Here is a 115,343-nt window from a genome sequence, read left to right on the forward strand (position 1 = left end):
TCATAGCGACCTTTGAAGCATCAAGAAACTCTCAATGTCACGGCACTTGAAGCGAACCAGAGCTTTATGAGGCACACAAGGCCGCAGTCGATGATTGTCTGAAACGTCTGGACAACTAAGCCAGAGGCCGATGTCATGAAGACGATGCGGACCATCTATGGAGAGATGATTGACTATTACGATGAGGATGAATCTCTCGTAGATGCTCCAGAGCGCTATTACAGCGAATCCGAGGTTATCACTGACATCGACCGCATGAGTACCGCTGTCTGGGTCGGCTCCAACGCGATTGTTCAAAAGTTAGGCACCTACGTTAAACGAGAGGACTTCAAAGCCTCAGTCGAGGGTTTCTACCTGAAGCCTTAAAAAGTGTCGCGGGTGGTGCAGTCCAACGGATTCGGGCAAGAAACCCAACGAGGAAGATAAAGAACGCCATGCCCATGATGTGGTGTTGTCAGCCCCCAAAAGTGTGTCGATGGCACTGCACTTGGAAGGAGATAACAGACTCTTTGATGCCCACATGGAGGCAGTCCTCGAAACCTTTGAGTTGCTTGAACGAGAGTATGCCCAGACCCGAATTCAGGTGAATGGGTCCGCTCCGTCGTCGATACGGGCAATATGATTGCGGCGTTGATGCCTCATCACACGTCTCGCGATGGAGACATGCAGCTCCACACCCATATGCTGATCATGAATGGGACACAGGGACCAGATGGTCAGTGGCGGTCCCTCTCTCATGAAAAGCTAGCTCAGGCCAAGTGGATCGGCAGCTTCTACCGCCAGAAGTTGGCAGAGAAGGTCCAGCGTGGCTATCGGATCTACCAAACCAAGGATGCATTTGAGCTAGTGGGCTACGACCGTTCTGATGTCGAAGTCTTTTCTAAGCGTCACCGGGCCATCGTCAAAGCCGTTCGAGATGAAGGGCTAGAAGTTACTCCAGAGAACAAAAGCTGAAGGTACTCCCCACTCGCAAAGCTAAGCGGGTGTGGGTAAAAAGCTCCGAAATCATCCAAGACATTGGAGAGAAGAAGCCCTCTCTCAAGGGGTGAGCCATCCGATACTGGCTGAACCTCTGGCCGTCATGCCTGACCCAGATAGAGCCAGGTATGAGGTTGAGAGTGCCATTCGCCATTATGCGGAGTGGTCCTCCATCTTGAGAAGGACACATCTTATGCCTATGTCTTCAAGACCCTCAAGCGTCAGGGCATGGCTATGGAACAGGTGGATGAGGCCATCAAGCAAAGCAAAGAATTGATCCCGTTGAGCGTGGTTTCACCACCGTCACTGCCGTTGAAGAAGAAGCCCAGATCCATCAGCGCTGGATGGCAGGCCAAGGTCAGGCACAGCCGATGGTCGCTAATCCCTCACTCCTGGGATTTCGGTCAAGCTGAATGAAGACAGGCCAAGCATACTCAACACCCTCTCCAGCTCTGACCGTTACCAAATCTGGCAGGGCTTTCCAGGGGTGGGCAAGTCCAGAACTTTGGGAGTACTCAAGACTTTACTGAATGGATCTGGCTTAATATTCAAGGGTTCAGCCCCACGATTCCAGCGGCGAAGAAACTTCAGGATGAGCTAGGCATCACGACCAATACCGTGAGCATCTAGTTCTACATAAAGCTGATGACAGCCCATCAAGTCTGGCTGATTGATGAAGCGGGCATGAAAGCCGACACAGATGAAGATGATTCTGGAGAAAGCGAGCCCATTGGGGCAAAAGTCATCTTCGTGGGGGATGCAGGTCAAAACTCTTCAATTGAAGCGGGCATCCCTTCAAGTTTATGCAGGCCAATGGAGCCACCACTCACCGGATTGAGGAGATGTCAGGCAAAAAGTTGATGTCCAAAAGCAGGCCGTTGAACTGATTGCCAGAGGTAGAGGAATTGCAGCACTAGAACTCCTTGATGCCAATGGATATGTGATTGAGTCGGGCGATAAATCTGATATGGCCCAGCCGCAGCAGATCAGTACCTCGCTCTCCCCTCAAAGAACAAGAGGAACCCTGATTATCGCTGGCACCATGAGGAACGACTCGATACGGAGCAAGCCATTCGTAGAGGCGAGAAACAAGCAGGACGGCTGGGAGAATCCAGCAAGATTGTTCAGCTCAAGTCCGCAACTTGAGTATCGAGCAAAAGCGTCGGCGGATTGGTATCGAAAAGGGGATTACGTTCGGCTACTGCAAACGTCTAAAACCGCATCCATCAAGCGAGGAGAACTCTACAAGGTGGAACGACGAGAGGGAGATGAGCTGGTGGTATCTTCCTTTGGCGGTCGGCTCTATCGATTCAAACCAGCGAAATACAAACTCAGGAGGTCTACAGTGCCCATAAATTGATGTGGCCGTTGGGACAAGTTGCGGTGGACGACAACGATCAAAGAAACAACTGGATCAACGGCCACAGCTCACGGTCACCACCCTCGATGGCTTGAATATGAAGGTCAGGGACCATGAGGGACGTTCCCATGATGTACCACTGACGCAACCGCTTGCCTTGGAATATGACCGGGTGTGGACATCCTACCGCTCCAGAGTGGCAACAAGAAACGGACGATTGTCATCACCACAATGACCGTACCTCCAGCCGAGAGCCGTTCCTCGTCGATATTCTCGACAAGAACATGAACTAACTGTCTATACGAGAGCCTGAACAAACTCAGAACCGAGTCGCCAAATCCAATGCCCAAAAAAGTGCTTTAGATCTAATCGAGGGAACCTATGGAAACCAACGAACACAACAGAACGTCAACAATCAACAACAGAACGTCAACGAAATCAGAAGCCAACTCGGTCCCTCACGGACGCGATCACCATCCTGACCAATCAGTCGAAGAGGTCCAAGCCCAGAACCAACACATCCTAGACGAGAACAGAGAACTCAAGTCCCAGGTCAGGGAGCGGATCAACACCATTCCAATGGAAGTCAAAGCCGTTCTCAACCTGTTCATCCAGGAATTCAAGGAGGCGATGGCATCCAAGAAGCCTCGGATATGAGCGAATCGATCAAGGAACTCGCCAAGGCAATGGACAACTTAAGGATGAAATCGAGGATACCAGCGTCTGCAGTTGACGATGAGCGACAAGGTATTGGAGGCCGCAGAGGAAATCATGCAGATCAAGGACCAGCTCCCCCGACACGCCCCACCCAAGACGGTCGCTCAGTAAAACGGCAAGCCAGTATACAAAACGGTTCACCGGAATATCACACAATCTCCTCAGACCTAGTTGGCTGGGTGAATACCTGGTCTGAGGAGCAAGAGCTATCAGCAAGCGGGTTGGAGGATCACTTGCTGGCTCTTGCCAGGATATAGAGAATCTGACTCAAGTCTAGAACCCAGTTCCTTAGTGGTCTGGGCGAATTAGCTAATGTCGTTAAGGGGCAGCAAGGACACAAGCCCTCGCCCAGAACCTTACTTATATTCCCAGTCAATAAATAAAATTGACCAGACCATTGACCAGACCTCAGACAGCGACGAATCAAGACCATTGCCGATGCCGTAGTGGAATGGCGAACGGGTCAGGAGCTGGCTAATGCCGTCACTGAATTGGTGGATGTTCTGGCTCAGGGCACTGAAGGGTTAGACCGGGCTATTATCCGGCTCCAAGCGGGGATTGAGGCACCCAATATCTGGATGTTCAATCCCCGCAATGGCTGAGTTGGTCGATGCCGTTCAGGATTGGCAGACTGAGGTGGAAGTCTCGGCGGTCATGGACGAAGTACAGGATTTGGTTGCCTCAATCACGGTGCCTCAATTCCTGGGCATGGATGACCTGGCTCAGGATGTCCATGACCTCAATGAAGAACAAGCTTTAGCTGAGAGTGGCTTGGTTGAGCAGTTGGCTGATTTGACGACTCAGATTAACGAGCTGGCTAAACCCCAGCAAGTTCAGTTTGAGGGCATAGAGCAGCTTGCCGAAATCGTAAGCGAACTCCAGCAAGGGCAATCCTCGCTCAGGTGCAGCCCCAGCTCCAGGCCATCACCCAACAGATTGAAGCCTTTAACGCCAAGCAACCCACTTATTCTTTGCCAGAATTAAGGAGCTGGCCGATACCGTTAGTGAGTGGAGGGCACATGAATCCATTACTCAGCACATTGGCGCACTCATGATCTGACCGTTCGCGCTCAGCGAAGCCTGAAGACCTTCCCAGCTATGCTGCAATTGGCTAAATCCGTGAAGGCAATGCGCTCTGTGGATGCACTCATGAACGGGCCAGTCGCAGACCAACTCAAGGAAGTCGCTCGACAGTTGACGGACAAGGGATGAGTGTCACTCCTAAGCCCAAGACCATGATGATCAGGTGTTCTGGAAACCAGACTATACGGGAGTAGAACGACCTGACTATATTGACGAGAAGCATGGAATGAATGGGTGGCGAGCTGCGTCCATCCTGATGTGATTGCCGCTCGGCTCCAATCCATTGCCGATGATCAGGTGATTGATCGGTTGCTGGGAGCCAAGATTGAGGACATCGCCACTCGCAGGCGGGATGGGTCTTTCAAGACGGTCCGTAGTCAGTATCATATTGAGCCAATCCGTGCCTTGATTAATGATCGGTCGCATCCTGAAGTGTTGAGCTATCAAGAGCTAGCTGAAGGGGAGGCTGGTGGGCTGATGCTGGGGTTGACCCACTCACCTTTGAAGAACTCGGACCCAATGAGGAACCCACACTGAGTCTCTATGGAACGTTTAAACCTGATACTCCCCGCATCGACGTAGACAAGACCCGCAGAGCTAGAGCCAAAGACCCAAATGCCCCAACCAAATATCGCAAGTATGAGAATCCATTGGGAACCAAGCGCGAATTGTTTGAACGGGATATGGCCTTCCAACCCGTTCCAGATCACATCGCTGAGCGAATCTTTGATAAGTATGGTGTTGTGCAAACGGATGAGGAACGAACCAAAGGATTCTGGTACACCGTCTACAAGCATCCTGAGATTCCCATCTACCGGACTGAAGGAGACAAGAAAGATGCGGCATTAGTCTCTCAAGGAAGAGTCGTCATTGGCGGGCAGGGGGTCAATATCGGCTATCGGGCCAAGAACCAGCACGATGAAAACTCGAAAGACGAGTACTGCATCCGCAACTAGACGTGTTTGCGGTTCCAGGCAGAGAGTTCAGGTATGCCCATGACTGGGATTCAAAGCAGTCCACGGTCTGGAATGTGCGCCGTGAAATGGTCAGAGAAGCTGAACTCATTGAAGAAAGAGACTGCGAGACATGGAGAATTCCTTGGGACTCTGAGAAAGGGAAAGGCGTTGATGACCTGATCGCTAATCATGGCCCCATCGCGTTTGAGCGGGCTGACAAGAATGCCTATCCGATGGAGCGGGAAATCACGATGCACTATCGGGGACAGTACACCCAGATTAAGAAGCGATTGAATCGCCACTTGGATGCGCGGTCCACGATATTCCCATTTACCTAGAAGCGATGAAGGATGGGGACGAGATGGATGGCATTCGGGTCTTATGGGAGTCTTCCACTGCCCGATCCTTCCAGCATTATCATGACAAGCAGCACTATATTGAAGGCATCATCAAGCTCTCGGATGCCTATCGTAGACTCGTCAGAAAGACGGTGACCCCAAGGCCATGCAAATCCTCGTCAATAGACTGAAAAGCCCCGACCCATTATCAAGGTCGAGGCCAGAAGTCGGAACTTAAAGCGAGGTCGTGGGCGTTAGTCTACACGACGGGAGTCAACCACCGTACCGCCGTAAGGACTGATCCAATCAGAACCCGGCATGGGAGGTGGGCCTGGAACAATCTCTGTGCGCCTCCACCCAGATCTATCTTCAATTTCTATGAGGCTCCGTTCTTGAGGTTTGCGGTTTCTGGAAAGACTCGGCTTTGAATATCGTCTGAATAAATTTCTGACATGGGATTTCTCCTTGATTGAGTTACAACGTGAAACTGATTCGAGAGAATATGCCACCCCTTTATCGGGACATGGAAACTTCTCGTTTGGGCTGTTCTTTCTTCTCAACAGGGGACGGGCATTGTTCTTTTTAATCCTGGCAATGAGCTTGCTTGAATCTAGTCCTTTCTCTCGCCTCCGATTAATCGTATCTTTCTGTTCTTGGGTAAATCCAGCTAGCTCATCCTGACTTTCTGCGGTGGGACTCTCAGGCTGAGATGGGGTATTTTGGACTCTACATTATTTTCTCATCCCCAGCGGGCTGATTCTGAGAATTTAGTTTGGGTTCCTCAATCTCAGCCCGCTCATCTGTCGCTTTTGGCTTGGGAGCCTCTGTCTCAGCCTTCTGGCTTTTAGCTTCGCCTTGCTGCTCTTGATTATCCTTGGGAATGTCAGCCTCAGCTTTAAGGTCTTTCCCAGCGAGATTATAGCGATCTGGAAGCGCAATACCATTTGGATTCTGAGAACCGTGCGAGTGCCCACTTTAATCGTCAGCGTCCCTTTGAAATTCTCAGGGTTTTGAGTGCATCCTGAATCATCTGAGCCTGCTTTAGATTAACGGAACTGCGATCATGGTCAATCATTCCATCACCATCAAGCCGAATATCTCTTGTCGATTCAAAATAACTCGCAGATTGCTAATCTCAATGCTACGACCCAGCTTCTCAACAATATCCTCGTTGATCATACGGAGTGGGTCAAGGTCTTTAGGTTCCGAGGCTTTCGCTTTCGGTGCTTCGGCTTCAGGTGCTTGAGAGGGTTCCGCCCTTTCTGGCTCTGAGGAGTTGTGGACCACAGCCCTCGCTTCCTCCTCACTCATACCCTCGTCTTGACCCTGCATCACAACCAGCTCGTCATAGTATTTCTGCAACTGCGGATCTTCGCTGATGTGTTCCTGGATATCGGCATAGGTTAGCTCTTCGTCCAAGGCTTTAGACAATAACACCGCATATTGGTCTTGGCTTGTGGATTCAGTCTGTACCTCTGCCCCCTGCTCAAAGGCATCAAAGTTGGCCTCAGTGGTGACGAGTTTCTGAACGTCTTCAATGTCCATCCCATTAACAGCAGCTTGAGCCACGACCTTCTGATCCAGCTCACTCAATAATTCTGGATTCTCACTGAGGCGAGACTGAATATCCTCCCAGGTCAGATCTGGATTCTTCTCAAATTCACCCAGTAGTTGGGAATATTGCTGTTGGGCATCCGTCGATAGTTCCACCGAGGGATTCACTACAGAAGCATTCACTTCCAATACTGTTTGAGCTTCAGGCTCCTGGGTCAGCTCCTGATTAACCTCTGGGGTGGGGTTCTCTAGTTTGTATTGCGCCTCCACTGACTTTGCGGTCTCAGCTAGATAAACAGAGGTATCTTGAAGCTTTGCATCAGCCATCTGAGATACATTTGGTCCCTGGGAGATAATCGCGGTTGCTTCATCCGGTCCTTTCCCAGCTTTGAGCGCTTGGTAGAAGACTTGCTTGTCATAGTCAGCTCCCAAGTCGGGCTGATTTGGATAGTCTCCTGAATACGCTCATAGGTGAGATTGGGGTCATTCTGTTGCTCAGATAGGATCTTTACATATTCATCTCGTCGCTCCATATCGCGCTCTGTGGGGATGGAGGCTTGGTTCTGTGCTTCAGCCATTGTTGCTTGTCTCCTTTGTACGGTTTCCATTGCATTACGAACGTTCTGCTGCACTTGCTCTGGCAGCTTGCTCAGGGTCTCTTCAAACCAATTCTTGGCCCGGTTGATGTAGTGGTTGGTCATCCTCCACATATGGACCACGGGACGAGCCACCACGGTAGGAATGCCCTGTCTGGCATAGCTAATGGCAAGCTTGCCTGTATCAATCATGCTTTTCCCGATCACCGTCGGAGCGGCAAACCCACTCAAGGGCCGTGCCCAGGCATCCGTCTTTGCCAGCATGTCTGGGATTCTGACTTTCGTCCAATCATCAAATGCCCTCTGCCGGAACCAATGGGTCAAACCCGGTTGAATGTTTTTGGACATCTCCGCAAACTGATTCGTGAGCCGTGTTTCGGTAAAGTCATGGATACTGGAGTGCATCCAGTGAGTGGCTTGACCCACGGCACCCGCGACGAAGGGGCCAACGATGGGGGCATGGGTCGCTGCCACGGCTACCCCTGGCACCGCTGCCATCTGAATCCCTTTCTTAGCCACACGCATTAAGGGAGCCGCTTGGAAAAAGAGTTGTTCTTCGTCCCTGAGTTCTTGATATTTTTTGCTGATGAAATTCTGAAATTCAAGTTTTTCCATTATTCAAGTTCTCCATAGTTAGAGTCCTAATTCGTTCCGAGGTAATGTACCGCTACCGTCCAAACCCCCGATTTTGGCCTCGGTTCCGATTCTGGTTGAGCTTGTGGCCGTGGGTTTCCACCGCGACTTTGAGTTGGGCACTCTTCACATACCGCTCCGCCATCTTGGTTGGGTCTTGCACTTTCTCGGCATAGTCGCTCATCCGTAGCTTGGTCTTAATCACATCCGTGGGGGTGTTATTCCGTATCTCCTGCTTCGCCAGTTCCATTGCCTGTTCAGCGGTCTCGATCTTGACCGCCACTCGCGGCTTGCGGAGGGCGACGGCATTGATGATGACGCTGTTGGTCGCATTCACGGCCTGCTGGCCGATTTGCAACGCTTCTCTAAACTGCTGTTCTTCGCTACTCATGCGGCTTTCTCCTCTTGTTGCTTCAATTTGTGGGATTCAACTTCTTGGGTAGAGGGCAGCAAGGCATCCGCAGACACCATGCGGTCGGACATGATTTGTTCTGGAGAATCTAACACCCGCTCTTGGGCTATCCGCTCCATCTGCTTATGGACATGGCTTTCGTACATCCGTTCACATTCGGTGAACCGCTGCATATCCGTTCCATTCCGTTTCTTCAAGTTGAAGCGCATCCGAATGGGCCGATCATCCATGCCGGGGTTGGTGCAGATAAATTCCCCTTTCTTCAATCGTTTGATATCTGAAGCCGTAATCAGCCGCTTCTTTTCTCTTGCTCATTGCGGGAGCGGCTGTTGCCCATCTTCCCGTAGCTGCGAGACTTGGAATGGTAGTGCTTGGTGTACTCCCCCAAGTCCGCACTCAGGTCTTCTCGGACCTTGTAGCTCCCACTCTTAAAGATGAATTGGGTGGAGGTGTTGTCAAAGATGGACTCTGAGGTCTCCGACTGATATTTAATCTTGGGTTGGCTGTAGCTCTGCATGGATACAAAGGAATAGAACCCATAGCTCCGATCCAAGGACACCACTTCTTCAAAGCTTGGCAGCATCAATCGGGCGAATTCATCTAGGAACACACCAAAGGGCCGATCCCGTTCTGTATCCTCATTCAAGTTGCGCTGAATCAGTAGGTGAATAGCAACAGCGACTAATGGAGCCGTGGCTTTCTTGGCCTGTCCATCCAACTCAAAGAAGATGATTTGCTTGCCCGGTAGATCCAAGGGAATGGTCGATTGGGTAGGTTCGCGCCCATCGATGGACAGACAGGGGATGGTCTGACGGTTCACCATTGGCAAGAGGTAGTTGATGCCACTCGCTAATATGCCACCAGCGGTATCTTGGGTGCCCGTCACACTCATCAGGCCCACGAGCTGTTGCCTCACCCACATGCCTAAATCGCTATCTACCTTGAATGCGCCTTCTTGGTCGGCCATTTGAATCCGCTCTGCGATACCCGGCAGGCCCATCAAGGCCCAGACCATCGGTAAGTCGGAATAGTCTGCCCGCTTCGCCATCATCAATAGGGCTTGCAGGAAGTACTCTGCATGATTGTCGAAGAAGGGATGCTTGCCTGAAATATTGACAATCACGTTATCGGACAAGGTTGAGGCGATGGACCGCGCTCTCAATGAGTCATCCGCATCTTGCATAAATTTTAGGTAGTCAAAGCCATGACTGTATCGCTTACCGGGGGCAAAGCAGTAGCAATCATATGGATCTGGTTGCTTGAGGGCAAAGGGGATGAATTTCTTCTTGAGAGTACCCTTCACATCAAAGACAATCAGGGTGTGCTCCTGGCGTATAGCATCTGCTAAGGCTAGCTCAATCACCGTGGCGGTCTTGCCCTTACCAGACCCACCCACGATGGTGACCAGGGGCTGGAGGTCTGGGAGGATCAGGGGGTCATCGCTGCCCAGACGCAGGGCTATCTCATCCCGTTTTCGGTCTCTGATTTGCTTTAATCCCAGCATCTTAGCTCGATGCTGTTCCCGTCTCGTGGCCCATCGGGCATCATCGGGTTCGCGTCTCGTCTCATCCTCAAACCACCACAGGGCAATTAGGATCAGGGCCAATAAACCCGTCAACCAGGGGAGAGGGCCATTGAATAGGGGAGACAGGTCAACCCCTTCAGATTGGGGCTGGGGAGGCTGTTCGGTTTTGTGCTGCATCATTCACCACCTTTGCTTTTAGCGATGGGGATGAATCTGTCGTTGTGTCTAAAGTAGTGGTCGCAGCAATAGGTTTGCTGGCTGGAGTAACCCAACTGCACAAGCAGGGGCACTGCGAGAAATCTGATGTTGGTCATGGCGGTCAGAATTATCTACGCGATAATGTACCGCCAGGTCATTTTTGGGGTGGGGTGGTGGTGTGGTGGGAGCATTAGGAACTGAGTTAACAAGCTACAGTAAGAATGAATCTCAAGCTAAGCCCGTCAAGGAATGGGGAAGTGTAGTGACAGCTTATACCATTGACTTCAGCCCAATTACCAAACTCACAGATGAGCAGTTTGACCTTCTCTGTGAGGCCAATCCTGAAATTAAGTTTGAGCGCACCCCAACTGGAGAACTTGTGATTATGCCGCCAACTGGTGGGGAAACGGGTCGAGGTAATGCAAAACTTACCTCCCGATTCGTTGTTTGGAGTGAACGATATGGCCTTGGTGAAGTCTTTGATTCATCCACCTGTTTCAGAATTCCTGGTGGTGGTGATCGGTCCCCTGATGTGGCATGGGTAGAAAAGTCCCGCTGGGATGCCCTCACACCAGAACAACAACGCAAATTCCCGCCAATCTGCCCTGACTTCGTGCTGGAATTGCTCTCACCCAGCGATAACCTCACCGTGACTCAGCGGAAGATGCAGGAGTACCTAGCAAGTGGGATACGGCTAGGATGGCTTATCAACCCAGAAGATAAACAGGTGGAGATTTACCGACCAGGGCAGGAGGTTGAGGTGTTGCAATCACCCAGCGCGATTTCTGGAGAAGAGGTGCTGCTAAAGTTTAGCCTCAATCTGGAGTGGATTTGGAATTAAAGAAATTCTATTCCGAAATATAGTCTTAAATCTTATCTCTCTGTCTAGTTATTGATGTGGCACGGAGAAGCCCAACTGTTTATATGCCCAAACGTAGTGATCTGGTATCACAGGACCGGGAGAATTCAATGATTTTTGAATGACATCTCGTCCAGTAATCTCAACTCGATGAGCCAGCCACTGATAAGCTAATTGGCGAGAGACATCACGATCAAAGACTTCCGTAAGCTCTTGCCCACCTCCCCAGTAAGAAGATTCATAAATTAAGCTACATTTTTCATCTTTAAAGTGAATAGCCACTTCTCCTTGTACTTGTTTAGCTTGCCCATCAAAGTTTAAGACCGCATGATAGAGAGTTCCACCTCGGTAAGGAATTTCACCTATCACATTCATACTGTCAACTAAATACCTACCTTGTGTTTCAGGTACGCATTGTCTTAAGGAATCGAGTTTATTTCCATTCTGAGCCAAAGAAGCAGATGTCGGTAAAAATCCAAGCAACGAAACTGCGAATAGGCTAAGTATAGTTTTATTCATCGTTTTCACCTGAAATTGAAATATTTTTCGGGATCAACAGGATAACCTGAACGGTGGTTACCTTGAGTGTAGCCTTCAAAGAATTCAAAATGAAGGTGGTCTCCTCTACTACGCCCTGTGTTTCCAACCCTACCAATTTGATCTGCATTATCAACTGATTGACCGGGTCTCACATTAACCTCTGAGAGATGAGCATAAAGTGTCCCTGTCCCGTTCGGGTGTCCAACTACAATAAAATTCCCATAGCCATCTGGGTCCCAGCCAACATGATCAATCGTACCAGCCTCAACTGATAACACAGGAGTTCCTTTTGCTGCACCAAGATCTACTCCTAGGTGTGGGCGTCCTCTTCTTCGATGAAAATGAGCGAAATAGTCTGTGAAAAGATAAGTTCCTTGTGGCAATGGTGAACTGTATGTTCCTGTTGCAATTCCTGTACCCTCTGGAGTAAGTACACCAAGTGAGCCAGGACCACTATTACTCGCTAGCGCACCGGGCCTGCAAGGCAACCCAGCCGAAGCAACACCAACAGGCTCATTCGTGGAAGCATCTCCAGTCGGTCCATATTTCTCAAAATTCGCGGGATTACTCCACACCTCACTTTGTTCAGGACCACCCGGCAGAGAGGTCCACTGCAAAGGACTCAACACCCGATCCGCCAGAGCAAAGTCTCCTCTCTCAATCGCAGCCATCAAATCAACGTTCTCTTCGGCTCCAATAATCTTGATCCACTCCACCGCAGCTTGAGCCGCAACCGCCCGGTCTCTGGTCCAACCATCTATTCCTGTTCTTTGCAGAAGAGACTGCCTAGACTCTGGCGTGAACTGATAAATTCCATAAGCACCCGTCTGAGAATTGGGCTTCCAATTCGTCCCATCACTGCTTTCGCCAATTCTGATTCGGGCTAGATACTGTCTGAGATTATGGTCAGGATCGGCGGGCGTTGCAGGCGTTGACGTGCCCTGACTTTGACCATTGCTAGCGGTAGGGCTGAAGGTAGCAGCCGCCTGGTCCGTACCTACAAACCGCCAGTGCCAAGGCTCAAAGCTCACCCCTTGGCTATTGCCCTCTGGGAATGACAACTCAAACCCATACTTGCCCGCATTGGCTTGCATCCAGGCATACTCAGATGTCCGTGCCCAAGACCGATCTAAGCTGGAATTCTGGTTATTGCCCACATCCACGGCTAGACCCGTGTGATGCTCACTATGACCGGGAGGCGCTGAGGTCAAGGCAACCACTTCTGGAGAAGCACTCGCCACCTTGTTATCCCAAATCGACTGCTGAACAGCCACGGAACGGAAGCCCGAGACTGCTTTGATATCCAATCCTTGAGACGCAGCATCTTGCCGCATCTGTTCAAAGGCTTGGGCTGCATCTGGAGCTAGAGTCTCCTGTACGCCATCGACAGAGGTCACGTTGACTAATTGACCCGTGGTTTCTGCATAGGCAAGATGACCATATTTTGAATTCGTTGGAGAAACATCACTTTGCCCTGATGAAGCAATAATCTGATTGGGGTCGCAATACACCTGACTCAGGCCCGCAGCCGTCAACGCTCGATTCCTAAACTTGGCAATCTCAGCAGGCAGGCTCCTTCGACTCGCCACTAGGAACAAGCCCCCTTCTTGAACAGTGAATGGTGTCGGAATCACAAAGAAGTGAGGGGTGCATTGCTCCCCCAGGATCGGAATGGTGTAGCAGAATTGGATGGCAAGGGAAAGCTTGGCAGTACTCGGTTTATCGGGATACTCCTTAATATCCCTCAAGACAAACTTGGTGTAAGAATTAGGACCAAAGGGCTTAATGCCTGCTGGTTCCCAACCCCCATTGACAATCTTTGGTAAACCCTTACCCCCTTTGACACCCTGACCATTCTTGCCTTTGGAATGCCCTTGCACCCATTGCTTCCCTTCAATATCGTCATCCCCCGTCACTTGGGCGAGGGGAGAGCTGATAAACTTCCGCATCTCAAAGTGGGGGCAGTTGTTCGCCCTCTGGTTTTTAGTCTGACCGAGGGTGCATTTGATGGGTCGAAACTTCTGGTCTTCCGTACCACCGGACAAGGCATGTTGAACGGAGGGTTCTTCTGGTCCCTCAACACCACTGTAGGCAATATCAAACCTTGCAAACACATCCCCAGCCAAGAAGCTAAAGGCCAGGTCAAAGGGTAGCTTGTTGACGGGAATGTCGGAGAGGCCCGGAACGGAGTTGACCAATTCATCCTCAGCACCGGGTATCTCTTCAATCGCCAGGTCCGCAATCTTAGGTAGGGTCTGCTCAATGGGCTGATTGACCAGATCAGGGACGGCACCCAAGGGCAAATTCTTTAGCTCAGGCACGGCCTTGATCACTTCTTTAACGGCTACATTCGTCCCTTTAGCGAGGACATAAGCTTGTGCCCGCTTTCTCACCTGTTGCCAGTTGCCGTTAATCGCATCACCGACGAGAGGGACAATCTGATTAACGGGCAGCTTCTTGAGGGTGGGACCAATCTTCTTACCAATCCCTGCTAGCTGAATCTGCTCAGCCTTGGATATTACACCCTCCCAATTGCCCCGTGCTAAATCCTGAAGCGGAATCCCTTTAAAGGCGGGTATCTTGCTGAGGTTGGTTATCAGCACTTTCTCTCCCGTGGTCAGGGCGGCTTGCTGGAGCTGTTTGCCTGCTTGAGACGGGTCATACAACACTCCTAATGCGGCTTGGATAGCGGGAGCGGCATCATCCACGGTGATTTTCTGACCGTTATTAAGCTTCGTATAGAGGTTATCGACTTCATCAACCGTCAGGCCATAGACAAGGGGCACATCGCCAATGGGCACACCTGCAATATCCGTGCCCTGTCTCGCTGAAATATCTCGCAGGGTGAGTTTGGTGAAAGATGCCGTGACGGGATTTTGCTGCAAGTCTCCAAACTTGAGGATTTGGTCAGGAGTCGCCCCTTGCGGCCATGCTCGATCAATCTGGTAAGGAAGCTGCACCCCATTGGGTAAAGGTGGAATCTCGACATATCCCGCTTGCTCAGCCGTCGTGAGTTGTCGAAACGTCGGGGACGGTCCAGGATCTGGGTCATAGTAAAGGCCCGGTAAGTTGACGGGGGTATCTGGGCTAAGTGCTGCTGTCTGTTGCTGCTGCTGAGCGAGGGCGGGGGCTATCTGCGTTAGGGAGGGCAGACTAGCCAGGAAAAAGGCAAGTAATTTCTGTTTCATAAGGGGAATGCTGTGGTGCGATAAATGAATGTACCGCTCAAGGAAAACGGCCCCATCTGGAGCCGCTATCTGTCCATCCCAGAAGGGAAAATCAAAGGTGACTGATTGACGATCTACAGCTCAGCGAATAGAAGCTCACTGATTACCTCCTGAGTCGTTTCCAGAGTCCTTGAGCAGCAAGATCCAGGCGATAATCCCCAAGATCCAACCGATGGGGCCTGCAAGAAACAGGAACGGTGTGAGGACGATCAGGAGCATGACAAGACAACCTTTCATCAAACGCCCTCCACAAAGTAAATTTCCACCTCTTTATCGAAGTGATAGAGGCCATTTCGAGAACGACTAGACCGATTGGGAGCAAAGCTACTCACGAGGGATGAGGCTCTATCTCCCACACTGCTAGAACGAAGCTGGTCAATGCCTACATTGAGACCTACCCTGAGCAGTTTGTTGCCAAAGCCTTCTCCCTGGCCTTTGAGCTTGGCTTGCAGATAGGGGGACTGCTTATACTGGACAACCGCAACGGGGGTCTTTCTGCCGTCTGGTGATTCATCCGTGAGATTGACATGCTCAATGGGTTGCTGATTGACTTCCACCACTTGCATACTCAAAAAGTCGCCCTCAGCACTAGTCACCTCAGCAATCACTTTTGAGCCTTTCTTCGCCATTGCCCCTAAGTCTTCACTGAGGGTCAACAGATACCGCTGACCGATGATCGCGTCACTGTTCTGGGGTATCCAGGTAATCGGATTGTCCAGCTTCGCCTTGGCTGTGGTGCCTGGGGAAATCAGTCCTTTACCCAATGGACTACTGCTAGCGGGGTAGAGGACAGTGGGTACATCGGATACCTGATTATCTTCCAGCAAGTCTCCCGTCAAAGAAGCCACCAGTATTCCTTGGGGTGGAGGGGCCTTAGCAACGGGCTTGGTGGTAATCGGTTTACGGACGGGGTGAGAGGTGGATACCTTGATGGAACGAATGGGCTTGGGCGTAACAGGTCGAGCAGGCTGCACGGGCTTCGGAGTAAAGGCCGACTGCTGGGCAAGGCTAAAGTTAGCAGCAGGCTTGGGGGCTTGGGCGACGGGTTGAGGTCTCGGTGCAGGAGGTCTAGCGGCAACCGCAGGCTTGGGAGCAGGTCTATTGCGATAAACGATCCGAGGGCGAGATGGGGGTACAGACCGACGGACCTGAATCGGTCGTGAGACGCGGTGGACTGCACTGGGCGGTCTGCGGTTGGGCTGGGCTGGCGTTGTCTTCGGCACCACTATCGGCTTCTGGGGAACCGCTGTGAGCTTGTTCTGGCCCGGAGCATCGGTCACATTCCCCGTTTCATACTTCTGCTTTAGCTCAGAAATTTGGACGGCTTGGCTCTTGATAATGGCATCCTTGTCATCCTCTGGCATCCCAATCGTGGGTTGGGGCCTGGTGGCAACCGCTGGCTTGGGAGAATCACTGTTCCCTGATGTCACGGCTTGAACCACCGCCAGAATCAGAAAGATACTCCCTCCAATCACTCCAATCTGGATGGGTAGCCGTCGTCTTGTCTTGGTCGGTGTCTGGGCATCAAACTCATGGGTCAGTTCCGGTAAATGGAAGTCTTGCAGGGTGGCGGAAACAGGTTCTTGGGGTTGTTCTTGTGCTGGGTCTGGCTGGGTTGGTTTGGCCTTGGGCTTAGTCTTGTTAATCGCAGCTAGGGCTTCTTTCTTGGTCTTGATGTCGCTCATCTTAGAAATCCTCCATTGATGTAATCATCAGGCCGTGATTCTGGTACTTGGTGATCAGGTGGTTGAGTTGGCTATAGCTATCTCCAAACAGTCGCTGGGCTTCCCCTTGCGTGGGTATCACTGCCTCAACCACGAGCTTTTTATTCAATTTCTCCGGGAAGGATTTACCGTCCTTAGACCGATGGGTGCGGATGGAAATCACATGGATCTGCCACTGACCCGGTTTGGTCTGGGTGAGATGGATATCCGTATCTCGCTTAATCTCAACGACGCTCTGCCATTGGCCCGACAGGTATTCTTGGATCGGCTGCTGAGCTTTCTCATATTTCTGATGCTCAATCTCTAGCCAGCCATCCCGAAGCAGGGGGTCGATGGACTGGGCTACGGCAAACAGCTCCCCTGGATAAATGTGGTCGTTATGCTTCTTGGGAGGACTGCCCCCATTCCAGGTCCAACCCACTTTGACGAGTTCATAGGCATAGGTTCTCAGGAGTTCTTCCTCCCGGTGCAAGGGGTCCACTTTTTGGGCCTGGACGGTCTCATCGTCCTGGGTCTGAACATAGATGGTGGACTGGTCTGATGCGAGTTGGGCACTGCGGGAGCTGGACAAGAAAGCCCCACAGCTTGAAAAGAAGTTGAGGGTGAACACCCCCAAAATCGCATACAGCACATAGGGGCGTTGCTTCTTGTGGGTGTCGGTCGGATCTTGGAGTTTTAGCATGGGTCTTGCAATTGGGAATGAGGGGCTGTTATCGATTTCTCAAGGCTCTGGAGGTGACGGCTGAACTCGCGGATAAGGCAGCGGAAGACACAACGGTTACAGCTGCTCCCACGGTGGTCACCACAGCTCCCGTATAGACCCCTGATGCAGCTAATGCCCCCACCGTCACCGCAGCCGTGGCGACCGCAGGGGCGACATAGCCTAAGAAGGTGGCAAAGGCGGCTCCTTGATCCGCGATGGGGTTATCCGTTAGATAGATCGCCCCAAACCCAATCACGAAGATATAGGCGAATCGCACAAGGGCAATAATGACCAGGGCTTTCAGGTACTGCAAAACTGCCCACTTATGACCGGCTATCGGTAGGGTGGAATAGATGATCATGATCGGGGCTAAGATCCCAGCCAGCATCAAGGCCAGTTCTTGGCCGGAGACAAACCAGTATTGGATCTGGAGGGGACCTTCAATAGAGACGGTCCGCACCGTGTTCTCTTTAACCACGTTGAAGCCATGTATGGCGTCATCGATGGGGTTCAAGGTGTTAAATATCGCGGCACTAATGCGGCCTAGATCGGCTTGAATCCCTTTCTTACGACTCTCAATCACTTCCAGAGCCGTCTCACAGCTCGGGCAGTCTTTCTTGATGGCAGCCTCATCCCGTTCCAGCTTTTGGGCCAACAACTCCAAGCAGCGCACGGCGGTTTGCACTTTCGGGGTTTGAACCTGGTCTAGCCCTTTACCGGAAGCAGCGGCTGCGGGGTCTCTGAGGGTGATCGCTGGCAGACGAGAACAGCTCGCAGACTGACGGTTATATTCGGCTATCGCTGAGGACGCATGAATCTTGTCCTTAAGGGCATCCCGGACCACTAGCCCCGCCCACTGGGAATCGAGGATCAGTTCGCTCCCTCGATTCGCCACCTCCCGAAAGCTCCAGGCCACGGCTTTCGCCCCCCAGCCATAGTTGAGGGTAAAGGCCAGTAGCAAGACGATGGGGACGATCTGCTGCAAGACAATCCGATGGGTTTCACCACTCAAAAAGCTCATCCCTGCTCTCGCCATCAGCACGAGGCAGGCCACGAGCAGAAAGGGCAGCAGGATGCTAAACATCGCCTTGTTATTGACGGTTGTCCGGGGGTTATCTCCAAGGATGTCCTCCCATAAGGCATCCCACCATTGAGAGGTCTCAAACATGCGGATCTTGGACTCCCGCAGCAGATCTACACCAACGGAAGGGTCGAGGTCCTCATTAATGGCATGGGCTGACACTTCACCCAAGGCGATAAACAGTAGGGTGAGACCGATGACGGACACTATCGTTCTAGGGAGCGGCCTCTGAATATAAGCCAGGAATGTAGAGGTAGTTGAAGCTAAGCTGTTCCCGCAGAGCAGCCTGGTCTTGGGCACGGTGTCGTTCATCTTTGTATAGCTCCAGTTCAGCTCGGATTTGTTCTTGGAGAGTGAGTTCTGAGGCGCTTAGGTGCAGCCCCGTCGTGCGCTGCTGATGGGCAAGGGCAGAGCCAACTACGAGGGCATCTGAGGACCGCTTCTGTTGTTCTTGACCCGATACGACGTTGCTCAGTATGGCTCCATTGGTTGCGGTTCCTTGAGCCATCAGGCTGTTTTGAGCGGTGAGAGACTTGAGGACCGCTTGGGAAGACTTGAGGGTTTGGGCTTTCTGGCCCGTCTCCCCAACAGAGGTGGCAATCTCAGCCCCCGCCGTGGCTTGCTCTTTGCTAGCGGCACTGAGCTGCACGAGGGCTTGTGTGGACTCAATGGTGTTAACCACGGACTGCTGTACCTGCTCCCCCTGCTGCTGAATCAGGGCTTGACCATCCTCAGAGAAGACGAGCTGAGTCATTAGTTGGGGGAGTAAGGCTTTTCGAGCTTCGTTGTTGCGGGCTTGGGTATACACCTGAAAGGGGTCTTGGGGATCTGAATAAATGGGGTCCTCAGATCCACTGCCTCCTTGCTGGCTCCCGCTGGTGCCATTGGTGCCCAACTTGTCGTACTCGGAGAGGACGGTAGAGATGGACCCACTTAGGATCCGCTTCAAGGAGAAGTTATCGATTGCGTCATAAATGGCTCGGCCTACCTTGTAGGCATTAAGCGCTTTCTGTCCATACTCATAGACCTTAAGCAGCTTGCGCTGGGTCTCATTGATAACCCTCGCTTGTCCAGGTTTTTGTTTAGGTCCAAGGACATTAAATACCGTGCCGAGGAGACCACTAGGGAGCTGAGCCGTGGGCACTTCCGTATAGGTGGCCGTATCTAGAGGATTATCCTTGGTTATCGTCACATCTCCAGTGGGGATGGACACGTCAGGGAAGGTGGTGGGTGTGGTGGTGGTCGGTAAGGTAATATCGCCACTAATCACTGGGTCGTCATAAGAGACCTGAGCATAGGCAGGGACAGTGATGACGGTGGCTTGAACTGACAGCACCAGAGTTATCAGTAAAGGTTTAGGCTGCATGGTCTTCCACTCCAATGGTTTCAACCTCAATCCCTTGTTTGTTGGCCTGGGAGAGCTGATCACCAAAGTCCACTAATCCCGCGACGGGGTCATCAGGATAGCGAGACATCACCCGGTTGCGGGCTTTGGTTTGCTCTCCTTGGTTCGCACCGACCCCCAAGGTGAAGTTACTGGGGTTATGGGTGACGATCAGTTGTCGGGAGTCTCGCTGCCAGCACCAGTGGGACTGCTGGAGAGTCTCAGATGCTTTGAAGGAATCATGCTCAAATTTCTCAAGGATCTCGGCCTGGAACCCAAATTCTGAGACCAACTGCTCACGGGCATACTTGTTGACGTGGCTGACAAACTTATTCTGGAGGTTGGAGACAACCTTGGACGAACAGCTTGAATTCAGCAGGGTTTCTACCTCTGTCATCCCGATAAGGATGTTGCACTGCCACTTGCGGCCTGAGTTGGCGAGAGACCCGTCCCATCTCGGCAAAGATGGGACGGGTCAGTAGTTCCGAGCCTTCATCCACGGGTAATAGGGTGCGTTTGCCATTCATGGCTTTGCGAATTAGCAGATCAAACCCCGCCACCCCATACACGAGGGAGTCACTATCGTTATCCACGTTGGTTAATCCCAAGATTAGGGCATCCACGTTGGCGTCAAAGGAGCTGATGCCATTGATGGAATCGCCTAATGCCGTGGGGATGACGCCCTCCAGGAGCAGCTGCAGGTTCTCAAAGGTGCGCTGTAAGTCTGGGCCACAGTCATTGTCTTGGATATACTGCTTGAGCCAACCTTTGGCAAAAGCAACGAACTCCTCATAAATGGGCATCTGTGCCGCTTCTTCGGAACCAAAGGGAGCTATAGAAGCTTTCGTATAGCGCTCTAAGTTGGCCTGATGGAATGCGTCAAAGCAAAGACCTAAGGCCCGCTCAATTAGCAAATCCTCCATTGGGCTGGACTGGCCCGCCTCTCCCAAGGCAATGGCCTTAAGGATACGGAGCTTATTACGCTTGATAAATTTCCAGGCTTCCTCGTGGGTCGGCTGCTGAGAGTCATAGCCTGGTTCACCGGGTTTGGGCAGATCATCAATCCAGGAGACATCGGGCGTCTCCATGACGTTGATGGTGGCTTTGTCCACGGGCTGGTAGGTGGAAGACACATTGATCTGCTCTTGAGTTGCCATATAAGGTTCATAGCTGGATTTACCCGTGGGGGGTGGGAAGTCAAACCCGACAACATTCATCCCTTCCCGCTGACAGTAGCTGGTCATCTCCAGCATCAGCATGGTTTTGCCTGCCCCCGTTTTCCCGGTGACGAGGGTGTGATTCGGGAAGGTGTGGGCTAGATCGAGGTAGAAGGGAATCGGAAGGTCATAACCTATGAGCAACACCCCCCGACGATCCATCGGGGCAGGATGGATTTGGGGCAGGGTGGGCAGCACTCTAGGCGACATGGTTTTATACAGGTGATTGCCCCCTCCCGGCAGGGTGAGCATGGGGGCGGCACTGATGGCGAGGCTCGTACACCAGTGATGCTCAAATTTCTGGGTAATCTTGACGGCTTTGGTCCCCTCTAGCTTTTGGGCTAAGGCGTCCAGGTCGAGGTTGAGTTGGTCTACGGAATCCCGATAGAGAAAGATGGCGCAGGCGACCCAAAAGGGACGATTGCCGTTGTTCATCCACTCTAGGTTTTTCTTCGTTTCTTCAAGGCGTTCTAAGGCAATGGGGTTCAGTTCTTTACGCTGGGCGGCATCCCCCATCTTGCGGATGGAGTTCCGCCCCGTTTGCTCCAGGATGGCTCGGGTCAGCCCGGATTTGATGGGCAGCAGTTCGGTGACAACACGAGCATCCAAGAACAGTTCTCCAGGGGTGGCGAGGGTGTCAAACAGGAATTTGATAAATCCCAATTCCGTGGAATCTTGGACCTCGGGGATGGTCCTAAGTCCTTCAAACCGCAGTGCGCCCACATACTTCCCTTTACTGGGCAGGTAGGCGAGGCTTTCACCGAATTGAGGAACAGCGGGTTTCCCTTTCTCGGGTTCAAACAGAACCCCCAGGCTATGGAGGTGATGCTCACTGACTACTGGATTGGGATCTAAGCCCAGGTCATCATAGCGAGTGTATTGGGGGATGGGGATGCTCTCTTCATGCAGTTCGGCGTAATCCCAATCAAATAGCTCTTGGGCCGTGAGGGGCTGAATTTTATGACCTAAGCCTTCTGCGCCCGTGAGCATCCTCGTCATCCGCCTATAGGAGTTGGTATAGGCGGCAAAGATGGCTTTCTCCCACTGCTCTTTGGACTGGTAGGCTTCCCCCATGACCTTTTGGGCGACGGTGTCATTCCAAAAGCCTGAGACCCACTCAAACACCACATCAGCGGGAGAGTCCGGGGTGTCATAGTCTCCCCCCAGTCGCAGCCGGCATTTGGCTTGGTAGAGCAGGCGAGATTTGGCGATGCGACCCTCAGCTTCTAGGGATTGCAGGTTCTCGGCGTCAGATTGCAGTTGAGCGGTGGTCAGGGCATCCGTGGCCTTCCCTAGGGAGGTGGCCGTCGCAATCAAAGGGCCTGAGCAGTCTGCTCTAATATCCAAAATCGCTTTGAGGTCGGTGCCACCAAGATGGCAGATCTTCTGGTTGCTTTTATTGAGCTGCTGTTTGGATTGAGCGGGGGTGACGGTCGGGTCCAATCCCAGCACGTCAAACATAAACGCAATTTTGATCTCTCGACTATTCCAGTGATGGAGATGGAACCCAATCGTGGCTCCCTCAAATTCAAACTGCCCATAGGTCTTGAGGCAGAAGTTATCCTGAATTCGTCTCAGGGGGTCTGTCTTCTTGGCCTTTGCCATGACGGGCATCCCCACGTTGTCGAACTTGAGGGACGGTCGCCCGTCCATGTAGGTCGTGGGCTTACCCACCCGCTCCATCTGTTTGGAGGGACTGCGGCCAAAGACAAAAATGATGCCGACGCTCGTTAAGGCGATAAAGAGGACGGCCAGTAAAAACCCAAATTTGATTAAGACGGCAAAACCCACCCCCAAAACGGCGATGGATGCTCCCAGGTAAAAGACGGGTATACCGTCTAGCATCGTGTTCACGGAGAGGATATCCCGTGTTTGACCTTCGTTTACGGCTTCAAAATCCATAGCTGTCCTCCTTTATCGGGTTGCCGCGAAAATCAGGGCACCAATCATGATCATGACGATGATGAAGTACAGCAAACCGACCACGGGACGGGACATCTCTTGAATATCGCCACCATGATGAGAGTGGCCCAAGCTGTTCTTACCCGCAAAGCCAATGGCACCGAGAACCACACCTGCGAGGATCAGCCAGCCAATCCCACAGACGGCTCCCGCTAAGGAGAACCCTTGAACATTCAGCCAACCCAAGCCCCCAATCATGGCTTTCCCAAAGCCTGGGATAACGTCGAAGCCATTACAGACGGAATCGGGGACGTTCAGTTGAGCTTGGGCATATTGTTGATAGCCGATGGTGATACTCACGGTTTGCAGGCCCGCAAGGACATGGGGGGATCTGCGGATAGTTTTGCGCCAAGCGACGGCTGATGCTGTGATGGCAAGACAGGCTACGGAGGTCGCTTGCAGCCAAGGCAGATTGTAGATCAGGCCGATGATGAAAAAGCCACTATAGCCAAACCACCAGGGCTGTTTTGAGGTTTTATCGTAAAGGATCTTGAGTCGTTTCATGGGAGTTGCCTCTTATGGGTCAGTAGTGCTGTTATTGCTGGGCGTAGTTGAGTAAGGTCTGGAGTTGGTCAGGAGAGATTTTGGCTAGCTTTGCCGCATCCTCTGGAGACTTCCCCCAACGCATCTGGCGAATCATGCCGTTAACTCGCCAATGCATTTCCGAGCGATAGCGATACGTCTGGTTGCCTGACGCTCTAGCGATGTTTAGACCCTTTAAAAGCGTTGCTGGAGTGATACGGATATCGGACACGTTACGCTTAGCCACAGAAACAGGCTTCGTTTGTCTGGATAGCGAAATCTGCCGCACGGGGGGACGTTTAAGGGTATTAGGCTTGGGCAGGACTTGAGTTCTAGGTTGCAGGGTCAAAGGTTGGACCGCTGTCGTAGTTGGATGAACGCGAGTCCTCTCAGGTGGTTGACCCAGGCGACCTGTGAAGACTCGCGATTGCTCAGGGGGTTGAGCAATAGGGGTGGGCGCTCCAATCCGAGTAATGGCGGTTTTCGGAACCCCATCAGATCGGTTAATCACCAGCTCCATTGAGGAGCGGTTGCAGCCCACTAAATCTAGGATTAAGTTCGTCGATTTCACCTGGGTGTCAGGCTTCCAGGTCAGGTAAATCTTCTGGGTCTGGGGTTGGGGCTGATCTAAGCTCAGGTCAAAAATTCCCCTCGTTCCCATATAGGCTTTGGAGACCCGGCACCCGCTAGAGGTGAGGTCAATCAGGTGACCATGACCGGGCGCTATCTTGATGGTTTCCGCTGTGGCTGGGGAGATAAGCAGCCCCAACCAGGCCGCTATAAATGCGGCAATGGTTTTATACATGGCGTTTTTCCTTGGCAAGTGCGTCTGTTCGGGAGGAGGGTTGCTATCAAAGACAGCTCCTCGCTGTGGTTGTTGGCTGGTATCAGGGCCAGCTCGTGATGGAAATCCTCGAATGCTTTGAGATATCGTCGCTAATGGTCTGTGGATAAACTCGGTTACTGCTGGGCCGAATCCCAGATGTCCTCGCCCAATCGTTCCAAGCTCTCCCAATCCACGGCATCGCTGATCCGCTGGGGAAGGTTGATGCCTCGGTCGATCAGTAGGCCCGTCACTGCAACCCCCACAAAGAACCAAAAGAGATTCCTGAGCATGGGTGATAACTCCTTTGACTAATGCAATAGCTTTGGTAGGAAGGGACTCTGTAGCGATGGAGGGAGTTTGAGGAGGATGCTGGGAATAAGCGGAAGGAGTAATACTGTTTTCGTAGCAGAAGGAAAGAGAAGCAGGCCAGGTATTGAGGTTTACTCGCTCCTGACCTACTTCTTGTTCTGTTGATGGGGAATATCTACTGATACTTTGGGAAAATCCCAGTCGAACGGCTTCGACTGAGCCTTTGGCTGCATTCACGAACTGAGCCAGGCCCACCCGGAACCACTGCTTGAGGAGATGGATGGGGATTTGATATTTCGGTGGAATAAAAGGTGGAGGTGCTTTGATTAGGACGAGATTTGTCTTTGTCTTAGGTTCAATCTCAAAATCAAAATACTCATCGTAATCGTCTTCATCTATATAGAATGATTCGTCATTAATCGTAAACTCATGCCAATCTGGGATTTCTTGGAACGAACGACCCCAATAGAGCAAATCCTCTATATATTCCAGCTCTAGATTCGCTTTTTGGGCAATCTCTTCCAGACTGGCATCAGGAAACTGATTTTGGAGCCTATAAACCCTATCGAGATGGACCTGTTTTTTTTCAGGAAGTCTCAGTTGCTTGGGTCTGTTTTTATAGCAGAATCTGCGGATATACCCTCTAATCCAACCTCTAGCATAGGTGGAGAACTTACATCCTTTCGTAGAGTCGAATTTTCGCACGGCATGACGGATGCCTAACATCCCCTCTTGGATCAGGTCTTGGGCATCATCCAGAGTCCAAGCGTATTGCTTAGCGAGTTTGGAGACTAAACGAACATGGCCAATCATCAACCAAGACAAGGAGTTCTCATGGCCTCGCTTGGCTTTGCGGATCAGCTCCAGCTCTTGCTCTGGGTCGGGAATCGGGAAACGGTGCAAGAGCTGAACGAGATATTCGGGTAGACGGATTCCGTCTGAGAAGGAGCTAGCAATCGTAGCGGTTGTCATTAGGTCAGACCTCCTACAAGAGGGTGACTGGAATTAGCGAGAGGGTTTTGGATGGAAGTTAATCTTGAGGTGGCTGGGTGTTGGGGATAGGTCGTCTGAGATTGCAAGAGCGACCTTGCCATGCCCCGTTTTTCCCCATATCTGGGTGTGGCTAAGGATTGGGTCTGGCTGAAGGTTATGGTCTGAATCGGTTCTATCGATCATGGTTCGTCCTCCATGCAAGGCTGAAGTGAGTGGACTTTATGTAGGGGGATGGACTGCGGCTTTCAGTTTTTCCCAGGCAAAGGGGAATCGCTTGGGGAAGGCTTGGAGTGAATAATGGGCGTGATAGGCTTCATCCACGTCCTCACGCGCAAGCCCCGTATCGGTATAACCTTTGCCATCTACGCCTAGAATTTCGGTCGAGGCTCCTTGGGCAACCTCTAGTCGGCTTACTTGACGTGGGAAAAACTCCAGAATTACAAAGTCACCCCATCGGGCACAACGGTCTTGAAGGCCATACCGCTGAATATTTTCCATACCCCATTCCGGGCACTCGTCCCAACCGGACCAATACCAATCATCGTCTTCTACACGACACCACAGCGCAATAAAGGCAGCTCTGCGGGTTCCTAAAATGGGAGCATTCTCGTTCCACCAGCGACAAAGCCGTTGAAGACCAGGAGAACAATCATATTCTCCGATCTCAAAATCGACCTCAACCTGGGTGTCACAGATAGCTTGATGGAAAACAGCCGCTGGAATTTCAATGCAAGCATTCTGGCGATGTAGGTCAATGTGAGTTTGGAAGCTTTGAGCAGGTTCAATATCCCGCAATAAGATAACGTCCTCCTGGGCGGTGCAGATCAGGTCTGACCAGGCACAAGAGTTGAGGATTAAGGTCTGATAGAACGCCAAGCCATGAGGGTAATCCATCCGGTAGGACTTAAAGGACTTGTCGCCTTTGGTAAAGCTGTCGTCGATATGGTTGAGACTGATATGGCTGATGGTGCGGGCATTCGGATCATAAAAAGTATTGGCCTGATCCATCGAGAATACTTGGCCTTGTTGGGTAAGGATAAACTCTAAGGTAAATCGATGGTAAATCGTTAAAACTGGGTGTTCTAAGTCTGAAGGCATTTGCACCTCCCAAGTCAGATCCAACCATTGTGGAGTCGCATCTAAATCCAGCGGAATATCCCATCCCATCTTCCGCTCAGCCGTCCCCGCGATGTAGTAGTTTTCGTTGGGATAGGGCTGTCGAATCATCACGTCTTTGGGTAAGACTGAGACTGGTTCAGTGGAATCATGGGGAGCGATAGTGGCTCCAACCAGGGAAATATCACTCAGGCCGATATCGCAATAAGGATTAAAAAGTTGAGGTTGGATATGGAAGGTGGGTTGCTCTGCATCTTTGTGGGGGACGGGCTTACCGTCTGGGGTAACCAGGAGGCTGGCATCTCCAATTTTTGCAATTGCGGTCTGCATTCTCTTTCTCCTTGTGGCGTGAATGCTCTCTCTTGATTGGTTTTTAAAAACAAGACTCCGACAATTGCTACCTATGCAGCAGTCATCGGAGTGGGTTGAGCTTGTCTCGGCTCCAGGGATGGAGGTGGGGCAATCGCAAGCCGTTGACGAATATAGTGCCTGGCTCCACGCTCAGAGAGATGGTGATGCAGCATCTGGGACTGGATATAGGGGCCGTGATATAGAATATTGACCTGATCGTCTTTGGAATAGCCACAAAGGCGAAGCTCATAGCTAACCATGAGGTCAATTCGATAACTCAAGGGTGGATGTTCGCAACCCAAGTTATAAAGCTTGTCGTAGGTGTCGCCTACACCCATAGACATCAAACTTTGGACTTTTACAGCAATCTGAAGATAAATCTCTCGATATTCCTGAATCACCTGTGAATCAAGCTGATCAGAGCTTTGGAGGTCGTTGTTGCCTCCACGGGATTTCCCGGAATCAATAGTTGTAGTTAACATAGTAATCACTCCTGTCAAAGGAGCTGAGGATCACGGCTTGTCGCTCGGTGGTACTTGCAGGCAGGCCGTGGTTTGCAAATTTAACTAAGGATTATTTCTGTGCAATACAGAAACAGGCAGGACTCCTGTCAGGGATTCCCGTTAGAATTGGCTTCTAAAAAGCAAGCTTGGCAAAGGCTAGACCTTTGCTGTTTTTTATTGGGCGGTAGATAGAGTACGGAAGTAAAAAACTCAGGCGAATGAATAACTTGTTTATTCACTCGGCAATACTCTAACCCTAACGATTCGTTTTCTCCAAATCAATCGTTACAATCAGCAATAATTTTCGGTTTACAACCAGTTAACTGACAAGCGATAAGTCATAGAATCCTTGCTATAGATGTACTTCAGGAATTCTTCAGATTTAGTCATCTTGTTCACTAACTGTTACTTCTAGCCTTGATAGTGACAATATCAACTCTGAAATGAAAGCGAATTGCTATCACTTCAGACGACATAAAACGTTCCACTGAATATCCAGTTTTTAAAATAATAATGAAGCTTCAGGATCTACCTGTATTTCGTATCAAGTGATACCAAGCACCCCCTCATGCCGCCAGCTCTGGCACCGCTGTCTTCAACATCTTTACGGGCAACGTCATTGCTAACCCCTCCAAAATCGCCATCTGGCCCGATGCGCTGATTTCACTCCATACCGAACTCCATTCCTTAGGTTTGAGCCAGTCAAAGAACACTTCATTGAGACTCGGTAGCAGCTCAGTGATGGGCAGATCCGCCAGCTCATCTAGAACACCCGCAATCGCTTGATGGGTTTCTTGGTCTGGATTTTGAGCATTGCTTAAATTGTTCATTTTGCTATTTAAACCTTCTAATAGCGAAGTGAACAGACGCCAGTATCGCGCAATCGTGCCTCTGGGGATTTTGGTCATACCTGCAACGATTTGCTGAGTGACCTTCTCGCCCTTAGCTTGGAGCTGGAGGATGGCCGACTCAATGGCGATTTGCACTCGCTCCGTTTTATGGGCTGCTTCAATCGTCAGATCCTTGGCTTGGACCTCCTGGACGAAGGAGTCCATTTCAATGTTGGAAATCAGGATGACTTGCAGGGATTCATTCGGACGTCGATGTGCCCTCAGTCGCCCGATGGCTTGGTGAATCTCCGCGAGGATGGAGCGGTCAATAAATGCCATGAATGCTGGGTCATCGTCTTCTGGGTAGTATCCACAGACAATGGCAAACTCAGCAGCCAAGTCATTGAGATTACGGCAGGGAGTGCCTACGAGGACTAGGGTTTGGACTGTGAGGAAATCATTGACCCCTCGGCTATCTCGCCACCAAGCCCCATCCTGTTCATACTTCTTGAAGTCAATCGTTCGGGTATTCACTGCATCCAAATCTTGGTAATGCTGGGCTAAGGCCCCAATGCGCTTGGTCTGATCCCCGCCTCGACTCATGCCCACTCGCCCCATGTCCTTCACCTGAATCACCTCCAGGTTTCCGGTGTCTGGGACGGCTTGGCGCACCACTAAGATTTCATCGGGAGAGCAGCCCAGTTTTAGGGCTAAGTCTTCACGAGATAGAGTGGCATCAAGGAAAACGTTGGCTTGGGCAGCTTGGGCTAAGTCTCGATGTCGTGGGTTGGGGGTATTGAGGGTCAAAAGGCCATAGCGGCTGACTTGGATGCATCCAGAGCCACCCTGCAAGATGCGGATTAGAGGAACGAGCCATTGCTTGACCACACCATTTCGGGCCTGCTCGGCCATCTCTGAGTCTCGCTCAGAGAACTTTTTGCGAAGTTGCTTGGGTAGATCAGCAAGATCCACCCCATAGTCTGAGGTGGTGTTGAGAAAACCTAGGTTGGGGGATAGAAGCTGAGCGATTTCCCCCAGTTTTACCCCTGCCATGTCAGGCAGACGGCCTTTGACGGCTAAGTGATTCAAGCCATATTTCCCTAACTTCTCCGAACCATCCATTAAGGGCAGCAACGCTGAGAGTAGGGGCTGTACCAGGGCAAAGATTTCAGGATAGCTAATCAGACCTGAAATGGTTTGCTGCAAGTCATTGAAGGTAACGGTCACGGACTGTTTGACCTGGAAGTTCTGACCGGGTTCATCCCAGATCAGCATGGTGTTTTCCAGGGGGTAATCCTCTGGATCTGGCAATGAGTCAGGATGTGCCCTCAGCAGAGGCGCACCTAAGACATTGCGCCGTTGGTTCAAAAAACCATACCCTGGCCCATCGGCATTGATGCAGGCTTCTCTGGCAATACAGGTGCCACAGATAAGGCTGGCGGTATCTGCTCCAGGGATGTTCTTGTCCCGTAGAGCATTGAGAACTCCAATGCGGCTACAGTTAGCGGGAACAGCGAAGGCATCCCCTTTGGCAGATCGTTGGAGTCGATTCTTGACCCGATTGAGTCCTCCATGCCGTGCTTCTAGGTCACACCAGCCATTTCCTTGTTCTAATGTTGATACGGTGGGATTGCGGTGTTGGTCTGAAAGGTAAATAACCTGCTCAACTCCAAAGCCAATGGGGGTAACGTTCCCAGAATCGTAGCTTTTCCCAGTACCGGGTTGGGACTGGTCAAGGATGTAGGGGAATCCTGATGAGATGAGGGTTTGCCAGGTCTGGAGTCGCTGACCCGGCTCGTATTCATGGACTAGAGGTGTTGTTGTTTCGAGAGTCCCGTTATCTCCAGGGCAGCTTTGTAAGCTGCTGCTTCTGGAGTTTGCTGATTGTGCTGTACGTCTTCTAATGCGTCTTCGATAATTTTCCAGTCGAAATCTAGAAATATATCCATGTCTTCGATGAGCTGCAAGGAGTCGTGCAGTGCGGCGACGGGATCGTTTAGCTCGACGGCTTGTTGCAGGCAGCGTTGCAAGACGCTCGTCATCTGGTGCAGTTCGCTTCGTTCCGCGAGGGTTAGGGGGGTGGGTTTGTGGGTCATTGGGAGTGGCAAACCCTTGAGCGGGCGATGAAGGACGGGTAAACGTGGTCAGAACGTCTTGGAGCTTGTGCAGTAATTGGTTGCACTGAGCTGCAATCTGTTCAAAATCGGCCACTGACAAAAACCGAATTTGACCAAGGTCGTCCAGTTCATCAATGTCAAGATGGATGCGCTTGTCTGTTTGCTTCCACCAGGCGACCCTAACACTGTAACCCCAGTCCTTCAGTAGTGCCCAGGTTGCCCGATATTGCCGTAGTACCGACTTGTTCTGAATGGCCCCAGCATCTGGGTAGAACTCGACAGTTGTTGTCCCAAGCTGGGCTAGCGTTGCTTTCAAGGTTTGAGGGGATGCTGCAAACAATCCCCCCGCTGCACCGATGGTCACTTGGCCCATGCGCTGTGCAAGCAAGTGAGGTTTAGCCCCTGTGCCTTCAACGAGTGCGATAGCGTCTCTCGTGACTTGGGTTGGATGATGGATGGCTAGGGGTAGTTCACCAATGGGAAGATGGGGGGTGGGGCCATTTTGGCGCTTCCTAGTTTTGCCTGTGAGCCAGTAATAGCGACCCCCCTCAGAGGATCTTGCTCTGACTTGAAAGCCGACAATCAATCCATCTGCATCAACAATGGGGCAGAGATAACCCGGTCTTGGAGTGTTGAGCGAATTCCCATCCAGGTTAATCCCTGGCAAGGTATGAGGTAGTTCATCAGAGAGGGATTGCCACTGCTCAACGGACTTCACGCCCCAGCATTGGATCTGCTCATTGGTGAACCCGCGACGATGGAGGTCCGCCCGATCTGCTGGGTGTAGGGTGAGCTGATCAAGGAGCTGGCGGTAGTGTTGGTCCCGTTCGATTGCGGGGAGGGATTGAGCGTGACGTTGGGCCTCAGCTTGGGCACGATGCTCTCTGAGAATCCGTTGTTCTTGCCATCGGCGTTCCCTCTCTTTTGGGCTAATGTTTTGTCCTTCGTCTGGGACAAACTTTCCCCAGAGGCCATCTTTGGTTAGGCCCAGATAGCGATAGCCTGCAATTTGGCCTGTGAGAGTCATGCAGAGGTGAAGGTTATCGGCCTTTCTGCATTTGCCTGTGATGTCCCCGCATAGGTCGCAGGGGTTGGAGCGATTGGTGGCGAGTAGTTTACTCGCAGAGCTATGAAAGCTAGACATGGGCTAGCTCCCATGCCCGTAGCTGGGTGCTGGAATATTGGTTCATTACGAACTCCCTGAAGTTTTTTATGTGTAGCGATAGGGAGCCGTAATCTAGATTTCAGTACACGGTTGCCATTAATAGCAAGTTGTGTTTAAAATTAGACATCACGAAACGGGAGATACTAACTGCTCCGTCGCCAAACAAGAGGTTAGTCCCCATCCCTATCAATAGCCGTCCTTCTCGGACATCATTTAGCCCCTAACAAGGGGTTTTTGATTTTAAACTAAACTGTCATCGGCACCTCCTCAGCAATAAGTGTTTGATCGATCAAACTCTTTAAAGCCCATCCTGTCAATGGTTCGATCATAAATCTGTACCCACACTGTGGATAGGCACTAATAATAATTTGCAATCGATTGAAGAAGGCAAGCATAGGAAAGCCTGATCAATGAATAAGGCTATCAAGTCTGAAGGTTGTCTGACTCTATAAGCAACCTTCAGTATGAAGAGCATCAAGGACAATGGTTCAAAACACAATTTATTGCAGAAAAAAGATCTTTTGGCGTAAGAGCCTAATCCACATATTTAAATGTGCTGAAAGATTGAAGTTACTTGTCCTAAACTGTTTAATCGCGATTCTACACCAAAAATTACTGATCGATCAAAACCGCGATCTCACTTTACCCATACATCAACCAATCCACGGAAACATCTAGGATTTTAGAAAATGCATCTAGTTCATAATCTTTGACACTACGTTGTAGTCGTTCAATTTCAGAGATATCAGATTGTGTTAATTGGATTTGAAAATCCACCTCTAGAGCAGCAGCCAGTTCGCTCTGACTCCATCCAAGCTTTCTACGCGCTTCTTTAACTCGAAGTCCACATAAATTTGCCCTGCGTTTTGCTGCCAAGAATTCAATCTCCAAAGATGACCTTTGAAGATTTAGCTTGACAAGCTACCGGGTTGTAGACGATAATCGTCTAGATTGTATTTTCATACTCTTTTGGCCTTTCTTTTCGTTGTCACAATCCAAGCTGTCACCGCATCAGAACAAGTATTGGGATCAGTTTCAGCACAAATACACGAAACTTCCAACTGCTCAACCAAAATAAACAAGGATGGGTGAGGGAGCCCCAGCATGACAACTGTCTCTCCTGGATCGGTAGTGCCTGAAATACAACTTTCAAGATTTTCCCTGAGATGGTCTAGGTGAAAATCATCGAGAGCTGTATAGAATGACCACACACTGTTTACATTGTCTGGGATACTGGAGTCTGGCAAAACTGCTTGATTGGCCATCAAAGACCACACCGTAGTAAATTCAGGCCATTAACCATCGTGTTTGCCCAAAGGTGTAGTCATTCTAAAAAGCATCATCCATCCAGACCAGGCTCTAAAACAGTACCTCTCACACTTGAGCATCCCGTTATCTAAACCTCAACAGCAGCATGTGCTGCGTATTGTTGAAGGATTGATTGTGGGCAATGGCCGCAAAACCCTTAGCCACTTGTATGCTCAGTGGGTTGATGCTCCAGATGCCAGTGCAGTGGCTGACTTTTTACGAGTGAGTACCTGGTCTGAGCAATCTCTCGACAAACGCCTTGGGGAAATCAACCTGGCCGATGTCATAGAGCGCGTGCAGCGAGGAGGAAGTTCTCCTGTGGTGTATGTGAGTATTGATGACTCGACCAGTAGCAAAGATAAGGATACCCATGCCTTGGAAGGGGTGGATTGGCAGCATGACCACAATGCCAGTGGTCGCAATACTCCCAAGTACAAGAAAGGGATGGTGCATGTGAGTTGTCGGGTTCAAATTGGCAACCACAGTGTTCCCTTCGCCTATCGGCTCTATTTACGGGCAAAAACGGTTCGCAACTTGAACCGGGGACGTGCCAAGGAGGAGCGATTGCGCTTCCAAACCAAGTATCAACTGGTCCGGGAGATGCTTCAGCAGCTCCAGCCTCTATTACCCAAAGAATGGCGGGTGTACGTTTTATTCGATAGCTGGTATGCCTCCGCCAAACTACTCAAGTTTGTTCGGCGGCAAGGCAAGCGATGGTTTTGTTTGGGCGCTATCAAATCCAATCGCATTCTTGATGGCAAGCGTCTGAGTCAATGGAACAAAGACCTCAAGCACAAACACTACGACTCAGTTGAGTTAAAAACAGTGACAGGCTCAAAGCACACCTACCTAACGCGCTCGATTACGGGCCGATTAAATGAGGTGCCTTTTGACGTCTGTGTGGTCATCTCCAAGCGGCACCCTCGGGATTCTCACCCGAAGTATTACCTGTGCACAGACACCTCATTGTCTGCGGCCAAAATACTGAAACGCTACTCAAAGCGCTGGTCCATTGAAACAGATTATTGGTATCTCAAGCAATGTTTGGGATTGGGGGAGTTTCGCGTCCAACACTATGAAGCGATTCACAAGTGGTACTCTTTGGTGCATTTAGCGTTGCATTTTTTGTATGCTCAACTGCGCTGTTCTCAACAGAGGGATGATCCATTCATTTCAATTGCCCAAGTGATTGAACATCACCGACAGCAACAGGCTCAAGCGGTCTTAATGGCTGCTTGTGAGCAGGCCATCACGGATGGCAATACGCAAGGAGTCGTGAAGCGCTTCATTCTACCAACTCGGATTGCAGCCTAATGGCTTGAGAAACATTAGCTGAATTCGAGTTACTGCTCTGAGGCACACACTTCAGAGTAGGTTACCGCCTGTTCTGGCGGTAATGAAAGGAGGCTGAACTTTGATGAAATTTGCCAGACTCCAGTGGGATATTTGTAGGCCATCCATTGATATCATCAGGGAAATAAATAACTAATGATATGTCTTTGGGTATCAACCTTTGAAATTTTTGAGAATTAGCATCTCCACAAAAAAGGCGATGATACCTCCCCAAACTCCAAGTTTCCCCTTTGGCAACTTGAAGATCTTTTCTTGACGCTGAACGAGAGGTTGTACCTTTCGACTTTTTCTTGGTCTCCTTTCTTCTGTGCCTCTTACCTGTTTTAATCTTTTGCGGTGGTGGTGTTGGTAAAGATTCTTCTGTCGATGAATCCTTATGTGACTCAATGATTTCAGTCGCCCTTCTTTTAGAGACCCGTTCATCTTTTGCGATATTAAGAGCTTCCTCTCTCGCTTCAACAGGAACAGATGGCGCAGCTAATAGGTAAAGTGCTGATTTTGCGATATCAAGCTCAGTAAAGTTCGCGTCATTAAAACACTGAGCAACCCTCGTAAAATTATCTGCTGTACGAATGCTCATTTCAAATTCAGCATGTAGCCATTGGCGATATTGTCCATACTGAAGGGACTTTTTCACTTCAAGTAGACTCGTACCAATTTCTACAATTGTTTCAATAGTTTGGGTCAGGAGTCCTTTTATCTTCCCAGCCTCGTTCTGCAAAAAACGAGACGTATTGCTGTCAAATTGAGTATAGTCAAAATTGTCTTGGGATAAGGATTCTGACATTTACACCTATGCTTGTCGCTGCAACAAAATAAGCATAGCTGTTGTGACAATTATTTGTGCTGAAAATGTACAAATAATTGCACTTTTTAAAATAACAAGTAGTGGACCTTACATTATCAATATAAAATAGTATAAATGAACTAAAATTAGCAGCTTTTCCGTCCATCCTTAGCAAACTTCATGATTTGCAGAGAGAGAGAATTCAAGCTTGTGAAAAGGCAAATAGCATGGAACGTACCACTGCTAGGTTTAGATTGATTATGGCTTTTAGACCTGAAATGCACAACATTATCTGGATAACGATCAGTAACATCTGTACAACCCACATCAATGGTGGCTTTTGATGGATTTGCTTCAGATAGAGATTGCTGCCTGGTAGCCTCTTCATTAATTTGAGATTTATGCCTTGCAATTATTTGCCTCGTCTTCACTTTGGTGATTTTTTCTCCAGCTTTAGATCTCTCAATCACTTCATTCCTTGCACTTGAGGGAGTTGAGGCCCTAGCAAGTTCATAACAGGCAGTGATTGGTAAAGCCAGTTGTGCAACGGTTGCACAACTGAAATTTTGCGCTAGATGCATCTGATTACACGCTGTACTCCTTGATAGACCAAGTTCTGAAGCAATCCATCGACAGAATTGTCCATACTCTAATTTCTCTTTTACTTCAAGCAATAATCTTCCTGCTTCCCATGCATCCCGCAGAGTTCTGGCATAAATTTCCTTAATCGCACTTGTTTGACGCTCAACAAACTCCTTTGTATCAGAATCAAGCAGATCATAGTTAAATTGATTTAATTTATGGGTTTCTGAGCAATAAAGTGAGTTTGACACTGGTTAGCTCCCAAAAAGTCATATCTTATGAAATTTACCTGTAAGTCAAATTTTAGTCTATTTAGTTGATATTTTATATATATTATTGTCACTTGCTGGCCCAATATCTAATAATTGATGCCTACAAATATATTTTTTGAGTAAGAGGTGATAGATTAGAGGCAAATCTTAGAAAATAGTATCGATAAAGTGTAAATCACAAGCACTTAACCTATCTTCCGGTGTTTTCATTAGGAAAGTCATGGATTTTGAGCAAGCGAAGCGAATTATTAGCGAGTTATCCCTAGCAAAACGTGGGAAACGATTGAATTTTACTGGCGAAATAGCACTGAAAGCTGCATGGGAAGATATTCCGATAGCGCAAGCTATTCAAGAACATCCATCTGGGGAGTCCACGACTCAAGGTTATGTTGCTAGTCGGATAGGTCCAGATCTGTGGAAATTTCTGTCTCAGGAACTAGGTGTAGAAGTAAAAAAGAAGAACTTACGTCTTGTCTTTGAAAAACTAGAAAACGAAGGCATGTTTTTGGCTATTGACAGAATCTCGGTAGACAAGGAAGACCAGCCTAAGTCTTGTCAAACGAAAGTTAGCCCAACCTCCAACATAACTATTTTAGGCAACTTGCCTCCAAATGTTCCCCGCTTTTATGGTAGAAATGATGACTTCCTTAAGTTAGCAGCCAACTTAACTCAAAATCGCTGTGTCGCTCTGGTTGGTGCTGCTGGCATTGGTAAGAGTGCTCTAGCGTCTATGTACGTGCAGCACATAACCTCAAAACCTCAGCCTGATTTTCAGCGTGTTATTTGGATATCCTTGCATCATGGACAGAGGGTAAGTGAGCTATTAGAGTCCCGATTTAAGGACGATGATTTTGAGACTCTACTTCAAGATACACGCTCTCTAATGGTGATTGACTGTGGTTCTACTGACCTAGAAGAAGATCAAGATTTCCAAGCGTTAGTCCATAAATTCTGCGTTGAGATATATAAAAGTTCTCTCTTGATTCTTAGTCGAAATATAGTCACGACAGTAAAGCAGCTAGCTAGTATTCAAAGGCCAGCAACGACAATCAAACTGAAAGGTTTAGCTGATCAAGATGCTCTTCGTATCTTGCAGGATCAGGGTATTCAGGGAGAGTCTGATTGCTATAGGCTAATTGAGTCCTATCGGGGTAATCCTCAACTGCTTCTACTTGCCTCAGAACGCATCAAGCGTTTTTGCGGAGGGAAGCTGGAGTCATTTATGCTTCACAAAACCTCTTTTGCCAGTGATTATGTCAGGCGAGTGATTCGGGAATATGGGATGAATAAGCTTACGCCTACTGAACAGAGAGTACTCGATGTATTGATTCAGTCAGACCAAGATACTCCTAAGTGGATTGCGTTTAGTGAATTAATGACGGAGTTATCTTCTGGTAGAGAGAATGCTTCAATGTCAGAATTGATTGAGATTTTAGAGTCTTGGGAAGGCATGTCATTGATTGAGTCTAATAATAACCCGGACACTGGGGAAGCAACTTTTATTCTTCCCCCAGCTACTCGTAAGGTGCTAATGCGGAGAAATCTCAATGCCTTTGCCTCTCTATCTCAGCCTGCATAATGAGTTTTTGTATTAGTCCTTGGTGTTCTCAAAGACGGAACCCAGACGAGGCAGAAGTTTGTCAATCTTGCGGAACGCCGTTGCTGATTAATGATCGGATTCGGTTGATTCGTCCCTTGAGAGAGTTTGTACCTTTAATACCATCAGAGGTCTTTGAGGTAGAAGATCTAAAAGGGTCGTATGCGATTCCTCCGGGTCGAAGAGTTCTCAAAACCTTAAGAACCGTTGATGCTAAAAGAGTTGAGATGTTGGAGCGGGAAATTAGAGCGCTCCAGATGCTTAATGATCCTGGTATTCCTAAAGCAGACTTAGGTGATTTTTTTAAGTTTATACCGAATAATTCAGGTTTTCCTCTGTATTGCATCTTAATGACGAAGCTAGATGGGCAAGACCTGGATAAGTGGATTGAGGAGAATGGTCGGATCTCTCAAGAAAAAGCATTAGATTGGCTAAAGCAGTTTTTCCAACTTTTGCATAAGGTTCATGATGCTGGCTTTTTTCATCGAGACATTAAGCCATCGAATATCCTTCTTAAAGATGATGGCACACTTGCTCTGATCGATTTTGGTGGTGTTCGAGAAGTTACAGAGAGTTTTCTGGCTAAAATTTCAGGCACAGGCGATGCAACGGGCTTAGAGCGTGAGCATGAAATCACAATCGTTCGTACCCCTCTGTTTTCTCCTCCAGAACAGATCAATGGCCGTGCAATTCCCCAGTCTGACTTTTATGCAGCAGGCCGCACATTCGTTTGCTTGGTTACGGGACTGGATCTATTCGATATCCGTTTAGATGGAGATAACAAGAAACTGCTTTGGCGAGAGAAAGCACCCCATATTGACCCACCCTTGGCTGATTTTATTGATAAGTTGATGGCCCTTTCGCCCAAGAAGCGACCAAAAACAACAGAAGATATTTTAGATCAACTCGACCACCTTCCCAGGAGAATCAAAAGGTATCGTCGCTTCCATTCAAAGCCTTATCAGATAGTTGCAGTAGTACTCATCGCCTTAGTACTTTTTGGACTCTTCCAGGGCGGAAGAGTCGGTGCCTCACGGTATTTTTTCAGGCTTGCGGGCGAGAATGAAGGAGAAGGGAAACTGGAGTCTGCCAAGGAAAACTACGAACGTGCAATCTGGTTTGATCCGGGTGACCAAGCAGCCTACAACAACTTAGCACTCGTCTGCAAGCGCTTATGGAAGTATCCCTGTGCCCTTGAAAACTTTGACAAAGCACTAGAGCTAAAACCTCATGAAGTGACGCTATACAACATAGGTTCGATTTATGACGATGCTCAAGATTATAAGGAAGCGAGACAGTATTATGAGAAATCAATCGAGGTGGGCCAAGGAAATTTTATTGCCCCAATCAATAATCTGGCGAGATTAGACATCTTAGAGAAGAACTATCAGAAAGCAGCTCAAGACACCGCAAAGGTACTGGGTCAATCAGAAGATCCGCAGATTAACGCTTCCTTATACAAGAACTTGGGGTGGGCGCAGTTTGAACTGGAACAATATGAGAAGGCTTCGATCAATCTCAAAAAAAGCATTGAACTACAGCCCGACGAAGCGAGCGCTCACTGTCTTTTAGCTAAAACGAAAAACAAACAAAACTATACCGCCAGGTCGGAATGGGAATCATGCCTATTCCTAAATTCTGTAGTACCGGAAGTATGGACATGGAAACAGGAATTCATTGATCGATTAGATAAGCCTTAACCTAGAAACTAATAACATGAAAATAATGAATAAGCTTGTATTGATATGCACAACTTTTCTACTGGGGATGCCGGGAGTAGTCAGAGCTAGAGGGCACTTGCAAGCGGTTCGCTGTCAATCAACGGTAGCTCGAATGTTGTCACCTGGCGACCAGCTTCATAAAAAGGGTCGCTTACTTTGTGCCCAAGATCGGCTGCAGCCAGCACCAAACCAGCAACCTATTGTTGTTTGCCACAATCATCCAAAAATTCTGCGGGGAGGTAAGGATAAAGTTGCAAGTCATTGTTCCCCAGATCCGAAGGAAGAGCAGACTCGTGAGCGATTTAAATACTTAAAAGGCCGTGGGTCTATCATCGAGAAGGGGCAACCCAGTCTAATCCGTCCGTTTGGGGTTATGGGATTGCATTCACGTCCTCGCTTAGTTTGGAACCCTATCCAGGGAGCGACGCATTACTCCATATCTGTGGAGGCTTTTAACGGGGAATGGGAGCTAATCGTTAATTCTGACAATAGTTTAAGCTATCCACAGATATGGCCGGATATGGAGCCTGGTAACCTCTATAAGTTCACTATTTTCGCCTATAAAGATAAAAAAATTATCAGTTCAGACACAAGCAAAATAATTCTTTTGCCCAAGAAGAAGATGGAATTAGTCAACGAGGCAGTTGCTCTCGCCCGCCAACTCCCACTATCTTCAATCGAAGAAGCAATAGAGCTTGATGCGATTTATATGTCTCAAAAGTTGTTGCACAACTCCATTGGTGTGCTGGAAAGCCTTCGAGAGAGCGGGCAGAGCAACCCTCAACTTGATCGGTTACTAGTGGATCGCTATATCCAGTCAGGACAACCCGAATTGGCTGATCCAATTCTTAAGGAGCTTCAACTGCCAACCAAAATAAAATTACTCCAGAAATAAGGGTGAGAGTATTGAGAGTTCATGAGCTGGATTTGGGCTTGTTGCAAGGCTTTTGGTTTTGATAAGCCATCTCTCAGTCCTTGGTAAAACAGGGTGATTAAGTCAGCAGTTGCAGATGAGTCAGCTAACCACAAGGACGCCAGGGTATTGCGTGAGCCAGCCTGAATTGTCAAGCCTGCGATGCCTAACGCTGACCTTCTATCTCCCTTGGCTGTTTGACAGGCACTGAGGATTAACAGCTCAAGAGAGGCTTGCCCTAATTCACTTTTTTGGCTGATCAGACTATGAAACTCATTCGCATTGATCGGCCCGTCAAAGGCTAAAATCATTGTCCTTTCAGGGTCAGAACTAAATTGTCCGTGGCTAGCGACATGGATGATTGGAATATCATTTTGTAGTTTGGACTGGAATCGATCAGTCGTAAATTCGCTATTGAGTAAATAGGTGATTTGATTGGAGAATTTTGTAACACCATTCAGCTCGTCTTTAACTTCTGGTAACGCTTCTAAGCCACCAGGAACATATGGACTACTGAAGCTGGGAGAAGTTTCTGACAGCCCAGCAAACAGGACATTCAGCTTCTCAAGATTCTGAGGTTGGACAGGTTGTAGTTGGGCATTGAGGGCATTAGTCACGCTATAGTTTTCGATCAAATATTGTTGACCATCGTGCAGCATATTGATGGGCAGATTTTGAAAGGTGCTGTCCAAAACGAATAGCAAGTCGCCAGAATCAGGTATGTGCTCCTTAAATGGAGCAAAGAGCTGGCGGTAGAGGGCTTGTGTATTCTGCTGGATAGTCTCTGTTGATATTTGTCCTAACACCTCGGTATCTAGGTTTTCTAGCAAATTAAAGAGTTTTTGTTGAACTAGCGAGGAATTCGGCTTGTGTCTAAATATCCCATTCTGGGTTTGGGCAATAACTTCGACGTGCCCATTGAGTTCAAAAATGTGGATTGTGGCATCATAGCGAGAATTCTGTTGATTGTTTGTCTGAATGGCAGTTAGCTTGCTGCATTTGAGATAATTTTCCAGCTCTGCCACTTGCAGTTGTTGTTTCGTCTCCAGGATTAGCTCAAGATCTGGAGTGTCAGAGGATAGGAGAAGCCCCATATAGTTTTTGTAAACAGGTTCAACGCTCTCTTTGTAGTTGAATCGGAGATCTGAATTGGCTGAAATAAGTTTGGTCCGTACCTGATCCAAGTGCTTAATGGTGGTATCGTATGCTGTGATCGCGTTTGTTTCCTCACCCCGTTGTTGGTGTATTTGAGCAATTTGCCATGACCATTGGTAAGCAAGATGGTCGTCTTGGATAACTTGGGCTAATTCGAGTGCTTTGGCAAACACTTTATTCGCATCATCTAATCTTGGCATTCGCGTTATCCAAGTCTGAATAAATGTCTTGCCTCATCCTCTTGTAATTTAAGCCTCATCAGCACTTGACTCAAGACTGGAGTAGATATCAGGGGGCAAGCCTAGAAGTTCTACAATTCTTTGTTGCAGTGAAGTTAACGGAGAGACATGTCCATATTCTTCGTCTTTTACGCCAAGAATGGTCAGAGATATGTCCTTAAACGCCCTTAGAATTCTTTCTGTAGTGGGTCGGGTAGTGGCGCGTTTTGGATTTCCAGGGAAGAGTCCAAACAATTTTCGTTCTGTTGCTTTAATCGACGTTGAACAACGAACTCAATTAACGTCAAGATCCGCAATCCCAGACTCAGTAAATGCATCAATCCTTTGGCTTGGTCATCCCTTTGCACGAAGAGTGGAGATGCCCCGAGGGGCTTACCTTTTAAGCGAGAGAACCCACCTTCTTGAATCCAAGCGTTCCGAACAGTCAAGACAGCTTCCTCAAATGACAACTCTTCAAGGGAGCATTCGTGACGTAAACCCGCCAGCCAAAGCGTTGTTGTGTTGTCTCAACTGCGGCTTCTATGAGTGTAACTTTGGTGATTTGGTAGCGCTCTTTCTGTTGCTTTACCGCTGGGTGATACTCATAGCTATATTCAATCAATCCCTCAACGCGATGGGCTTTAAGGATGGCGTTAGCCTTCTGTTGAAGCTCTGAGAGGCTGCGAACTTGTCGCTTACCGCGTCCAACGGCAGGTGTCAGTGCGTTTAACTTTTGGGTTGCTCGTTTAAGTCGCTGCTCCAGACCCCGCTGTTGCTGTTGGGCATGAGCAGGAGAATGGACTAAAAATACTCGTTCGGTCCACTCTACTGTGTTGCCATCCGCTTGATGATGCTCCTGCTTTCTGGATAACTCATATCCCGTGGCAATTTCCTGGGGGTGTCCTTTCTCATCAAGACGATGAACTCTCAATAGAGGAGACTCGTTGGCAACTGCATCAATGAGTCCTTGTTCCAGCAACTCAGGTACTGAACCCACCCTCGCTAAGGGCGTCAGGTAATAATGTTGTTGCTGATGAATTCGGGCCCGTGTGGCTTGGGCACCCATCTTACAATCACCTACCCACAGTAACCCTAGCCGAGTAAAGCTTTGGCGGACTTGCTCGAAAATCGGTAGGTACAGTCCGTCATCAGCTTGCTCCCCCGAAACAATGTGAGTCGCCAATGGCATACCCAATGGGTCTAGGCTGGCTAGCATGGCTTTGAGATGAGGAAGGCTCGGATCATCTTTGCTATGACCAAACTGGAATAGTCCGTCCTCATGAACCAGATGGACACCAGAAACTGTGGTCGCATCAAGACGAACACGATAACGGTCTAACTTATAAATACGGAGGGTTTGACTATTAAGGTCCCCTCAATTTGTTGCCAGTACTCTGGCTGACTCAACTTACTCAATACGATGCCCAGGCGGTCATCGGTAAAGTCTGTCTCCCGTAATGTCAGACCACAGACTTGGGCAATCATGGTGCTGCGTTGCTTGACCCAGTCTCGAACGACTACTTTGCGGTGGTCGCCTTCGGAAAGGATGTAGGAAAGCCAGATCACAATCACCCACCCCCAATCTAAGCCTTCCTGTTTCCAGTGGCGGGGAAGATGTTTGTTGAGCACTTCTGGTAAGCCCATTTGCATCATCATGTGCAGCAGGAGCACTACATCATCAATACGCTCAGTCGTAACAGTAAGTTGATCTGCCATGCCACTGTCCTAGCTTGATTGCTAGACGAGCATACGCTGAATATCTTTATGCGATCCGATTACGCGAACGTCAAGTCTAATTGATCTGATTGTAAATAGAGTTTTCCAAAAACCCCATATGCTCGTGACAAGAGCCTTCTATCTCCAAATGATTCGGCCTGACGTAATGCCGTTTTAGCCAAGCTATAGGCAAGACTAAGATTATTGTTGCTGTTGGGTATCGCAAGTGAGTCAAAGTCTGGTAACAGATAACTTAATTTGAGCTTGAGATTAATTGCCTCATTTGTTGAAAATTGGCTAAAGTCAGCGGAAATTAAATCCTTAATGTAGGGGCTAATGAGGTTTTGTGGTTGGTTGTATGTGTCGATAAGTACTGGTGAGTTACTTTGCCCTAAATGTAGAAGGAGTTGCAGGGTATTGAGTTGAGCATGAATCCGATCCTCGGATGAACTCTCTGCAACAGATTGGTAATTAGCTATGGCAGCTTCAGCATATTGTTGTGCCTTATTTAAGGTATTGGCTTGACTAACCGAATTGCTAGAAATAGAAAATTGATTATAGGCTTGCTTATATAAAGATTGATAAGTATTGGCAAGCTCTAATGTGATGGTATAGCGATCTTCATTATTCAGTAAATCTGCATAATGTAATCCTTGCTTGAGAACTATTTCAGATGCTTCTAACTGACCCAATAACCGCAAAATATTACCCAGATTGTGGAAAGCTATAGCTTTTTGACTCTGATCAATATCAAGTGACTTCTCTAAGGCTACCTTTAGCTCTTCTTGATTGGTTTGGCTTAACCTGCGGCAAATTTCTTTATTGAGACTGAGTACTTGGGTCAAATTATTACAAGCAGAGTAGTACTGCCCCATTTGCTTGTAAGCGAGGCTTTGATTGATAAGGGTGCCGTAAATACCAGTGGTATAGTTTGACCCCTCATAGATAGCCTGAGCTTGTTGAAGTACTTGTAATGCTTTTCCAGGATTTCCAGATTCTAGGAGTTGTAATCCTTGTTGGTTTAGTGTGTTGGCTTGTTTGACAGATCTCTCTGATGCGATTGCTGGTAGTATCAGGCTTTGACCTAACAAGAGGAAAAGCAGAAATTGTATTCCTTGATGTAAACCAAACTTCATTGTTTTTCTATATAAAGCATTAGGCTTGAGGTTGGATATTCTGGGAGGGTTGATCGCAGCTTATTGGATTAGCCGCAACTGAGTTTGAGGCTTTACTTGGTTTAACAATCAATCTATAGTTTCCATCCTCCAGCTTTTGCCACCCTGTAGCCTCAACAACAAGGGGGGTGGATGATTTCACTTTGGAGGGGATTTTCGCGAAATCAGATGATCCGACCTCCCATTTCCAAATCTTAGATGATTGAGAGTGAGTGTCCTCTGGAAGTCCACCAGTGCCTAGAACCACAAATTCGCTGATTTTACCTGAAGGATTACAAACCGAAGCGATCTTAGGTGTGGAAGTAATATCGGGGGCAGGGGCAGTTGTTTCTTCTGAATCTATTTCCTCAACAATGATATCCACGTTGCCATTAGACTGTAAACCCGCATCCGAAGAGACACTGACTAAAACATCAGGACCAAAGTAGACCGCTAGGGCATTAATCAAAATATTGCCACCTTGAGCATCTTCAGCCTCAGCAGTAATACTGCTATTTCCTAGGGCAACCACGAAATCAGCAATAGCAGTTATATTTCCACCCTTACCCTGTTTTATCGCTGACGCAGATATCGAACCGTTTTCAAGGAGCAAAATATCGGCAAAGAGAACGACATTGCCACCATTACCACCATTTGTGATGCCCGAAATTCTCCCACTATTGGTGACCGTGATATTCTTAGCAACAATCTTAAGTTGCCCTGCGTTACCTGGCCCATCATTCTTGACAGTAATATCTGCTCCGTCAGAGACTTCCAAATTTCTTGTTTTTATAAACACACTTCCAGATTCACCAGTGGGAGTTGGAGGTAAACCAAGACCAATCCGAGTAACTGGATCAAGAAGATTGGCAGAAGAATCAATTAGGCTTGGATTAATAGAACCAGGGATTCTACCACTTACTTTGACGAAATCCGAGGCTTGGATCGTCACATTCCCGGCTGATCCGTTAGCGAAAGTTGATGCAGTTATACGTCCACCATTATCCACTGTTAAAGTGCGAGTGCTTATAACGACGCTGCCACCGTCTCCATTTCCATTAGATTGAGATGTAATTGCACTTGCAATAATACCAACTGGGTTAAAACCAGTTACAGATATATTCTCAGCCTCTATAATCGTATCCCCACCATCAGCATTGACATATCCTGTGTTGCTGAGTTGACCACCATCTTTGACAGCAAGATTCTGGGTACTCAACAAGATGTCTCCAGCACGACCATTTGCAGATGCAGTTGTCCCAACAATACTTCCAATGGGGAATAGAGGATCAAAGGAAGATTCACCTGTAACTTCTACTGATTTTTCCGAGTTGATTTTGATATTACCAGCGGTGGCAGAGCTAAAAGAGCGAGTAAAAACGGTTGACTTAAAATCAACGAGTAATTTTTTTGATGAAATCTTTATATCAGCTCCTTTCCCTGTAGAAAAAGCTTGAGTAAGCAAACCTCTCAAAGATCGAAAAAAGCCTGGGAACTGAGGGGTGAATTGGGTGTCACCTACTAGAGAAACAGTATCTTCTGCCGAAACACTTATATTCCCTCCAGAATTAGCACCATAATTGTCAATTAAAGCAAGTGAGGAATCAGTGATAGTAACATTTTCGCCAAATACATTAATTTTACTATTACCCAATCCACTTGCATTTAGTAATGATAGTTTTGCAAGTCTAATGTTTCCTTGTTTTACATTCTTTAATTCTGAAAATGACACTTCTAAAGGCAAACCACTATCGAGCTTGAGTTCACCAGAAATAATACTACCGATTTCAATTTGACCTGAAGGACTAGTTAACACTCCTCCTTCAAAATTTACGTTCCCACCGATTAAAGATAAAGTTTTTGTGGGTTTAACTTGTAATCCTGTTGGTAATGCTCCACTTGTTGAAGGAGGTAGAAATGGAGTACCAGTTGAAAAGAAGTTGTGACCTGGCCCTTGTACTTCTATCGAACTAGTACTTCCATTAAAACCTAACCCAATGATCTGAGGATCTTTAACGCTTAAGAGTGGCTTTGCTGAACTCCCGCTAAAAATTGTCCCGTCTTGTAACTTAAAATAATCAGCAGTTGTTGCTAGAAATGAACCATTTAGATCCAAGGTAGCATCTGGCCCAAAGACGATTCCATTTGGGTTCAGTAGAAATAAGTCAGCTTTACCTAAGACTCCTAGCTTTTCAAATAAATTTGAACGACTGCTGCCTGTTACTCGGGCCAGGATGGCATCTATACCAGTTGGATTAGTAAAATATGCCCCTCGACCTGTCTCTATACTAAACTCTTGAAAACTATGAAACTGAGATGATCCACGATTTGCTCCACCTTGGATTAAATCACTTGGAGTACTGTTGATAATTTGATTTGGAATTACTACAGATCGCTCATTCCCCAAGCTTGTATCTGGTATTATCTGAGCGCTAGCAAAAGCGAGTTCAATGAATAGAGTATATATTAATAAAAAAAACTTAATACATACGATATTTACTATTGTCTTTTTATAGAAATAACTCTGCATAAATCTAAATTTAATTTTTGTAATACCGAAAATTTTAGTCTATGGTCATGCGAAGTTACTTGTTACTACATAAAAATGACTACAAACTCCCATCCAAAAAATAATATTCCGGGAAGCTATGGCTATCCAATTGCTGGTGAATTGTTTAGCTTAGTCACAAATGAGCAATTATTTTATTGGAAACGTTATCAAAAATATGGTGCTATATATAAGACAAGTTTCTTAGGGAAGAAAACAGTTATAATAGCTGGCCCAGAAATTAATAGAGCTGTACTAAAAGATCAAGCATACAAATTCTCTTCATATTCGGGCTGGCAAGGATTAGAGCCATTGATAGGTAAAGGGTTGTTATTGCAAGATGGTCTTGAACATCAACATTCTAGAAAACTAATATTTCCAGCTTTCAGCAAGTGTGCTATATCGCAATATTTCACTAAAATTAAATCTATTGTAGAGGACTTTTTGAAAGAATATTGTCTAGATACAGATAAAAAACTTATTTCAGTATCTCGTGCTCTCACATTGAAGATTATCATAAATATACTGCTAACGTCTAATCATAAGATAGATATCGATAAGACTAGTCAATTATTCCATTATCTTATAGATGGGATGCTTGCATATATTCGATTAGATATCCCATTTATAACGTATGGTAAAGCTTTAAAAGCGCGTAGAGATTTATTTGATGAATTGGAAATTATAGTTAAAGATACACAAGGTAAAACTCTCTCTCACGATGATTCAAGTGTAATAGACTTTCTTGTACATTCTACAGATGAATCTGGAAATTCATTGTCAAATAATGAAATAATCTCTCAAATTTTTCAACTAGTACTAGGAGGCCATGAAACCACAGCGAAGCTGTTGTGCTGGACAATCATAATGTTGTCAAGACATATTGATTGGCAATCTAAGCTCAGAAATGAATATTATGAAGTTGTAGGTGACTCTGGTTTAACAGTTGATCATCTACCTAGGCTAAAGCTCATGGATGCAGTACTGAAAGAAGTTGAGAGATTATATCCACCGCTATATTTTATCCCTCGTGGCATCATCAGCGATTTTGAGTTCTCGGGTTTTACCTTTACATCTGACTGGTTAATTCACTTATCTCCATTAATCACACATCGAATGTCGAGTATATACACTAATCCTCATGACTTCGATCCTGAGCGTTTCTTACCACCTAGAGAAGAGCATAATCGTTATCCATATTCTTTGATTGGATTTGGAGGTGGTAAACATTTTTGCCTAGGAAATGAATTAGCAAATGTTGAAATGAAAATTATACTTGCAACACTGATAACGAATTATAGTTTCGATATTTTCCCAAATGTTTACTTTGACTCAATCTGCAAAGGTAAAAGAATTGCTAATAAATTTTTCTTTCGAACTTGTACCCTGCACTAGGCTCTACGCTTAGCCATCCCTATATCTTTAATTTTTTAAGAGTGGCTTTATCTACGGTGTACACATAAGTCGATTTTGAGCTATTTCCCACATGACTTCCCCAATCATCAGCCTCAACCCCAAGCCCAGCCCCCAGACCACCCCAGACCAACCCAAGTCCGTCCCTTCCGCTCCCAAGCTTCTCGACAAGACAGCATTCCCCAAGAAAGCACCGCAGGGAACCCGACCACCCAAGCGAGAACCAGAGCATGGGGAGCTTGGAGGAATACGTCGGAGTTCTAGGCGATCTCCCCGGACAATCAAACCTGAGTACACTCCCAAGACACGATCATCTGAAATCCCCCAGACTAGTCAGCCGAGAACCCCCAGAATTTCGGCAGACCTGGAGAGGCGATTTAGGAATCTGGAGCTGCGACAGAAGAACTTGGTGGAGCAAGCCAGGACGCGAGGGGAGCTGGAGTATCTGGCTGTTGCCAAAAATGGCACAGGGCAAGGGCAATACTTGATTACTGTGAAGGGGACAGGGAAGCCTTTCGTGAGGGAGGTGTTTGCTTCGGCTGAGTTTTGCTTGGAGTGCGCTTTTGAAATTGAGGAGAATTTTGAGATTTTGCAGGTGCTTGAGCTGAGGCCGACAGAGACGATGGAGCGGATTGAGGAGATGGTTGGAGTGTGGTTGGAGAGGGAGAGAGTGAGTAGGGTTTGGGGGAGTCTTGAGGATTCCCTTGTCACGCTTAGCTTACTGAGTTAGATATTTTAGCTTTCATCTTTTGACATTTTCCTACTCTTTTTTTCAAGCAATTTCCGCATATTATCTGTGAAACTTTTAGATGTAGACATACTAGCAGTCACTTGATTCACCAGAAAAACGAGGATCTTCCTAGATGCCATAGCATACTGTAAACATCCGTCATCTGATTCTGTATAGTCTCCCCGGCGCTTTGCATTGTCCTCCTTACGATTGCGGTAGTAATTGCGTTTGCGATCTCAGACTTGGATGCGTCAATAATATAAGGAACACAATGAGGAGATCCATGACTGAAACAGCACTCTACGGCTCTTGGAAATCGCCAATTACCTCTGAGTTGATTGTGTCTAACTCCATTCGGCTTGGGGGTATACAGCTCGACGGCAGTGATATTTATTGGTGTGAGTTTCGACCCACCGAGAATGGTCGGAGCTTAATTGTGCGCCGCACAGCTGATGGTGAAATAACTGATGTTACACCCACCTCATTTAATGTCCGTACCCGTGTTCATGAGTATGGTGGTGGGGCTTACTGGGTTGATCAAGGCGATTTATTTTTTGCCAATTTTCTAGACCAGAGACTTTATCAACAGTCGTTGTGCACATCTCCAGAACCGCTTACCCCCGAGAAACCATTACGGTATGCCGATGGTATAGTTGATCGCCTCCGGCGGCAACTGATCTGTGTACGCGAAGATCATACCCAAAACGACCAAGCGGTCATCAACACAATTGTTGCAATATCACTGGACGACCAGACTCAAACCGTGTTGGCCTCGGGGTGTGATTTTTATTCAACCCCTCGCCTTAACCCCAAAGGAACTCAACTGGCCTGGCTGAGTTGGAATCATCCTAATCTGCCCTGGGATGGGACCGAACTCTGGGTTGCCGAGATTGCGGATGATGGAACACTAGCCAAGCCTCAAAAGGTTGCTGGTGGCCTGAGCGAATCAATCTTTCAGCCCCAGTGGTCACCTGAGGGAGTTTTATACTTTATCGGAGATTCCACTGGCTGGTGGAATCTCTATCGCTGGCAAAATCAAACGGTTAAACCTCTCTACCCCCTGGAGGCTGAATTTGGCGAACCTCAGTGGGCATTTGGCATGTCAACCTACGGATTTGCCTCTGCCAATAGCTTAGTGTGTACCTACAAACTCGATGGTGTCCAACATTTGGCCCAATTGGATACGACTCATCTCACTCTCACTGAGATTGAAACACCTTATTCCAGTATGAGTGGCCTCAAGGTCGGGGCTGATTTTGTTGTGTTCTTAGGGAGCACTCCTAGCCAGCCAAGTGTACTTGTCCATCTGAATTTGTTAACAGGACAGCTTACTGAGCTTAGACGTTCTAGCCTTTTAGAGATTGAGGTTGGTTACCTATCCATCCCGGAAAACATTACGTTTCCGACTAGTCACAATCTCTCCGCCTATGGCATCTATTACCCACCCAGAAACAGAGACTACATTGCTCCTGAGAATACCCATCCCCCCTTGTTAGTGAGAAGTCACGGAGGACCGACAGCGGCGACTTCCTCCAACTTTAATCCAGTTATTCAATATTGGACCAGTCGTGGATTTGCTGTGTTGGATGTGAACTATGGTGGCAGTACGGGTTATGGTCGAGCCTACCGTGAGCGACTTAAGGGGAACTGGGGCATTGTTGATATTGATGATTGTATCAACGGGGCAAAATATCTAGTGGCTCAGGGCAAAGCTGACCCCGAGCATCTGGCTATTGACGGCGGCAGTTCCGGGGGCTACACCACTCTAGGAGCACTAACTTTTCATGATGTTTTCAAAGCGGGAGCCAGCTACTATGGCATCAGTGACATGGTAGCCTTGGCCCGTGATACTCATAAGTTTGAGTCACGCTATATCGATAGCCTGGTTGGTCCCTACCCCGAATGTAAAGACCTCTACAACGCACGATCTCCTATCAATTTTACTGACCAGCTTTCCTGCCCTGTAATTTTTCTACAGGGCGATGAAGACAAGATTGTGTTGCCCAACCAGTCTGAGTTAATGGTTAGTGCCTTACGAAAAAAGAACATTCCAGTAGCTTATTTGTTGTTTGAAGGAGAACAGCACGGTTTTCGTAAAGCAGACAATATCAAGCGGGCTTTGGACGCTGAGTTTTATTTTTACAGTCGGGTGTTTGGGTTTGAGCCTGCTGAGGAGATTGAAGCCGTGGAGATTTGGGGAATAGAGAAAGAGGAATCTATAGCCCCTGAGGTAGACAGAATCAATACTGAATTGTCAGGTGACAATTAGACCCCGTCTCTTCCCAGCTTTTCGTAATGCTTTGGTAAATGCCTTTCAGCATTACACATCCAGTAAGCGTTATGAGCAGGGAACCACGTCTCAGCCAGTAGAGTTGTTCCACTCTATTTACAGAAATTTTGGTGTGGGTTCTCTGCTATATTTATTCACTGGAGAAATATCAGAAGTAGCAAAGTCTCAACCCACTGCAGTAGATATGTCCATTGATTTGATGGGACCAAAGGAACTGATCCGTTTACTACATCGAATTGCTGATCGCCTTGAATTTCTGATTAGCGAAGAGCCAGGAGAGAGTTAAATCACCGCCTCCCCAATCCTTAGCTCCACTACATCAACAAATCACCATTCCAAGGATTCAGCGGGGTATTGGGTTAATGCTCTATTGAATCACTGCAAAGCGTTTTTATTTGACTTAGCTTTTTCTTTGGCACCCAGTTCAGGCTTACTCTCGTCCCCTGCCTCACCTTTAGGCTTTTGTCCTAGCTTCTTCTTCCCAACAAGATAAATTCCTTCTGACACTGGAATTAGAATAGTCCCCCAGAACCACCAGCGAACACCGGAATCGCCAAAGTGAAGCCAGAAAAGAACTCTATGGCGTTGAAACCATTAACGTTGAAAGCATTACCTTGCCGTTTTTTGAAAGCATTACCTTGCCGCTGCTGACCTAAAAACCCTATTCTTTCGTTGAATTCATACTTGTGATCGCAAACAGCCTGAAAGCGTAAAGTTGCCGAAAGTCGGATTTGAAAGCATAAGCTTGCCGAAAGTTTTGCTGAGAAATTGCTGAAAGCATTGATATCTCGTAGAAAGTCTTCAACGTACCCAGTAAATGACACTCAATCGGCAAGGTTATGCTTTCAAACGGCAAGGTAATGGTTACAGCGACAATTTGAGATGCTTATTATCTGAGATACTTTTTAGTCAAATTTTAGTCAAAGTCCAAATAACGAAATTTTGACATAAGTGTACGGAAACGGCCATTGACGTACACTAAAATGGTCTACGGTGAGATCAAAGATCGCAATGGCAGAATCTGGGTTAGTTCGCTTAGAAATCGATGAGTCGGCAGTTGATGTCGATTTGCTTAGAGCAGTCTTGGTGGAGAAAACCAAACCCTCCACGCGGGAAGGGTATACCAAGGATCTGGTGGACTTCTTTTTATTCGTGACCCAAGGGGAAATGGTCTATGGAGTTGAGGGACCGAAGCGAAAAAGTGAGATAAAGGCGCAGGTGAAGAGGGAATTATCTAGGCTTAGTCAATCCTTTGTGGGGATTGGCCGATTGAAAGCTTTGGAATTAGCCGCTCGGTATCGGGAATGCATGATGCAGCGAGGGTTGCAGGCAAATACCATCAATCGGCGGTTGTCCGCAGTGAAGTCCATGGTGCGGATGGCCAGACGTTTGGAAATGTGTGATTGGACTTTGGCGGAAGTAGATGGCCTAACAGTAAAACCTTATCGGGATACTCGGGGAATTACAGCCTCTCAATTTCGACTGATGATGGTGTTCGTCAATCGGTTTTCTTTGGCTGGGGCTCGGGATTTCGCAATGTTGACGCTGTTGTGGGAGGCGGGATTGCGACGGTCTGAGCTGGTGGGCTGTGATGCCCGTCATTTTGACTCGGAGCAGAAACGGTTATCGATTTTGGGGAAAGGAAGGAACGAAAGAGAGTGGATTGATTTGACGGAAAGTGGGGTACGAGCCATTTCAGAGTGGCTGGAACTGCGAGAAGTTTATGGCCTCACGGAGCCGTTGTTTATCTCGTTGGATCGGGCGAATTGGGGGTCGAGGTTGTCGGGGACGTCGGTATATCGAATTGTCCGAGCTCTAGCAAAGAAGGCTGGGGTGAGCGAGAACTTTGGGCCTCATAAGGTACGTCATAGTGGCACAACGACTTATCTAGAAATGACGGGTGGGGACTTAAGGGGGGCACAGGCGTATTCCCGACATGCCAATCTGAATACGCTCAAGTTCTATGATGACAATCGCAAGCAGCTTCAGAAGAAGGCTTCAGCGAAGTTGGCTGAGAAGATTTCGTGGAATCAGACCTCAGATAAGTCGTCAGATTAATGCTGCTGTAACCAGTTCAGTCGCGAAGAGTTACCTGCGATGGTATCCGACCGGCCTAAGTCCTGCGGACAGCAAGCAACAGCCATCGCGGCTCGGATACGCTGGGATATGTATTTGTTAGTGGATTTGGATGATATTAGTTGGTTAAGCGGCAGCGGGTTGCTCCCGCTGATTTTAACATGTTGAGCTTTTAGAAAATGATCGTCTGGCCTGAAAGTCCTACCCAAGCTTGCTTTGAGATGTAGCCTCTTATTACTTGGATTGATGTTGTGCCAACCAGTTCACTAGGTCTGCAGGTTTTGTAAAGTCGAGCAAGGCTTCACCCAAAGTTTCGAGCTGTTCGAGGGAGAGGGATTGGAGTTGCGATCGCAACTCTGGGGAAATGTCACCAATGCGACGGTTAAGTTGGCGGAGGACAAGTGATTGAGCTTCTCGCAGAGCACCAGTCTGTTCACCTTCTTCACGGCCCTCTTCGCGGCCTTCTTGCAGAGACTCCTGCCGAATTTCTTGATACCAAGGTGACTCTCGTAACACTGTCATATCCCACCTCATAATCTGCCGGACCAGCTCTGTATCCAGAACAAAGCTAGCAAAGAATCCTAATAGAGATTCTAACTCAACCAATTCCTCATTCAGTTGCAACTGCTCCAAGGCCCGCCTGACAGTCTGCTGATTTCCACCATTCTTGAGAATCGGGACAAAGGGCAATAAGGTATCCAGGGATCGCTCGAACACAAGTTCTGCTTCGATATCCCACAAGTTTATGACGTAGTAATCTTGCCGAGCCTGAAGACCGAGGAAATTGGATTCAAAGCGATCTTCTACGACAACTTGGGTAGAGTGCGGCAGAATATTAACCAACACTGGATAGACAGGTAAGCCATAACTTTCCTGAGCGAGGGCAGCATAGGCTCTCATTCTCAAGGGCATTTTGTCCGTGTATCGGAGTTGCAGCTCAGTGAGAATCAAAAACTTTCCGTGAATGGGGCTTTCCGCCTTCATGAGGACATGGTTTTCACGACTGACCCACTGAAATTCGGACCCCAGAATTTCGAGCGCGACGACATCAGCTTGTTGTGTGACCCACTGTGCCCAAGCATCGGGAGCCAATCCCAACAATCGTTTACCGCCAATGTCTGAAACTTTGGGCACGCCCTCATTCCTTTTGATAAAAGCTAGTGTGAGATCGTCTCAGCCATCTTACTGGATGGGGCGAGTCCCAGGCTTAGGCTACCGTATCAATATAGTGATTCATACCGACTTCACTTCATTGAGGCTGATATGAAGGATCTGAATGATGAGATGTGGGGATGGTGAGCAGCAGAAATATGACCTGCCAGGAACACGGTAAGGTAATTTATAACCCCATCAGGATTAAGTTGGGATGAAGGAGGGGCTGATGACTGGCAAATTTGAGATAAAAACAGCTACTGATAGGCAATTCCACTTCAATCTGGTCGCAACAAATGGGCAGGTTATTCTCTCAAGTCAGTTATACACCGCTAAAGCGAGTGCCCAGAATGGTATTGAATCCGTGAAAGTTAATGCTCCAATTGATAGTCAATACGACCGAAGAATGTCTAAGAGCGATGAACCCTATTTTGTACTGAAGGCAGCTAATGGTGAGATTATCGGCACGAGTGAGATGTATTCCTCCAAGCAGGCAATGGAGAATGGGATTGACTCTGTTAAGCACAATGCCCCAGAAGCCGGGGTTGAAGACTTAACGTTATCGTCTTAGCCTAAGTGAAGGGTTGCTGACCACAGAAAGATTCAGACACTTTTTGAGTGCAGCGCAGCCATACTGGATGTGGGTGTCCGCAGGGTCTCCTGAGGCAGCTCAGATTGTTTCATATAAACCGAACTGAGCAGAATATCTAGTAGGTTTGCTTGTCTAGTTGAGCTTTGGTATCTGCGCCAGCGTGGTCTGCCTTGACTTTCATTCATTTCATCTAGCTTTGCTCCCCACTCTTAGAGTTTCGCTTCCATTTCCCCTTGATACGCATTTCTATCTTCCATAATCTTTCTCCTAAGTTATTGAATTCAGAATCACTAAATCTTCTTAAGTCAGTCGTAGTTCTGAAAAGTGGGTGTTCATACCAAGATCTTCCTTTCGGTGGATTCCTCAGATCGGCATGAAATTCTACGATAAAGAGGGTTTCAACAAAAACTCACTCAAGGGAGGCAGGCATTATGGTTCAAATGCAAAGTGCTGCTCCGATTCATGTAGCTATTTTACTCGAAAATCAGTTTGAGGATTCAGAATTTCAAGTTCCTTACACGGCTTTACTGCAGGCAACAGCCCAGGTGAAGGTTATAGGCACCCGGATGAATGATGAATACCAAGGGCAGGGTGGCAATGTTTCTCATAAACCTGATGCCACCACTACTGAAGTCAGAGCACAAGATTTTGATGCTCTTGTAATCCCTGGTGGGAGCGCTCCTGATAGGATTCGCACTAATCCTCAAGCTATTCGCTTAGTGACGGACGCAATAAATCTAGGAAGACTTGTGGCTGTGGTCTGCCATGGCCCGCAAGTTTTAATTGAAGCAGATTTAATCCGGGATAGACGAGTCACTGGTTTTCGGGCCATTCGCAAAGACATTGTGAATGCGGGTGGGCAGTATCTTGATCAACCTGTCGTCATGGATGGCAATCTCATGACAGCTCGTCGTCCTAGCGATCTTCCTGTGTTCACTACGATGCTTCTGCAAGAGCTAGGATTAACCATTCCAGGAAAACCGCTGCCATTGATAACGGATCAGACCTATCCCTGGTGGGAATTAGGGGAACTGTGGCAAGGCTCTAGCAAGCAAGATATTTTGAATGCATTGAATACCGCAATTGTCGGTGAACGTTACACGCTTGCAGCCTTCCAAAAATACAAAGAACAAGCCACTAATGCTGACTTCCGAATTTTAGTACAAGAGGTGATTGCCACGAAGCACCGCCATGTGGAACTCTTGGAATATCGTTTAAGGGACTTCGGTGAAACAGTCACCTGGCAAGCCATAGGCAGCGAACCCTTAGTTGCATTGCAAAGCTGGCTCCAATCCAGTGATGACGAATCTTTAATGCGTAGAGCTTTGGGAGATTTACAAACAGGTGCAGTGGATGCGCTGCACCTGAGTACTCAACTGACCGATCCACAAACGGCTGAGCTAATAAATCAAATCAGCGATAATCTACAGCATCATGTTGAAGGCTTAGGGGAGCTTTACCGTGCTCGCTGGGGCGGTAAAGCAGTAAAGCCTCCCCTTCCAACCACAATGGCAATGGGCTAAATCGGTCAGTTGTCGCATCTCATGAAAGCTGTGTTTTACATTTTGATTGCGAGTTAACCATTCATGCCTAAGGAGTTACAATTGCTGGCTATAAAAGAACTAGATACTCAAAAGACAATTGAATTGCTAAATCAGATTATGGAGTTTGAGCTAGCTGGGGTAGTTCGATATACACATTACAGTCTGATGGTTACTGGCCCAAACCGTTTACCCATTGTTGAATTTTTCCAAGCACAAGCCAGTGAATCTTTACTTCATGCCCAAGAATCAGGGGAGATTCTAACGGGTTTAGAAGGACATCCAAGCCAACGGATTGCACCTATCGAAGAAACAAATCAACATGCGGTTCGTGACCTGCTACAAGAAAGCCTCAATCATGAACAAAAAGCCTTGGTGCTATATAAACAGCTTCTAGAGGTCGTTTCTGGTGCCAGGGTCTATTTAGAAGAATTTGCTCGCACCCAAATTGGGCAAGAAGAAAGACACAACCTCGTCATCAAGAAAATGTTGCGTGACTTCAGTTGAGGTAAGTAGTTGAATCTTTCTCGATAGCGAATCACTGGTGAAGTGGAAGAAAATAGGCAGGAATTCATCTCAAAGGTAGATTACGAGTCATAGCTATACCCATTACGCTAGTCAGTAAATTGACTGAATAACTGAACTTGCCTATGATCTCTATTCCCTCCTTGACACTGCAACAATTAGAACTCCTTAGACTAGCTAAGAAACACTCGAACGAGATAATTTTGCTCTTTTATGAAACGCCCGTTCTTAACGATAGGGAGCCACCGAAAGGGCATCCTCCAACCATTCAAGAACTGGTTGATGCTCAGCTGATTCAAGTCCAATCGAATGGAATTTCACTGAGAAATTCAGAGTTGCAACAGCGGAGTTGGGCAGACTATTGTGAAGGTCTAGGTCAACCCTCTCGATATGATTGGAGTCTATGGCGAAAGCAATTTTCTGACCATCCAGAAGGGTTAGACTACTTTATGGTACCGGGTGAAAATATGGAAGAATTTAGTCAGGTTTGGATACATGAGATCAGCCTGCAAGCGATTCAGCCCAGTAATTTATGAGAGGAACTTGCACCTATTAATGATTGGCTTGTTAGCGCTCATAAGGTCTGGGGGCATGGTTCAAAAATAATGGATTTTGGGTTACACTTCCACTGCGAAATAAACCATTAATTTTCGATGGCTTGAGGTCTGCTTATTCCAATCAGTTCAGACTATGCTCTTTGGAATCGCTTGAATCCCAATAGCTCCAGCCAGTGAGGATGAGGTTCTCCCGTCAGCTACTCCTTAGGGCTTATACCCTGTCGTTCTAGAACCTCACTGCGCATGAAGCAGCTGTGGTTCAGGAAGTATTGCAACAGTCCCAAATAGGAGTTCCCAAGAGTATGCCGAAAAAAAAGTAATTGCGCAGTCGAGAATTGAGATTTTCAACTAGCGAACTGGTTCTAGATATCTTTGTTGCCATTATTCCCAGTAGGCAATGGAGGTGGGCTGTTTGCGATGCAGTAGACAGACTTCTCTAACCTTGGCTAGAGAGACTTCCAGGCGTTCAGCAATCAACGCGAGTTTTTGATCCAATACCCTTGAAAACGCCATGAGCTGATCGCGTTGCTCGAACAATGCTTTCCACAGATTGCCAAGCTTCTTCCAGGAGGTCTGGAGCATCACGTACAAATAATTCCTGTGATATTTCTTGAAGTTGCTGATCGCAACCGCCAATTTAGGCTTATCCAACTTCCCTAAGAAGCCGGATGGTCCTGAGAGCATCCAATCTTCCCCAAGGGTAAAAGGCGAGAGAGAATAATTTCAGGCGATGTGCGACTAAAAGTTTGTAACCGTTGATTCCTCGTTTTCTCTGGCTAAATGTTGTGATCAGTAGCAACGTAGTATCAGTACTTTCAGGAAAGTTGCACATCGCCTAATTTCTCCCATTTTCAGGCGAGCAATGTAGCGATCCTGAGGTCTCTTTTGGATCAAAACCTTATATTTTTCACCATGAGCCAGTTCATCAGCACCAGATGATCCAGCGATCTCTCCGTTACAGCGAACAAACCCAGCAGTATGTCAGAAAATCCATCAAGCGGATTGCCAAACAGTTGGACAGTCGGCCCATCACCTGTTGTAAATACTACATACATCCGGTCAATATCGAGAGTTGTATCAAAGCCAAGCTCCTGAGTCTGATACAGCAGAAATTAGATGTCCCACTTCAGCTACTGCCTGATGAGCAAAGGATCTTGTTAGTCCTCCGCCAGATCTCATCTACTTAGGGCTAGATCTTTCCTTTGACGTTCAAAAGCAGGGTTTGCTAGCATAAATGGCCCGAAAGTTCACTTCATTCAGTAGTTGGTCGGGCAGAGCTTTCAATCTTGTGATGATACCACCGCATCAATGGCGACGTACTCACACCATGTAAAACAATGGATGTAACCACGACGATATAGACTATCCAGGTCAATCGTTTAGCCAGAAACTCTTCTACGCCCTTGTTCAAGGCATAGGTCAAGTAATATAGCGAGCCTACCCCTCGAATGCCGAACCAGCCAAAGAGCCAGTGTGTCTGGACAGGTAAACAACTCCCTAACAGACTGATCCAAGCCCCAAGGGGACGAATCACGATCAACAGGAATCCAGCTAGAATTCCTGCCTGACCCGCGTATTGCAGCATTGGCTCAGCTATCAGAAGTGAGCCTAAGAGCACAATAGTAATAATTTCAAGCAGTTTTTCGAACTGCTCAACCAGCGTCATTTGCGCCAGACGCTTATCCGGTTCATGGCGATAGTGACTGCGTAGCGTCATCCCCGCCACAAAGACAGCCAGGAAGCCGTAGCCATTAACAATTTCGGTGAGGGCATAGGTCAGTAAAATGGTACTTAGGACCACCAAATCTTCCATGAGATCATCGGCAGGCTGGTGACGTTGCAGCTGCTGATCGATCCAATAAATCCCTTGGGCCACTATAGTACCCATGAGAATACCAGCAGTAATTGCCCATAGCAGATCGATGACCACCCACTGCTGGAGCCAGTCGTCTGGATATCCTTTTTGCAACCAGTAGAGTCCAAAATAAACAAAGGGGAAAGCTAGGGAATCATTTAAACCACCCTCTGAGGTCAGGCCAAACCGCAGCTCATCATGATCATCTAGGTGCCCCATCTGTACCTCTGAAGCCAGAACAGGATCAGTTGGGGCTAATATGGCCCCGAGCAGGATGGCCGGTCCCCAGTCCAGATCAAGTAATCCATGGCTGAAGAGTGCGATCGCCCCAATAGACAAAGGCATCAAAATACCAATCAGTCTACCGGTAACTTGCCAATTGGCTGGATTCAGAGGTCGATTCATTTTCATGCCGCAGCCAAAGACCGACACAATTACCACAAACTCGGTGTACCGCTCGACTAGGGCCGTGCTGGGTTTCACTTGCAAAATGCCGATGCCATAGGGGCCTAGCAGTACCCCTACCATCAGATAGATTAAAGCGTAGGATAGCGGTAAGCGCGAGATCCATCCTGACCCCAGCGTTACCGTCAAGATCAATAAACCAATAATCAGGAGGAAAGAAAGATAGGTATCGACCAAAAAGCTTTACTCCTCAGCGGTCTGCATCATTAAGTTCTATCTTGAGTTCCGTCGATAAACATCCCCTGTAGCGATATGGGATTATACTCTTCATTACTCAGTAAACTATGTTCCTGGCTCAAAGACATCTCTCTGGAGAGGTAAGATTGTCCGAGAGTGACTCGCTCTTCCCACAAAACTTGACTGACGGTGGGGGTTTACGACGAAAAGCCAGCTTTATCATCCGATTGCCACTGAGTTAGTTCAATATCCAGGAGTCGGGGATAGGGAAGCGGGTGGCGAGCAAAAATTCCCTTGGCGCGGGTGATCAGATCAGTTTTATAGACAAATTCATGACGAGCATCTAGGGGATAGCACTTGAGCTTAAATATGGTTCCCCAGGATTTCTCTTCTATCAACACCAGAACGGGTAGTTTCAGATGGGTGTACTTGCTGGTATAGGCCACCCGGTAAAGAATTCGCTTGACCAGCAATGTATCGACCTCATGCGCAAAATAGAACTCTGTAACCACCTGGGCTTCTAAATCACCCATATTCGTATTGATGACGGCACTCGTCCAAATTTGGCTGTGGGGAATTGTGACGACACTATCCTCTGGGGTTTTTAGGCGAAGCCCCCGCAGGCCATAGCCAATCACCTCCCCGTAGTGTTGATTTATTTGTATACGATCGCCAATGCGGTAGGGGGCTTCAAATAGACTGAACACACCCGCAATAATGGAGCTTACTAAATCCTTGAAGGCAAATCCCAAGGCTACGGCAACCGTACCCGTAATCGCCAACAAATTCTCTCGGTTAATATTTAAAAACAAATCGATCAGTACAGTGATTGCCGCCACCCAGATCATGAGGCGCATGAAGGGCAAAAATTGTTTGACCTGAAGTCGCCTTTCCCGAGGGACGTGCTCTGAAATCCAAGTGACTAGCCTGTCGCTAATCAGAATAGCCAGGTAGGCTGCCACTATGATCAGCAATGCTCTGGTGATCTTTCCCGCTGTAATCTGAGTCAGAATTTCTTTGGCCTTATCCGCAGTTTTGTTGGCCGTATTACCGGTGGATTGAGCCAATAAGGTAGTTTGCAAGAACATCAGCATTACTCTGGTGAATCAATCGCAAAATTATTAACGGCTAGCTTGCGCTTTAGATGGGGATAGTGAATTGGGTTAATCCTTAGCATCTGGTCATGCTGCTCAATTAAGCCAGCCTGACGCAATTCCTGAATTTGATATTTCAGGGTCGAGGGCTCATCTCCCAAGCTTTCCGCCAAGCCAGCTAACGTAATCCCATCATGGAGAAGTAGGGAATAAAGCAGATAGTCGTCGTCTTCATCTGTATCTGGCAAGTTAGGTAAAGTGGGTGTTCGGCCCTTGAGGATTCCAACTGCTTCTGATTTTTCTGAGCGTGACTCGTAAGAGATCGAACGCAGAAATACCTGGATGGCCACTGTACTGACACCCTTTGAGACGGCGGCCAGTTGCTCAAAATAGTGGGTTTCGGGATTAGCATCCTCTTTCTGTTGGGAAGCGTTGTTGCCAAACTGATCAAATTGCAGATCAAACTGAGACACGATTCCCCTCAACCAGTTCTGTAACTGCTCTCCCTTGAGCTTCGGTAGAAACAGTGTCTCACCGCAGTAAGCCTCCAGGTGGCAGACGGCTTTGAGATACTGCCATGCCACCTGGCCGGAACCGAGTACCCAAAATCGGGAAGCATCTGGCAGCAGCATATCCTGAAGATAATCAATACCAGTCAGACCATCCACGCTGCGGAGAAAACACCAGCTGAGGTTGGGAATGACAACGACCTCAAGCTGTCCAGAGGCAGTTGGGCTCAGACCTCGGCCCAACTGTTGCTGTAGTTTGGTTTGAATTGTGGCAGATGCGTCGGGTCGCCCGATCCACTCTAACAGGCGGATGGGAATCTGTTGCTGGGTCGCCCAATGCTCCGAACAGTCTGTTAAGAGTCGAGACACCGCCGTCACTGGGCTACTGAGAATAACAATAGAGTTATTGGCGGGAAGAGGGTGAGAGCGCCACTGCTCTAGGGCCTGATCTAGGGCAGAGTGGATAGCGTCTTGGCTAGCTGGATGACTGGGCAGCTTCTGTAGAGTTGCAATCAATTTTTCTAGCAGCGGCGGTGGTAGCTCAGATAGCGAGTTCTCAGGTTCTTGATGTTTGCTTTGATCGCTAGAAAACCAGTCAAAAAAAACCTGACGTTTTTCTAGAAACCAAGTCTGAAACCGTTGTAAGGGATGAACCATAGAATTTCCTAAGATCTAAATTGAGGCGGCAGACCCACCATCTACTCTATAATTTGCCCCTACGACAAAGCTAGAGAGTTCAGAACAGAGAAAGGTAATAACAGCAGCAACTTCTTGAGGTTTTCCACGCCGTTTTAGCTCTAAATGAGGACGTTTCTCTTTGAGAAATGAAGTAATGGCTTCATCAAATCTGACGCCTAGTTTTTCGGCCCGTTGCTCCTTCATGGCATCGGTTATGGGCGTTGCTACAAATGCTGGGAAAACCAAATTAACCAAAATACCATCCTGAGCATAAGCTTTTGACAAATTTTTGGCAAAGTTGAGTACTGCTGCATTACAAGCTCATTAGAGCATTTCCACCTGTAAATTTTTCCGGGTTTTCTTACTCTGCACTGATTTCAGGGAACCAGAGCTGTTGTCATTGATCAATTTAGTTACGCTCTTTATGGATTCCCAGGGATCTGGCAGTAGAAGACAATTATCAGAGGTATAATGCCGTGAATCCCTTTCATAGCATGTACTGTAGTTCATCACAAATACTACACTGATCAATCTTGAGTCGTTAATTGATGATGCCAAGTGCTTCGAAATCCTGCGTCAACTTCGATGGCCTCAAGGTGTCGATTGCTATGATTGCCAGTCCACAGATATCGTTAAGCGCGGCTTTAATGAAACTCAACCATTGCGTCAACGCTATCAGTGTAAGGCTTGTAAAAAGCGCTTCGACGACTTGAGTGATACGATTTTCGCTGGACATCACCAGCCCCTGCAAACTTGGATTGTATGCTTGTACTTCATGGGATTGAACCTGCCCAATCACCAAATCGCTAAAGAACTTGACCTCAATAAAGATGATGTTCAGGATATGACATCTCAATTACGTCATGGCAGTGTTGCTAAAAAGCCTGTCGTCACCTTGCAAAGAGAAGTTGAGTGTGATGAAGCCTATGTTATTGCTGGCCATAAAGGACAGCCAGAAGCGATCAAAAAAAAGAGAGAAAGTGACGTGGTCGTCGGCTATAAACGAAATCCGGCAGAGGCACAATCAACTACCCCGCTGCAAGCAGACGGGGTATGGAATACAATTTGCTCCCAAACCGTAGATTTTGATTGCAATCCCATTTCTTCGCTGCAAGCAGCGGGGAATCTACCCCTACTAGATTGAAGAAAGAGAAACCTCCGATCTTCGGCATAATCTAGCGTCAAGAAGAAGTTATTCTGAAGATGCTTCCCAATGTAAAGCAAGCCACCATTGCTCCGATAATCCAAGACTCTATCGTTGCTGAAACGCTGATCTACACTGATGAATACGGCATCTACTCACGTTTAACGAAGTGGGGATATGACCATAAAACCGTCTGTCACAATGCAGGAGAATATGCTCGTGATGAGGATGGAGATGGATTTTGTGAGGTGCATGTCAATACGATGGAAGGGTTCTGGTCCTTACTTCGATCTTGGCTTAGGCCACACCGAGGCATTTCGCAAGAGAAGTTGCCGCTATACTTGGGCTTCTTTGAGTTTGTTCACAACACTCGGAAGCGTGGTAAAAGACTACTTTCATCTCTTTTAGAATGTCTTCTCAAGTAGATCCCTGGAATCCATAAAGAGCGCTAGCCTTTAGTGCGTGCAAAGACTTCAAAGAGAAATTGATAGGCTGATAGACTGAAGATATAGGTTAAATTTTCACTTCATTCTAACAATCAAGCTGGCAAATGTACCTGAGAGTTTGCCAGCTTCTTTTCTTAAGAAGTTAAAACCTTAGTACTATTCTGCACCCGCTTACTCATTCGCCACTCGAACGCCTGTCCTAACTGCTCAAGGTCAAGCAAACCATGTTGCCACAAGACTATATGAAGCTGCCCCCGTGAAGGGTTTTGGCTTCGCAGGGCTAGGTCTATAGCGTTGTCTGAAACCCCTAAATCAGTTTGGAGATAATCAATAAATTGTTGTTGGAAACGAGAACTCATAAAATCAAGCAAAAACTGGCAAACAAAGCTATCAAATGCCTCTATGGTCTTGAGATAGTGGCCGATACTCTGACCAATACCCTTGAGTGACTGTGTGTGATAGTCTCGAATTCTAGTCAACCTGTCAACCCTGCTGATATTTGTCTTAAGAAATAAAAATAAGCTGTTCCCATTTCAGAGATTTTGAGGTGTTTCTCTAGCAAGGATGTAAGGGGCATGATAGATTTTTGATTCAGTTACAGGCTCTATTGTCCTTGACCCGTTTTTTCGATCCATGCATCCCCGACTCTTTACTTACGCCCTGCTGAGCCTTCTCATCATCTACCAAAAGGAAGAGTTTGTCCCCGAAGGGGGATGAAAGTGCCCCCTCATGAAGGAGGATATCCTCGATCTATAAAATATGTCTCTTGGTAGATGCTTGAAGTAGGATTTTAATCTAATTTGCACACTGTGGCCTCTCAGTTGTATTGAGCAAATTAGTGAATGCGGAACAGTTTTTTTGATAATTCCTTGGATCGAAACCATATCAAACAGCGTATCCGCGAATTGGAGAAAGCCACCGTTGGCTTATATAGCATTGGATTATACCCAGGCTCTTTGGCTTATAACGCCGTCATGCAAGCAGGGAGTACTCCCTTACTGTTAGCTCCTCGCCCTGGACGAGACCTGCTTGGGGCATTTTCTGACGATGAGTTACAAGGGATGGACCCTGATCATGTGGTGAATCTGCATCGGATGGCTCGTCATGAAGAAGGGTATAAAACCGCTACGAATACACTTGAGTATCTGATCGACCATTGCGATTTAGTCATCCTGAGCGCCAACAGCAATTATATTGAGGCAGATTTGGAAGAAGCCTGTACAATTCGACAAAAACTAGGCAGAATGAACGTCGTTTTAGCTTGTCTGGCTGGCTCCTTTAACCATGATAAGATCAGCAATCATTCCTATGTCCTTAGTGAAAAAAAGCCCAATCTTGCTTTCTTTTCTGGCTTTCACCGTCACGGAGCCTTGAGGGATCCGGTGGATAGCTTTACTGCCAATTTCTGCCATCCTAATGCCTTAACGGCGCTATTGGGTGCGCACCTTTTAGATGGTGTCTCTCTCAATATTCAAGTGGCCCCCGGCATTCACAACGTTGAGGCTCAGTATATCAAAGCGGCCAAAAATATGGCCTCGATTTTTGCTGGGTTTGGCTATGTCTTTCATGGGGATAATCCTGGGATTTTGCCTACCCTTTTGACCTTGCTACTGGATCAATGTTTGGATCAAGCGGCAACGGTCTCTATGTCCCGATATGATCGTCAGACGCTATATCACCAACAACCGATTGCCTTAATGGAACTTGGTTACGGCGTTCCCAGAATTGAAGCCACACTCAGTCGCGAAGGGGATATGGAAAAGGTTCGTGATCATACCTTTTCTCAGCTCACTGCTATTGTGGCCGATGTGCGAGGAAGTATGATGAATCCGACCACGGGCAAACCGACTCGTAACTTTCAAGCAGGTCAGATTCTTGCAATGGTCATGCGAAAATTGAGGCGGTGTCCTTTTAGCATTGAGGAATTTGAACAATGGTGTGAGGATGCAGGGATGTCGAAAGGTGGATTAGAAGGCGTCAAAGCCCTGCGATACTGGCCTCAAATTGCCACCAAATACGATATTCAAGCTCACGACGCCTCCATGGTAAACCTGCTACACATGGTGCTGTGTGGCCAGGGTCAAAATAAAGAGTTTGCCTTTCGGGTGATGACAGAAAGCCGGGAACTATCGAACTACTGCAAAGAATCGGTTCGCCCCACCCATAGCCGCAAGTATGCAGGTGCCCTTAACAACCTTGGTAAACCGGAGTCATTGAAACTACTAACGAATGCCGTCATTGTTGGCAATTCTCGGAAAGCCATCCATGATGACGACCTAGAAGAGAATATGGCTTATCAATCAAACGGCTCCGCTTATGCGATGGCTATGGAGGGTATTGAGCAAAAGCTGTAACCTGTGCTCGTAATAATTTGCGATTTCAGTTGGAGTAAGGCTACTCTAAACTCAAATAATAGAAACCGTGCTGGGCATCAAAGGGGGACTAAGAGTTCTCCTTTGACACTTCGCTATGACCTAGATCCTTGTAATGTTCGAAGTTGAAGAGTGAAAGGGGTTGCTACTGGAAGTGAGATTGCGTAGTCCAATCCAAAGAACAGAAGGATCCAAAATCACAGATTGGTTTGAAGCTGGCAAATCTTAAAAGAGCCTAGCAGAGAATTTATGAATAATCTTATTTGTACCGATAGTCTGATGCCAAACAAACCATGCATGCCTAAAACTGTTGTAACAATGCCTGCTTTGAAGGAGAAAGTTATATATGGTTCGTTCCAGGCTAACCCTATCTGTCACCCTTAGGATTGCTAGTGTATTTAGCTGCTGTTGGACAGTACTTCCCTCTCTGGTTGTTGCTCAAGCTCCTCCGGTTGGTTGGAGAATATTGCTGGCATCTGCGAAATATCGCTACAGTCCCAAGATGGTAAGCGTTTATACTTACGAATGTTCGAAGAAATTGCAAGAGATTAACGGGGAAGGGCCTGATAAAGCCAAGCAAATTTGCCAATGTTCAGTTACGCAAATGCAACAGCAATATTCACAATCTCAGGCAATCCAAATCCTAACTAAAGCCCAGGCCAACATCAAACGTGATCCCGAGACTATCCCTTCAGAATTAGTTCCCTTCTTCACTCCTTGCTTTTCTTCAAAGGGAAGATCCGTATTGGGTTAGATCAAAAAAACCTCCTTAAGGTAAATGACTTTCTGCAGCTTTTTTTGTCAGAAATGAATCCCTAGTGGTCATAAGTCGGTGTAAAGATCGGTCTCTCTCAAGCGAACGATAAATCAGGGACTTCGTGTTAGCGTTACCCTACACTGGCAGCAGGATACAGGTAATGGGAAGTGAAAATGTCGAGACTCAGTTCGACACTCAAGCAGTTGAGATTCATAATGGCGTACTCACGGTGACAGCAACCATAGAGGTCCGTTACGAAATGCCCAATCAGGATGCTGATCTCCCCCAGCATCTGGAAGCTCACATTGAGACTGCTGGCCAGCAAATTAAGCGAGAGTTATTTAGAGAATCCATCCAACGTGCCGATCTCGAACTGGTGCTAGAGCAACGATTCCGGAAACAAGAAGGTAGACTGCACCGGAATGGGTCCAAAGTCTATACCTTCAAGACCATTTTTGGCACCGTTGCAGTACCCCGCATCCGGTTACGACAATCAGTAAATGGCAAATCATTGCTCCCCTCTGCTGATGCATGGCAAACACCTCAACAAGTCTTTCTCACCCAAGGATTACGAGATGCAGTCTGTGATGGACTGCTTAATCAAACCACTTCTCAAACCCTTGAAAGCATTGAGGAGCGGGCAGGAGAGACAGATTTAATTGCTCGTAGTAGCATCCTCAAAATCGTCCACCAAGAAGGTGCTGCCCTTCAACAAGCAACGGAAGCACGGGCAACAAAGATCTGGGAGAAAAATCCCGCTGCCGCTTCAATTTTTCAAGTGAAGGTTCCTCATTTGTCCATTGTGCCTGACCTGGAGGAGATTACAGAAGATGCTCCAGATGAGGAGTTGGAAGAGTTAGATTTCCCGATAGGCTTTGCTGGGTCACCGACAGTTGTAGAGGCGATCAAGCGTGACCAACCTCGCCAAGTGGATGCCGGATGGGTGATGGTGCAGCCAGATGAAGTCAAAGTTAAAGCCCAGGCTACAACAGGGCGCAAGGAAATCTGGCACTATACTGCAGTGGTCATGACGTCGCTCAAAAGCTGGTACTTTAGTGCGGAAACTTCAGCCAAATTATGGTTTCAGGTCGGGGGTTTATTAGCGCTTTTGGGAGTACATCGCGGTGACCTCCAGTTGATGGTGCTGGGGGATGGGGCCAAGTGGATCCGTAACTGGTTTGAAGCATTACCAATCGACAATAAGGCTATGATTCTGTGCTGGTATCACCTGGCCAAGCGGTGCAAACAAGAACTCGGTTCTGCGTGTCACGATGAAGCCCATCGCTTGTCGATTCAAGGGAAGTTACTAACCCAGTTGTGGACTGGAAAAATCCAAGAAGCTGTCGATAGTTTGTCTGCTCTACGGGGGCAAATGCGCAATGAGGACGCATTGGATACCTTGATCAACTATTTGGACAATCGACGACCTTACTTACCCAACTACAGTAAGCGCTCCAGAGCCGGGTTATGGATTGCCAGTAACCGAGTCGAGAAGTTTAATGATTGGAGTGTCGCTGCCCGATGCAAACACAAAGGTATGAAGTGGACCGCTCAAGGGGTGGCTGCCTTAGCTTCTTTGGAAGCTCTGAGTCGAAATGGAGAGCTTGAAGTATGGAGAAAGACCAGAACTCTTCCCGACTGGAAGCTTGAACCGTTTGAAGAAGCTGCTTGAGATAGGCTGATCTTTACACCGACTTATGACCACTAGGGACTGGACTCTTTACATTGTTAGATGTTCGACAAGCAGCCTTGATTGCTAGTATCACTTCAACAGCTGCTTTTATGCAGTTTTCGTTGGGACAATTCTTAGATAGTTTCTATAATCAAGATCCTGTTGAATGGAGCGGCTTTCAAATTGCTGGGAGTAGAAGTGGGCTTGCGCCTTTTGTATCAGGTTTTGGAAACTTCGTGCATGCTAAATCAAATTGTGCTTATAACCCAAGTAAAGGTTATCACCAAACTTACGAAGGAAATTGGCTAATTGTTGGAGAATCTATAGCAGCTAAGAACATAGGCCTAAAATTTTCTGGCACTGTTGGGAGTTATTCTGCTACATCTCCGGGGATCATTGGCCCAAATGCAGTTGCCTTACGAGGAGGCTATCTTCAAGCTGGAGGAACAACTATTATTAATGGTGCTGGTTTTACATTCTTGTCACGTTTTCTCATGGGTTACGGATCTGGTCAATCCAGATTTGGTATAACTTTTGGATTAAGGGGTAGTCTTCTTTTTTCAGCAAGTACTGGTATATCATTTTCATTGCCAGGCGGGAATCATGACAATTGCACCCCTACGCCTCAATAACATTTTTTAAATATGAAAATATCATACCCATCTTCTAAAGAATTAGTGATTCAAAATAAGCCAGTAAAAGAGTGGGCAACCTTGATTTTTATTTCTACAGGAAGTATCTATCTTGGGTTTGATTATTCATCTAAAGTCCCAGAAGTTGGTATAGTTGGGTACTTTCCAGGTTTCTTAGGGCTCATCCTAACGATTGCTCTCTTGTTAAGCGATCGTTCTAATAAAGCCGTTACATGGAGTTTAGATAAAGATAAAAACACATTTATAGTTCAGTATAGAAGTCTACTTGGTGCCAACCCACAAGAGTACAGCATTAGCGAAATTTCAAATATCTTAGTTAGAAGACCTTCAAACAAGTTGTCTTATAATTTAGAAATAAGCTTAAAAAATTACAAAAAGATCTCTATCGAATCACTAACTGAAAATCAAGCAAAGAAAGCAAAAAAATGTATTTCAAAATTTATTGGTAACTACCCAATCTGAAGTGTTGGTCTCAACTCATTTCGGGTTTTATTTAACGGGTAAACTTGCCTAAAACGGGGTTGAGGGTCTATTTGGACAAAAAACAACTCTAAGGCTGCAATGCCCTGACAGTATAGCTTTCAGAGGTTAAAATCACCTTGATCCAGAAGGCTCAAATCGCTGTAATCCGGCTTTGTTCAGAAATGACCAAAAATGGGTAACACTTGTCAGGCGACAATTACAACACAACTGATTTCGGGTTTTATTTCAAAGGTAGAATGGGCTACAACCCATGCTCTGCATAGCCTTCCATCGTTACAGACTAAAATGACGCCAGTCATTTAGTTTACCGTTCGTTAGGAGTGCAGATGCCTCAAACTAAGTCCCATAAATGGATTCCAACATTCTTAACCCTTGAGCAGTTTGAGACATTTGTCTTACCCCATTTGCACATCGGCACTCGTGGACCTCAACCAAAGCTCTCTTTGCATGCCATCTTCAACTACATTTTGAAGTTGCTGCACTTGGGATGTCAGTGGAGTGAGCTACCCATTGAAAAGGATAAAAATGGGCGACCAGAAATTCACCACTCTAGTACTTATCGAGCCTTTCGACGCTATGAAACCCATGGGAGTTTTGAAGACATTTTCAAGGCGTCAGTCTCAATGCTTAATGAAAAAGGAAAGTTGGATACCAGTGTTATTCACGGGGATGGGACGACCACTGCAGCCAAAAAAGGGGGCGACAATCTGGGATTCAGTGGACACAAGCATATGAAGGGTGACAAAGTGGTTGCTTTCTGTGATCGCAACTGTAATATCATCTCGCCATTTATAACCGCCCCAGGTAACCGGAATGAGTCAACGCTGTTTAAGACTGCATTGTCGAAGGTGATGAGTACCGCCCGAACAGTCGGCATAGACTTGGCTCAGACTATCGTCAGTTTGGATGGTGCTTACGACAGTCGTGAGAATCGCAAGGCCATTTTCAATCGAAGGATGGTGCCGAATATCAATGTAAATCTACGTGGGAGACAGACGCCAAAGCCAGGTCCAAAAAGACTGTTCGATTCATCCATCTTTCAAGAGAGATTCAATACCATTGAGCGAGTCTTTGCCTGGGAGGATAAATTCAAGCGCTTGCTTCTGCGATTTGAGCGAATCAGCAAACTGCACTATGCCTTGAAAAGCTTGGCATACACGATAATCAATCTCCGGCATTTTTGCCAAGGTTAGGATCGATTTGAAATCTATAAATTCTAGAGGTCTCTGTAACGGAGATCCAGTTTGTCATGCTTTGAAAACGGAATTATGGGGTGAATTCTCAAAGTAAGGTGATGCAATTGCCTGTTCTTTTTACTTTGTTGTTCATGATAGGTTAAACAGCCGATTTATCAGATCAACTAGATAAAAACCCGAAATGAGTTGAGATAGAGCAAGACAACAATGGATAAGACTTTACGGACAACCTAATTGACCTAAGGTAAAGAACCTCTAAAACAATAATTGAGTTCTTGCATTAAAAGCTAATTCAGTACTTTAATTTGTAATTCTTTAAGTATCCTCAGCAAACTATTTTTGTTGGGATAAAGAGCTAAAAATCACTAAAAACTTAATTTTTATGCTCTAAAGGAATTTCAGTAAGGTTTGAATTCAAAAATGCTTAAAATCCTTTTCGCCAATAGCTCTCAACGTTGGAGGTCCAGGTCCAGATCAATTTAAGCGCTAATCCCGCATGCGTTATAGCCTCTGATTATGACAGGCCTACCTGAAAAAGCTATTGATCCTTTTCTTTTAGATTAAAGCATGAAGATAAAATTAGTATTTTCATGTAATGTATTTTTGTTTAATAAATTTTTAACAAAGAGGACAACAGATGACACCTGATCAAGCTTTAGAAACCTTTATAGATCAATTCCTTAAGCTACATCCCAAAAGCTCCCAACCAGATTGGTTCACAACTCACACCAATCTGGCAAGGGATACAGCTAACAAGCCGAATAAATGTTGCTTTTCTATTGTGGCACTTCCCAAAAAAAACTTAAAAGAAGGCGAGTGGTATGAAGAAGTTCATGGGAGAGAAGTAGTGGCAGAATTCTTGCCAGGGACGAATGAGAAAGTTTATGTGATTAGCGAGGCTAAATCGCAAGTTTTAGTTGTCTTTAAAGCAGAGATTGATTTAGATACATCCGAAGTTAACATAATTGTTAACGAAGATCTATCTCAGATCACCCCAGATAAATTAGTTAAACTTAGATGAAATACACTGGTGAAGTTTTTCAGGTAAAATTGTTAGCTTTAAGAGGCTATTTAAAAAGTAATTCTGAACTAGGGAATAGGTCCACCTGTAAATTTTTCCGGGCTTTCTTACTCTGCATTGGTATGAAGAAACCAGAGCAGTTGCCATTGACTGATTTGGTGAAAGTCTTTCACTGTATGTTTCTTTGGTTATGGGAACGCCCTTGACGAACCCTAAGTCAAACTTCTCAATTGGTTGGATCTACATACTCCCTATCTGAATCAAATCTCCGATGTACACCAAGCTCCAATTCCAAGTTTTGGCAACAACTAAAGTCTGGTCCTCAGAATGTTCTCGAACAAGCAGGCAAATGTTACACTAAATCATCAAAAGCTTTAGACCTTTGGGATCCGCTTAAAACAATACACAGAAAAGCTTTGATACTTGAATAGCATCTTTAATTCCGATTTCTGGTCACAAATCTGGAATTAGAATCACTGATCTAATATAGTGATCTGCAAGTTCATACTCTGTGGTGCAATTTATGTCGCGTTTCTCTCAAATTTCCGACATCCCTCCCGTACGTCTTATTGAGTTTGGCAAGGAGAAATCGGAAGAGAGCACGGCCCCTGTGAAGCCAGCGGTGGTGAATCTGCGATCGCAACGCATCGAACAGTTCCTCACCCTGAAGAATTTGGCGGCCAACACCCGTCGTAATTATGAACGACATTTACTACAGTTCAGTCTGTGGGTGAACAAGGACTGGCACCAGATTACCATGAATGATTTGAAACGCTACAAGACTTATCTGGAGTCGGGTTGGCAGTTGAAGCAAGGCTCAGTGGGGGCAGTGTTGACGGCCCTTAAAAGCTTCTTTACCTGGCTCGAAAAAGCAGGATATATCGAGGACAATCCCGGTGCGGCCATCAGTATTCCGGTGACCCCGGAGACGGAGGGGAAAAACCTGGAACTATTCCAGGTGGAAGCATTGTTTGAAGCATTGGAAGGGCGAAAAACGGAGAGACGAGATCGGGCGATTCTGTGTTTGATGGTCTATGCCGGGTTGCGGGCAGAGGAAATCTCTCTGCTTAATGCAGGAGATTATAACGGGGTGGAAATCACCATTCGTCAGGCTAAGCATGGGTCCGTGGGTCGAGTGCCCGTGGATGAACAGACGGATGCAGCGCTGCGGGCTAATCTCCGAGTTCGGATGACGGACTATGAGGGGAAAATAACGGCTGAAGATCCGATGTTTGTCTCCACAAGTCATCGAAATAAGGGGCAGCGGTTGGGGTATGAGGGCATCTATAAGCTGGTCAAGGCTTTGGCCCAGGATGCTGGCTGGCCGGACATCCATCCTCACAAAGGACGGCATACCTATGCCAGTCAGTTGATTGAGAATGGCATGGATGCGTACCTGGCGATGACCTTGATGCGGCAGCGATCTGTGAAGGCGTTTGAGGTCTATTCCCAGAAAGTGCGGTATAAAACGGCCAAAGGGGTTTTCTTTGAAGGGAAAGGGGAAGTGGAACGACAACCGATGTCATTGGAGGAACTGGTGGCGTTTGGCGGTGTGCCTCATAATGATGCGATTCGGTCAGAGGCTTTAGAGCCTGATATTCTGCCCCCGATCCAAGCAGTGGATCTGCCCTCAAATGTTGTCCAAGTAGGACTTACCCTTGAGGTTTCAGGACGGAAGAAGGGCAAAGTTAGACGGGAGATCGAGGAGCGGGTGTTGAGTCCCTATCAGATGGTCAAACTGAAGCCACGGGGGAACGAGTACGAGCTGACGGTTTTGGTTGAGGAAGATGAAGACTTGTCAGCAATCCTCGCTCAGATGAAGTGGGAGATGCAGGTTCTGGGTGAGTTGGATGAATGCTCGGTGAAAGTGAAGCTAAGGCCAGAAAAAGAGTTGAATGGATTAGCTCCAGAGAATGGAGTGGCCGCCGACAAGCCGGAAGGTATAGAGCTGGAGGCTGTCATCAAAGAACCTTCGGACTGGCCTAAGATTACTGCGGCGGGGATGCCATCTGCGGTGTCTAGTGTTTATCAACTGAAAATCACGCTGATGGGCGTCCGGCCCCAAGTCTGGCGTCGCTTTCAAGTTCCTGAAATAATGACGCTGGCCCAACTTCATTTCGTGATTCAAGCCGTGATGGGCTGGGAAGGCTACCATCTGCACCAGTTCTCGGATAGCGAAGATGAGGCCATGACGTTAGCAGAGCTGATTGAGGACGATTTATTCTCATTCGGATACCTATATGACTTCGGGGATATGTGGCAACACGAAATCAAGGTGGAGAAAAGGTTAGCGAGTAAACCTGGAAAAGACTATCCCGTTTGTTTGGCTGGGAAGCGGGCCTGCCCACCGGAAGACTGTGGTGGAGACTGGGGGTATGCTCATCTGCTGAGGGTACTGAAGAACCCCCGACATTCACAGTATGAGGAAAGAATGGAATGGGTTGGGAGTGATTTTGACCCAAAAGCGTTTGATCAGGAGGAGGTGAATCAAGTTCTGAGGGAGCTTGAGGATGAGATAGTGGGGTACGACAATTAAAAAACAGTTGATGGTGGGGAATTTGACCTGGGATTTTCGAAGAAGATAGCGCTACATGTATACATTTATAATTTTAGATAAAGAGACAAGTATACTTCTAGAGGGGGAGAGGCACAATAACAGAGGCTCAACTTCTGTAGTCAGATTGAACCAAAGATACCGTAGGATTTTAGAAAATAAGTCTACATGTATACATTTATATTTATCGACAACTAGATAAGTAGACTTTTATATATCGATTATTTTATGGTGCATTTGAAATGAGGCAACAGGGACTATGACCCCGACTGTATGAGCATTGACGCATCATGTAGAATCAGCAAAATGGACAACTGATTTTTTTGTTGTAGATATGTATACATGTAGAGAAAACGACGATAGTACACTGATATTCACATCTGCACTGCCACAGGTAGACATGTATACATATCTGCCTGTATATTGACTATCGTCATCTGTATGGCCTTCAGTCACAATTGGTAAATGAGAAAAAGAACATTACCAAAGTTGAATTTACTTCGAAGCATAATCTACATGTATCTTTATCGATACTTCTAAGATTAGAAATGTATACATGTCGTCATATCTAAAAGTAGTTCAATATACACCAATCAAAACAAATGTGTATACACCTATAAAATTATTTAAGTATAAATGTATACATTTAGAGGAGCTAACATGAAGACAATATCTTTACTCTCACAAAAAGGTGGGGCAGGTAAGACGCTGTTATCAGTAAATTTGGCATCTTACGCAGCGAGCCAAGGGGAGACGGTTGCAATTATAGATATAGATGGTCAAGCCTCATCATGTGTATGGCATGACGAGAGGGAGGACACTGAGGAGTTGCCTGAAATATCAGTGATTAGCTCTCAGCCAAAGAGGTTACCGAATGTACTCAAAGCAGCTAAGAAAGGAGGGGCTACGTTCGTTGTAATTGATACGAGTCCTAATTCAGAGGGTGCAACTTTAGAGGCTGCAAAGAATTCTGATTTTGGATTAATTCCATGCCGAGCTGCACTAGCTGATATCAAAGCTATTAAGAGCACTGTTGATCTGATCAAAATAGCCAATATTCCTGCTGGGATAGTGATTAATGCTTGCAAGACCAAGGGTTTAGCATATGACGCCCAAACAGCTCTGGGAGTTTATGGCTTACCTATCGCCGATGTGGTAATTGGCGATCGCACCCCCTTTAATCATGCTTTTACCAGTGGACTGGGTATTTGTGAATATGAGCCAAAGTCAAAAGCCGCTAACGAAATAAGATTGCTTTACCAATGGATGTCATCAAAATAAATATCTACATGTATACATGTGGACTATATTTACTGTATACATAGTTAAACCATCCATATCGTGGCTAAAAACATCGGAGCATTAATCATGGCTAATTTGCAGGCAATAGAATAGCAAGCAAACCAAGATAGCATGTCTACACGTCTACGAAGATTCATTTGGGAGTCGCAAGTATTTCTACATGTCTACATATAAGAATACCTAAATGTATACATGTATAAGTGTTTAATTTTAGATACGCCGGGAAAAACTAGAGTATGCCTACTAAAAAGAAATCTCTGACAAGCTCAATGCAAGCTGCAGCAGGTAACGACACTAACTTGCCAGAAGAAACTGCCGAGCAAAAGTCCGAATCACAACCCAAGCTCTCAACAAGTAGGGCACCTGTGAGAGAGGGGACTCGTGCCATTGGAGGGCACTTTGCACCGGAAGTTCTGAAACAGCTCAAGCTGATTGCATTGGAAAATGATACGACAAACCAAAAGCTACTGGGTGAAGCGCTTAATTTACTTTTTGCGAACTATGGAAAACCGCCTATCGCATAGTCCGAATATTCACCCTATACGAGGTCAAGCCGATATACGTGTAAAAACTTGCGACTCATAGTCGGTGCAAGCTCTAATACAGGCTCTTTTCTGACTCAACATTAAAGGTCGTTACCCATTCGTCTCCTGATCTACGAGATATAGCGATGCCATGAATTTCACGAAGATCTTTTTTGTCTAAGCCGCGATCCTTAAATGATTTTTTCATTCTGTCAGGGAGCGAAGATGTTTCAAGCTTAAAAGTCGCTTTGTATCTTGAGTGTATTTCAGGCTCGGTTTTAGTTCCAAGATTTTCAGTGTCTTCAATATCAAATTTAGACACTTTTAAATGTGCTCCGCTGTAAACTAGAGATTCATCGTAGTTCTCAACGATTTCATTCTTTGATGGGCCAATTTGCTGGCTGCACCCAGTAAGGAGCAACAGAGCGATTAATGCTCGAATACAGAAAGGTAATTTCTTCATACCTCACCCACAATCAAACCTGATTAAGTTCCACATTGACATTGAGAAAGACAGCAAGCAATAAAGAAATCCCTAAATCTCAGTAGATTTTAGTAAAAATGTACTTCTCATATTGAGAAGTCAACTGATTCTCTACGGGGTATTTTGGAAGAACCCCCAAAAGTGACGATTCTGCGATGAATTGGGTTGTTGATCCGGCCTTAAAACTTATCGAGGTATAAAATCCCCAGCATGAAAACCCACGCTCGTGCAGTTTTTGCCTCTAATGATGTCTCCTAAATCGATTAATAGACAGTAGTGTCTACTAACTCGGATTTAACGATTTAATAGACAGTGTTTTTGGGGTGATTTTGGCTGTCTCCTAACTCTTGATATATTAGACAGTTGAATAATATGAAGAGACTTTAAGCCTAGTGTTTGCAACGGTTCTGCTGAACTTGATTCCCTTGCTCGAAAACGCTTGATGGATGTTTTCAGGGCAGACCTACTTCAGAATCGTCACTTTTGGGGGTTGTTCCACAAAACCCCTTCTACGGTCGTGCATCAAAAAAGAGTGGGTTTGTTAAACCTATAGGGAGTTGAGTTTTCCTATCCGCTGATGCAATGTCCTCTATGTGATCATCCAACAACCCACAAACACGGTAAAACCAGTAAAGGCAGCCAACGTTACCGTTGCCCCCACTGTCACCAAACCTTCAGTGAGACCTTTGATACCCTTTATTATCGCCGTCAGATCCCTAGTGGTCATAAGTCGGTGTAAAGATCAGCCTATCTCAAGCAGCTTCTTCAAACGATTCAAGCTTCCAGTCGGGAAGAGTTCTGGTCTTTCTCCATACTTCAAGCTCTCCATTTCGACTCAGAGCTTCCAAAGAAGCTAAGGCAGCCACCCCTAGAGCGGTCCACTTCATACCTTTGTGTTTGCATCGGGCAGCGACACTCCAATCATTAAACTTCTCGACTCGGTTACTGGCAATCCATAACCCGGCTCTGGAGCGCTTACTGTAGTTGGGTAAGTAAGGTCGTCGATTGTCCAAATAGTCGATCAAGGTATCCAATGCGTCCTCATTGCGCATTTGCCCCCGTAGAGCAGACAAACTATCGACAGCTTCTTGGATTTTTCCAGTCCGCAACTGGGTTAGTAACTTCCCTTGAATCGACAAGCGATGGGCTTTATCGTGACACGCAGAACCGAGTTCTTGTTTGCACCGCTTGGCCAGGTGATACCAGCACAGAATCATAGCCTTATTGTCGATTGGTAATGCTTCAAACCAGTTACGGATCCACTTGGCCCCATCCCCCAGCACCATCAACTGGAGGTCACCGCGATGTACTCCCAAAAGCGCTAATAAACCCCCGACCTGAAACCATAATTTGGCTGAAGTTTCCGCACTAAAGTACCAGCTTTTGAGCGACGTCATGACCACTGCAGTATAGTGCCAGATTTCCTTGCGCCCTGTTGTAGCCTGGGCTTTAACTTTGACTTCATCTGGCTGCACCATCACCCATCCGGCATCCACTTGGCGAGGTTGGTCACGCTTGATTGCCTCCACTACGGTCGGTGATCCAGCAAAGCCTACCGGGAAATCTAACTCTTCCAACTCCTCCAACTTCTCATCTGGAGCGACCTCTATAATCTCCTCCAGGTCAGGCACAATGGATAAATGAGGAGCCTTCACTTGAAAAATTGAAGCGGCGGCTGGATCTTTTTCCCAGATCTCTATTGCCCGCGCTTCCGTTTCTTTTTGAAGGGCAGCACCTTCTTGGTGGACGATTTTGAGGATGCTACTACGAGCGATTAAATCTGTCTCCCCTGCCCGCTCCTCAATGCTTTCAAGGGTTTGAGAAGTGGTTTGATTAAGAAGTCCATCACAGACTGCATCTCGTAATCCTTGGGTAAGAAAGACTTGTTGAGGTGTTTGCCATGCATCAGCAGAGGGGAGCAATGATTTGCCATTTACTGATTGTCGTAACCGGATGCGGGGTACTGCAACGGTGCCAAAAATGGTCTTGAAGGTATAGACTTTGGACCCATTCCGGTACAGTCTACCTTCTTGTTTCCGGAATCGTTGCTCAAGCACCAGTTCGAGATCGGCACGTTGGATGGATTCTCTAAACAACTCTCGCTTAATTTGCTGGCCAGCAGTCTCAATGTGAGCTTCCAGATGCTGGGGGAGATCAGCATCCTGATTGGGCATTTCGTAACGGACCTCTATGGTGGCTTTCACCGTGAGTACGCCATTATGAATCTCAACTGCTTGAGTGTCGAACTGAGTCTCGACGTTTTCACTTCCCATTACCTGTATCCTGCTGCCAGTGTAGGGTAACGCTAACACGAAGTCCCTGATTTATCGTTCGCTTGAGAGAGACCGATCTTTACACCGACTTATGACCACTAGGGAATGGTCACTTTAGCCGTTTTTCAATGGATAAACTTCTCGACTTCCTGAAACGATTGGAGCATAAGGTTACGATTGAGATCAGCCCTCATCAAACAGGTGAGCCTTATCATCAGGTTGCTTTTAGCAGCTGAAATCGCTGTGTGTTAGTTTTGCTGTTCATGATTCATTGATCCAAAGCTACGGTCATTCCCTCGTTGTCAGGCTGCTCAGATCTACGGCACATCGAGTTGTGCCACATTTGCAAGATCTTTTTTGCGTTGTTGCGCTCGCCTTTCGTAACTGGCCTGATTTTTAGTACAGATCAAGCTGTAAGGACGACCGCTACGCTCAGTCGTGCAGTTCAGATCACATCCGCTCTTACGAATTGAGCTTTTGACATGGTTGCGTGCATATTCAGCGGCCTTGAAGGTCCAGCTCTCGCGATCAGGATCAGACAAAAAGAGACTGAGTTCACTGCAATGAGCACACTCACAAGTGGGGAGCTTATCCCGCGTCCAATCCTGGGGAGGTGCTAGTGGTTCAGCAATACGCGAGCGTAGATGGATTAGACATGCTTCCCTCAGGCGTCCAACCGCCTCGATCTTCCTACTTTTTTTCTTCTTGTTTAGAACTAGAACAGCAGGGATAAGCACAGTATCCAAACCGTAGGTTTTGGAGCATGCCAAGATGTGCTCGACTGCTTGGTCAGCTAACACTGTATCAATTTTGCCTAGAGCATTTAGGAGATCGACAATGAAGTCAGACTCCACCTGCGAGAAGCGTTGCCAGGTTGGGAGTTGAGGCATTGGAGCTGGGTCACTTGGTAGAGCCGTAATGAGTGCGGTGGCAGCGGGAACGAGATTGATTGTGCGCTTAGTGTCTAATGCCATCTTGATGCTAAGCGCTAGGAGTTCGCCGCAGGCACTGAGGGAGTCCGTGCAATTTTGAGCAATAATCTGCTCAGTGAATTTGGCGATTTCTAAGGACGATAGGAGTTTCATCGCCTGAATTAGAGCCTTGTTGTCCTCCTTTCCGTAAATACCTGTAGCGGAGAGATCAGCTAGAAAGGTATGAATAGCATCTATATCCTGCAATTGAGTCAGGAGGTTTAGCATTTGGCTTGTATAGCCTAGCCGAGTGGTGTGCGCACCACTTTGTGGCCATGTCTGTAGGATGTGTTGGGTGAGTTCATGGGCTTGTTTCCAGAGGGGTGAGTCAGATTCTTCGCCGCTTTCGAGCCAAGCCTGGGTTAGGTCACCCAAGTAAGGCAGTGTAGCGGACAGTCCAGCTTGATTGAATATGGCTAGCCGTCTTGCTCTTGGCCATAGAATTAGTGCAGCCCGCTGGTAAGTTCGTTCGAACGATGCCCCTGCATTACCTGTCGCCTCCTCGAAGTCCAGTTCGTCGGGGTCTATTCCATCAAAAATATCAGGTGGACAGAGTTCTGACTCCTTGAAAGGGCTGGTTTTCAGTGTTGTGGCTTTGCCGTCAGGTCGTCGCCACTCTGTGAGGGTTGTGCTCCGATCATAGATTTCACCAATCTCAAAGTTGCTAGGATCATCATCATCGTCATACCAGTAGTTGCGGCGGCGACGCGAACCGTAATAGCCAGTATGTTCGGCACTACCACTTTCATTGATGGAAACCAGCGCTAGGTGGATGTCGCACTCAGCCTGCTTTGCCGCAGGCACAAGTACAGATGATATGGCTTCATCAGTCCCCTTTAGAGCATCGAATGCGAGTTCTGCGGGAGTATAGGCATGTTCCAAAGGGTAAATCAGCTTTTCAGGTGAGTCATTGTTTGGTAATTCCTTGTCTGAGATCCATTGGTTTAAGCGTTTCACCACACTCGTTTGTTGGGTTTCATAATTGGGGGGTTTAGGGAGTTTTCCCTTGCCTCGTCGCAGCAAATTATAAACAAGGGTCAAGCGACATCCCGAGGTAATGGGGAGTACTTCATGAATGCAATCGGCATAGAAAGCCGCATAGGATATCTCCGAGAAATCTGAACAGCTTAGGTCGAGCTGTGCTTCATTATCCTGGTGGCGTATTAACAGTTCTCCGCCCGTATAAAGGGAGGGAAGCACGATCACGAGGGTGGCGAACATTCTGGGTGCCTTCTCAGTATCGCGATGGTTCACGAAGAAACAGCCTTCGTCGTAGACCAAGAGTTTGTAAAGTTCAGCCTCCACTTTATTGGTAACTCCCAATCCCTCAGTGACATGAGCCACGATAGATTTCAGGGTTTTTGGCCAATGTCGACCTTCTATCTGAACTTGATCGGCACTGATCTGCCAAGTTCGCCGCACCTCAGTATCAACTAGGGTTTCTTCGCCACGTCCGTAGGGTGCTTGCTCAGCAACAGCGACCAGTTGTTCGGCCTGAGCGGGTAGCAGCGGCAGAGCTATCGGTCCGACTCCTTCGACCTCCATGTGTGGTGTAAAAATTTCAGTTATGCCAGAGGTATAAAAATTACCAGGCTGCTGAACTGTTTTCAGGATCTTGGGTAGTTCAGTCGTGATGGAGGACATAATTTGGCTTGCTATAAAAGTGGGCAAACCTGTTTGTGAGAAGGTTTGCCTTGCAAGAATTCTATCTTGTTTACCTGGAAGGAATAATCTTTAAATTGATGGGCATGGATGTCGTAAATTAGCTCAATGGCTTGACACCCCGAAAATTAGTGAAATTATTAATAGGATTGACTTATAGAAAATGAGGCCAATATCTACAGAGATCGCTGGCTGTCAAAATTTCGCTTATATCCTTAGCTTGTTGGTTGGAAGATGAAAATGCCTTTTGAAGATAGCTATCCCAATATTGGCCGCTGGGTTAATGAGCATGAGGGATATATAGAAATTGGATATGACCGAGAGAGTCCCCTCAACCCGATTAAGGTCAAACTTTGCTGCTTTTTGTTGGATTTTTTGCTTGCTCCATAGCGATGTCTTTGAATGCTTGGTAGGACTGAATATTGGATGTTCCTTCAATTGCTTTGACTGCTAAGTCTTGAATCTGCTTGAGAGCTGCATCTAGCTGTTTGGAAAGAATTTGGCGCTGTTCTTCCTGCTTTTCAATAGTTTGTTCAAGAGATTTAATTCTCAGTTCATATACTTGTTTGTTGCCTTCTAATTCCTTGTTTCTTAAATCTGCCTTGATGTTGGCTTCATAGTTGACCTTATCTTGACCTGCTTTTATGGCTTGTTTAATTGCTGCTTCTTTATCTTTCGGTATAGATTTGACCTGAGCTTGAAGTTCCTCAAAATCCTGTTCTTGCTGGGAAAGTTCTCTTTCTCGCTCTGCCCATTGTTTCTGTTGTGTTTGTTTGATCTCTTCTAGTTGTTGATATAAAATATTCTGGTTTTGTTCATATTCAGCTTCTTCTAAATTGCGTTGAAGGTTTAGATTGTAGTCGTACTCTTGTGCCTCTCGCTTTTGAGTCTTGCGTTGATCTTCATCTCGTTCTTTTGTAGAGTGTTGGTGGTCTTCTTTCTCCTTTTCCCAAGCTTGCTGTAAATCTTGGATTTCTAGTGACAGTGTGATTTGCCTGTTACTACGTTCTGCTTCGAATGTTTTAGAATTATTTGTATAGGTTTGAACTAAGTTGTCTAGCGTATTCTCTTGAATATCCTCAAGATCATGAAGATCTTTCAGTTGCTGTAATTCATCAGAAATAGAACTCTGTAAGCTTTGAAGATGAGCAGCTTTAGATGTGAGTTTTTCTGATAATTCATTGATGGCAGTTCCAAATCCTAATTGCAGTTTGTGCAAGGTATCAATTGCACCTGCCATTTTGTTTGTGATTATGGGTTCCTTGACCTCAGATTTTGATGATACAGCTTGAATCGATTGAGGTTTTTGCTTTAATTGTTGTAATTGTTTTTCAAGTGCTTTGTATTCAGTTAGTAAATCATCATAGGCTGATAGAATCTGAGATTTAGTGTTACGATCGCTGGGTTTATCTACCATTGTTACTATCCAAATATAGATATTGTATGAGTGCAGTATTGAAATTGAATTTAGCTACTACCAAAAGCTTTAATCGTTAGTGCCTGTGATTGTTTGAGGGTATCTTGCAGTTGAGTATGGAGAATTTCTATTTGTGCTAATTGTTGTTGGATCTGTGTTTCTAAAGATTGAATTTGAAATTCGTAACCTTGTTGTGTTGCATCCCACTCTTTTTCTATAAGTTCTGCTTTGACTTCAGCAGATCGGGTTGCAGCTAATTCAGATTCTGTCCTTGCTTGAGTGACGGCTGCCTCTAGTTCAGTTGAAAATTGCTGGACTTGCTGTTGATACTCATCAACTAGAGATAGGTTTTCTTCTAAAATTGCTTCTCGTTCGGACCATTCCTGTTCTTTTGCCTGGTTTGATTCTTGTAGTTCCTGTTCTTGATTGCGTTTTTGTTCTTCGTACTCATTGGCTGCGATGGTACGGGTTCGTTCTAAGTTGTATTGGTAATCAGCCTCTTGGCGTTGCCGTTCTTTTATAAGTAATTCGTTTTGCTCTTGCTGGGCTGTCTCATATGTTGTGTGTTCCTTTTGCCAGAGTAGACGCTGTTCAGTCATCTCTTGTCTTAATGACTCTCGCTGTTCAGTTGTCTCTTGTTCCAGGGTTCTTAAAGAGTCCTGATGCTCTTGGGTGATTAGATGTAGCGCATCTGCCACAATACGAATTTGGTGTAGTTCTTTAAGATGTTGAGTTTCAATCTCAATGGCCTGCTCTAACTCATCTAGCTTTGTTAATTCTGCTCTTAAGCGTTCTGAGAGATTAGTGACAATACCACCAAATTCAATCTGAAGGTTTGCCAGACCTTTGACAATATCGTCGCTAGTATAGGTTGATGCGGTATTAACAATAAGCTGGTTTTCGCTTTTTGCTACTTCCTCTGCTTTGGTGGCGATTTTCAGGTCAATATTTTCTCTTTCAGCCAGAATTTGCTGAAAGTCGTTAATAATTTGCTGCTTACGTTTTTCTGAGGATGCCATGATAATTCTTCCTGAACGGTATTTGACTTACCAAAGATCCCACCCTTGAATGTGGTGGGCTTTCAAGGGCGGGATAGAAAACGAGTTTGTGCTTTTAAGTGCCGTCAGTTTTTCCCTTGAGACTCAATATACATTTTGATAGTCTCAATGCTGACTTGACCCGCTGTTGAAGCAAAATATGCCCAAGTCCACATGGGATGATTTTCCCAGCTCTGGAAAGTCTTGACCCAGATATCTTGCACTCATTCCTTTTAATCTTGTGCATAATCTTTGTTCAGTTTTCAAGTAAAGGGATGTGTCCTAAACCCCTTCTTGAGCGATCACTCGCTGCCAAAATTTCACTGATACCCTTAGCTTGTTGGTTGGAAGATGAAAATGCCTTTTGAAGATAGCTATCCCAATATTGACCGCTGGGTTAATGAGCATGAGGGATATATAGAAATTGGATATGACCAAGACAGCCCTCTTACCTCATTTGTCCGGGCCATAGATATGGGTGGAATGGTATGGGAGGGGCAGAATAGCTATTCAGGGTTAGATGAGGCGTTGCAAGACTTAGATGATGGGCTGGCGAAAGCCCTAGCTGAAATCTATGGTGATTAACTATTGTCTCATTAGTTAATCATCTCTATGGTGTGTGGGATTTAGATAGGGAGGGGGTTTGGGGCTTTGTCTGGGTGGGAAGGGAAAAAGAGGTGATTAAGTTATAGGGTTAGGGGGAAATAACTTAATTGCTTTTTAGGTGGGTTATGCCGTTGCCGAAGGGGTCGAATCCAAACCATCCGAAGTTGGGTTCTTCGATTAAGGTGGAGCCGATAAGGACGAAGAAGGCGATCTCGGGGATTAAGCAGCTGTTGTCGGGGAGTCCTCGGGATCTGTGCCTGTTTACGTTGGGGATTAATACGGCCTATCGGGCGAATGAGCTGCTGTCTTTGAAGGCGGGCCAGGTGCGTTATCTGGGGGTGGGGGATGTGATTGATCTGAAGCAGTCGAAGACGGACCGGTATCGGTTGGTGACGCTCAATTCTAAGGCAGTGTCGGTGATTCAGTCGTTGTTGAGGTCTCGGGTTTTTGAGGATGAGGATTATCTGTTCTGGAGTCTGCATGGTCCGGTGTTGCAGGTGCCGACGGTGACGAATATGGTGAAGCGCTGGTGTCGGTTTGTGGGGCTAAAGGGTCACTATGGCAGTCATACGCTAAGAAAGACGTGGGGGTATTGGCAGTATAAAAGGCATACGCCGATTCCGTTGCTGATGGAAGCGTTTGGGCATAAGTCCCAGCAGCAGACGATGGCTTATCTGGGGATTCAGCCGAAGGATGTGGCACGAATCTTTGAGATGGAGTTGTAGAGCAACAAGAATACTAATAGAAATCGATAAGAATCAAAGGCCATAATTGAATTCAGTTTTGTTCTAAGATCAGCAAATACAATTCAAAAGCACTGAAGACTTGTTAGACATGAATGTATTCGTAAAGAATGGTAGTATGCAGTGCTTGATTTGCAGAGTTTTTCTCAATAATTTTAAACAGGCTTTCGTTATTGTGATGTGGAATTAAAAGCTCAGTGATTGAATAAAATACTTATACTTTTAAATGATTTCCAATGAATTAAGACTTTCGATCAAAAGATTAGCCTCCTATAAGGTAAAAAATAAGGAAATAAGTGAAATTACTGGTGTTAGTGTAAGAACAATTTCTCGAATTAAGAAAGAAGAAGTTGACTATATAGTAGATGAAGAAGTATGTAAAAATAAAAATTTGGGAAGGCCAAGTCAAGTTGCAAAATATGAAAAATATATTTTGCAATGGATAAAATATTCTCAACAAGTTGAAGGTAGATATTTAAAGGGTAAAGAAATCCTGGAAAAACTTAGGCTAAAAGGATATTTAGGAGGGAAAACAGCAGCATATGATCTTATAAAGAAAGTTAGATTATTAATTCCTCCATCTTCTGTAAAAGAAGAGGAACGAAATGAGGAAGAATGGATGCATATGCTAATTCAAGGAAAAATAGAAAATTTAGAGATTAAAAAGAATCTTTTAGATGTATTCAATTCTAAAGAGATTGAATTATTAATTGACAATCTTTTAAATAGACCATTACGTCATCGAAATAGAGCAGTAACAATTATTGCATTTATGAGTGATATAAATAGGAAAGTAATATCAGAATATTTGTTTTTAGGATTAGATACCATAAATAAATATATAAAAATATATAAAACTGATGGAATTGAAAAGCTATTTGATTTTTCATATTCAAATATAAAAAAATCCGATAACAAAAAATATATAGATAAAGTGTTTGAAATAATTCATTCCCCTCCAGCGATTCATGGAATAAATAGGACAAGCTGGAGACAAAGTGATGTATATCAAATCATGAAAAAGAAGGGATTTAAAGTATCTAAAGATAACATCAGAAAAATCATTAAAAATGCTGGATACTCTTACAGAAATGCTAAAAAAGTTCTTACTAGTTCAGATCCAGCATATAAAGAGAAGCTCAAGGCTATTCAAGATATATTGTCAAATTTAAGATCTAATGAAAAATTCTTTTCCATTGATGAATTTGGCCCCTTTTCAGTAAAAATATACGGAGGTAAGGTATTGACACCTCCAGGTCAATTAAGAACTGTTCCACAATGGCAAAAGAGTAAAGGAAGTTTGATTGCTACTGCTGCACTTGAGTTATCGACTAATCAAGTTTCTCATTTTTATTCTGAAAAGAAGAATACTAAAGAAATGATAAGACTTATAGGATTGTTATTGGAAGAATATAAAAATGAAAATTGTATATATATTTCATGGGATGCTGCATCATGGCATGCATCTCAAGAGTTATATAAGTATGTAGAAGAAGTCAATAAAAAAGACTACAGAAATACTAATAAAACACCAATAGTAAAACTTGCACCACTTCCATCTGGCGCACAGTTTTTAAATGTTATTGAATCTGTATTTAGTGGGATGTCTAAGGCGATTTTGCACAATAGCAACTATGAATCTATTGAGCATTGTAAGAAAGCTATTGATCGATACTTCGATGAAAGGAATCAGCATTTTAAGGAAAACCCTAAACGTGCAGGCAAGAAGATATGGGGAAATGAGATCGTAAAACCAGTATTTAGTGAGAGTAATAACTGTAAAGATCCTCGATGGAGATAGTAAAAAGTTTGTATGAATAGTTTAAAAAGAATGAAGTACAATAATGCATACAATGCTTACAAATTAATCTGTTATTGTATTATGAAATGAGCTATTCAAAAAGCTGATTCACAGTTTTAAGATGAGTACTTTTGTCGCTTTAGATTTTGAAACGGCGGATCGTGGCCGAGATAGTGCATGTGCGCTTGGATTAGTGCGAGTTGAGGACAATAAAATTATTAAGAGATACTATTCTCTTATTCGCCCACCAAGGGAGTTTTTCGAATTTACCTATATTCATGGTATTCGTTGGAGTGATGTTGCTTTAGAGAAAAACTTTGGTCAGATATGGCCTTCTATTGAATGTATATTTAGTAATATAGATTTCATTGCTGCTCACAACGCTTCTTTTGACAAAGGAGTTTTATATGCATGTTGTGATTCTCATCAGATTTCTAAGCCGAAAAATAAATTTATTTGCACAGTAAAACTATCTCGTAAACTCTGGGATATTTATCCAACAAAGCTACCTAATGTTTGTGAGTATCTAAATATTAAATTGGATCATCACTATGCGCTATCTGATGCTGAAGCTTGCGCTCAAATTGTCATTGCTTCTGAGCAGATTTAGTGATGGGTTATTGAGTGTGTAAACTATTTTGATGCTTTTTAAATTCTAATTAGCCTGATTTTAGTTTAAGCCTAAGTATATATTATTGTGTAGACTAAGACTTGATTATTGACTAATTATTGATTGTTTTTGTAAGAAATCAATCAGGGAATTAAATATTTATAACTGAAATTTTTTAAAAGATTTTTGTACCTATGCTTCTATGTTTGAGGTTATAAGTTTTTGAGGTGCTAGTTGGTAGCCAAGAGCATGCAAGATAGCATTAACGCTTTCGAATTTGGGGTTACCTTGTTCTGAGAGAGCTTTTTGCAGCCCCTTTCTTGTCATTCCGGCTGCAATAGCAGTTGCTGTGATACCTTGTGCGCGGGCTATAGTGCGTAGAGAAGCGAGAAGCGCGCCAATATTATCATCTTTGGCATATTCCTCGAAAATGATAGATATGTACTCTTCGATTTCCTCAGGATGTTGCCGAAAGTAGTCTTCCTCGATCTGATCAAGCGTTCTGAGTTGACGCATTGCTTAAATAGTCTCTCCAATAAGTCTTTGCTGTTTCAATATCTTGGTTTTGGGTGCTCTTATCTCCACCGCAAAGGATGATCACAATTGTGCTTCCGTCCTCACCGAAATAAACTCTGTATCCTGGACCGAAAAAGAGCCGTAACTCATAGACACCATCTCCTAAGGGTTTGCAGTCACCAAAGTTTCCCTGCTCAAGGCGGCGAAGACGGGCAAAAATGCGCTTTTGTCCCACTGTATCTCGTAACTTTGTGAGCCATAGAGTAAACGGCTCATTACCATCAGCATTTGCATAGATAAGAACTTGTTTAGATTGGTCTGTTGGTGCCAAGACAGGATTCTCTAACTCAGGTGTATCATATGCGTACTATAGTACGCAATTAAGCTTTGGAAAATCCTAGTGATGGTGATGTTAAGCGAGAAGAGGTCATTAAGAAATTGGTATTATATATAGCTAAAATCTAGAACCTTTGTATAGAAAGGGTTTTACGGTGAATACATGTGTTCACCGTGGCCTGCTATCAGCTCAATAGTGAGAAAAAGTGCCTATCATTTACTGTTCCGTTCTGCTCCACTTCGTTTCGCAGGGAACAGTAAATGATAGGCGTTAAATTTAGAATTCTACCTTCGACCAATCTGATAGAGGAGGCTCTTGCTTCTTATCGTTAGCAATCTTTTGAGAGTTTTTAGAACACTCTGCTGACTCAAGCTGCATCAACTTCTTGAACAAATGCTGATTCTGCTTTTTGAGTTGGACTATTTCTGCATCAAGGGCTTCCATAGCAATCAGTTGGGCTTGCATCTCCCTGATTTTGTTGTGTAATTGCTGGTTCTTGTGGCTCCAAACCTGATTATCCTGGAGTGATTGATTCAGCTTGAGCTTTAACTCTTCAGTCTCCTGAGTGAGCTGCTGATTTTCTGCTGCTAGTGCCTCTGGAGCAGCTTGATACGCAAGACCATAGGCAACCTCAATCCGTTTTAGGAGCACTGTATTCTCCTGGTTGGTCTGTTGGACTTGCTGGCGTAGGGTGCGGATCATGGCATCTTTAGATGAGTCAGAAGCTTTAATTGGTGGGGAATCTGAAGAGGTTTGCTGTTCTCTTAAATGCAGGATACGTTCCTTGAGATCTGGTTGTTTGTATAGCCAGGAGCGGCTTACCCCTGCAGCCTTAGCAACAGACTCAAAATTGATCGGTAACTGCTGTCGTGACAGTTGCTTAATCGCTCGCTCAACCTTGGCAAAAGCATCAAGTCGTTTTTGCTGATTTGTTTGCTGTAACCCTTTGGTATTGCGGTTCATGCATCCCCCTCCAAAGCTTGAATGATGGTGCGTAAATTCTCAGCGATCTGTTGATTCATTTCGGCCTGGCGGGTCCATCCATTGGTATGGGCCTTGGCAATAAACTGTTCAGCCTGTTCGAGATGGGTGCGATGTTGTTCGAGGAAAGCCGCAGTGGTGCGGAAATGGGCACAAGTCAGGCAAGCATTGGCATGGGGGCAAGCTTGCGCAGGTGCAGGCAAAGCACAGGAGCCATTGGGGAGAGCTTGGGCCAAAATGTTGTGTTTGAGCCACTGCAAATCGACACCATCGAGCTGAGGACAATTGGGTTCAACGATCCTTCCTATGACATCAACCGTATTGCGATAGAACTTCGCAAATTCCTGTTTGAGCGTCTGATCATGGAGATGGGCATACACCCCAGTCATATCAGGAGACTTATGGCCCAAGTATTTTTGGACAATATGTTGGGGGACACCCTGATTAATTTGAGCCGTACCCACGGTATGCCGGAATTGATGGGTCTGAAAATGCCAGCGTTTACCGGCAGCATTGCAGATATTTTTTTCACGAGCGAGAGTATTGAGGGCTTTAGCCAAAATCATTCCTAAAGGGGGCTTGGCAACGGGTCGGAAAAAGCCATCAATCAGGCGACATTTTTTAGAACGAGGGGCTGCTTGATTGGAACAAAACAGATAGTGATATTGGGTCCCCAGGTGTTCTCTGATAAAGCCTTGTTGAGTCAGAATGACGGTTGCTAGAGCATTAGAAATGGGTTTGTGCTGTTCTTCATGCATTTTGAAGTTGTTGTATTGCAACCACCAATCCCCCTGACTGTCTTGCTCCAAGCAATCGAAGGGGAGCAGACACAGTTCAGAAATGCGTAGGCCTGTTTCCAACAGCATTTGAATCATGCTTCGGTAGTTGAGGGGCAGAAACTTCAGATTCTGCTTGAGTTGAGTCAGAACTTCTGGGGGAATGTAGCGAGGCAGAGTTTTTTTTGCTGAGGAAAGTCTTGTTGATAGATCAACGCTGGGGTGGCCAGGGATAACCACTGATTCTGAGCACTCAGTTGCAGAAAAGATTTGAGGCCACCAATAGCCATAGCCCTACTGCCATTGGCCAACTTTCGACGACTCAAGAACCCGAGATATTCAACAACCAAGGCGCGATCAATATCTTCAGGCTGTAGTTGTGGATGGTATTGATTGAGAAAGCGAGCGAAGCTCTTGAGGGAAGTGAGACGAGCCAAAGCAGACCCTGGCCTTAGTGTGGCTAAGCTGTAACGGATATATTGCTTAGCCGCCCGTCGTAGCCACAAGGGTTCAATCGTACTGAAGTTAAAAGAGCGCCCTCCAGTGGTTTGAAGCGGAGGAATCCCCAGATTTTCGAATGCCCAAATATCCTTGTCATATTCAGCATCAAAGTTAGTTTGTGTAGTGATTTTATCTGGAATCATTTTGCTTGCTCCTGTTGCTCTAAGTACTGCTGATAGGCTTTTTTAAGGTCAGCATCATCCAAGTGAATGTAGGTGTTAGCTGTGGTTTGTATACTGGTATGGCCTAATCGTTTCTGAACGAGGGACAGATCCCAGCCATTGCGAATAAGTTCAGTGGCGTGAGTGTGACGAAATAGATGGGCATAGACATGGATACCTGTCTTCTTTCTCAGTCGCCGCATTAGATCCACAGCCGTTGAGTAGGTCATGGGTTGACCGATGCGCCCCTTCCAAATGTTGATAAACACATAGTCCGAATCGACCTCAGGGTACTCTGTGCTCAAATACTGGGCATAGAGTTGCATCAACTGCTTAGAGACATGGATGGTGTAAGACTGGAGAGTCTTAGCCCGAACCCCATTGGTGTTATCGCGACGAGGGACAATCACAATTTCGTTATCCCAAGAACGGATATCCGTGTGGCGTAGCCCTAAAGCTTGGCCGATCCGCATCCCTGTTTCATAGAGCAGAGCAATGAGGAACTGATCTCGCCCACATTGGCAGCTAGCAACCAGCTGCTTGATCTGATCTGGTGTCAATATTCTCGGCAAGTAGTTGGGGTCCTTGAGCTTGAGCAATCTTCGCTTCACTAGCTTGTCTTGCTTGAGATGATGCAAGAAGGGTTTGTACTGCTGATCTGGTTGAAATTGGAGTCGATGGAGTTTGAGATTATCTATTCTGGCGACTCGTTCTTGGTACTCGTAGAACCCACAGACCGCTGATAGGATTGTGTTGATAGTTCGCTCGGAACGTCTAGCCGACTGCTGTTGTAAGGGAATGACCTTGATGTGAGGCCATCGGAGCCACCGAATAAAATCAGCCAGATGCTCTAAGGTCAGACGTTGCCAATCTAACTGCACTTGCTGCAGGAACTCCCAAAACAACTTGAGATGAGTGGCGTAGTTGTGAATGGTATTAGGGGAGTATTCCAGATTCTGCAGATAGTGCAGATAGGACTGAATGGGCCGAATAGGTAAATGATCTTGATCCAGGACGATCCAAGTGAGGGAATCGCCCGGTAATCGAATGCGTTGAACCTTCATAGAGAGAGTCCGCTAACTACTCTCTGTACGGTAAAGACAGATGCTTATAGATGTGTCTTTACCGTATGAAAACGGCCTATTTTGCCAACGGCGTAGACAGTGAAGACAGTCAAAATCCGACTACATATAATTGGTAAAAGTTAATCATTGAGCGAGTACCATCTAGGTCATTTGTATAGACGTAAGTGGGGTGTGAGTAGTATTCGAACAGGAATGTACGCTAAGCACCTAAATTTTCTGTACCAATTAAACCTCTCCGGCAGAAGGGGGCTGAAACCCTTGATATTCCGTTCCCTTTTTCTGTACCAATTAACCTAAAGTCTAAATGGTACAGTTTCTAGAGTAAAAAATACGGCCTCTGAAATCTACTCTATATAAAGCTTTCAGCCTTAGCGTACGTTCCTGTTCCATTGCTACTCAAGGGCCGTTCACCACTATCAAAAAGTTGAGTCCAATAATTCTCCCAGTTCGTTTGATAGGTGCTGGTCATAGTTTTCCCTAGGAAGAATATCTACATCACTAGTTGGGTGATTCAGCTTGCTTAAGTCGTTGATTATTGCTATTTGAATCTCTGTCTGATGGACCCACTTTGCTACCTAAAGGTATATTGGCCTTCATGGGATATTAAGCTTTACTCTGACCAGGTTATCGGGTCTTGTAACTACCTTTAATTTACCACGGTAGATAAATGTAGCAGAGTTACTTTATCACCTCGAACTGAAGTCACAGAGCTATGCAAGCTTCCGTATTCTTTCCTGTGTTAAAATTTCAAACTGATTGTGAACAGCAATCATGTCAGGGCAACCTATGTCACCACAGATTGCCCTTTTCCATAATCTGAAACTATCAAAATACCCCATTCCCTGTTTGATGCAATTGAGTCTGAGCAAACTTAAGTGAAAAGGCTCCAAACTCTTTCACCAGCTTTGTCACTATTCAACTTGACCGGGGTATCCTCGCTTATAGAAGTGATGAGTACAGATAACTTCTTTGGCTTCATCAACACATCAGCAAAATAGATCTCGACAGCTTATCGTTACCGAAGCTGTCTTTTTTTATCTGAAGCTACCGTGACGTACTCCAGGCAACCCTAGATTTCGCCAACTAGCAATCAGTGACATCATCCGGTAGGTCTGCCCAGAAAAACTCGAAGGCTTTTGTACATTGGTATTGCAAAACAGAAGCTCGACCCGGACGTAAGCTAGGACATGCGACAATATTGTTATCCTCTGATGATCCGACCGTAGCCATAGATATTGCCCACAAACTTGAGGCCCGGTGATATGAGAGCTAAGTTTCAAAGAACTCTATGAGCAGTCAGGCTGCCCGACTCTATATTTTGTTATCGATTGCTGCAGCCCTGATCACAATGGGTTTGAAGTTTGGAGCCTATCAGCTCACTTACTCCGTCGGGTTGTTTTCGGATGTGGCTGAGTCTAGCGTAAACCTAATTGCAGCGTTGGCTGCATTTGGGGCTTTAACTGTCGCAGCACAACCTCCAGATAAAGAACATACCTTTGGCCATTCAAAGGCCGAATATTTTTCCAGTGGTCTAGAAGGACTCCTGATTTTAGTGGCAGCTATCAGCATTGCGATTACTGCTATTCCTCGATTAATGGATCCTCAGCCTATTGTGGAGTTAGAGCTGGGACTAGGCTTATCAATCATTGCGTCACTGGTCAATGCTGGAGTGGCTTGGATTTTGCTGCGAGCAGGAAAACGGCTGCGCTCTATTACCCTCCGTGCTGATGCCCAGCACCTGTTAACAGATGTATGGACTTCTGTGGGCGTTGTTGCAGGTTTGATAATTGTTAAACTCACGGGTTGGTTGATTCTCGATCCCATCATGGCTTTGCTGGTTGCAGTTCATATTGTTTGGGTAGCCATTAAGCTCATTCGGGAAACCATCGCAGGACTTATGGATAGTGCTCTGCCAGAGTCTGATCAAGCCGTTATTCGAGCCACCTTAACGGCCTACCAAGCCCAGGGAATTGTGTTTCATGCCCTCCGCACCCGAGTAGCTGGGGCTCGCAATTTTGTCTCCTTTCATGTTCTGGTGCCGGGAAATTGGACAGTCCAAAAGGGTCATGATTTATGCGATACCTTGGAGCAATCGATTATGACTGCTTTACCCGGTACTCATGTGATGACGCACTTAGAGCCGATAGAAGATCCGGTGTCATGGGAAGATGCTGAACTAGATCGGTCTCACCATCCCTAAGTCAAATTCAAGATTGGTGGGTCCACTCTTCAGACCCTCGACCTGGCACCCTAAGTCTATACTTCAATCTAGGCAACATAAATCTTTGTGGCAATACCTCCAGTTAAAAAGAAATAACCCTGGCTAGGAGTAGCCAGGGTGTGAAAGAGTAGTGGAGATGGGGCGATAAACTCATTCTGTTAGAGCAATACATCTAAATAAAGCATTGATGCTTCAACACTAGATATTGCTTATCGTTCTTCGGTTAAAAGGCTACATCTCAAAACAAGATTAAATTGTAAACTTGACTACATATCAGCAAGCTTCTAGCCAATACAGAAAAGAAGGCCAAGAAAAGCTAAGAAGATATGCCTCATTAAGCCCAATTACAAAGGATCTTCTTTCCAAGAAATCACCTTAGTCTGTGCCATCCATCCCAGCGGCCCAGTTCAGAATCTTTGCCCTGACCTCTATGACGTGACAACCTCTGATCGACAGTGGCCCTCGCCGACATGCCCAAGCCCGATCAATGCCTTCTCTAGTGTCTGGAACGCATCGGGAGACAGCTTTTGCTTCAGCGTGGACCAATCTGCTTTGAGCGTCTGCTCCTCAGCTAATGCGGCCAAGGGTGCAAACCCCAAAGCGTAGGCATTGAGGTCTTCATCAGCCGGGAGTTCTCCATTTCCAAAGATGTGATCGAAGTGGAAGGTGGCTTCTAGATTTGCCGTTTGTCCGGGTTCAACGACACCTTTGCGCTCGTCACCAACAAACTCACCACAAGTGTAGGCCAACTCGCGATCAATACTGAGCGTAAAATCAACGGTTTTGCCATCCTTGATTGCCTGCCCCACCAGCATCAGCACCTGCCCCGCCGCAGGCCCATCTTCAGCCGGAGTCATCTTCCAGGCTAGAGCATTGTAATGCCCTGCAGGTGCTTCTGTTTCGCTCACCGACACAGGAGCAGCGTTTTCATCTCCTGCAGCAAGATCCACTGTTTCAGCAGGCAGCGTTACTTCAGAGGTAGGCTGCAGCGGTGCTTCTGTATCGGGGTCAAAGGGGGGATTGGTTTGATAGGCTTTAATTTCAGACAAATGGGCGTAGACATGATCAAAGATGATCTGCCAACCATCCTTAGAGGTGAAGCCTTGGCGAACAAAGTCTTCACCATTGGCCGCTATCTGCAGCGTCCCGGACCCTGAAGCGGTAGCATCTGGAGAAGTGGCGGCGTCTAGAGAATGGGAATCTCCCGAGGCTTGACAGCCACCCAGCATTAGGGTGGTCGTCAGGGCAATGGTTCCCATCCGACGCAGAGAGCGGTAGAAGTGACCAACCTTATAAAACACGATGAATCTCTCCTAAATAATAGAGGTGTGCCTCAAGTAACGGACCAGCACAAGCTGACCCGCTGTGGGCGGCAGGCTTTTGTGCGATCCAGATGTCTTATTGATGTTGTAGGGGTATACGCAAAGGAGTTCGAGTTGGATCTCTTTTTGTTGGAAATTGAACCTGAGCAGGGTTGGTCAAACGATCTCAGAGACTTGGCGAGTCAGTCTTGGGTAATTGACGCGGATGGTAATTTTGAGGAGTTGGGGGCTGTGTTTACAGCTTGTTAGTGGTTGACTAATAAAAGTTCTAGGAAAAGAAAATGAGAGCTATCCCAGAAAACCTAAACTGAAAATCGCTAATTATCAGTTAAAGTGACTGGAAAATGCTTTGTGATTATGTATCTTGGGATTAATTTCAGTAGGAATTCCACTCGGCTGAAGATTATCGGTTTCTGAATGACATGCGTTCCAAGCCTCATACATCCCTTTTACCGCTACTTCTATGGGGACTTCGCTGAGAATTTCATGTTGATGAAATTTGAGGCATATTAGTAACTGATTCCGCAGTCTATTCTTCTCAGTTAATATATCTTTTTCCAGAGAATTTCTGTTTAAATGCATGATGCCCCTCACTCTCACATTTATATTTGATAGCGATAGGATACTAGAGATTTCTCTCAATTTCAGTATCCATCAATCAAAATTTCAAAGCATAAGATTCTGTACAGAATTAAAAAAGATATGGAGCAAATAAATTCACTCATTCGTGTGATAGAGCCCAACCATAGCCACTAAGCAAATAATCTCTAAAGTCACACAGTCTAAACCACTAAGTGGAGTGGGGATTAGACAATTTTTTACTCAGGAAGAGAAGGGAAGAAGCACTCCCTTTCAATCTAAGTTGTCACTATGAAGCGTCTATCACTATTACCTACAGAAATATTGTTCCTACCTTTGTGAGGGGCACCTCATCATATACATCAGAAGCTTGTTTATTAGTCGCTGCTTCTGGGTGGCAAGAATCCCAAACATCCTCCATCACTTGGATCGCAACTTCCTTTGGTAATTTCTCAAGGGTCTGACTGTGGTGAAACTTTAATGCAATCGTCAACTGTTTTTGCAATACAGAGACTTCCTTGGATAAATCGGTGGGAGAGAAAATTACTTTGTCAGACATACTGAACAACCCTGATCAACACCATAGTTTTATTTTCACCAGAGAATTATTGGTCGTTTAACAAGCCTACATTTTGCAGAGCGAAATTAGTATAATTTCACTATTTGTATTCTTTGTTATTCTGTATTTTTCGTAACATATCAACTCCCTATTAAACTCAATGCCTAGAAAGAAGAAATCAACTCCTAAACCGTTAGTTGGGGATGCGCTGATTGCCAAAGTTAGACAACTTGGACAAGCCACCCGTGGAGAGAAAGCTAAAGCCTGTGGGTACTACAAAGTTACTCTTAATGGAATTGAGCGCATTAATGTCATGGCCTTCCTAAATGCAGTATTGGCAGCAGAAGGGATGGACCTGGATGCGAAAGGCGAGAGTAACGAGAAACTAAGAGGCCGCAATCCTAGCCATCGAATCAGCGTACAAACTGACGGCAAACTACTGTTGGGGAGTGCCTACACCAAGAAAATGAACCTGCAACCAGGAGATGAGTTTGAAATCTCCTTAGGGCGAAAGCATATTCATTTGAGCAAAGTTGCTTGAGGGCACTTCGAAAAATAGAACGCCTTAATGAAAAATAGAACGCCTTAATATTGAGAATATGACCCAGCCCTGACAGGATAGTTGGCCATGCAATCCAAAGGCTTTGGCAGAATCAAACATCGCCGCGAGCAGCTAGAAGCACGCAAAGACAACTTAAGTGAGATCAATCGACTCGTAGACTGGGACATCTTCCACAACTGCCTAGAACAACTTCCGCAGCCAAAGCGAAAAAGCAAAGCAGGTCGCAAACCCATCGATAGACTGTTGCTGTTAAAGCTGTTAATCCTCCAGCAACTGTACAACCTGAGTGATGAGGAATTAGAATATCAAACCCATGACAGACTTTCCTTTCGCCGATTTCTAGGTTTGTCTGCCGATGATGAAGTCCCTGATTCAACGACCCTATGGCTGTTTCGCCAGAGCCTAAGTGACGCCGATTTAATCGAGACGCTTTTTGAGACCTTTAACGAGTATTTAGCAGGGTGTGGCTATACCGCCAAAGGAGGGCAAATCATGGATGCAACCCTGGTGCCCGTCCCCATTCAACGCAATACTCGCGAAGAGAACAAACAGATCAAACAAGGCGACATCCCTCCTGAGTGGAAAGATAAGCCTCATAAACAGTCTCATAAAGACACCGACGCTCGATGGACAAAAAAGAATGGCAAAAGCCACTTTGGCTACAAAAACCATATCAACATCGATGCTGAGTATGGGTTTATCCGCCAGCATCAGGTGACTGACGCATCCGTCCATGACTCTCAGCCATTTTGCGACCTCTTGGATGGAGAGAATGACGCCGATGAGATTTGGGCTGACAGTGCCTATCGCAGCGAAGCGTTAGAAGCTGGACTCGAAGCCATTGGCTATGTCAGCCAAATTCATGAGCGAGGATATCGCCATCATCCATTAACCGAAGAGCAGAAACAAACAAATCGGGGTAAATCGAAGGTGCGCGCTAAGGTTGAACATGTTTTTGGGGCATGGGTGATGAATTTAGGAGGCAAGCAAGTCCGTTGTATTGGCATCAAACGAGTGCGTGCTCAACTCGGTCTGAAGGATTTGGCCTATAACGTGAGACGCTACGTGTTTTGGCGCAAAAAGGAGCTGACTCTGCAGAATCAGTATGCCTAAACAGCCCCAATCAGGCAAGATAGGGAGCTGGTTTGCCCTTAAATGCAGACTTCTGCAAGTTCATTGGGCTGCTCCAAGTTTGATTGAGCTTTTGTAATGTCCTTGGAAGCATTCAATTCTATTTTTCGAAGTGCCCTTGAGTTATTAAACCTAAGACATAAAAACTCCCCTGGAAGATTCAACTTCAGGGGAGTTGTCAGATTCTTATGAAAGCCCCAGTTTAATAGTTGTCTAAGCAACGAAGGGTAAGATGTTTGGAACTTTTAGACTGCTGCTATCCTTTAAGATTTCCATTGAGATGAATAAGCTTTCGTCCTCATCCTGATAAGCCTCTATGAGTTGCTGCTCGTTTTCGCTCAGGTCAGGATCGCTGTTGAGGGCTATCTCTTGTAAGGTTTCTTCTACCAGTGCCATCTGCTGTTCAGCCTCTGCTAGAACAGCTTGAGGTCTAGACTGTAGCAAGGATTCAAAATCGGCCAAGGCATCATACTTGGTTTGAAACTCTTCTAGGGCAGCTTGGAGGTTAGTTTTCTCATCGGTAAGCATATTGATTATTATCGACTGTTCTACCTCCTTTGCTTTTAGGGTGCGCTGGTCTTCCTCTAGGTGTTGCTGTTGATCTGTGAGAGTTTGAATGGTTTGTTCGAGTTTGGTGTTGTCTTGCTGAAGCTGATGGGTTAAGGATTGATAGTTTTTGATAGCTTTAATGGCGGGTAGCAGTTTTTGCTTAAGGCCCATGTGGGCCACGTCGAGCTGATGAAATTCGTCAGAGAGTTTGATATAGGAACTGGCAAGGCTGTTATAGCGTTCGGAGGTAGATTTCATGGGAGTTTATAAAAGAGTGATTCATTCTTTTTATTATGGTGATTTTCATCATTTTTTTTGTTTTGGGGAATACGTTTGATAGCAATTAAAACCATGAATTCTCCCACAGCAAGCTCAGCAAACGGCAGACCTGGGAGAACTTGCTGGAGATTTGGGATGCAGCGTTAAGCGGGACAGTTTGAGAGATAGATTTTATAAAAGTCAAGGAAAAACCCTGTGCCGGAGCGCAAGGTATCAGATGTCAACCCCATAGGCGATGTCGCGACAACCACAAGGCGGATCAACCCCCAAATTTGAACCGTATTATTTGGCGTACACTCCCTTTGCGTTAGCTCTTTTTCAGACCTCATACGATACCTTCAGAACAAAACGACAACCAGTGATCGAAATGACAACCAGTGATCGCTCGATTATTTGGACTGGGATTTTTGAGGTGGAGACTGAGTTTGAGCCGTTCTCTGAGTCGCTGATTTGCGCCGATAACTATCGGCTTGAATTTCGATAATCAAGCCATGATGAATTAAGCGATCAATGGCAGCCACCGCCATCATCGAATCAGTGAAAATGTCATCCCATTGGCTGAAGGGTTGATTCGCTGTAATCAACAAACTTTTTCGTTCATAGCGATGCGCAATTAATTCAAACAGAACGGACGTTTCCGCTTCTGACTTTTTGCAATAGCCCAAGTCATCCAAGACCAACAGATCATAGCGGTCCAGTTTTTTGAGCATTGGATGCAGCTGCAGTTGGAGCTTAGCCTGTTGCAATTGTTGAACCAAGGCGTTGGCTGCAAAGAACTTCACTCGTTTACCGAATTCCAGCATCTTTTGGGAGACCCCGGTGGCCAAATGTGTTTTTCCGACTCCTGAGGGCCCTAGAAGGAGGCAGTTCTCGGCGCGCTCCAACCAACCCGGATCTGCGGCTAATTGCATTAAGGGAGCTGGATTGAGCTGGGGACAATGACTAAAGTCAAAGTTGGTAAAACTTTTTGCGTTTGGGAGCCTGGCTTCGGTGAGGGCACGTTTTAGACGAGCTTGTTCTCTTCTTTGGGCCTCCGTTTCGCACAAGGCCAGTAAGAATTCCGCATAGGACCAGTTTTCCTGCATAGCTTGGGATTCGATAGATTCCCAATGGGTCAACATGTGGGAGAGCCTGAGCTTTTTTAGATAGAGGCTCAGGTGCTGGTAGGGGCTCAGCGGGGACTGAGCAGGAGGGGAGGAGTTTGTCATAAAGTTCAAGTGAATGTTGTTCAATGCTGAGGTCAGGAACCTGCTTCATCTGAGGCGGCTCAAACTGTTTTTTCAGGCGATTGAGGGTAAGGCTGGATGAGCGAAGCTGCTGCTGTAAGTACACTGCTACGGCCTGTTCTTTATCTTGAACCGCAGAAATATACAGGGCTTCCACGATGATCTTGGCAGCCTGCTCCAGGTCAAATTGGGCTTTGAGCTGTTCCCAGATTTGGCGGTATTCAGGATTGGGAAGTAGGTCTGATTGCCAGGTGCAATAGATAAAAGCACGAGGTTTCAATCGCATTGAACCAATAACATGGCGATAGTTGATGCAACGGTCGCGACGTTTGCCTTTGCCACTGACACGCTTCCTCGGCAATTCCACGACTGGATGTCGCTCCAGATAGCCGACAATCCGGTCGTGGTATAGATGCAGTTCCAATTGACGACCAATCAGTCGAGAAGGGACGGTGTATAGAATGCAACGAACATCAATGGTGCTGCGTTTGCTGACTTTAGCGGTAAGCACTTCATAGTCAGGGGTTCGATATTTGGGCAGTGGTTGCAGATGGTCTTTCTCTTGCTCATACTTGGTTTGGCACTGCTGATTCAACTTGGCGACCTGTGCATCAATTAAGGCTTGATACTCAGCAACACTCGTAAAATCTGCACTGCCGCGCAGATAGATCGCCTGCTTAATTCGGTTCTTCAGATGGCCATGGGGAGACTCGATTGAGCCGTTCTCATGGGCTATACCTTTGTTGTTACGAGTGGGTTCTAGCCGATAGTGGTCACACAGTTCGTCGTACAAACGCGTGAGGTTTTTGGACCGGCGGCCGCCCATGTTGCGATAGGCTGCACTCAAACTATCGGTACGATGCTGTGTGGGAACACCTCCACAGGCGGCAAAGGCATTTTGCAATCCTTCTGAGAGGGCGACAAAGCTTTCGCCTCCTTCGATGATCTGGGCATATCGCCAGCCACTATATCCCAGACGGTAATGGTATATCAGGTGCTCAAAGGGTTTGCCGGCAATGGTAATCGTGATGCCTTTGAGTTCTGTAAAATCGGAGAACCCTTGTACCCCTGGCTCATGACGTAATTCAAACATCACTTCGGGACTTGGACCATGCAAGGCTTTCCACGTTCTCACCCGACGTTGTAGGGTCCGCAGGACTTGGGGATACTGGCCTGGATACTTATCCTGCAGGTACTCATACAGGGTCATGGGTTTGAGGCGTGGGTCTCGACGCAGCATTGGTTCTAGCTCGTCTTCCCACACATCAGCTAAGGGGTCGGGAACGGTGCGTTGGTCCTGAAGGCGGCCGCGATTAGGTTGATGGGTGCCGGCCTCAATTCGTTGTCCGGTTCTTGTAGATATTTCGGCAATGTAAGCTGCATCAGCTTGTTTCAAGCCGAGGTCTCTTCCGTTCATATAAACACGAGTATGATAGGAATCAATTCTTTTGTTAGGCACTTGTACAGCCCTCTATTGATTAGGGATGTAAAAAGTGTCTTTTTTCTTGAGATTGAATTCTAGAAACGCGATCTCACACATCATTTCTAGGGAATTGAGATCTAGTTTTATCCTTCTCAGGGGATGCCTGGTTTCTTCATAGCTATAGCCGACGTGACATCGTCATTGATCCGTCAGCTCGATTGTCGTCTAATAGCAAGGTCAAGTATCGTACCTTGATGAACTAAACCAAGGGAACGATGACTCTCAATATAAAGGAACGCTGCCAAAAAGTCTTTCAATGTATTCATGAGAAAACCCAGCAGAGTATTCGCACTATCGCCTCGGCTACAGGAATTCCAAAAAGCAGTGTCGGTCGGCACTTGCAGTCAATCAAAAGGCGCTCTCAGTATCCTGAATCCTACTTTTGGGAAACAGAAGCAGGAAGAGAATGGTTGAGTCGCTTGGTGTTTGCAGTGATTTACGAGTTTGGCATCAAGGGGGGAATTGGCTCGGACAGCCTGTCATCATTTTTCCATCGACTGCGATTAAAAGAGCAGTTTGGCTATTCTGCGAGTGCCCTACGCACCCTTGAAGTGCGCCTGAAAGAAGTGATTCTCACCTATGAACAAGTGCAAATGGAATCATGCCAGGGGTCGCAACAGATTGGGATCTGTGTTGGCGCAGATGAAACCTTCTACAACCTACCGATATTAGTTGCTATCGAGTTAGCCAGTGGATTTATCTTCAGCGAAGCAGTCTGTGAGAACCGCACCTATGCCACATGGTGGCAGCAGGTCAGCAAGTGGTTTAATCCTCAACAATGGGACTGTCGATCTTTGGTGAGTGATGAAGCCAAAGCCATAGTCAAGCTGGCCTTAACAGGATTGGGGTGTCCGAGTCTGCCTGATGTCTTCCACCTCCTGTATGCCCTGAGCAAATCCATGGGCGCTGCGATTGCCCGCCAGCGGGTGCAATTGCAAAAACAGCAGCACGCCTTACAACAGAAGCTGAAGACGACTTCAAAGACTGCGGAAGTCCCCGCAGTAGAAGCCCAAATCACAGCCTTGCAAGCTCAGCAGCAACAACTTGAAACGGAGCATCAAGATTATCAGCAAAGCTTACACCAGCTCTCCCAAGCGATTCATCCGTTTCACATCGAGACCTGCAAACCTCAGTTGGGACTAGAGTTGCCTGCGGCACTCAAAGCTCCCCTGGCAACGTTGGAGCGTCTGAGTCAAAGTCATGCTCCCCAGAAGAGTCAAGATGCCCTTGAGCGCTGGCACAAACAGATTCCAGCCCTCTCGGGGACACTCCATTCTTGGTGGCAGTGGACACTCCAATCCCTCCAAGCTCAAACTCAAGATACAGATACTCAAAATTGGGTGCTTATGGTTTTACTGCCATGGGTCTATTGGCATCAGCAAACGCAAAAGACCCGGCAACCTCAACTCAAACAGGATTATCTCCAAGCCTCTCAAAAGGCTGAGGCTGTCGTGCTAGCTCATCCGTTTACCCTATCTTTGAGCCAATCACAGCAACACACGTGGGTGGATTGGGCCATCTGGATCTGTGCTAAGTTTCAGCGCACCTCCTCGGCGGTGGAGGGCCGTAATGGCTATTTGTCCAGACTTCATCATGCCAATCGCGGGTTTACCGAACAATCCTTACAGGTGTTGAAGACTATCCATAATTTTGACCTCAAACGCGATGATGGAACCACTGCTGCACAACGCCTATTCGATCAACAATTTCCTGACTTGTTTGAGTGGGTTGTTCAGAATATGGGTGACTTGCCCAGGTCAAGACGCACATTCAAACCCAAATTGTCCAGAAAGCCCTCTATACAAATTGTCCCGGCTTAAGTTGGTACCCGGAGATTTCGCCTTGTAAACTACACTCACCTAAGATTTATTTTTTAAGGAGACAAAATTAGGGTTTGTTAGGTTAGACTCTGACTCACCTTTCCCCACTCAGGTCCTCACCATGTCTGATTGCATTCTTTGCTCAGGCGACCTTTTGCTGCACATTCATAAAAACCAATTGTATTGGTATTGTGATCGCTGCCGTGAACAGCTCCCCTTTGATCTACCCCCTCGCTATCACCATTACACCGTAAAGCATCAGAACTCTAAACGTTATCGATGTTCTCCTAAAAAGTTGCAGCGTATAAAGGCCAATCTTATTGGTAAAAGTTCACCAGCATTGAAACAGTAGCACTGAGAGCTGCGAAGCTGACCAGAAGGGGCTGGTGCTGGATCAAAGTTTGGCCTGAGATGATGCGAAAGTGGGCATCCCCGAAACGAGCAAGACGATAGCGCACCTCAGATCGGCAAGGTCGCTCTCGCAAAGCCGTGCCTTTGCTCCGCTCCCTGCCTTTATTTGGGGATGCTGCATTATCGGAGTTTTGCGGGATGGCTGCGAGTTCTGGGGATGGTATCAGGGGTTTTTTGCACATCCCCTCGGAAAGGTATATTCCAACTTCAAATCCTTTCATCTCGTTTCAGAATATATTTTTATCGTCTTGATAAAAACTCCGACACAGTACTCTCAAGGGCTTATATAACAGGCGTTTCAATGTCTCATAATTTCTTAGACCAATTGAGAAGCTAATAATGAGACATGAATTGAGACATACCCAATGTACTGTCTCGAAATCTATACTTTTTGAGATGATCTTTCAGCGCTCACACTAATTTTCCAAAAATGGCTAAAACTCTTACGATAAAAGACTCATAGCCATAGTTTACTAGGTTATACCTACACTTCAAAAGCCTGGAATATACCTTTCCGAGGGGATGTGCAAAAAACCCCAAGGAGGGGAGTAGACGGCACTTGACGCATAATTCCTTTGAGAATGTTGTTATATGACACTTGGCACATAATATCTTCAAATAGAAAAGTTATACGTCAGACTGTCGTATAACAAAAGTTAGCCTCACTCCATTCGAGAGATTCTTTCTGAAAGTGTAGCTGCGATGAATATCGCTTCATGAAGCAACCCAAGATTGGTGGGCTAACACCTGAACAACTGGAACTGATTACACTTCACCAGCATGAGTGGAAGAATTTTGTGCTTTCAACCGAGAGGATTGAACGGCGAAAAGCAACTGAAGCTATGCAATCTGCGTATAGTTTGATTGGGGAAGAGAAACCTGAATTTGTTTTTTGTGACAGTCCTGATATGGCTTTTAGGATTGTTGATACTAGCCAACCTTATCTGGGAAGGAGGATAGAAAAAAAAATTAGGAAGCCTTTGCGAGGGCAGGTAGAGAGCCAACTAAGCTGGGATTTGATTCAAGATTTGTCTTCACGCTTGCTACCTGAACGTATTGTTCTGGAGGGACAGTTAAAACGTCTTGTCGACGAGAAATTACAGTTTAGAAAGTTTATTCCAGCAACCCATTGGTTAGACATAGCGATTTTATTAGATGTCGGTGCATCGGTTTTAGATTGCAGCTTTGATCAACATAAAGGAGATGTTATTCAAGCAATACTGAAGCATTGTGGTTGGGTTTTACCTTATGAAAACATCTGCATGATCTGCGACCGACCTACAAAAATTCTTTCTGACTTGTTTGATGATGGAGAGTATTTACATGCTGAAGGCGAGCCAGCTATTCAATTTGCAGATGGGTTTTCTATATGGGTTCACCACGGAGAAGCAATAGACTAACTCACTACTGTGCAGGACATTCTACAAAGACTTCTATAGCTTTCTTTTTTCTCTCTGCTCACACCAGGGACTCGGACCGTTAGATGCTCTCAACAACAAAGTTCAGTTGTGGTAGGAAGTGCGAACAACATTGGATAATTGTCGTGGCCGGTCAAGTAGTTGACATTACACAAATGAGCGAGTCTTTGGCATAATCTTTGCAGATATTGAATTCGGATTATTGTCCGAATTGGGCAAAAATGACGCTGAAAGCCTTGCTATGACTGAATCATTGGAATTCCAGTCTTTAAAGAAGCCGAAACTCTGGGTCTGCACAAAAAAAGGGGCTAGGCCCCATGCGTTCAGACTGCTTCCAACTGATATTCTTTCCAGTACGCTATCGTCCCGTTTACAGTTTGCAATCTATACCAATTCTCAAACGACTTATTCATACCACTGTCAACTTGAGCGTAATACCCCTCAATTACTCTGTAGCATCGACCAGGGCAACCCTTGAGGGTCACCACATCTTTAGGCGCGAATGCAAAATCCTTCTTGTCGTCAGACGTTTCTGGGAAATGCTTCAGCCAAATCTCTTTAGGGATTCCAGTTCCAGCAGAACCCAAGGACTTACTTTGGAAAGTACTCATGATCTTCAGCCTCAATGCACAACGGCATTGACAGACTGCTGTCCCTGCTAGCTATGAGGTTTCCGCCTTGTCAATAGTGGCGGTTGGCAATGAGGTTTAAGTTACTCAAACGAAGTCCGCCACTTGCGAAGCTATTGACAAAGATCAGCAGTAGAATTGAGCCGCTGTGCTGAGGCCCCAGCAGATATGCATTGTGGACGTTTGCTGCCCCAGAACTAATGGGCTAGTTCATAAGGCGACTTAAAAATGTCAAATTCATGGTTGATAGACTTTTGCGGAATTTTCCGCAAAAGTCTACAGGGGTAGGCTGAATTACCATTTTTGTGGTCTTTAACTTCTATGCCCCTGATCTGACTCGCTCCAATCTTTTCCCCGGTCGGCATGGCCGCTCTCATTTGCAAGTGAGATCAGCAGACCGAATCTTGAGGCAGGCTTTTGCTCGGGTGGGATTGGAAGGGTTTAGCACCAACAGCTTCAGATAAACAATGCTGGAGTGCCGACGAAGCATATTCAGTGGATTTCGAGGCATCGGACGCTGGCGGCATTGTCGGGTTACCTTGAGGTTACCGATGAGCAGATGGAGGGGGCAATTGCAAAGTTGTTTTTTAGACTTGCTGGTCAGATTCAGTTATCCTTTGGAGTTGGTTACTTTTAAAATTTCGAGAGAAAACTGCGTAGTGTGTCAGTCTAATTGTATGACTGTTATTCCATAAGATTTATCTATCTTCTCCCAGGTGCCTATGAATAAATCAGAATTAGGATACTGGTTTTCTAAGTCAAATGTATACTGTGTTCCTAGCCCTAAATGATCGTTCTCTCTATCATTTATATATTCAGTAGTTTTAAACGACATTTCCGTATCGGAGATGCTACCTTTTACCCTTTTTTCTATATTCCTGAAAGAGATTATACCTTCTAGATTTCTAAAATTCTTTTTGTCTATCGTAAATGTAATTACAAAAGGGTATCGTGTAAACTTCCCTTGAACATATCCGTCATGTTTTTGAGTAAGTAGTTTATCAACAGCTTTTTTTCTAAAATCCTTAAGCTTATTCTCAACTATCTGATAATACTTTTTCTCTTCCTCAGATCCTTTAACTATTGCATTGGGGCTATATTTGCTACGAGGGTCACCTAATTTCTTAAATGGGTCTACTTCAATCTTGAATTCTGTATCCCAGGTGTCGGCATATCGCTTAGAAACCGATAAGCCATACATATCAATTTTCTTTCCTTCATCAGTTTTCTTCTTATACTGCGGACGACTTGCGGCTTAACATTGTAGTGGAGAGATTTGGCAGACTGGGAGTATCCCTCAACCGACTCCCCTATTTGCATGATTAAAATTGATTTCACCGCAGAGGAAATCCAACACCTCAATTACGAACGCTATCATCACCCTCACCCACGGGTACAGCGACGGATGGAAGTCCTCTACTTAAAGAGTCAAGGTCTTGCCCATGCCCAGATCTGCCAGCTTTGTCAGATTAGCCGTCCGACCTTAGCCAAAACCCTTCGTTTGTATCAACAAGGAGGAATTGAAGGACTGAAGACCCTGGAATATAAAGGTCAACCCAGTTCACTCAACGCTCATAGCGATAGTGTGAGAGCCTATTTTGAGCAACACCCGCCCCGCACCAGTGCAGAAGCCCAAGCAGTCATTGAACAATTGACAGGTATTAAGCGTTCTCCAACCCAGATCAAAGCCTTCCTCAAGCGCATCGGTTGTCGCTATCGAAAAGTGGGGTATGTGCCGGGAAAGTCGAGTCTGCCCGAGAAAATTGAGGAACAAGAGCAGTTTCGACAAACTCGCCTTGAACCCTTATTAGAGGAAGCTCAACGCCAAGAGCGTCTTGTCTTTTTGTGGATGCTGCTCATTTTGTTCACCGGGCTTATCTGGGGTTTCTCTGGTGCCTTCGTCGGATCTTCATCCCTTCTCCTTCTGGCCGTCAACGATTCAATGTTCTCGGTGCACTCAACGCTGTCACCAAAGACGTCATCAGTATCACCAACCACACCTACATCAACTCTCATAGCATGTGTCTGTTGCTAGCCAAGCTCGCACTACTCGACCCAGTCATACCCATCAGCGTCATTTTAGACAATGCCCGATATCAAAAATGCCAGCTGGTGACTGACTTTGCTGAGATCGTCGATATTGAGTTAGTCTATTTGCCCTCCTATTCACCCCATTTGAATTTAATTGAGCGGCTCTGGCGCTTTGTGCGCAAAGAATGTCTCTACTCAAAGTATTATGCTGATTTCCCCGCCTTTAAGGGAGCCATTCAACAGTGCCTCGACCAGTGCAATGGTGAGCATAAGGCGAAACTCACAAGCCTGCTATCACTCAAGTTTCAGTCCTTTAAGAAAGTTAATATCTTAGCCGTCTAGAGTATAATGAATTTAATTTTTTCTGATTGTAAATAATCTGTAAATTTGTCAGGACTTGCATCAGCATATAGATCTTCGCTTATCCTAAGATTCGCCTTGAATCTTTTTTGGAATTTAGGCTCTGTTTCAGTCCCTAGATTCTCACTCTTCTCAATCTGAAAAGACTCAATTTCAGAATAGCTCGGCAACTGAGCTTGCAGACTTTCTTGTACCTGAGCTTGAGAAGGACCATTATTTTGACTGCAACCCGAAATCAAGAAGATGGGAAGACAAGTTGCAGCTACAGAGAATGGACAATTTCTCATGCCAAAATTATTTCCATGTATAAATACAGGAAGATAGTAGACCTTCCATAAATAGCGATTTTACTTGCAATGGTGATGCTGATTTACAGAATTAATGGCAGTTTAATGTCAAGGCATTAGCTATGTTTGCCTGCATCGCTCAATCTGCCTATCCTTCAGGGTAAGCGCAAGAAAAATGAAGCTGTAATATGCTATGGAACTCCATTCTGTTAAAAGGGTTTCCCCATGGCTACAGGATTCAGCAAAACCCCTTCCTCACCAGCTTCCAATGATTCATCCTCGTCACTCCTGCCTGCTACGGATTGCGATCAGGCTTATCAACAACTATCTGAGTGTTTTGAGGAGTTGACTGATCCACGGGGAGGCCAAGGTGTCCAGCATCCGTTTGTCAGCATCGTCGTGATTGGACTATTGGCAAGTTTAGGTGGCGCACAGGGATGGGAAGACATTGAAACCTATGGTCTGAGCCATCAGGATTGGTTGTCGAGTTTTCTGAGCCTACCGTCCGGGATACCGACAGCAGACACCTATCGACGAGTGTTTGAACGCATTTGCCCCACCGCCTTTGAGCAGAGTTTCAATCACTGGTTGGATCAGGTAGTCACAACCCTCGGCGCTCAAGTGATCCCGATTGATGGCAAACAACTCAGGGGCTCCTATGACCGCAATCAAGACCAATCCGCCTTGCATCTGGTCAGTGCTTGGGCCAGTGAGTTTCGGTTATTTCTGGGACAAGTCAAAGTCGAGGACAAGAGTAATGAAATTACGGCGATCCCAGCCCTCTTAGAGCTGTTAGACATTGCTGGATGCATTATTACCATTGATGCGATGGGAACTCAGCACGAGATTGCCTGTCGCATTCAGGCCAAAGGCGCAGACTATGTGCTGGCCCTCAAAGAGAATCATCCCACGCTGTTTGAGCAGGTTGAGCAATGGTTTGAAACAGCTGAAGCGAATGAGTTTAAGGACATTGAGTACAGCTATGATGTGCGGGTGGAAGCCGGACACCATCGTCGCGAGAAACGACAAGTTTGGGCGGTGTCCCTTCAACAAATGGGTCCTCTGTACAAGCAGGCGCAGTGGAAGGGCTTGCAAAGCATCGTCAAGGTCGCTCGGACACGCCACTTGTGGAATAAAACCACCTATGAGGTGATGTTTTATATCAGCTCTCTACCGCCCATTGCTCAGCAGTTGGGCAAAGCCATCCGCCAGCATTGGTCGATTGAGAACCAACTCCACTGGGTCTTAGATGTGACCTTTGGCGAAGATGCCAGCCGCATTCGCACAGGACATGCGCCGGAAAACATGGCTATCCTGAGACGCTGGAGCATCAACCTCCTGAATCAAGAAACGTCCTTTAAGAAAAGTACCCGTCAAAAACTAAAACGGGCGAGCATGGATGAAGCGTATATGCTCAAAGTTCTAGGCGCTTCTATGCCTTTACAGTCTAGCCTTTCAGAGGCTTGATTTTCTTGCGCTTACCCTGGAGATAGCCTGAGCTGTATCCAAAATAGCAAGCTGTACTCGCAGTCGTTTGGCATGTTTGGGCTGAATGCCCACAGTCTTGCCAGTCACGAAAAACTTTTCAAGACCTTTGTGCCGAATAGACTTGATCATAGCTTTATTGTCGCATGTCGCGCAATAGGCTACAACTGGGCTAACAAAGACACGCTTCCTATCAAACTTTGAAAATGCTTCAAGCACAAAAGAACGGAGTCTGTCACTTGCGTTAAGCTAATGCACGATATCTAATCAATCCTGTTATGGATGAGCAATCCTCACTTTTCACAGATCTAGAACTCCGAGATATCCGGTTCTCTGGTTCCAGTTCACCCATTCTACAAATGAGTGATGCTGCCCTCAAAGAATGGAAAGCTCGGATCTTCAGATATCAAACCCAAGTCAATGAATCTGCTGCAACCCAGCAAGGGACACTATTTGACTTAGCCCCAACCTCAACAGATCCTGCCAGTATCGATCCCTTTAGCCTCAAGCAACAAAACACCGAATTTTGGCGAGATACCTTCGACGATGAAGGCATTGCAGCCTTATACTTTGTCATTGATCAAGAATTGCCATTGCTGTTATACGTGGGTGAAACCTCAAAATCCAACCAGCGATGGAAAGGCGTTCATGATTGTAAAGACTACCTGCATAATTACGTTGCAGCTCACCGAATCCACAAATTACCCGTGCGAGTCACTATTAGTTTCTGGAGAGAAGCACCTGCAGACTATCATCTCCGACAACAGCTAGAGCAAGCCCTCATCCAAAAATGGAAACCCCCTTTCAACAGAGAATCACGGAAGCATTGGGGGGCACCATTCAGAGATTTAAAGCCTGACTGAGCTTCGATTCAAACTGGCCTTAAACTTTGTGCAAGGTTGAAACCTGCTTTCTTCCCTTGGAGTGGGCCACTCCCTCGATCTTGCTCTAGGTGGAAAAATACATGGATCACCAAGTTGGTGGATGATTGTTAGATTCTCGATGGAAACTATGATGCTGTGAGATATTCATGAATATGGATGGGGAAACAAAGTACCTAGTTGTTTTTGCGATCGCAGATGGATTCCTTTGAAAATTCCAAGAGAAATTGAATTGAATGTCCATCCCTAAAATCATTGGCATCGCTGGCGGTAGTGGCGCAGGCAAAACCACCTTGGCCCAAGCTTTAGTGGTTCGTCTGTCCGGTCAAGCTTTACTCATCAGCCATGATCACTATTATCGATACATGCCCTGTGGCAACTATGACTTACCAGAAGCACTGGAGACTGATCTGATGATCGCTCATCTGGAACGGCTGCGGTCTGGTCGATCAGTTGAACTGCCTATTTACGACATGATCGCTAATTCCCGGAAAGCAGAGACTATCCAGGTGCATCCCCATCTATTTATCATCGTCGAGGGGATTTTCGTTCTGACTCTACCTGAAATTCTGGAGTGCTTGGACTTCAAAATTTACGTCGAGACTTCAGATAAACTGCGGATGAATCGGAGGATTGTCAGAGATGGCAAGGAGAAGCTGAGATCAGAGTCCAGTGTGATCCAGGAATGGCAGGTTAATGTCATTCCTACTCATAAAGAGCTGGTTGCGCCTGGTGTAGCAGTGGCAGATCTCGTGGTGTCAGGTGAGGGAGATGTGGAGGAAACTGTAGAGAAGATATTAGCGAGATTCTCAGATTCAGGGTCGGTTTAACTCCCATATCAATTTTCACATAAGGGCACTCCATCACTGGGCTCATTCGTTGCAGCTCCCACCCTCAATCGATGCCCATCAGGATCTTCAATATTCATTTCTCGCATTCCCCAAGAGAAATTAGTAGGTGCTTGCCGAATCTTGGCTCCTTTCGCTTTGAACTCAGTGAACAACGCATCAACATCAGCCACGAATATTGATATCCATGTTCCAGGCTGCCCTTGTGCCCCCTGACATAAAAAGATGCAAACGTCATCTCTGGAAACAGATGCAAAAGTCGGTGGATCGCCCCAGTCCCAATCTTTTTTAAAACCAAGAACATTGACATAGTAATCAATACTCGTAGGGATACTACTGACATTGAGTATGGGGGAAAGGCCCAAAAATTGGTTCTGAGCCATATTTTCTTTAGGGATATCTGTCATACGTGCTAAATATTAGTAGTACATACATATTATTATAGTGTTTGTTCGATCAGTTCACCCTATCGATTGGGCAGGTTCTCTATGTCTGCCCCTAGTAGCAGAACCCATATCAGCGGGTTTCCCGTCCCCAGCCGATGACCATTTGCAGAATCCTCTGAACTTGGATGAGATTTTGGGGTATTGTGGAAGAACCCCCGATGGGAACGACACTTGCGCAGATCAGACAACAGCTCAATCAGTTCACCAATTCAAACCAGTTTCTATCGGCAGAACAAGTCCAAAAAACGCTTAATTATATTTTCTCACTTGTTCCTTAATCTTATGCCGGGAAGGGAGTAAACGATAACCAGTCAAATTCTCGTCTTCTCAAGTAAGGTATAGAATTTGGGAAAATTCACAGATGGCAAGAGGTTTGATTAAATTGCAGTCGTTAAAGGTGTGGTTCTAAAATTTCTGCAGCCCAAACCTTGTCGAAGGGATGGCCTGCAAGTCGATAGGCTTCGCGAACGGAGTCGGCATCGGGAGCTTCTAACTCACAGATAGTGCGTTTGCGATCGCGGGACACAAATGAACGCAGCCACTTGACGCGGCGACTGGTATAACAATCGGGGTTGGGATCTTCAAGGGCAGCCTGTATCACGGTTTCTGATAAGGGTGGATCATAGGTTGCTTCCACTAGAATACGGGCCATTGGATATGCTCCTTCACATTGTTGTTAATATTAGACTCTCTTGCAATTGCGTTAATTTCTGGACAACCCAAGCGCTTAAGGATTGTTCATCTAAGGTGGTCTGAATTTGTATTTGGGCTTGCGGATAATCTATCAACTCACCCGCCCTTACTTGCGATTGAAGTAATGCATACTTAGCCAAGGCAACATCATTGGGATTGCCCACAACCTCAGCAGCAGCTAGAGCTTTTGTAGCCTGAACGATGGCTGACTGTGGTTGATTATGCTGAAGCGCAACTCTCGCTAAATGACTGAGAACAAAGGCTAATTTACGCTGGGAATCGAGATTAATCAAGGCTTGAATCGCTACTGTAACCTGATTCTCAAAATCCCCATCTGTCAGAGCGTAGTGGGATAGAGCTAGCAACGCTTGACCAAAAGCAGACTCACTTCCCCCCACCAACTTATCGGCAAGGGGTAGCAAGCTGTGACAATGGTCCATCGCCAGATCCCACTGGTCTTGCTCCACCGCCAGCATCGCCAGTTCCACTAACACCTGACAGGATTGAGAATGTTCTTGCTTCGTTTGGCTAATTTCTAGGGCGGTGTAGAGGGACGTTTCTGCCTGTTGAATTTGCCCGCGATAGCGATAAACCGTGCCTAATCCTAAGTACACATCTGAGAGCTGAATACCCGTCCGATGAGCTAAGGTTTGAGCTTCCACCAGCATCGCTTCAGCTCGATCCATATCGCGGGTCAAAATCGCCAAGCATCCCCCACTATAGGCTAGAAGCTGGGCACTAGCACTGGGGTGAACCTCTTTGGCTCGCTCCGCTGCGGCCAGGGATTGCTGGTGGACTTCTTCCAACTGGTCGTGATCATATTGGAGGATTAGCAAGGCTTCTTGTCCGATAACTTCTACAGCATGTAGATCGAGTGCTTGGGCTTCTCGAATCCCAACTTTGATCTGATGTTCAACATCACTGAAGTCATCGGGGCTAACCCCTGCGAGCACTCTAACTTTGAGGAGAGGGAGTTGCTGGGCAACACGAGACTGTAACTCTAGCTGGGCACAATGAGCTAATCCTTGTTGGGCCAATTCTGCTGCCTCTCCAAAAGCAAAGAGGGTTAAGCTATGTTGAGCAGCCATGAGCGCGGCTTTGGTAACAAGAGCATCATGATTCGCAAGAACAGCATGATGCACTACCTCCACCATTTTGGCTGTATGGTTTTCGTAGAACTTCTCCAGATACTCGGCAATTTGGCGGTGCATGAGTCGTTGCCGGGGGGCTGATAAACCTTGATAGATTGCTTGTCGCATCAAATCATGGACAAACTCGTAA

Annotated in this window: 112 protein-coding genes and 8 pseudogenes (1 of these 120 running past the window's edge); 58 read left to right on the forward strand and 62 right to left on the reverse strand. The window is 46.3% G+C overall.

Features of this window, described 5'->3' with window-relative positions; all coding sequences use genetic code 11:
• The first annotated feature begins 135 nt into the window (after positions 1-135).
• The 13 genes and pseudogenes from ON05_RS32215 to ON05_RS32270 all read left to right on the forward strand — a co-directional run bounded on the left by ON05_RS32215 (position 136) and on the right by ON05_RS32270 (position 5,432).
• Positions 136-366 (forward strand): hypothetical protein, encoded by a 231-nt coding sequence (locus ON05_RS32215; RefSeq protein WP_262562580.1) that lies wholly within the window; start codon positions 136-138, stop codon positions 364-366.
• Between the two features lie 85 nt (positions 367-451).
• The gene (locus ON05_RS32220; protein ID WP_262562581.1) at positions 452-622 is read left to right on the forward strand and encodes a relaxase domain-containing protein; all 171 of its coding nucleotides are present in this window, start codon (positions 452-454) and stop codon (positions 620-622) included.
• Positions 623-633: 11 nt separating this feature from the next.
• Entirely contained in the window at positions 634-954 is a 321-nt protein-coding gene (gene mobF, locus ON05_RS32225) for a MobF family relaxase (protein WP_262562582.1), read from the forward strand.
• 511 nt (positions 955-1,465) lie between these two features.
• Positions 1,466-1,579: a hypothetical protein gene (locus tag ON05_RS38855; protein ID WP_396150728.1), complete on the forward strand. Its 114-nt coding sequence runs from the start codon at positions 1,466-1,468 to the stop codon at positions 1,577-1,579.
• A gap of 44 nt (positions 1,580-1,623) precedes the next feature.
• Positions 1,624-1,839, forward strand: coding sequence for an AAA family ATPase (locus tag ON05_RS32230; RefSeq protein ID WP_262562583.1), 216 nt, complete (start codon positions 1,624-1,626; stop codon positions 1,837-1,839).
• Positions 1,840-1,918: 79 nt separating this feature from the next.
• Positions 1,919-2,338, forward strand: coding sequence for a hypothetical protein (locus ON05_RS32235; RefSeq protein WP_262562584.1), 420 nt, complete (start codon positions 1,919-1,921; stop codon positions 2,336-2,338).
• 1 nt (position 2,339) lies between these two features.
• Positions 2,340-2,573: a hypothetical protein gene (locus ON05_RS32240; protein ID WP_262562585.1), complete on the forward strand. Its 234-nt coding sequence runs from the start codon at positions 2,340-2,342 to the stop codon at positions 2,571-2,573.
• Positions 2,574-2,719: 146 nt separating this feature from the next.
• On the forward strand, positions 2,720-2,995 hold the full coding sequence (locus tag ON05_RS32245; RefSeq protein ID WP_262562586.1) for a hypothetical protein: 276 nt from the start codon (positions 2,720-2,722) through the stop codon (positions 2,993-2,995).
• Positions 2,992-3,312, forward strand: a complete 321-nt coding sequence (locus tag ON05_RS32250; protein WP_262562587.1) for a hypothetical protein — start codon at positions 2,992-2,994, stop codon at positions 3,310-3,312. Before ON05_RS32245 ends, ON05_RS32250 begins: the two co-directional genes overlap by 4 nt.
• A gap of 189 nt (positions 3,313-3,501) precedes the next feature.
• The gene (locus tag ON05_RS32255) at positions 3,502-3,657 is read left to right on the forward strand and encodes a hypothetical protein (protein WP_262562588.1); all 156 of its coding nucleotides are present in this window, start codon (positions 3,502-3,504) and stop codon (positions 3,655-3,657) included.
• Entirely contained in the window at positions 3,650-4,039 is a 390-nt protein-coding gene (locus ON05_RS32260; protein ID WP_262562589.1) for a hypothetical protein, read from the forward strand. The genes ON05_RS32255 and ON05_RS32260 overlap by 8 nt, the downstream gene beginning before the upstream one ends.
• A 333-nt stretch (positions 4,040-4,372) precedes the next feature.
• Positions 4,373-4,675 (forward strand): hypothetical protein, encoded by a 303-nt coding sequence (locus tag ON05_RS32265; RefSeq protein WP_262562590.1) that lies wholly within the window; start codon positions 4,373-4,375, stop codon positions 4,673-4,675.
• 146 nt (positions 4,676-4,821) lie between these two features.
• Positions 4,822-5,432, forward strand: a pseudogene (locus ON05_RS32270) (DUF3854 domain-containing protein).
• A 1,071-nt stretch (positions 5,433-6,503) separates the two neighbouring features.
• Here the strand turns inward: ON05_RS32270 and ON05_RS32275 are convergent.
• From ON05_RS32275 to ON05_RS32295, 5 genes are read right to left on the reverse strand one after another with little or no spacing between them, the layout of a single operon-like run.
• Positions 6,504-7,313 (reverse strand): hypothetical protein, encoded by an 810-nt coding sequence (locus ON05_RS32275; RefSeq protein WP_262562592.1) that lies wholly within the window; start codon positions 7,311-7,313, stop codon positions 6,504-6,506.
• A complete protein-coding gene (locus ON05_RS32280; RefSeq protein WP_262562593.1) occupies positions 7,274-8,197 on the reverse strand; it encodes a DUF4168 domain-containing protein in 924 nt (307 codons plus the stop codon). Before ON05_RS32280 ends, ON05_RS32275 begins: the two co-directional genes overlap by 40 nt.
• Positions 8,198-8,249: 52 nt before the next feature.
• Complete coding sequence (locus ON05_RS32285; protein ID WP_010480858.1) at positions 8,250-8,606, reverse strand: hypothetical protein; 357 nt, start codon at positions 8,604-8,606, stop codon at positions 8,250-8,252.
• Complete coding sequence (locus ON05_RS32290; protein WP_262562594.1) at positions 8,603-8,893, reverse strand: hypothetical protein; 291 nt, start codon at positions 8,891-8,893, stop codon at positions 8,603-8,605. The genes ON05_RS32285 and ON05_RS32290 overlap by 4 nt, the downstream gene beginning before the upstream one ends.
• 23 nt (positions 8,894-8,916) lie before the next feature.
• Positions 8,917-10,332, reverse strand: a complete 1,416-nt coding sequence (locus ON05_RS32295; RefSeq protein WP_262562595.1) for a type IV secretory system conjugative DNA transfer family protein — start codon at positions 10,330-10,332, stop codon at positions 8,917-8,919.
• Positions 10,333-10,373: 41 nt separating this feature from the next.
• Between ON05_RS32295 and ON05_RS32300 the strand changes: the two genes are divergently transcribed.
• Positions 10,374-10,544, forward strand: a complete 171-nt coding sequence (locus tag ON05_RS32300; protein ID WP_175307298.1) for a hypothetical protein — start codon at positions 10,374-10,376, stop codon at positions 10,542-10,544.
• A gap of 68 nt (positions 10,545-10,612) precedes the next feature.
• Positions 10,613-11,191 carry a Uma2 family endonuclease gene (locus ON05_RS32305; protein ID WP_029315774.1) on the forward strand — a complete coding sequence of 193 codons (579 nt, stop codon included), beginning with the start codon at positions 10,613-10,615 and terminating at the stop codon, positions 11,189-11,191.
• A gap of 48 nt (positions 11,192-11,239) precedes the next feature.
• Here ON05_RS32305 and ON05_RS32310 read toward each other — a convergent pair whose 3' ends face one another.
• The 16 genes from ON05_RS32310 to ON05_RS32385 form a co-directional block, all read right to left on the reverse strand.
• Entirely contained in the window at positions 11,240-11,728 is a 489-nt protein-coding gene (locus ON05_RS32310) for a hypothetical protein (protein WP_139026185.1), read from the reverse strand.
• A 5-nt stretch (positions 11,729-11,733) separates the two neighbouring features.
• A complete protein-coding gene (locus ON05_RS32315; protein ID WP_010480851.1) occupies positions 11,734-14,937 on the reverse strand; it encodes a D-alanyl-D-alanine carboxypeptidase family protein in 3,204 nt (1,067 codons plus the stop codon).
• A gap of 135 nt (positions 14,938-15,072) precedes the next feature.
• On the reverse strand, positions 15,073-15,213 hold the full coding sequence (locus ON05_RS32320) for a hypothetical protein (protein WP_010480848.1): 141 nt from the start codon (positions 15,211-15,213) through the stop codon (positions 15,073-15,075).
• The gene (locus ON05_RS32325; protein ID WP_010480847.1) at positions 15,213-16,661 is read right to left on the reverse strand and encodes a hypothetical protein; all 1,449 of its coding nucleotides are present in this window, start codon (positions 16,659-16,661) and stop codon (positions 15,213-15,215) included. The genes ON05_RS32320 and ON05_RS32325 overlap by 1 nt, the downstream gene beginning before the upstream one ends.
• Before the next feature lies 1 nt (position 16,662).
• Complete coding sequence (locus ON05_RS32330; protein ID WP_010480845.1) at positions 16,663-17,382, reverse strand: hypothetical protein; 720 nt, start codon at positions 17,380-17,382, stop codon at positions 16,663-16,665.
• 28 nt (positions 17,383-17,410) lie between these two features.
• Positions 17,411-18,691: a hypothetical protein gene (locus ON05_RS32335; RefSeq protein ID WP_010480843.1), complete on the reverse strand. Its 1,281-nt coding sequence runs from the start codon at positions 18,689-18,691 to the stop codon at positions 17,411-17,413.
• A gap of 7 nt (positions 18,692-18,698) precedes the next feature.
• Positions 18,699-19,850, reverse strand: a complete 1,152-nt coding sequence (locus ON05_RS32340) for a hypothetical protein (protein ID WP_010480841.1) — start codon at positions 19,848-19,850, stop codon at positions 18,699-18,701.
• The gene (locus ON05_RS32345; RefSeq protein WP_262562597.1) at positions 19,840-20,265 is read right to left on the reverse strand and encodes a hypothetical protein; all 426 of its coding nucleotides are present in this window, start codon (positions 20,263-20,265) and stop codon (positions 19,840-19,842) included. The genes ON05_RS32340 and ON05_RS32345 overlap by 11 nt, the downstream gene beginning before the upstream one ends.
• Positions 20,198-22,987, reverse strand: a complete 2,790-nt coding sequence (locus ON05_RS32350; protein WP_262562598.1) for a hypothetical protein — start codon at positions 22,985-22,987, stop codon at positions 20,198-20,200. Before ON05_RS32350 ends, ON05_RS32345 begins: the two co-directional genes overlap by 68 nt.
• Positions 22,988-22,999: 12 nt before the next feature.
• Entirely contained in the window at positions 23,000-23,551 is a 552-nt protein-coding gene (locus ON05_RS32355; protein ID WP_010480359.1) for a hypothetical protein, read from the reverse strand.
• Positions 23,552-23,582: 31 nt separating this feature from the next.
• Positions 23,583-25,676, reverse strand: a complete 2,094-nt coding sequence (locus ON05_RS32360; RefSeq protein WP_010480360.1) for a sigma-70 family RNA polymerase sigma factor — start codon at positions 25,674-25,676, stop codon at positions 23,583-23,585.
• Between the two features lie 33 nt (positions 25,677-25,709).
• Positions 25,710-25,880, reverse strand: coding sequence for a hypothetical protein (locus tag ON05_RS32365; protein WP_175307292.1), 171 nt, complete (start codon positions 25,878-25,880; stop codon positions 25,710-25,712).
• 36 nt (positions 25,881-25,916) lie between these two features.
• Positions 25,917-27,143 carry a hypothetical protein gene (locus tag ON05_RS32370; RefSeq protein WP_010480361.1) on the reverse strand — a complete coding sequence of 409 codons (1,227 nt, stop codon included), beginning with the start codon at positions 27,141-27,143 and terminating at the stop codon, positions 25,917-25,919.
• A gap of 71 nt (positions 27,144-27,214) precedes the next feature.
• Positions 27,215-27,646, reverse strand: a complete 432-nt coding sequence (locus ON05_RS32375; protein ID WP_010480362.1) for a hypothetical protein — start codon at positions 27,644-27,646, stop codon at positions 27,215-27,217.
• A gap of 587 nt (positions 27,647-28,233) precedes the next feature.
• Complete coding sequence (locus ON05_RS32380; RefSeq protein ID WP_029315707.1) at positions 28,234-31,641, reverse strand: hypothetical protein; 3,408 nt, start codon at positions 31,639-31,641, stop codon at positions 28,234-28,236.
• 780 nt (positions 31,642-32,421) lie between these two features.
• Positions 32,422-32,655 carry a helix-turn-helix domain-containing protein gene (locus ON05_RS32385; protein ID WP_139026146.1) on the reverse strand — a complete coding sequence of 78 codons (234 nt, stop codon included), beginning with the start codon at positions 32,653-32,655 and terminating at the stop codon, positions 32,422-32,424.
• Positions 32,656-33,087: 432 nt separating this feature from the next.
• Here ON05_RS32385 and ON05_RS32390 point away from each other — a divergent pair, with 432 nt between their 5' ends.
• A complete protein-coding gene (locus ON05_RS32390; RefSeq protein ID WP_010474196.1) occupies positions 33,088-34,401 on the forward strand; it encodes a transposase in 1,314 nt (437 codons plus the stop codon).
• A gap of 61 nt (positions 34,402-34,462) precedes the next feature.
• Here ON05_RS32390 and ON05_RS32395 read toward each other — a convergent pair whose 3' ends face one another.
• Both ON05_RS32395 and ON05_RS32400 read right to left on the reverse strand, forming a co-directional pair.
• Positions 34,463-35,227, reverse strand: a complete 765-nt coding sequence (locus tag ON05_RS32395) for a DUF3102 domain-containing protein (protein WP_262562600.1) — start codon at positions 35,225-35,227, stop codon at positions 34,463-34,465.
• 146 nt (positions 35,228-35,373) lie between these two features.
• Positions 35,374-36,060: a DUF3102 domain-containing protein gene (locus ON05_RS32400; protein ID WP_010480366.1), complete on the reverse strand. Its 687-nt coding sequence runs from the start codon at positions 36,058-36,060 to the stop codon at positions 35,374-35,376.
• A gap of 241 nt (positions 36,061-36,301) precedes the next feature.
• Here ON05_RS32400 and ON05_RS32405 point away from each other — a divergent pair, with 241 nt between their 5' ends.
• Genes ON05_RS32405 through ON05_RS32415 form a run of 3 tightly spaced genes read left to right on the forward strand, consistent with a single transcriptional unit; the run spans position 36,302 to position 40,294 of the window.
• The gene (locus tag ON05_RS32405; protein WP_010480367.1) at positions 36,302-37,660 is read left to right on the forward strand and encodes an NB-ARC domain-containing protein; all 1,359 of its coding nucleotides are present in this window, start codon (positions 36,302-36,304) and stop codon (positions 37,658-37,660) included.
• A complete protein-coding gene (locus ON05_RS32410; protein WP_029315708.1) occupies positions 37,660-39,378 on the forward strand; it encodes a protein kinase domain-containing protein in 1,719 nt (572 codons plus the stop codon). The genes ON05_RS32405 and ON05_RS32410 overlap by 1 nt, the downstream gene beginning before the upstream one ends.
• Before the next feature lie 25 nt (positions 39,379-39,403).
• Positions 39,404-40,294 (forward strand): hypothetical protein, encoded by an 891-nt coding sequence (locus ON05_RS32415; RefSeq protein ID WP_139026149.1) that lies wholly within the window; start codon positions 39,404-39,406, stop codon positions 40,292-40,294.
• Here the strand turns inward: ON05_RS32415 and ON05_RS32420 are convergent.
• The 6 genes from ON05_RS32420 to ON05_RS32445 all read right to left on the reverse strand — a co-directional run bounded on the left by ON05_RS32420 (position 40,258) and on the right by ON05_RS32445 (position 47,085).
• The gene (locus ON05_RS32420; RefSeq protein WP_010480370.1) at positions 40,258-41,667 is read right to left on the reverse strand and encodes a CHAT domain-containing protein; all 1,410 of its coding nucleotides are present in this window, start codon (positions 41,665-41,667) and stop codon (positions 40,258-40,260) included. The genes ON05_RS32415 and ON05_RS32420 overlap by 37 nt on opposite strands.
• A 206-nt stretch (positions 41,668-41,873) precedes the next feature.
• Positions 41,874-42,134, reverse strand: coding sequence for a hypothetical protein (locus ON05_RS32425; protein ID WP_262562601.1), 261 nt, complete (start codon positions 42,132-42,134; stop codon positions 41,874-41,876).
• Positions 42,131-42,868, reverse strand: a complete 738-nt coding sequence (locus ON05_RS32430; RefSeq protein WP_262562602.1) for a hypothetical protein — start codon at positions 42,866-42,868, stop codon at positions 42,131-42,133. Before ON05_RS32430 ends, ON05_RS32425 begins: the two co-directional genes overlap by 4 nt.
• A gap of 152 nt (positions 42,869-43,020) precedes the next feature.
• A complete protein-coding gene (locus ON05_RS32435) occupies positions 43,021-43,401 on the reverse strand; it encodes a DUF4277 domain-containing protein (RefSeq protein WP_262562603.1) in 381 nt (126 codons plus the stop codon).
• Between the two features lie 59 nt (positions 43,402-43,460).
• Entirely contained in the window at positions 43,461-44,537 is a 1,077-nt protein-coding gene (locus tag ON05_RS32440) for a hypothetical protein (protein WP_010476080.1), read from the reverse strand.
• A 19-nt stretch (positions 44,538-44,556) separates the two neighbouring features.
• On the reverse strand, positions 44,557-47,085 hold the full coding sequence (locus tag ON05_RS32445) for a filamentous hemagglutinin N-terminal domain-containing protein (RefSeq protein ID WP_139025908.1): 2,529 nt from the start codon (positions 47,083-47,085) through the stop codon (positions 44,557-44,559).
• A gap of 75 nt (positions 47,086-47,160) precedes the next feature.
• Between ON05_RS32445 and ON05_RS32450 the strand changes: the two genes are divergently transcribed.
• From ON05_RS32450 to ON05_RS32465, 4 genes are all read left to right on the forward strand, one after another.
• On the forward strand, positions 47,161-48,498 hold the full coding sequence (locus ON05_RS32450; protein ID WP_010476084.1) for a cytochrome P450: 1,338 nt from the start codon (positions 47,161-47,163) through the stop codon (positions 48,496-48,498).
• A gap of 91 nt (positions 48,499-48,589) precedes the next feature.
• The gene (locus tag ON05_RS32455; protein ID WP_010476086.1) at positions 48,590-49,246 is read left to right on the forward strand and encodes a hypothetical protein; all 657 of its coding nucleotides are present in this window, start codon (positions 48,590-48,592) and stop codon (positions 49,244-49,246) included.
• Positions 49,247-49,529: 283 nt separating this feature from the next.
• Entirely contained in the window at positions 49,530-51,515 is a 1,986-nt protein-coding gene (locus tag ON05_RS32460) for a prolyl oligopeptidase family serine peptidase (protein ID WP_010476087.1), read from the forward strand.
• Entirely contained in the window at positions 51,505-51,822 is a 318-nt protein-coding gene (locus ON05_RS32465) for a hypothetical protein (RefSeq protein WP_010476088.1), read from the forward strand. Before ON05_RS32460 ends, ON05_RS32465 begins: the two co-directional genes overlap by 11 nt.
• Before the next feature lie 226 nt (positions 51,823-52,048).
• Here the strand turns inward: ON05_RS32465 and ON05_RS32470 are convergent, their stop codons facing one another.
• Entirely contained in the window at positions 52,049-52,360 is a 312-nt protein-coding gene (locus ON05_RS32470; protein ID WP_010476089.1) for a hypothetical protein, read from the reverse strand.
• 187 nt (positions 52,361-52,547) lie between these two features.
• Between ON05_RS32470 and ON05_RS32475 the strand changes: the two genes are divergently transcribed.
• Positions 52,548-53,594, forward strand: coding sequence for a tyrosine-type recombinase/integrase (locus ON05_RS32475; RefSeq protein WP_010476090.1), 1,047 nt, complete (start codon positions 52,548-52,550; stop codon positions 53,592-53,594).
• 252 nt (positions 53,595-53,846) lie between these two features.
• On the opposite strand, the gene ON05_RS32480 is transcribed toward ON05_RS32475, so the two are convergent.
• Positions 53,847-54,746, reverse strand: a complete 900-nt coding sequence (locus tag ON05_RS32480; RefSeq protein WP_010476091.1) for a DUF4351 domain-containing protein — start codon at positions 54,744-54,746, stop codon at positions 53,847-53,849.
• A 247-nt stretch (positions 54,747-54,993) separates the two neighbouring features.
• Between ON05_RS32480 and ON05_RS32485 the strand changes: the two genes are divergently transcribed.
• The 4 genes from ON05_RS32485 (at position 54,994) to ON05_RS32500 (ending at position 57,958) form a co-directional block, all read left to right on the forward strand.
• Positions 54,994-55,335, forward strand: coding sequence for a YegP family protein (locus ON05_RS32485; RefSeq protein WP_010476092.1), 342 nt, complete (start codon positions 54,994-54,996; stop codon positions 55,333-55,335).
• A 452-nt stretch (positions 55,336-55,787) separates the two neighbouring features.
• Positions 55,788-56,879 (forward strand): DJ-1/PfpI/YhbO family deglycase/protease, encoded by a 1,092-nt coding sequence (locus tag ON05_RS32490; protein WP_010476093.1) that lies wholly within the window; start codon positions 55,788-55,790, stop codon positions 56,877-56,879.
• A 90-nt stretch (positions 56,880-56,969) separates the two neighbouring features.
• Complete coding sequence (locus ON05_RS32495; protein WP_029315346.1) at positions 56,970-57,404, forward strand: bacterioferritin; 435 nt, start codon at positions 56,970-56,972, stop codon at positions 57,402-57,404.
• 221 nt (positions 57,405-57,625) lie between these two features.
• The gene (locus ON05_RS32500; protein ID WP_316964655.1) at positions 57,626-57,958 is read left to right on the forward strand and encodes a hypothetical protein; all 333 of its coding nucleotides are present in this window, start codon (positions 57,626-57,628) and stop codon (positions 57,956-57,958) included.
• Between the two features lie 402 nt (positions 57,959-58,360).
• Here ON05_RS32500 and ON05_RS32505 read toward each other — a convergent pair whose 3' ends face one another.
• Entirely contained in the window at positions 58,361-58,663 is a 303-nt protein-coding gene (locus tag ON05_RS32505; RefSeq protein ID WP_010476096.1) for a hypothetical protein, read from the reverse strand.
• A gap of 251 nt (positions 58,664-58,914) precedes the next feature.
• Here ON05_RS32505 and ON05_RS32510 point away from each other — a divergent pair, with 251 nt between their 5' ends.
• On the forward strand, positions 58,915-59,166 hold the full coding sequence (locus ON05_RS32510; RefSeq protein ID WP_010476097.1) for a hypothetical protein: 252 nt from the start codon (positions 58,915-58,917) through the stop codon (positions 59,164-59,166).
• A 65-nt stretch (positions 59,167-59,231) separates the two neighbouring features.
• On the opposite strand, the gene ON05_RS32515 is transcribed toward ON05_RS32510, so the two are convergent.
• From ON05_RS32515 to ON05_RS32530, 4 genes and pseudogenes are all read right to left on the reverse strand, one after another.
• On the reverse strand, positions 59,232-60,476 hold the full coding sequence (locus ON05_RS32515; RefSeq protein WP_010476098.1) for a sodium:proton antiporter: 1,245 nt from the start codon (positions 60,474-60,476) through the stop codon (positions 59,232-59,234).
• A gap of 197 nt (positions 60,477-60,673) precedes the next feature.
• Positions 60,674-61,570, reverse strand: coding sequence for a mechanosensitive ion channel family protein (locus tag ON05_RS32520; RefSeq protein ID WP_010476099.1), 897 nt, complete (start codon positions 61,568-61,570; stop codon positions 60,674-60,676).
• Entirely contained in the window at positions 61,570-62,736 is a 1,167-nt protein-coding gene (locus tag ON05_RS32525; RefSeq protein ID WP_010476100.1) for a helix-turn-helix transcriptional regulator, read from the reverse strand. Before ON05_RS32525 ends, ON05_RS32520 begins: the two co-directional genes overlap by 1 nt.
• 15 nt (positions 62,737-62,751) lie before the next feature.
• A pseudogene (locus tag ON05_RS32530) lies at positions 62,752-63,078 on the reverse strand (SDR family oxidoreductase); the annotation flags it as partial.
• A 250-nt stretch (positions 63,079-63,328) separates the two neighbouring features.
• Between ON05_RS32530 and ON05_RS32535 the strand changes: the two are divergent.
• Together ON05_RS32535 and ON05_RS32540 are read left to right on the forward strand one after the other, a co-directional pair.
• Positions 63,329-63,901, forward strand: a complete 573-nt coding sequence (locus ON05_RS32535; protein WP_396150764.1) for a transposase — start codon at positions 63,329-63,331, stop codon at positions 63,899-63,901.
• Positions 63,898-64,326: pseudogene (locus tag ON05_RS32540) on the forward strand (IS1595 family transposase); the annotation flags it as partial. The gene ON05_RS32535 and the pseudogene ON05_RS32540, both read left to right, overlap by 4 nt.
• A 155-nt stretch (positions 64,327-64,481) precedes the next feature.
• On the opposite strand, the gene ON05_RS32545 reads toward ON05_RS32540, so the two are convergent.
• On the reverse strand, positions 64,482-64,826 hold the full coding sequence (locus ON05_RS32545) for a DUF2949 domain-containing protein (protein WP_010476106.1): 345 nt from the start codon (positions 64,824-64,826) through the stop codon (positions 64,482-64,484).
• A 363-nt stretch (positions 64,827-65,189) separates the two neighbouring features.
• Between ON05_RS32545 and ON05_RS32550 the strand changes: the two genes are divergently transcribed.
• The 9 genes from ON05_RS32550 (at position 65,190) to ON05_RS32590 (ending at position 76,881) form a co-directional block, all read left to right on the forward strand.
• The gene (locus ON05_RS32550; RefSeq protein WP_010476108.1) at positions 65,190-66,701 is read left to right on the forward strand and encodes a hypothetical protein; all 1,512 of its coding nucleotides are present in this window, start codon (positions 65,190-65,192) and stop codon (positions 66,699-66,701) included.
• Between the two features lie 935 nt (positions 66,702-67,636).
• A complete protein-coding gene (locus ON05_RS32555; protein WP_010476111.1) occupies positions 67,637-69,148 on the forward strand; it encodes a hypothetical protein in 1,512 nt (503 codons plus the stop codon).
• A gap of 53 nt (positions 69,149-69,201) precedes the next feature.
• Positions 69,202-69,780 carry a hypothetical protein gene (locus ON05_RS32560; RefSeq protein ID WP_010476113.1) on the forward strand — a complete coding sequence of 193 codons (579 nt, stop codon included), beginning with the start codon at positions 69,202-69,204 and terminating at the stop codon, positions 69,778-69,780.
• Between the two features lie 12 nt (positions 69,781-69,792).
• Entirely contained in the window at positions 69,793-70,263 is a 471-nt protein-coding gene (locus ON05_RS32565) for a hypothetical protein (protein ID WP_010476115.1), read from the forward strand.
• A 347-nt stretch (positions 70,264-70,610) separates the two neighbouring features.
• Entirely contained in the window at positions 70,611-71,477 is an 867-nt protein-coding gene (locus ON05_RS32570) for a transposase (RefSeq protein ID WP_010476116.1), read from the forward strand.
• Between the two features lie 640 nt (positions 71,478-72,117).
• The gene (locus tag ON05_RS32575) at positions 72,118-72,501 is read left to right on the forward strand and encodes a hypothetical protein (protein WP_010476118.1); all 384 of its coding nucleotides are present in this window, start codon (positions 72,118-72,120) and stop codon (positions 72,499-72,501) included.
• Between the two features lie 523 nt (positions 72,502-73,024).
• Complete coding sequence (locus ON05_RS32580; RefSeq protein ID WP_010476119.1) at positions 73,025-75,037, forward strand: IS1096 element passenger TnpR family protein; 2,013 nt, start codon at positions 73,025-73,027, stop codon at positions 75,035-75,037.
• Between the two features lie 678 nt (positions 75,038-75,715).
• Positions 75,716-76,336 carry an AAA family ATPase gene (locus ON05_RS32585; RefSeq protein WP_010476120.1) on the forward strand — a complete coding sequence of 207 codons (621 nt, stop codon included), beginning with the start codon at positions 75,716-75,718 and terminating at the stop codon, positions 76,334-76,336.
• Positions 76,337-76,593: 257 nt separating this feature from the next.
• Positions 76,594-76,881 carry a ribbon-helix-helix domain-containing protein gene (locus ON05_RS32590; protein ID WP_201767972.1) on the forward strand — a complete coding sequence of 96 codons (288 nt, stop codon included), beginning with the start codon at positions 76,594-76,596 and terminating at the stop codon, positions 76,879-76,881.
• A gap of 73 nt (positions 76,882-76,954) precedes the next feature.
• Here ON05_RS32590 and ON05_RS32595 read toward each other — a convergent pair whose 3' ends face one another.
• A complete protein-coding gene (locus ON05_RS32595; protein ID WP_010476122.1) occupies positions 76,955-77,344 on the reverse strand; it encodes a hypothetical protein in 390 nt (129 codons plus the stop codon).
• 598 nt (positions 77,345-77,942) lie between these two features.
• On the opposite strand from ON05_RS32595, the pseudogene ON05_RS32600 reads away from it, so the two are divergent.
• A pseudogene (locus ON05_RS32600) lies at positions 77,943-78,080 on the forward strand (IS1 family transposase); the annotation flags it as partial.
• Between the two features lie 37 nt (positions 78,081-78,117).
• On the opposite strand, the gene ON05_RS32605 reads toward ON05_RS32600, so the two are convergent.
• Positions 78,118-79,638 carry a hypothetical protein gene (locus ON05_RS32605; protein WP_010476123.1) on the reverse strand — a complete coding sequence of 507 codons (1,521 nt, stop codon included), beginning with the start codon at positions 79,636-79,638 and terminating at the stop codon, positions 78,118-78,120.
• A gap of 110 nt (positions 79,639-79,748) precedes the next feature.
• Here ON05_RS32605 and ON05_RS32610 point away from each other — a divergent pair.
• Positions 79,749-79,874 (forward strand): annotated as a pseudogene (locus ON05_RS32610) (XRE family transcriptional regulator); the annotation flags it as partial.
• An 81-nt stretch (positions 79,875-79,955) separates the two neighbouring features.
• On the opposite strand, the gene ON05_RS32615 reads toward ON05_RS32610, so the two are convergent.
• From ON05_RS32615 to ON05_RS32630, 4 genes are all read right to left on the reverse strand, one after another.
• Positions 79,956-82,253: a 2OG-Fe(II) oxygenase gene (locus tag ON05_RS32615; RefSeq protein WP_010476124.1), complete on the reverse strand. Its 2,298-nt coding sequence runs from the start codon at positions 82,251-82,253 to the stop codon at positions 79,956-79,958.
• A gap of 364 nt (positions 82,254-82,617) precedes the next feature.
• Positions 82,618-83,688, reverse strand: coding sequence for a hypothetical protein (locus ON05_RS32620; protein ID WP_010476125.1), 1,071 nt, complete (start codon positions 83,686-83,688; stop codon positions 82,618-82,620).
• 50 nt (positions 83,689-83,738) lie between these two features.
• Positions 83,739-84,707 carry a hypothetical protein gene (locus ON05_RS32625; protein ID WP_010476127.1) on the reverse strand — a complete coding sequence of 323 codons (969 nt, stop codon included), beginning with the start codon at positions 84,705-84,707 and terminating at the stop codon, positions 83,739-83,741.
• Positions 84,708-84,811: 104 nt separating this feature from the next.
• The gene (locus ON05_RS32630; protein WP_010476129.1) at positions 84,812-84,949 is read right to left on the reverse strand and encodes a transposase; all 138 of its coding nucleotides are present in this window, start codon (positions 84,947-84,949) and stop codon (positions 84,812-84,814) included.
• Positions 84,950-85,082: 133 nt separating this feature from the next.
• On the opposite strand from ON05_RS32630, the gene ON05_RS32635 reads away from it, so the two are divergent.
• From ON05_RS32635 to ON05_RS32650, 4 genes are all read left to right on the forward strand, one after another.
• Positions 85,083-85,310, forward strand: a complete 228-nt coding sequence (locus ON05_RS32635) for a hypothetical protein (protein WP_010476130.1) — start codon at positions 85,083-85,085, stop codon at positions 85,308-85,310.
• Between the two features lie 146 nt (positions 85,311-85,456).
• Positions 85,457-86,056 (forward strand): tyrosine-type recombinase/integrase, encoded by a 600-nt coding sequence (locus ON05_RS32640; RefSeq protein ID WP_010476132.1) that lies wholly within the window; start codon positions 85,457-85,459, stop codon positions 86,054-86,056.
• Positions 86,057-86,300: 244 nt separating this feature from the next.
• Positions 86,301-87,875, forward strand: coding sequence for an IS630 family transposase (locus ON05_RS32645; protein WP_010476134.1), 1,575 nt, complete (start codon positions 86,301-86,303; stop codon positions 87,873-87,875).
• 121 nt (positions 87,876-87,996) lie between these two features.
• Positions 87,997-88,485: a 3'-5' exonuclease gene (locus tag ON05_RS32650; protein WP_010476136.1), complete on the forward strand. Its 489-nt coding sequence runs from the start codon at positions 87,997-87,999 to the stop codon at positions 88,483-88,485.
• Between the two features lie 192 nt (positions 88,486-88,677).
• On the opposite strand, the gene ON05_RS32655 is transcribed toward ON05_RS32650, so the two are convergent.
• From ON05_RS32655 to ON05_RS32680, 6 genes are all read right to left on the reverse strand, one after another.
• The gene (locus ON05_RS32655) at positions 88,678-89,001 is read right to left on the reverse strand and encodes an addiction module antidote protein (protein WP_010476138.1); all 324 of its coding nucleotides are present in this window, start codon (positions 88,999-89,001) and stop codon (positions 88,678-88,680) included.
• Complete coding sequence (locus ON05_RS32660; RefSeq protein WP_010476140.1) at positions 88,979-89,332, reverse strand: type II toxin-antitoxin system RelE/ParE family toxin; 354 nt, start codon at positions 89,330-89,332, stop codon at positions 88,979-88,981. Before ON05_RS32660 ends, ON05_RS32655 begins: the two co-directional genes overlap by 23 nt.
• A 282-nt stretch (positions 89,333-89,614) precedes the next feature.
• A complete protein-coding gene (locus tag ON05_RS32665; protein WP_010476141.1) occupies positions 89,615-90,301 on the reverse strand; it encodes a DUF6262 family protein in 687 nt (228 codons plus the stop codon).
• Entirely contained in the window at positions 90,298-91,335 is a 1,038-nt protein-coding gene (locus tag ON05_RS32670) for a tyrosine-type recombinase/integrase (RefSeq protein WP_071826368.1), read from the reverse strand. The genes ON05_RS32665 and ON05_RS32670 overlap by 4 nt, the downstream gene beginning before the upstream one ends.
• Positions 91,242-91,739 carry a phage integrase SAM-like domain-containing protein gene (locus ON05_RS32675; RefSeq protein ID WP_010476143.1) on the reverse strand — a complete coding sequence of 166 codons (498 nt, stop codon included), beginning with the start codon at positions 91,737-91,739 and terminating at the stop codon, positions 91,242-91,244. The genes ON05_RS32670 and ON05_RS32675 overlap by 94 nt, the downstream gene beginning before the upstream one ends.
• Entirely contained in the window at positions 91,736-92,821 is a 1,086-nt protein-coding gene (locus ON05_RS32680; RefSeq protein WP_010476144.1) for a tyrosine-type recombinase/integrase, read from the reverse strand. The genes ON05_RS32675 and ON05_RS32680 overlap by 4 nt, the downstream gene beginning before the upstream one ends.
• Before the next feature lie 1,114 nt (positions 92,822-93,935).
• Here ON05_RS32680 and ON05_RS32685 point away from each other — a divergent pair.
• Together ON05_RS32685 and ON05_RS32690 are read left to right on the forward strand one after the other, a co-directional pair.
• The gene (locus ON05_RS32685; protein ID WP_201767973.1) at positions 93,936-94,103 is read left to right on the forward strand and encodes a hypothetical protein; all 168 of its coding nucleotides are present in this window, start codon (positions 93,936-93,938) and stop codon (positions 94,101-94,103) included.
• 27 nt (positions 94,104-94,130) lie between these two features.
• Positions 94,131-95,042, forward strand: a complete 912-nt coding sequence (locus ON05_RS32690) for a cation diffusion facilitator family transporter (protein ID WP_010476145.1) — start codon at positions 94,131-94,133, stop codon at positions 95,040-95,042.
• Positions 95,043-95,491: 449 nt separating this feature from the next.
• Here ON05_RS32690 and ON05_RS32695 read toward each other — a convergent pair whose 3' ends face one another.
• Positions 95,492-96,322, reverse strand: coding sequence for a hypothetical protein (locus tag ON05_RS32695; protein ID WP_039780955.1), 831 nt, complete (start codon positions 96,320-96,322; stop codon positions 95,492-95,494).
• Positions 96,323-96,391: 69 nt separating this feature from the next.
• On the opposite strand from ON05_RS32695, the gene ON05_RS32700 reads away from it, so the two are divergent.
• The gene (locus ON05_RS32700; protein ID WP_139025915.1) at positions 96,392-96,634 is read left to right on the forward strand and encodes a hypothetical protein; all 243 of its coding nucleotides are present in this window, start codon (positions 96,392-96,394) and stop codon (positions 96,632-96,634) included.
• A 643-nt stretch (positions 96,635-97,277) separates the two neighbouring features.
• Here the strand turns inward: ON05_RS32700 and ON05_RS32705 are convergent.
• Complete coding sequence (locus ON05_RS32705; protein ID WP_010476151.1) at positions 97,278-97,523, reverse strand: hypothetical protein; 246 nt, start codon at positions 97,521-97,523, stop codon at positions 97,278-97,280.
• 160 nt (positions 97,524-97,683) lie between these two features.
• On the opposite strand from ON05_RS32705, the gene ON05_RS32710 reads away from it, so the two are divergent.
• Together ON05_RS32710 and ON05_RS32715 are read left to right on the forward strand one after the other, a co-directional pair.
• Positions 97,684-98,064 carry an AbrB family transcriptional regulator gene (locus ON05_RS32710; protein WP_010476153.1) on the forward strand — a complete coding sequence of 127 codons (381 nt, stop codon included), beginning with the start codon at positions 97,684-97,686 and terminating at the stop codon, positions 98,062-98,064.
• Positions 98,065-98,151: 87 nt separating this feature from the next.
• Complete coding sequence (locus ON05_RS32715; protein ID WP_010476155.1) at positions 98,152-99,198, forward strand: IS5 family transposase; 1,047 nt, start codon at positions 98,152-98,154, stop codon at positions 99,196-99,198.
• Between the two features lie 231 nt (positions 99,199-99,429).
• On the opposite strand, the gene ON05_RS32720 is transcribed toward ON05_RS32715, so the two are convergent.
• The 3 genes and pseudogenes from ON05_RS32720 to istA all read right to left on the reverse strand — a co-directional run.
• Positions 99,430-100,023: a hypothetical protein gene (locus ON05_RS32720; RefSeq protein ID WP_010476156.1), complete on the reverse strand. Its 594-nt coding sequence runs from the start codon at positions 100,021-100,023 to the stop codon at positions 99,430-99,432.
• Between the two features lie 410 nt (positions 100,024-100,433).
• Entirely contained in the window at positions 100,434-101,252 is an 819-nt protein-coding gene (gene istB, locus ON05_RS32725; RefSeq protein WP_085945208.1) for an IS21-like element ISAcma26 family helper ATPase IstB, read from the reverse strand.
• Positions 101,253-101,634: 382 nt separating this feature from the next.
• Positions 101,635-102,687 (reverse strand): annotated as a pseudogene (gene istA / locus ON05_RS32730) (IS21-like element ISAcma26 family transposase); the annotation flags it as partial.
• A gap of 281 nt (positions 102,688-102,968) precedes the next feature.
• Between istA and ON05_RS32735 the strand changes: the two are divergent.
• Positions 102,969-104,573, forward strand: coding sequence for a DUF6399 domain-containing protein (locus tag ON05_RS32735; RefSeq protein ID WP_010476159.1), 1,605 nt, complete (start codon positions 102,969-102,971; stop codon positions 104,571-104,573).
• Between the two features lie 317 nt (positions 104,574-104,890).
• On the opposite strand, the gene ON05_RS32740 is transcribed toward ON05_RS32735, so the two are convergent.
• Complete coding sequence (locus tag ON05_RS32740) at positions 104,891-105,166, reverse strand: hypothetical protein (protein ID WP_010476160.1); 276 nt, start codon at positions 105,164-105,166, stop codon at positions 104,891-104,893.
• A 534-nt stretch (positions 105,167-105,700) separates the two neighbouring features.
• On the opposite strand from ON05_RS32740, the gene ON05_RS32745 reads away from it, so the two are divergent.
• Positions 105,701-106,384 carry a DUF6745 domain-containing protein gene (locus tag ON05_RS32745; RefSeq protein ID WP_010476161.1) on the forward strand — a complete coding sequence of 228 codons (684 nt, stop codon included), beginning with the start codon at positions 105,701-105,703 and terminating at the stop codon, positions 106,382-106,384.
• A 341-nt stretch (positions 106,385-106,725) separates the two neighbouring features.
• On the opposite strand, the gene ON05_RS32750 is transcribed toward ON05_RS32745, so the two are convergent.
• Positions 106,726-107,013 carry a hypothetical protein gene (locus ON05_RS32750; protein WP_029315356.1) on the reverse strand — a complete coding sequence of 96 codons (288 nt, stop codon included), beginning with the start codon at positions 107,011-107,013 and terminating at the stop codon, positions 106,726-106,728.
• Between the two features lie 682 nt (positions 107,014-107,695).
• Positions 107,696-108,232, reverse strand: a complete 537-nt coding sequence (locus ON05_RS32755; protein WP_010476163.1) for a hypothetical protein — start codon at positions 108,230-108,232, stop codon at positions 107,696-107,698.
• Positions 108,233-108,307: 75 nt separating this feature from the next.
• Here ON05_RS32755 and ON05_RS32760 point away from each other — a divergent pair.
• Positions 108,308-109,404 (forward strand): annotated as a pseudogene (locus ON05_RS32760) (IS630 family transposase).
• Here ON05_RS32760 and ON05_RS32765 read toward each other — a convergent pair.
• Positions 109,401-109,709, reverse strand: coding sequence for a hypothetical protein (locus ON05_RS32765; protein WP_010480020.1), 309 nt, complete (start codon positions 109,707-109,709; stop codon positions 109,401-109,403). The pseudogene ON05_RS32760 and the gene ON05_RS32765 overlap by 4 nt on opposite strands.
• A 225-nt stretch (positions 109,710-109,934) precedes the next feature.
• Between ON05_RS32765 and ON05_RS32770 the strand changes: the two genes are divergently transcribed.
• On the forward strand, positions 109,935-111,176 hold the full coding sequence (locus ON05_RS32770; protein ID WP_010480023.1) for an ISAs1 family transposase: 1,242 nt from the start codon (positions 109,935-109,937) through the stop codon (positions 111,174-111,176).
• Here the strand turns inward: ON05_RS32770 and ON05_RS32775 are convergent.
• Positions 111,165-111,326, reverse strand: a complete 162-nt coding sequence (locus ON05_RS32775) for a type II toxin-antitoxin system RelE/ParE family toxin (protein WP_085945251.1) — start codon at positions 111,324-111,326, stop codon at positions 111,165-111,167. The two genes, ON05_RS32770 and ON05_RS32775, sit on opposite strands and share 12 nt — an antisense overlap.
• Positions 111,327-111,472: 146 nt before the next feature.
• On the opposite strand from ON05_RS32775, the gene ON05_RS32780 reads away from it, so the two are divergent.
• Both ON05_RS32780 and ON05_RS32785 read left to right on the forward strand, forming a co-directional pair.
• Positions 111,473-112,057, forward strand: coding sequence for a GIY-YIG nuclease family protein (locus ON05_RS32780; protein WP_010480026.1), 585 nt, complete (start codon positions 111,473-111,475; stop codon positions 112,055-112,057).
• 254 nt (positions 112,058-112,311) lie between these two features.
• Positions 112,312-112,905 (forward strand): uridine kinase, encoded by a 594-nt coding sequence (locus ON05_RS32785; RefSeq protein WP_010480027.1) that lies wholly within the window; start codon positions 112,312-112,314, stop codon positions 112,903-112,905.
• 8 nt (positions 112,906-112,913) lie between these two features.
• Here the strand turns inward: ON05_RS32785 and ON05_RS32790 are convergent, their stop codons facing one another.
• The gene (locus ON05_RS32790; RefSeq protein ID WP_010480028.1) at positions 112,914-113,330 is read right to left on the reverse strand and encodes a bleomycin resistance family protein; all 417 of its coding nucleotides are present in this window, start codon (positions 113,328-113,330) and stop codon (positions 112,914-112,916) included.
• Between the two features lie 194 nt (positions 113,331-113,524).
• On the opposite strand from ON05_RS32790, the pseudogene ON05_RS32795 reads away from it, so the two are divergent.
• Positions 113,525-113,647, forward strand: a pseudogene (locus ON05_RS32795) (IS630 family transposase); the annotation flags it as partial.
• A gap of 113 nt (positions 113,648-113,760) precedes the next feature.
• Here ON05_RS32795 and ON05_RS32800 read toward each other — a convergent pair.
• Both ON05_RS32800 and ON05_RS32805 read right to left on the reverse strand, forming a co-directional pair.
• Positions 113,761-114,021, reverse strand: a complete 261-nt coding sequence (locus tag ON05_RS32800; protein WP_010480030.1) for a nickel-binding protein — start codon at positions 114,019-114,021, stop codon at positions 113,761-113,763.
• A gap of 13 nt (positions 114,022-114,034) precedes the next feature.
• A protein-coding gene (locus tag ON05_RS32805; protein ID WP_010480031.1) for a BTAD domain-containing putative transcriptional regulator crosses the window boundary here: on the reverse strand, positions 114,035-115,343 show its 3' portion. Its footprint extends 1,784 nt past the window's final position; only the last 1,309 of its 3,093 coding nucleotides appear in the window; the start codon falls outside the window, past its right edge — the gene reads right to left on this strand; its stop codon occupies positions 114,035-114,037.

The organism is Acaryochloris sp. CCMEE 5410, assembly GCF_000238775.2.
GTDB lineage: Bacteria > Cyanobacteriota > Cyanobacteriia > Thermosynechococcales > Thermosynechococcaceae > Acaryochloris.

Excerpts from the sequence above, each read along its gene's own strand:
- ON05_RS32245 (WP_262562586.1), top strand. The coding sequence starts at position 2,720 with ATGGAAACCAACGAACACAACAGAACGTCAACAATCAACAACAGAACG.
- ON05_RS32485 (WP_010476092.1), top strand. The coding sequence starts at position 54,994 with ATGACTGGCAAATTTGAGATAAAAACAGCTACTGATAGGCAATTCCAC.
- ON05_RS32690 (WP_010476145.1), top strand. The coding sequence starts at position 94,131 with ATGAGCAGTCAGGCTGCCCGACTCTATATTTTGTTATCGATTGCTGCA.
- ON05_RS32440 (WP_010476080.1), bottom strand. The coding sequence starts at position 44,537 with ATGAAGTTTGGTTTACATCAAGGAATACAATTTCTGCTTTTCCTCTTG.
- ON05_RS32375 (WP_010480362.1), bottom strand. The coding sequence starts at position 27,646 with ATGTTAACTACAACTATTGATTCCGGGAAATCCCGTGGAGGCAACAAC.
- ON05_RS32785 (WP_010480027.1), top strand. The coding sequence starts at position 112,312 with ATGTCCATCCCTAAAATCATTGGCATCGCTGGCGGTAGTGGCGCAGGC.
- ON05_RS32510 (WP_010476097.1), top strand. The coding sequence starts at position 58,915 with ATGATCCAGCGATCTCTCCGTTACAGCGAACAAACCCAGCAGTATGTC.
- ON05_RS32635 (WP_010476130.1), top strand. The coding sequence starts at position 85,083 with ATGCCTTTTGAAGATAGCTATCCCAATATTGACCGCTGGGTTAATGAG.
- ON05_RS32340 (WP_010480841.1), bottom strand. The coding sequence starts at position 19,850 with ATGCAGCCTAAACCTTTACTGATAACTCTGGTGCTGTCAGTTCAAGCC.
- ON05_RS32310 (WP_139026185.1), bottom strand. The coding sequence starts at position 11,728 with ATGAATAAAACTATACTTAGCCTATTCGCAGTTTCGTTGCTTGGATTT.
- ON05_RS32410 (WP_029315708.1), top strand. The coding sequence starts at position 37,660 with ATGAGTTTTTGTATTAGTCCTTGGTGTTCTCAAAGACGGAACCCAGAC.
- mobF (WP_262562582.1), top strand. The coding sequence starts at position 634 with ATGCCTCATCACACGTCTCGCGATGGAGACATGCAGCTCCACACCCAT.
- ON05_RS32330 (WP_010480845.1), bottom strand. The coding sequence starts at position 17,382 with ATGCTAAAACTCCAAGATCCGACCGACACCCACAAGAAGCAACGCCCC.
- ON05_RS32320 (WP_010480848.1), bottom strand. The coding sequence starts at position 15,213 with ATGAAAGGTTGTCTTGTCATGCTCCTGATCGTCCTCACACCGTTCCTG.
- ON05_RS32565 (WP_010476115.1), top strand. The coding sequence starts at position 69,793 with ATGAAAATATCATACCCATCTTCTAAAGAATTAGTGATTCAAAATAAG.
- ON05_RS32380 (WP_029315707.1), bottom strand. The coding sequence starts at position 31,641 with ATGACTCTCACAGGCCAAATTGCAGGCTATCGCTATCTGGGCCTAACC.
- ON05_RS32435 (WP_262562603.1), bottom strand. The coding sequence starts at position 43,401 with ATGGCAGATCAACTTACTGTTACGACTGAGCGTATTGATGATGTAGTG.
- ON05_RS32475 (WP_010476090.1), top strand. The coding sequence starts at position 52,548 with ATGGCAGAATCTGGGTTAGTTCGCTTAGAAATCGATGAGTCGGCAGTT.
- ON05_RS32420 (WP_010480370.1), bottom strand. The coding sequence starts at position 41,667 with ATGCCAAGATTAGATGATGCGAATAAAGTGTTTGCCAAAGCACTCGAA.
- ON05_RS32595 (WP_010476122.1), bottom strand. The coding sequence starts at position 77,344 with ATGAAGAAATTACCTTTCTGTATTCGAGCATTAATCGCTCTGTTGCTC.
- ON05_RS32445 (WP_139025908.1), bottom strand. The coding sequence starts at position 47,085 with ATGCAGAGTTATTTCTATAAAAAGACAATAGTAAATATCGTATGTATT.
- ON05_RS32645 (WP_010476134.1), top strand. The coding sequence starts at position 86,301 with ATGATTTCCAATGAATTAAGACTTTCGATCAAAAGATTAGCCTCCTAT.
- ON05_RS32735 (WP_010476159.1), top strand. The coding sequence starts at position 102,969 with ATGACTCTCAATATAAAGGAACGCTGCCAAAAAGTCTTTCAATGTATT.
- ON05_RS32570 (WP_010476116.1), top strand. The coding sequence starts at position 70,611 with ATGCCTCAAACTAAGTCCCATAAATGGATTCCAACATTCTTAACCCTT.
- ON05_RS32750 (WP_029315356.1), bottom strand. The coding sequence starts at position 107,013 with ATGAGTACTTTCCAAAGTAAGTCCTTGGGTTCTGCTGGAACTGGAATC.
- ON05_RS32415 (WP_139026149.1), top strand. The coding sequence starts at position 39,404 with ATGAATAAGCTTGTATTGATATGCACAACTTTTCTACTGGGGATGCCG.
- ON05_RS32280 (WP_262562593.1), bottom strand. The coding sequence starts at position 8,197 with ATGGAAAAACTTGAATTTCAGAATTTCATCAGCAAAAAATATCAAGAA.
- ON05_RS32800 (WP_010480030.1), bottom strand. The coding sequence starts at position 114,021 with ATGGCCCGTATTCTAGTGGAAGCAACCTATGATCCACCCTTATCAGAA.
- ON05_RS32360 (WP_010480360.1), bottom strand. The coding sequence starts at position 25,676 with ATGACAACCGCTACGATTGCTAGCTCCTTCTCAGACGGAATCCGTCTA.
- ON05_RS32590 (WP_201767972.1), top strand. The coding sequence starts at position 76,594 with ATGCCTACTAAAAAGAAATCTCTGACAAGCTCAATGCAAGCTGCAGCA.
- ON05_RS32550 (WP_010476108.1), top strand. The coding sequence starts at position 65,190 with ATGCGGAACAGTTTTTTTGATAATTCCTTGGATCGAAACCATATCAAA.
- ON05_RS32625 (WP_010476127.1), bottom strand. The coding sequence starts at position 84,707 with ATGGCATCCTCAGAAAAACGTAAGCAGCAAATTATTAACGACTTTCAG.
- ON05_RS32585 (WP_010476120.1), top strand. The coding sequence starts at position 75,716 with ATGAAGACAATATCTTTACTCTCACAAAAAGGTGGGGCAGGTAAGACG.
- ON05_RS32755 (WP_010476163.1), bottom strand. The coding sequence starts at position 108,232 with ATGTATGGCTTATCGGTTTCTAAGCGATATGCCGACACCTGGGATACA.
- ON05_RS32450 (WP_010476084.1), top strand. The coding sequence starts at position 47,161 with ATGACTACAAACTCCCATCCAAAAAATAATATTCCGGGAAGCTATGGC.
- ON05_RS32650 (WP_010476136.1), top strand. The coding sequence starts at position 87,997 with ATGAGTACTTTTGTCGCTTTAGATTTTGAAACGGCGGATCGTGGCCGA.
- ON05_RS32710 (WP_010476153.1), top strand. The coding sequence starts at position 97,684 with ATGCCTAGAAAGAAGAAATCAACTCCTAAACCGTTAGTTGGGGATGCG.
- ON05_RS32405 (WP_010480367.1), top strand. The coding sequence starts at position 36,302 with ATGGATTTTGAGCAAGCGAAGCGAATTATTAGCGAGTTATCCCTAGCA.
- ON05_RS32455 (WP_010476086.1), top strand. The coding sequence starts at position 48,590 with ATGACTTCCCCAATCATCAGCCTCAACCCCAAGCCCAGCCCCCAGACC.
- ON05_RS32490 (WP_010476093.1), top strand. The coding sequence starts at position 55,788 with ATGGTTCAAATGCAAAGTGCTGCTCCGATTCATGTAGCTATTTTACTC.
- ON05_RS32350 (WP_262562598.1), bottom strand. The coding sequence starts at position 22,987 with ATGGATTTTGAAGCCGTAAACGAAGGTCAAACACGGGATATCCTCTCC.
- ON05_RS32705 (WP_010476151.1), bottom strand. The coding sequence starts at position 97,523 with ATGTCTGACAAAGTAATTTTCTCTCCCACCGATTTATCCAAGGAAGTC.
- ON05_RS32555 (WP_010476111.1), top strand. The coding sequence starts at position 67,637 with ATGGGAAGTGAAAATGTCGAGACTCAGTTCGACACTCAAGCAGTTGAG.
- ON05_RS32680 (WP_010476144.1), bottom strand. The coding sequence starts at position 92,821 with ATGAAGGTTCAACGCATTCGATTACCGGGCGATTCCCTCACTTGGATC.
- ON05_RS32365 (WP_175307292.1), bottom strand. The coding sequence starts at position 25,880 with ATGATCGATAGAACCGATTCAGACCATAACCTTCAGCCAGACCCAATC.
- ON05_RS32355 (WP_010480359.1), bottom strand. The coding sequence starts at position 23,551 with ATGAAACGACTCAAGATCCTTTACGATAAAACCTCAAAACAGCCCTGG.
- ON05_RS32655 (WP_010476138.1), bottom strand. The coding sequence starts at position 89,001 with ATGCGTCAACTCAGAACGCTTGATCAGATCGAGGAAGACTACTTTCGG.
- ON05_RS32770 (WP_010480023.1), top strand. The coding sequence starts at position 109,935 with ATGGCTACAGGATTCAGCAAAACCCCTTCCTCACCAGCTTCCAATGAT.
- ON05_RS32765 (WP_010480020.1), bottom strand. The coding sequence starts at position 109,709 with ATGAGAAATTGTCCATTCTCTGTAGCTGCAACTTGTCTTCCCATCTTC.
- ON05_RS32460 (WP_010476087.1), top strand. The coding sequence starts at position 49,530 with ATGACTGAAACAGCACTCTACGGCTCTTGGAAATCGCCAATTACCTCT.
- ON05_RS32230 (WP_262562583.1), top strand. The coding sequence starts at position 1,624 with ATGACAGCCCATCAAGTCTGGCTGATTGATGAAGCGGGCATGAAAGCC.
- ON05_RS32620 (WP_010476125.1), bottom strand. The coding sequence starts at position 83,688 with ATGGTAGATAAACCCAGCGATCGTAACACTAAATCTCAGATTCTATCA.
- ON05_RS32215 (WP_262562580.1), top strand. The coding sequence starts at position 136 with ATGAAGACGATGCGGACCATCTATGGAGAGATGATTGACTATTACGAT.
- ON05_RS32325 (WP_010480847.1), bottom strand. The coding sequence starts at position 16,661 with ATGAGCGACATCAAGACCAAGAAAGAAGCCCTAGCTGCGATTAACAAG.
- ON05_RS32395 (WP_262562600.1), bottom strand. The coding sequence starts at position 35,227 with ATGTCAGAATCCTTATCCCAAGACAATTTTGACTATACTCAATTTGAC.
- ON05_RS32695 (WP_039780955.1), bottom strand. The coding sequence starts at position 96,322 with ATGGGAACCATTGCCCTGACGACCACCCTAATGCTGGGTGGCTGTCAA.
- ON05_RS32505 (WP_010476096.1), bottom strand. The coding sequence starts at position 58,663 with ATGCTCTCAGGACCATCCGGCTTCTTAGGGAAGTTGGATAAGCCTAAA.
- ON05_RS32525 (WP_010476100.1), bottom strand. The coding sequence starts at position 62,736 with ATGGTTCATCCCTTACAACGGTTTCAGACTTGGTTTCTAGAAAAACGT.
- ON05_RS32345 (WP_262562597.1), bottom strand. The coding sequence starts at position 20,265 with ATGACAGAGGTAGAAACCCTGCTGAATTCAAGCTGTTCGTCCAAGGTT.
- ON05_RS32740 (WP_010476160.1), bottom strand. The coding sequence starts at position 105,166 with ATGTGCAAAAAACCCCTGATACCATCCCCAGAACTCGCAGCCATCCCG.
- ON05_RS32675 (WP_010476143.1), bottom strand. The coding sequence starts at position 91,739 with ATGATTCCAGATAAAATCACTACACAAACTAACTTTGATGCTGAATAT.
- ON05_RS32615 (WP_010476124.1), bottom strand. The coding sequence starts at position 82,253 with ATGTCCTCCATCACGACTGAACTACCCAAGATCCTGAAAACAGTTCAG.
- ON05_RS32790 (WP_010480028.1), bottom strand. The coding sequence starts at position 113,330 with ATGACAGATATCCCTAAAGAAAATATGGCTCAGAACCAATTTTTGGGC.
- ON05_RS32370 (WP_010480361.1), bottom strand. The coding sequence starts at position 27,143 with ATGCAGACCGCAATTGCAAAAATTGGAGATGCCAGCCTCCTGGTTACC.
- ON05_RS32295 (WP_262562595.1), bottom strand. The coding sequence starts at position 10,332 with ATGATGCAGCACAAAACCGAACAGCCTCCCCAGCCCCAATCTGAAGGG.
- ON05_RS32640 (WP_010476132.1), top strand. The coding sequence starts at position 85,457 with ATGCCGTTGCCGAAGGGGTCGAATCCAAACCATCCGAAGTTGGGTTCT.
- ON05_RS32580 (WP_010476119.1), top strand. The coding sequence starts at position 73,025 with ATGTCGCGTTTCTCTCAAATTTCCGACATCCCTCCCGTACGTCTTATT.
- ON05_RS32780 (WP_010480026.1), top strand. The coding sequence starts at position 111,473 with ATGGATGAGCAATCCTCACTTTTCACAGATCTAGAACTCCGAGATATC.
- ON05_RS32275 (WP_262562592.1), bottom strand. The coding sequence starts at position 7,313 with ATGGCTGATGCAAAGCTTCAAGATACCTCTGTTTATCTAGCTGAGACC.
- ON05_RS32775 (WP_085945251.1), bottom strand. The coding sequence starts at position 111,326 with ATGATCAAGTCTATTCGGCACAAAGGTCTTGAAAAGTTTTTCGTGACT.
- ON05_RS32665 (WP_010476141.1), bottom strand. The coding sequence starts at position 90,301 with ATGAACCGCAATACCAAAGGGTTACAGCAAACAAATCAGCAAAAACGA.
- ON05_RS32605 (WP_010476123.1), bottom strand. The coding sequence starts at position 79,638 with ATGGGAAGTGAAAACGTCGAGACTCAGTTCGACACTCAAGCAGTTGAG.
- ON05_RS32250 (WP_262562587.1), top strand. The coding sequence starts at position 2,992 with ATGAGCGAATCGATCAAGGAACTCGCCAAGGCAATGGACAACTTAAGG.
- ON05_RS32285 (WP_010480858.1), bottom strand. The coding sequence starts at position 8,606 with ATGAGTAGCGAAGAACAGCAGTTTAGAGAAGCGTTGCAAATCGGCCAG.
- istB (WP_085945208.1), bottom strand. The coding sequence starts at position 101,252 with ATGACAAACTCCTCCCCTCCTGCTCAGTCCCCGCTGAGCCCCTACCAG.
- ON05_RS32575 (WP_010476118.1), top strand. The coding sequence starts at position 72,118 with ATGACACCTGATCAAGCTTTAGAAACCTTTATAGATCAATTCCTTAAG.
- ON05_RS32720 (WP_010476156.1), bottom strand. The coding sequence starts at position 100,023 with ATGAAATCTACCTCCGAACGCTATAACAGCCTTGCCAGTTCCTATATC.
- ON05_RS32715 (WP_010476155.1), top strand. The coding sequence starts at position 98,152 with ATGCAATCCAAAGGCTTTGGCAGAATCAAACATCGCCGCGAGCAGCTA.
- ON05_RS32315 (WP_010480851.1), bottom strand. The coding sequence starts at position 14,937 with ATGAAACAGAAATTACTTGCCTTTTTCCTGGCTAGTCTGCCCTCCCTA.
- ON05_RS32745 (WP_010476161.1), top strand. The coding sequence starts at position 105,701 with ATGAAGCAACCCAAGATTGGTGGGCTAACACCTGAACAACTGGAACTG.
- ON05_RS32260 (WP_262562589.1), top strand. The coding sequence starts at position 3,650 with ATGGCTGAGTTGGTCGATGCCGTTCAGGATTGGCAGACTGAGGTGGAA.
- ON05_RS32520 (WP_010476099.1), bottom strand. The coding sequence starts at position 61,570 with ATGCTGATGTTCTTGCAAACTACCTTATTGGCTCAATCCACCGGTAAT.